The following is a 115,343-nucleotide window of genomic DNA, read 5'->3' on the forward strand; positions in this document are numbered from 1 at the left end:
GGGGGCCGCCATGGCTTTGGTTTGAAGTTGTGCGGTAAGTTGTCTGGTGAGGTACGCGTCGGCAATCGTCTTCTCGTTCAGGATAGCCAGCAGAATCGCACATGCTTGTGAGGGATGAATTTTAAGCAGAAAACTGACCCAGCGACTGAAAAACAGCGGATGATACACAGATTCAGCAAGCCGGGCGATAAGTTCCTGACGGCAAGCCGTCTCCCCGGCATGAGTCCCCTGAATTCCTGACAGACAGGATCGCGGCAAAACCGCAGGATGATTGATTTTTTGCTGTTCCCGTTGACCCTGCCGGTTTTTGGTGACCTCAGATTGCACGGAAAAGTAACTGTGTTGCTGTGGCAACAGAATACCGAGCAATGTCCGGGCAATTTGCTCTGCCTGTAAGGAGGTGAGTTGAGAGAGACGCCCATCACGCAGTGCACGAATAAAAAAGCGGGTCAATGCCTCTGGATCTGAAAAATCAGCTGGGCTGGCAATGTCGGATGGGAGGTTCACACAGAATGGCATTGCCGGCAGGTGGCTGCTTCCATCTGAATATTGACCGGCTGGCCGGGCCTTCTGATGAAAAGCCTGCGCGACATAGCCTGCAACCGACACAGCGACTTGTTCTGGTTTGGTTAATAATTCCTGCACATCAATATCCGGTACAATGACCGGTATATCCGCCAGTCTGTTCAGCGCAGCAGCAGACACATACTGCTCACGCAAGGCCTGTTTGATCAGTGCTGGTAACTGATCCAGCTTCAGTTGCAGCGCTTCAGCCTGTGCCGCATCGGCTAAAGGCTCAATATCCAGTTTGAGTGTGAGTTGATCGATGTAAATACTCATAAAATTTGCACAGGTTGGCGATGAATATGTGATTGACGCAGTCAGCTGCATTTTGTGAATAAAAAAATCCCGTTCATCAGACAAAATGAGACTTTGTCCGCTGAACGGGATGACAGTGTGACTTCGTCAGGGTGTCAGACGATTATTCGTTATGTGTCCGCCAGACACTGGTGCCGTCATCGATGCGCCGGCCAATATAATCGCCTTTCCAGTAATGACGTTCTTCCATATTGCCGGTCAGATGATTGGACGCATAAATGTGCGGTCCTTCTGCTGCATTGTTATTCAGCCACTGACCTTCACAGATCATGTCTGAACAGAAGTACGCTGCGCCACCTTTACCATCGAGCATATCCGCCGTACAGTCACAGGCGTTCAAACGAATTTGCGGACAACGATATGCCGCCCCGCCATTCTGACTGGCGGAACAGCCTTCCGCTGTCACCTGCGAGGCCTGACAATATGCCACGGCACCGCCCTGTTCAGCCGCACAGTTATACGCGCCGATCACCGAGCGATTCAGCCCGTAAGCTGCGCCACCTTCATTACGTTGCACATCCGTGCTGCTGCTTTGCACTTTTGCCTGACAGTTCAGGATATAACGTGCTTCAATATGGCTGACTGTATAAGGGTCAGATGATTGATTCATCACGCCGTAAATTGCCCCGCCATCTCCCCAGGTGGTGTGATTTTCGAACCGGCAGTTAAAAATACAATCCTGAACATATTCGAGATACAAAGCGCCACCGTTGCGGCTGCTTTCCATGCCCCGGCCATCAAAGGTGAACCCTGTAAAAGTGACCAGTGTGACCGGAACGTCCTGCGTTCCAATCAGTTCAAATCTGTGATTCGCTTCTGATTTTACGATCCGGGTGGTTAGCGGATTAAAGCCGACAATGGCGACGCCCTGACGTAAGCGCACCGAATTTTTCAGCACATAACTGGTTGTGTTGTAATCCTGATTGCCTAGTGGCAGCAGCAATACGGTGGTGTGACTGTCAACGATAGTCGTTTCACCCCGGTTAAATACATCATCAAAATCAGCCTGTGTACTGATGGTGTATGTTTTCCCGCCCTGACCAAACGGAACCACCACATTATCAATATAAGCTTTCACCGCTGATTGTGTGGGCAGCAGTGTATCTGCTGCATTATCTCCGCCAAGGCGGAAATCGGTTGAAATGCCATTCACGGACTGACCGCCGCCAATGCTCAGGCTTCGTCCGGCCTGAAGCTGGCTGCCGGAAACCAGACCGGTTGCACTCAGTGATGCAGCCTGAAGCTGACTGCTGAAACAAGCATCTCCCAGCACATCCAGTGTGGCCTGAGGGGCCGACTGGCCGATACCCACCTGCCCCTGACTGTTGAGAATCAATGCTGGCTGTGATGCATTGTCAGTTCGTTCAAAGACAAAGCCGTCCTGTCCGCTGGCGAAACCGACATGCAACTTCGCTTTGGTCGCGCCTGATACACCGGCACTGATATTACCCGTGGCAGAAACTGACTGGCCAATATTGAGTGAGCCGTTCACGCTGGCGTTCTGCTTCAGCCGGGTATCTCCGCTGACACTCAGATCGGCACCGACTTCTGTTTTACCTTTGACATCCAGTGAAGCTTCAAGCCGCGAAGCACCGGTCACTGCCAGCGTGTTTTTCAACACGGTTGCACCAAGTACGGTTAACTCTTCTTCGATATCGGTTTTATCTTCGATGTACAGATCACCACGAATTAACACATCAGAACCAAACGTTGCTTTCTGGCTGATATCCAGTTTTCCGCGGCCTTCAATGTTGTTGATGGCCGTGATATCGCCCTGAACATTCAGTTCCGCGTTGAATTTCACCGGACCGGAAACATATGCTTCTCCGGCGACATCGAGCGTGACCGCCGGTGTGCTTTGCCCCAGCCCCAGTTTGCCATCCATAAAGACCAGGCTTGGATAATCTGCGGCGTCAATACGGAACGCTTCCTTGAAATGCGTATCGGCAATATACAGCTGGGCATTTGGCGTCAGTTCCGGATTAATCTCCTCATAACGCCCGATCAGCGCCTGATCTTTGAGTTTTGCTTTCTCTTTGACCACGACATCTGAATCGAACACGGCATCCTGTGCAACATTCAGATAGTTATCCAGAAATGTCGTGCCATCCACTTTCAGCTCGCCATCGATGACAGCATCGCCCCGGATGTCCAGTTCAGACTTCGGATTCACGACACCGATCCCCAGTTTTCCCTGCCGGGCGACCAGAGCGGTCTGGTTTTCACCACTGCCATAATCGATGCGCAAAGCCGCATCATCACTTTCCTGTTCTGCAATATGAATCCGGCCTTTGGGGGTTTTAACCGAGAAAGCCATGTTCTCCTTCACATAGGCGGTTTTCTCAAAATAACTTTGTGCTTTTGCGGTGAGTTCTCCGTCAATGGTGAGCGTATTCCAGCCATGAATATCGCCGTCAACATCCAGCGTGCACTGCGGGTCTGAGAGATTAATTCCGGTTTTACCGGACTTGACGGTGAAAGATGCCTCTCCCTCTGTTTTGTCTATCCGTAAGGCGGTCTGACTGAGACCGGACTGACGCAGGTGAACATCAATATTGTCCTGCGCTGCCGGATTGTTGATGGTCACTTTGCCGGTCACACCGGTTGCTGCCAGTTTGGTTGTTCCGCTGACTTCCAGTTTTTTCAGAACTGATAGCGTCTTGGATTGCGTGTCACCATCGAGGGTCGTGTCACCTTTCACATGCAGGTTGACATCCGGTGTTGTATTGATGCCGATCCGGTCACAGGAGACGGAAATCCCGCTATCACTGCTTTCTTCACCGGTTTTTTTCACTGTTAATGCTGGCTTATCTGCTTTTTGTGACAGCGTCACCGAATCATCCCCGACAGACAGGATCTCGCCGACACTGAAATGACCGCTGACGGATGCATCCCCACACACATCGAGATGTCGCGCCGGTGTGTTGGTTGCAATCCCGAGTTTGCCGTCTTCGATGACCAGAGCCGGTGTGTCTTGTGTCGCACCATTCACGATCAGGCTGGGCTTCTTCTCATCATGAGCGATGTGAACCTGGGCTTTATCACAGTCGCCGGTATTAATGTTGAGCCGGCCGGTGAGCTCCAGATGGTTCCTGGCGATAGTTTTCCCTTCAACTGTCAGTGTTTCCGCACAATCAACGGATTTATCAAACCGGGCCTCTTTACCCACATGGAATGCTGTCTTAGGATTAGGACGGTGAATCCCGACTTTGTCACCTGTGGCAATAAATAATGTTTGCTCGTTCTCTCCTTCGCCATGACTGATTTCTGCGGCGGTTTGATTGTCGTTCACCCGGACTTTTAATGCCGGATGAGTCCCATCCCCGGAACGGGTCACGGTCAGTTGCTCGTTCACCGTCGCGCCCTGTGCCAGAGTCGCAGTTTGTTTGACCGTTAGTTCGCCATCCAGAGTGGTATTACCCTGAACTTCAGTATTGCCCTTTACTTCAGTTTCGCCATAAACACTGAGCGCGACGGAGTTTTCCCCCCCGGTTTCACCCATGCTGATTTTGCCGCCGCTGATTTGTAACTGGTTATGGCCCTCCTTGTTTTCTACCCGCAGCGCCATCTGATTGTCTCTTTCCCGCACATGCAGGCCGGCATTCGGGTTATGTCCATCGCCAATCCCCAGACCGATGCCTACCGCACCATCGTGCTTGGTATCGCCGCTAACAATCAGCTCTTTATTCAGTGTCGCTTTTCCGGCAGCGGTGACGGTTTGTAACTGCGTGTCTGCCGCGGCTGACAGCAGCCCCTGAATCTGAGCTGTTTTATCAACCGTTAAATCGCCTTTCAGAGATGTGGTCTGCATGACATCCAGGTTGTGGTCCACGGTTGTCTGCCCGAGTGAAGACTGGCCTGAAACCTTCAGATTAACATCGGTCGTGATGCCATCCTGATTCACATACAATAAGTTTTTATCACCACTACGCGCAATTACTGCTGCTTCCGTTTCTGCGGTATGAATATCGACCCGTGCCATTGGCTGATAAGTTCCGACACCAACCCGGTTCGAAACCGCCAGGCTGTTTTCGGGAGAAACGGGGTGTGGCGCATCGTAGCCGATACTGACGGATTCTGTCACATCCAGCATGTTATGCGGAGAAGCCGTCCCGATCCCCATGGTGCCATCGCATGTCACGGCAACCGGCGTTGTATCATTGGCCTGATTATCAATGCGGAACAAGGTATCGTCATCGTCCGGGCGGTAGCGAATATGGAGCTTGGCACTCGATTGCTCCCCGTTTAATCCCAGTGATAACTGCCCTTTCTCATCTATCGCCAGCATGGTTTCTTCCCCATGTTGCACCAGTAATGACGGTTTTTCCGGCGTGGCTTTCTCTTGAATGGCAATCTGTGCCTGCTCGCCACCCAGTGTGATTGTGTCATCAACCGTCACATGTTCGCAGTCGATATTTCCTTCGACAACCAGTGCAGGCCCGGTCTGGCCACCGGTTTTACGAATCTTTGCTGTGCCATTGAGCTGTGTAATTTCATCGACTTCCAGAGACCGGTATACGTGCATTTTATCCGCCGACAGCGTGCCACCGATATCCGCATCATCTGATGTCTTAAGCGACTCGACAGTGACTGCCTTTTGTACCTGTAAATCGCCGCTGATATCCACCTGCTGTTTAAAGCTGACTTCTGTATCCACAGCCAGGCTGACTTCCGCCGTTTCCGAATCGGTTAACGTCCGGATGGGGCCATCTAACTGGTTAAAGGCTGAATCAATCAGGTGAGCAAAGTCTTCGCCGGTCGGTGTTTGATTATCAGCAAAAGCAGCTTTGAGTTCTGCGGCAGTGCGTAATGCGGAAGAGTCATCTTCATCAGCCGTTAACAGAGTTTGAGTCAGGTTATCACTGGTGCTCATGTTTATTCCTTAATAATGTTAGGTTGTTGAATATCGACGCAAAATACGTTCTTTTGGTCTGAAGGGTGAATGACGGCCTTTGACAGTTCCGTGATCGGATGTAAGAAATCCAGTGGTTGATACCCCACCCGGAAGTTTTGTCTGATCGTGGCTTCACCAATTGTGGGATGATATTGTTCCGGTAAAATCACAAGCGTATCCGGCTCATGCAGAAACTGATTGAGCCGCTGTGATAACTCTGTCAGCCAGTTCTGGTCTGCGTCCTGAATCTGATGCGCCGGAACGGGTTCCCCGGTCGCATCATCGCCATAATCAATTTCCAGCGGACAGCGGCTCATGGCGTTCAGCCAGGCATAATAGAGCTGTTCAAAGTTACTCATCGTTTCCCGCTCCAGTGCGATCCACTTCACGGTCAGATGAACCGGCGTTTCCTGACGGATACGGCCAGCGAGTAACTGGCGAAATCTGGTGTGTCTGAAGCGGGTTGGCCAGTCAGGTATAATGACATACAGTGTATTTTTGCTGACCGGCAGCCCATCCGTTTCTCCGGCCCACAACAGTGCGCTTTCTACCAGATAAAGCCCTTCCCGGTTGCGGGTTGCCAGTGGCATCACTGCGGTATTCGTGACACCAAGGAAGCGTAGAATCCGGTGTGTCAAAGCCGGTGAAAAATCCTGACATGGCTGGCTGCTGAGGTAGTTAAATCCCCCAGCCCGCAGACGGCTGAGTCGTGGATAATCACTTAAAATCATGGCTTTATCCACGACCTGCTTTAACTGTACCAAACGTTGCAGCAACGTCTGATCATCTAGGGTTTCTGTCTGTGATAATGAGGCTGGCATTGCCTGTTTCAACGGGGTGAGATAAAAAGCAAAGACCGGGTGATAACGCAGCAAATTGGCATCAGGTGTCGTTTCTGCATAGCGGGCCATCAGATGAGATAAACTGAGGTTCAGTCGCTCCAGCTGCCAGTCACTGAATGGCGGTTCAGCCTGCTGTTGAAAGCCCTGCTGCTGATAACGGGTAAAATACGTCCCCAGCAGATTCGCCATACCACTGATACCAGTCACTGGCTGGCTGACAGAGGTTGCAGGTAATGCTTTGACCGCCTGCCAGAAGGTGATGCGATCCTGAGCGGATAAAAACTCGCTGGCCAGCATTTTGTCGAACAAACCGGCCAGCTGAGCCAGAGCAGACTGACCCGGCAGCGCCAGCAAGACTTTCAGGGTTTCCAGCTGTGCAAACTGATCCGCAAGAATTTGATCAAACAGGGTCAGGAACCCTTTCAACTGCATTATTGTGGCCAGCTCTGCACTATCAATGTCACCGTCCAGCCGCTGACTGGCAAGCTGATAAACCGCCGGAAATTCATGTTGCAATGAGCGGTAATGACTCAACATCCGGTATTGCCCTTGCTGATAATGGTTCAGATCGGTCAATGTGGTGTCGGTGTCGCTGGTCTGATCATCGCTGTCAGTTTGTGCCAGCAACGCTTTGATCGCGGTTTTGTGCGTGTCTGACAAAGGAAAAGTCTGGCCATCGATCTCGATGCTCAGCGCATCCAGTGTTGCATCCGTGTTGAGTATGATGGATTCCGGATCGCTGTTCCCATCGGTGTCGATCATGTATTGCCAGCTGACCCACTTATTCTGCCTGAAATCTGCCTGAGTATCCGGCCCGGAAAAAGTCAGATGCCGGACCCGTTTCAGAGAGATTATCGTCTCCAGTGAGGCAATTAAATCGGATGCATAGAGCGTTTGTGGAAAGACGCTTTCGAGCGCTTCATCATCAATAAATCCCCGCTCTGTGTATGGGCCTTCAAAAACAGAATCTGCCGATTGTCCTGCATCAAGTAATTCACCCAGCGTCTGCCGTGTGACATCCGGAGAGATAGTTTGTTGCAGCATGGAAAGTACTTCAGCAATCGTGCTCACCGGGTCTGACAAAGGGCCGAATTCCAGCGCCAGTTCCAGTGTGACCTGATGCTTTTTGATAAACCGGACCCGGGCAATATCGTCATTAATATTTCGCTCAGCAAGAAAGCGCTGACGGATGGTATGCGCCAGTTGTTGACGGCGGGCATAGGTGGTTGGTGTGTTTGCCTCCGTATCGACGGTGACAGACAGCCTGCCCGTGTCTTCTTCCTGTGCAAGCATCACAGCCCGGATGCCGGATATGTCCATGATGATCCGCTGATAGTCCTGTAAGGTCACACCGTTCGAGGGCAAAATTTGCGGGGCAAGCCAGAAAGGCTCTCCGGCACTGTCTGCCCCGGCCGGTGGCCAAGCCATCAGATCCCGGAGCGGAAAGCCGAGCCGGTAACTTAAATCGGAGATCACAAAGGTCAGCACTTCCAGCAGTGTTATCCCCGGATCTGCCGGGTTATGATCGGTCCATTGTTCACCGGCGTATTGCTGAATAGCGGTTAAAGCCTGTTGTTGGAGTAACGGGAGGTTTTGCCCGTCTTCTTCCCGCGCTTCGCGGGATATAGAAGTGGTATCTGAAACGGTCGTCATAGCACCTTTTCCTGAGAGTTTGAAATTCAGTGTGACTGCATGTGTTGTGTGGCATGTCTGTGACTCAACCTACGATAAAGTCAAGTTCAATCCGCCATTTTCCGATGCCTTCAATAATGTCAACGTCCTGAGCAACCAACGTGAAGGTGTGATTCTCTGCCGGAACCAGAATGGCCCCTGGACTCCCCGGCTCGATCACATTACAGTCCGGATCGAGCGTTTCGGCTTCATCTTCACCTGCCCGCCGGATGGTGCCCCGGATGTAATGTACCAACAGGACAGCCGGATGTGTTTCCAGCACATTGGCGAGTTCGGTCAGGTAAACAGACCGGCGGAATGTGATCTCACTGTCTGAGCTGCCCTGCCAGGGAGTTAAGTTTGTGATCAGTAGTTGATTGAGTTCACTGACGACCACATCCGTATCGTAGTCAGGGCTGATTTTCAGGGCGATATGGAAACTCAATTCTTCATAAAGCGGATCGCGGACATCGACGGAAACGCCCGGCGGACAGACCGATTGGACATAGGTCTGGATTTTTTGATGCATATAAAGTGGCAGTTTGGGTTGCAGCAAACTGGTGTCATAATTCACCGGCACGACCACCATCGCCAGATCGGCGGTTGCTTCGTCCGGAATAAAGCCGCGGGCCATATAGACTTCAGGAAACTGATTCAATACCAGATGTTCATAGTCCCAGAGTGTTACCGCCCGGTTCTTATGTCGCAGTCGTTCAGCGGCCCGGACGTTCATTTGCGCATCGGTTTCTGCTATTCGTCCACCAAACCCCGGCCAGGGTTGTGTGACTGAACTGACTCTGGCATCGGGTTCTGCCAGTCCGGTGACTGACTCTGCCGGCAGCGGTTGCCCGTAATGCGAAGGTGCGACATCTGATGTGACCAGCCGGGCGCTGATGCCCTGCGCATAAATGCCTTTGATAGTGGAATACCAGACCGAATCGGGCAAATGGGTGCCATCACTGATTTCTGCGCTGCTGTTAAACAGCGACGCCTGTAACCAGAGGCGTTCATCCCCTAATCCGGAAAGTAAGTCACTCATTTGCGGCAGTTCAAACACCATCAGCCCGGAGTTGAGTAATGAACGGGTTGAATCCTGTACGATACGTCCTTTTTCGGTATCTGCACCGTCGGCACTGCTGCGGAGTGTTTGCCACCCGGTTGGGGTCAGATACTGCCATTTGACGAAACTATCCTCACCGGCATTACTGCCATCGACCGGATCAATCTGAATATAGAGACGCAGGTTGCCCGGTGTGGTGACATCACTCAGACCAATATACAGATATCCATTTGCGGACAGATCAGGTAACAGAGCGATGGCATCGCCCTGATTGATTCCCGGCCTGCCCAGCGGGTGAATCCACTGTAATCCGCTCAGTGGGTTACGCTGAAATGAAGCTGGTGAAATGTCCGTTGTACTCTGATAAGACAGCATTAACTGGCTGATTTGTGGTGTATAAGGTTCCATTAACAGTGTGGGCTTGAAATCACCATCATTAGCCGTCATGCCCTGCGAATTCTGGTAAGCCACATATTGGCTGACGGCAGAAAATTCACTATGGCCAAAGTCGTTCTCACTGAGGGTCAGGGTATAATATTTCGGCCAATCGGTGGCTGCCGGTTCTGATGCAGGCAGTCCGGACCAGTCATACAGTGTTGCTGAAAAACCCGATGCGGGTAATGCCAAAGACTGGACGCTGCCAATCGTTTGAGAGGCCGGATCGGTGATGGAAAATAACGGGTCACTGCCCACCGGGGCCTCATTGCTGTCAGACCGGCTGAACTGAAAGGCCGGCATTGGCCATGATGACTGCGGTTTGGTTTCACCGGTTTCTCCTGTGGTATTCTCCGTGCTGGCGCTTGTATCTGTCTTATCTTTTTCCTGAAGGCTCTGCCGGTAGCTTAAATAAGGCTGATAGTGTGTTTGCAGCGATTCTGGCTGCCCGAGCCAGTGAAAGTGCAGCGTGGCCGTTGCAATGGGTTTCACCAAAAGCTCCGGATGAATGAAGTGAAACCGGCTGCCAATCAGCGGCCTGGACGTTAACGGCTCAAAAGGTGCGGATGTGTCCAGTGTGGTTTGATCGCTTTCTGCAACCACGCCCTGCAATTCACTGACATTAATGGTTAATGTCAGGCTGGTAAAGCGATCATCTTTGAGTGCTGCTGCATTGCGCTCCTGATCATTTTTCAGGACAAACTGTAAATGTGGCAAAGTGGTGACGCCGGGAGCCAGATCATCACTCAGACCTGTAATGGCAGGAAATGCAGGCTGAAATTCCAAAATCAAATCGTCATGCTGGTCTTTCGTATTTTCACCGAATTTCCACAGTGAGCTGCTTTCGTCGTCCTCTTCTGACAGTGTGATGAGCCCTTCACTGGTTGATATCGCAATATCAAACCATGTTTTCAGTGCTAAACCGGCTTGCTCAATAACGCTGCGCTGGTGACATTTAATCCTGATCTGACGGACGCCGCCGGACAGATAAAGTGCCGGAGATGCCAGCGTAAAACCAATCTGGCACTCCTGCTGATACGCACTGTTTGACAGCGTCTCATTTGCGGTTTCACCGAAAGTCAGTCTGTCTTGGGTGCCGGTATCCAGTCCGTTTTCGGTATCGATAGCCAGCGTTAATAAACGGGCATCTGATTCTTCGCTCCAGAGACCAGAGAGTGTTTTTGCCAGAGTCACCTGTGCGTGAGTAAATGTGCCGGTTTGTTCGGTCTGGTAATACAGTGGGGTGTCATGACTGTCTGACGGTCCGCCAAACAGCGTCCCCGAAGGCAGCGTGACCGAATTCACACTGTCATCCGGCTGAATCACCAGATGGACCTGATCGGCCTGCGCATCCAACGGCCGGAAGCCCAGCACATCCCGGTAGTAGTGCTGCATCTGTTCACCGGTCAGTGCCCGGAATTGTGCGGCGGGATAACGCATCAGGGAGAAAAAAGCCAGCAACGCCGCAATATCCGGCCGGGAAGCCAGTGTCTGGATGGCAGCGGGGACGGTTTCACCGTCCAGTAACCGCTCCAGTGCCAGAGATTGAGCTGCATCCGGAATAGCGCCGGCCCAGTTACCGCTGACCTGTGCAGTGTCGCTGTGATAAAAACGCAAATGTGTCGCTGCCTGACGCAGATAAGCCATCCACTCGCTGAATGAGCGGGACTCAATCGAAAAGTAATCACCCTGTTGTTCGGCCAGCACCCGATTGGGCCGGGTTTGCCCGGTCTCGGAGAAATTGAGCACGGTAAAGGCCGCTCCGGCCTGAGTGCCGGTTTTGATATCTGACATAATAAGTTCCTGAAAGTCATACAGGACAAGGTATGACAAATCGTTTCCGTCAGCCGGAAAGCCGATGAGGAGACATCAGACCGGTGCGGAATTGAAGTTGATGAATGAGAGAGCGGAAAGGAAGGACCGTCAGTTGCTGTTTTCGTTCAGATAAAACGGAAACACCATATTGCTGCGGGCGTTGGTCTGGCGAACCCGGTATGTCAGCACGATATTCAGTCGTCCCTGATCGATGTCGCTGGTATCAAACTGAATCTCTTCCAGATCAATCCGGGGTTCATAAGCCAGAATGGTCGAGGCGATTTCCTGTTTCAGTTCCGTCAGCATCAGGGGGGTGGTTTCGGTAAACATAAAATGGCTCAACCCACAGCCAACTTCTGGGTTCAGTGGCCGTTCCCCGGTCTGGGTGTTGAGCAGCAGATAGATCGACTGTTCCAGTAATGGTGTGCTTTCCAGCATCACCGGGCCATTTTGCGGGGAGGTAAACCGGGGCGGAAATTGCCAGCCGGTTCCTGTCACAGAATCACTCATGGTTATTTAATCTCCGTTTTCGGGGCTGTCACTTCGACATTGCCTTTGGCCTTGACGATCAGTTTGCCGCCGGGTTTGATGCTGACATCCCCTTCACATGCGAAGTCGGCCGCCTTGCCAAGCACCATTGCATTTTTATCATCACCGAGGCTGACGCCTTCTGCTTCTGTCATGGCGAGTTTGACTTTATCCGCGACAGAGATGTTGAAAGACTTTTTCTCCCGATCGATAAATAACGAGAGTTGCTCGTCCTTAAAGTAGAGTCCGGCCTGATTATTTTTTTCATCATACGGCTGTGGCGGCGGGTTATTTTTATTAAAGCATCCGCCGAGAATCACCGGGTGGCTGCCCTCGCCGCCAATAAATCCGATCAGGACTTCATCGCCGGGATGAGGTTGCAGAAACAGCCCCTGCTCTTTTCCGGCCCACGGTGTGAGCTGACGGGCGTATATTTCAGCCGCATCCAGCGCCGGCACAATCACTGGCAGAGTCTGTGGTAACTTTTCATTGGCTTTAAAGGCAGCGATAGTGCCGTTCATGACCGGCATCGGGGGCAGTTTTGCCTCCGGTGCATACAAGCTGTGGTTCAATGGCAGGCCGAGCTCAATATCAATCAGCCAGCTGGCCGGTGTGAAATGGTGCGAGATCCCCGTGATCAGATGTTGTTTTGCCAGCGTTGCGCCTGCTCCTTTCACGTCGAGCTGCATCAGCAGCTCGAGTTGTGCGACTTTATCGATGGCTATATGTGACGCCGTCACACATCCCCGACACAGATCGAGCTGACGAAAGTTGGTTTCGCCATTTGCCCGGGCTGTCAGCTGTGCACTGGTTTTAGGGGCTGGACAGACGATTGTCCGGGGCTTTCGGCCCAGCGCAGCATCCGCTTTGTCGAGGGTTTTAAATCCCCCGGCTGCACCTTTTGCGACAGGAAAAAGCGCTTGCTTCTCATTGTCCCAGGCGGTGGCAGTGATTTGTTTAAAACAGGACTGGGTATCTGCGGTTAATTCACAACGGTGCACCTCATGCACCATCAATGGCTCCGGGGCTTGTTTGGGTTGCAGTTTTGCCAGCGTGACCAGACTGTCCCCTTTCGGCGATGGACAAAAGACAGCGCCATTTTCTATCAGCCGGGAAAAAATAATCCGCCACGGACTTTGTTGAAAGACGGCATACTGGCTATGTTTGATCTGGTTATCTGCAATGGTTTTCAGCCCTTGTTTAAACGTGTATCCGGCGCTGAGTGCGGCAACTTGTGTAATGAGTGCCTTATCTTCGATTTCTTTGTTACTGACAAAATTAACCGGATGTTCCGCCAGTTTTACGGCTTCTCCTTTGGCGGTCAGAATGAGCCGTGGGCCGTCAAACGAATCAAAGCGTACACTGACGGCAGTAATGATGCCTTCAAACAGCAGATGTTTCGCATCATCCACGCCGCCGTTGAGACTGATGGTTTTTCCCGGTGCAAAGTCCGCATTGTCGGCGCGATCAAAGGTTTCCTGAGTCAGGTCGCCATCGCGGATAGCTAATTTCAGCTCCGGAATGGCATTCACCCGGTGAAAGCACTGAAATTCATACACATCGGATTCGTTCAGTGAGGTTTCCCCGACCTTGATTTTCAGTCTGGTGACCATGGTTCTTCTCCTGATGATTTGTCCTGATGATTCAGCGATCCAGTGGCGGGAATCGTATCCATTGACCGGGCGTTAATTCACGGATTGAATTGAGCTGATTGGATTCGGCCACGGCATGAACATACTCCCCGCTGCCATAAATGCGTTGTACCCGGTTGACTAAATGATCACCGTCGACCATTTGTAGTTCGTGTGTTAAGTCGGGTGAGCTTCGGTTTGTTAGTTTGTTTGCCGTTTCCAGTGAATGGCATTCTGTGACCGTTAAGTCAACAGAGGCTTTGATCCGGTTCCCAAATGAGTCAATGATTTCATTTTTAATCGTCATATCTGAGAGAAAACCACCAAAGCCACCAGTTGGATTACTGTCTAATGGCATCATCATAGGGATGACCCGGATAAAGTGAGGTCGGTGTTCTGAACCGGCAATCGTATGACTTAATCCAATTAATGTTTTGATTGTGTTATCGATCCGGTCAGGTGTCAGCAGATCTTCCGGCGTCGTAATAATCGTATTATCAAGGAGCAGCGTCAGCTTTAAACATGAGGGTTCGGAATGACTGAAGTGGGTCACAGAACCAGAACCGGTTGCTGTAATTTCCGGATGAATACAATTCTGGTAATCAACCACCAGAGATGATTTCTGGTAAGGGACATGGATAGAACCGACTAAGTCACCGGAGCCGCCATCTACTTTTTTATAAGCAGCAATGTGCACCATTGGGACGGTTGGATCAATGTAGTACATCATCAAGGCCTCTTGTTCAGGTGATCATTTGCAATTGCGTGATTCATATACTGGCAAAGTGCAATAAATTGATCATTCAGTTTTTTGTCGATATTTCGTTTGAGCATCTGGATTTCCTTTTCAAACGAGGATTCCTGCCCGGATAAGCTGCTATTGTTGTGAGAACTGGTGTCAGACCGAAAGCTCTCTTTGGGCTGATGAGTCACTTTTCCCTGAACAACAACGTTCTTTGTTATCAAAGGAACCGTCTCTGGTTTGTCATGTGGCATCTTCGTTATTCTCCGGCAATTATTGTGGATCAGAGACTCTGAGGAATCGGGATATATTTCAGCGAACAATAGTCAAATTGCATGCTTTCGATGAGCACTTCGTTACTTTTTGCATTGATACCATTCCAGTCCCAGCCACTAAGAAAAGCATTCGGAATGATCCAATTACTCACGGGAATGTAATTTTCATTCAGTACACTGACCAGAATATCTTTACGCAGCAATCGGGTATCCCATAGTTCATTTTCCAGTATCTGGCTGATCACCAAAGGGCTCACCCGGCTAACCACGCCACGTTTCAAGGTCAGTGTTTGCTTTGGTAACTCTTTGCCCAATGTCGTCATCCCATTTTCTCTCTTAATCTCCCGGCTAATTTTCAGACCATCCACCTCCTGAAACCAGATATCAATCGGATTAGGAATGCCAGCGGAAAAAATGACGACCAGAAAACGGTATCCAACAATTGGGTAATCATTATGAATATTCATAAAGTTCCTTATGAAAAAGCCGGAACAAACGGTGGCCCGGATGTCCCGGAAATTCAACAAAATGGATTCAATAAGGATTAACATGGTGCACTATCCCTGTGCAGGATACCCGGCGATCAGAACGTTCAGGTATATCGCCGGGTATCCGGACCGCAGTCTAGTGGAAGATAATCTTCACATCATCTGCCATCAGTTCCAGCGATTCCACACTGGCTTCGTTTGACCCGCCGTTAATGCTGGGCGCAGTCAGTTTTTTCGGAAACGCATTCACAATGTTCCACGTGACGAGTAAAGTTTCACCGGTTTCATCGGTCAGTGAGACACTCAGATCCCGTTTGTCGACCAGATTCAGGCTGATGGAAGAAATCCAGTCATAAAACTGACTGCCTTTCTGGATCAAACCACGTTTCATCGTGATATTGACGTCTGTCTTCTGGCCCGGCATATGCTTTTTGCCTTTGCCGTCTTTGTAAGTGATAGTATCGACCCCAACGTCGAGACCAGAGACTTCCGTAAACGGAATACTTTCTTCACCAAAGTCCACCACAAAGCGGTAAACAGGGATCGGGTACGTTTCAGCAATCGTTTGTGCTGTATCTGCCATGAGTTACTCCAGATTAAATAGGTATGTATTGCGGGAGAGCCCCGCATTCAGAACACCCGTTGTGGGTGTGAAGATTAGCTGTCCAGCGATTTATGCTGGAAGGTCAGTTCAATAAATTCAGCCGGACGTGTTGCAGCCAGGCCGATTTTGATTTTCATTAAGCCTTCCAGAATATCCTGCTCGGTCATACTTTCACCCAGCCCGACCTGAACGAAGAAGGCCTGAGATTCAGAGGTGCCCATCAACGCGCCCTGTTCCCACAAGTTACGCAGATAGTTTTCGGTCATGGTTTTCAGTTTTAACCAGGTGATCGCGGTGTTGGGCTCAAACACAGCAAAAGCGGTCGCTTTTTGCAGCGATTCTTCCACCATATTGAACAGACGGCGGACGGAGATATAGCGCCATTCCAGATCGTTTCCGGCCAGTGTCCGGGCACCCCAGATTAAAGTCCCTTTTCCGACAAAGGTCCGGATTGCATTAATCGATTTACCGGCGACTTCATCCACGTTAAGAGATTCCTGCAGGCTGTTATCGATTGTAACCAGAGGTTCCAGCACCTGAGTCAAAGCGACATTCGCCGGCGCTTTCCATACGCCGCGGGAATTATCGGTTTTGGCAATACAGCCGGTGACTGCGGCGCTGGGTGGCAGGACTTCGTAATACTGGCGCAGGACCGATTTGACCGCATTGTATTTCGCCGTTGATGCATACAGATAATCCGGATCATTGAGTTCGGACAGTGTTGCTTCGATATCGGTATTCTCAGTTTTCAGTGCCACTGGTGCGCTGCCATCCTGAATTTCATTGAAACCGGCCTGAGTTTCGTAGCCATCCAGAGTCAGGTACTTGGTTCCCCCTGCATCGGTAAAAATGCCATAGGGTGCCTGATCAGTGACTCCATTGGTATCCTGAATGCGTTCGCCATTGGCATCCAGAGCGTAGCCGGATGAATCCGTCACAATGTCGTCGCTGACTTTGACACAGGTTTTGCCATACATCATTACCGTGTTATAGCCTTCGTGGAGCACATAGGTGTCGAGCCCTTTCAGTGACACCGTCACTAGATCTTCATCATAGCTGCGGGCAATACTGCTGCGGACATACGGGTAATAAGTCGCACCATACTTGAGATCACCGACGACTTTATTGCGCATCAGCAGCGCATCTGAGCGAGCATCGCCATCAGAGAGGTCTTGTTGCAATACATCGATAATCGCAAAACGATCCTGCAATTCACTGGCCTGCTTGAGTGCGGCGTTGTGGATATCATAGTGGACTTGAGGATCATCCAGCGTGACGGTTTCCGGCATCACAAATAAAGTGACTTCATCCACCTGACTGACAGCATCCAGCGCTTTAATGAAGTCTGATGATGATTTATCAGACGTATAACCGCCGGTGCTGACCACATAACAAGCCCCGCCACCATTGTTAAAAAAGTGCTGTACAGCCTGATACAAAAAGAATTTCGCCAGAGAATTCTTTTCACTGTCCGGAATATAAAATTCACTGACATTCGTGTTGTAGTCGACACTGACGCTTTCTGCGTACGGGCCGCCGAAGTTTTCTACATACTCATCGATATTGGTGAGCCGTACCGGTTTGGCAATCAGCGATTTTTTATCATCTTTTTTGTCAGTGGTCAGTTCGGTATAGCCGATAAATGCCGGAATCGCCGTTGCGACTTCTGCCACGGAGGCTGGTAATGTCGATTCTTCTCTGACATAAACATTAGGGGTTTTATATTGCGCCATTCTCTTTACCTTTAGTTGAACGAGCGGATAACGCATGCCAGTGTCATCAGAATGAGTGACACTGTTGCGTCAGGTTGGTTGTTGAAAGTATTGAAATTGATTTGAACCGGATGTGCCGGACAGGTGATGGTGAAGTCATTCTCAATTCATTTATCGTGCTGAGTCGAGGGTTAACACGGCTCCGCCGCGTCAGTCACAGGAGGCTGAAGTCAGTGTGTTTTCCGGTTTTCAGGGATAAGACGCGGAACGCCGGGGTTTGTGAACGCTTTTCTGGCTCATCATGCAAACAGTTTAGACTGACTGGGGGACAGAGGAATTGTTACTTTTGTCGGGGGGGACGCATCCGGTACGCCATTGGGATCTTTGGCCGGGATGACCGTCAGACTGCATTCTATATCCCCTTTTAATACCACGGGTTTTCCTTTCTTGTACAGCTTTGCAGACAGTTGAATCGCCGTGATCTGATTAAAAGACACCATGCCTCCCAGCGCAAAAGCACCGTTGATATAGGGTTGGTTCATGAGTTTTTGTTTGAGAAATTGTTCGACATCCGGCTGGACTGCAATCTCTCCTTTTGAGAGTAATCCCTTCGAGCTGACAGTAAGCGGTCCCAGGAGCGGGACAATCAACTGACCTTTATCCAGCTGAAGATTTTCAAACATCGTTCCGGCATTCAGAGTGAGTTCCATAGTCGTCTGTCCTGTTTATTTTTTGTTGTTTTTTTATTTTGTGTGGTTTGGTGCTTCGTTTTTCTACGCGGTGTCTGTCCCCACTATTTTCCACTATTTCTATTTCATTTTTTCCATAGGCGTCTGTCCCCACTATTTTTTTGATTCACCGCCAGGATGGTTTTCGCTTAAAGCCAATATGATAAGCCACCTGCTGGGTGACCACGGTATGTTCGCCGATCCGGATGAGCTGAAAACTACAGTCTTTCCCGACAATGATGCCTCGTGGTGTGCCGTTAAGACAGGCATTAAGCTTATTAAGCTGCTGCTGCCTCTGCGCTTCATCTTCAACGCCCCGGTCATTACATTTACCGATGACAATACGTTCGAGAAAGCGGATTTCTGAAAGATCCACCGGGTTGCCCGGATTGGTTCTGCAGTTCATACGTTCTCCGGACGTTCTGAGATATCGCCTGTCGGATGGACTCCGTTTTGTTTCAAGTGGAGTTGTTTTAACTGAAGCTGTTGCCGGGTGTTGTTCCGCTGAATAGTGGCCTTAGTCAGCCCTGTTTCCTCTTGTTCCAGTTTGGTTTGCCAGTGCCTGATTTGTTGTGCTGTTTCTGTCGTCAAAGCATTGTTGAGCGGTGAATCTTTCTGTGCACCTTGCTCCGGTGCATGACGAGCTTGCTCTCTTTGATACAGCTCAAGATTTGCTTTTGCAGTTTGATATCTGATTTCAGCGGCCCTGAACTCTTTTTCAGCATGGTCAGCTGCGGTGATTTCGGCACGGCACCGGATGGTGTCTTCCCCCTGGTTGTCCCGCTCAACGCGACCCGGCCTGATACCGGCGGCAATCATATCCAACACTCTTGCCAGTCCTTCAGGGGTATCACCCTGCGACGCCGATATTTCAACATGATATTTGGCGGCATTATCTGATTTACGGGTGTGCTCCTGATGGGATGAAACCGAGCCAGTAAAGGTGGTGCTGCCTTTAGAAATAAACAGCCCGGTTCCTGACAGTGAAGTCTCATTACCCAGAGATCGATCTGACTGTGATACATCACTTTCCGCAGAATTAACGGAAATATCAAAGGTCACTCTGACATCATCGATTCTCAGGCCGGGAATATCGACAATCGCCAGCACAGGGACATTCAGGGAAACCAGTTCGGTTTCCGTGACATCATTGCCCAGCACGTCTTTGCCAGTGACGCTCTCCCGGTGATAAGAGAACGCAGTGGAGACGGGTTGACCCAGCTCGTCAAACCCTAGACTGCGGATAAAAGACAAGGTCGAATTCGCCAGCTCGATCTGACTGTCACATGCGGCTTTCAAAGGCGCACTGATCAAATCTTTCATGGGTAAGCCGGTAAACTGATTGGTTATTTTTCCTGTTGGCATCCTGTTCCCTCCGCTTTCTTATCCGCTGTTTATCTGAAGTGATGACGCTGAGACTGATTACTCCCCGGCTGGGAGCGATTCTGCAGGCTGTCCGTCCGGTTCGATTTCCCGCGGATGGAGCATATTGTTAAATTGATCGACCACCTTCATGATGATTTCCGGCGCGTCCTGTGATTTAAATTTCACTTTGAAGTCCATAATGTCCTTGGGCCGTTTCATATTGGAGTGACTGGCCGCACTGATCGCGACAGTAAAGCGGCTGGCCGGATCTGCCTGTTCTGATTCCGGATTGACGATAGCTGCGGCCATGCTTTCCAGCGCCTCCGATGCATCAATCCCCGTCACTTTGACGGAGAAATCGATTTCCATCTCATCGACAAATAACGATTTGCCATTGGTGACAGCAATCAGAGGAAACTGGATGACATTATGTTCATCCACTTGTAACTCAATGACTTTGGGTTTAAAAATGCCCTCTTCGCTGATAGTAAAAAACTGATCGACCAGTTGTTCATAGTGTTGCAGCGACATATCACTGGCGCAGTTAGCCACATAATTCAGCCCGCGGATAATGCTGTCGAGAAACTGGGGCTGAACGTGTTCGTTCATTTTGTTGGTTTTAAATAGTGACATGGTGGTTTTTCCGGATGATAGGAATGGTCAGTAATCACGAAATCTCAGTCTTTCCTTACTTCGTATTTCATCATGATTGCATCCTGCCCCGCAGGATTGAAACGCCCTCCTTTTCAGTAAAAACATCTTGTTGCATGCTCAGGCCATTCTTCACTTTAAGCGCAGCAAATGACCACACCCCGTTCACAACTCATTGCTCTGGATGTCACGCCTTATTATCACTGCGTGTCCCGCTGTGTACGCCGGTCATTTTTATGTGGGGAAGATGCCGTGTCCGGGCGCTCTTATGAACACCGGCGGGACTGGCTGGAAAAACGAATTCTCAAACTCGCTGATATTTATTGTATTGATATCTGCGCTTATGCGGTGATGTCGAATCACTATCATCTGGTGGTTCATATCAACCGCCCGAAAGCAGAATCCCTCACTGATGATGAAGTGATCGAACGTTGGGGAATGGAGCATCAATTGCCGCCATTGATACAGCGCTATGTGAAACGTCAGTTAATCTGCAAAGCTGAATATAAATGCTGCGAACAAGTCATTGCTTCCTGGCGTGATCGCCTCTCCTGCCTCAGCTGGATGATGAAAGAACTCAACTTTAAGATCGCCCTGCAAGCGAATCAGGAAGACGATTGCACCGGCCATTTCTGGGAAGGCCGGTTTAAATCTCAGGCGTTATTAGATGAAAAAGCAGTGCTGGCAGCGATGACTTATGTCGATCTGAATCCGGTACGCGCCAAAATTGCACAAACGCCGGAAACCTCTGAATACACCTCCCTGAAAAAGCGCCTCGACTCACTGGAAGCAGACCAGCCAACGCCGCACGGCCTCTATCCGTTTATTGGTTATGAGCGCCTCAATCAACCCGACGGAATTCCCTTCCGGCTGATGGATTATATCGAATGGGTGGATCTGGCAGGCCGCCAGATCCGTGAAGATAAACGCGGATTTATCGACGAACGCCAGCCGGAGATCCTCACCCGACTCTCCCTTAACCAGACTGACTGCCTGAAGCTGATTAACGATATGGAGCGAAGGCGACGAATCTGGGTTGGTTCTGCCGAGAGTCTGGAATCAACGAAAACTGAGCTCAACAAATCCCGCATTGATGGTTTGAAGATTTAAGCCTTACCTCCCCGTCCCCAAAAATCGCAAAATGACCGCCCGATTGGTGAATTATTAATCAGTTTGGTCATTTTCGTTGTTGTGGAGCGTTTTTGGGTTACGGGAGACGGTAAGTTCGTGTTTGGTGGTTGTTTTACTATTTAGTGGTGCCTGTCCTTGTTATTTTTTTACCGTGGGTGTTCTCTTATTTAGTGGTGTGTGTCCCCGTAATTTGGTCCACCTCTTTTCAGCAACCCTATCTTGCCGCATGCTCAGAAAATTCTTCACTCTTAAAGCGCAGCAAATGACGACTCCCCGTTCACAACTGGTTTGCCCTGACATCACGCCCTACTACCACTGCGTGTCCCGCTGTGTGCGCCGTGCATTCCTGTGCGGGGAAGATGAAGTGACCGGGCGATCTTACGAACATCGCCGGGACTGGCTGGAAAAACGGATTCTCAAACTCGCCGATATTTTTTGTATTGATATCTGCGCCTACTCGGTGATGTCGAATCACTATCATCTGGTGGTTCATATCAACCTCCCGAAAGCAGAATCCCTCACTGATGATGAAGTGATCGAACGTTGGGGAATGGAGCATCAATTGCCGCCATTGATACAGCGCTATGTGAAACGTCAGTTAATCTGCAAAGCTGAATATAAATGCTGTGAACAATTGATTGCTTCCTGGCGTGATCGCCTCTCCTGCCTCAGCTGGATGATGAAAGAACTCAACTTTAAGATCGCCCTGCAAGCGAATCAGGAAGACGATTGCACCGGTCATTTCTGGGAAGGCCGGTTTAAATCTCAAGCGTTGTTAGATGAAAAAGCAGTGCTGGCAGCGATGACGTATGTCGACCTGAATCCGGTACGCGCCAAAATTGCACAAACGCCGGAAATCTCTGAATACACCTCCCTGAAAAAGCGGCTGGACTCACTGGAAGATGACCAGGCAACGCCGCACGGCCTTTATCCGTTCATTGGTTATGAGCGCCTCAATCAACCCGACGGAATTCCCTTCCGGCTGATGGATTATATCGAATGGGTGGATCTGGCAGGCCGCCAGATCCGTGAAGATAAACGCGGATTTATCGATGAACGCCAGCCGGAGATCCTCACCCGACTGTCCCTTAACCAGACTGATTGCCTGAAGCTGATTAACGATATGGAGCGAAGGCGACGAATCTGGGTTGGTTCTGCCGAGAGTATGAAATCAACGAAAACTTCTCTGAATAAATCCCGTATTGATGGTTTGAAGATTTAAGCCTTACTTCCCTGTGTCCAAAAATCGCAAAATGACCGCCCGATTGGTGAATTATTAATCGGGTTGGGTATATTCGGTTGTTGTGGAGTGATTTTGGGTTACGGGAGACGGTAAGTTAGTGTTTGGTGGTCGTTTTATTATTTAGTGGCGTCTGTCCTTGTTGTCTTTGTGATTTCCGCAGTATAGTCCTCGTGGAGCACATAGATGTCGAGCTCTTTCAGTGACACCGTCACGAGATCTTCATCATAGCTGCGGGCAATACTGCTGCGGACATACGGGTAATAAGTCGCACCATACTTGAGATCACCGACGACTTTATTGCGCATCAGCAGCGCATCTGAGCGGGCATCGCCATCAGAGAGGTCTTGTTGCAATACATCGATAATCGCAAAACGATCCTGCAATTCACTGGCCTGCTTGAGTGCGGCGTTGTGGATATCATAGTGGACCTGAGGATCATCCAGCGTGACGGTTTCCGGCATCACAAATAAAGTGACTTCATCCACCTGACTGACAGCATCCAGCGCTTTAATGAAGTCTGATGATGATTTATCAGACGTATAACCGCCGGTGCTGACCACATAACAAGCCCCGCCACCATTGTTAAAAAAGTGTTGTACAGCCTGATACAAAAAGAATTTCGCCAAAGAATTCTTTTCACTGTCCGGAATATAAAATTCACTGACATTCGTGTTGTAGTCGACACTGACGCTTTCTGCGTACGGGCCGCCGAAGTTTTCTACATACTCATCGATATTGGTGAGCCGTACCGGTTTGGCAATCAGCGATTTTTTATCATCTTTTTTGTCAGTGGTCAGTTCGGTATAGCCGATAAATGCCGGAATCGCCGTTGCGACTTCTGCCACGGAGGCTGGTAATGTCGATTCTTCTCTGACATAAACATTAGGGGTTTTATATTGCGCCATTCTCTTTACCTTTAGTTGAACGAGCGGATAACGCATGCCAGTGTCATCAGAATGAGTGACACTGTTGCGTCAGGTTGGTTGTTGAAAGTATTGAAATTGATTTGAACCGGATGTGCCGGACAGGTGATGGTGAAGTCATTCTCAATTCATTTATCGTGCTGAGTCGAGGGTTAACACGGCTCCGCCGCGTCAGTCACAGGAGGCTGAAGTCAGTGTGTTTTCCGGTTTTCAGGGATAAGACGCGGAACGCCGGGGTTTGTGAACGCTTTTCTGGTTCATCATGCAAACAGTTTAGACTGACCGGGGGACAGCGGAATTGTTACTTTTGTCGGGGGGGACGCATCCGGTACGCCATTGGGATCTTTGGCCGGGATGACCGTCAGACTGCATTCAATATCCCCTTTTAATACCACGGCTTTGCCTTTCTTAAACAGCTTTGCCGACAGTTGAATCGCCGTGATCTGATTAAAAGACACCATACCTCCCAGTGCAAAAGCACCGTTGATATAGGGTTGGTTCATGAGTTTTTGTTTGAGAAACTGTTCGACATCCGGCTGGACTGCAATCTCTCCTTTTGAGAGTAATCCCTTCGAGCTGACAGTTAACGGTCCCAGGAGCGGGACAATCAACTGACCTTTATCCAGCTGAAGATTTTCAAACATCGTTCCGGCATTCAGAGTGAGTTCCATAGGCGTCTGTCCTGTTTATTTTATTTTTTGTGTGGTTTGGTGCGTGTTTTTCTACGCGGTGTCTGTCCCCACTGTGTGGTGGTCAACTATTTCATTTTTTCCATAGGCGTCTGTCCCCACTATTTTTTTTCGGTATTTGTTTCTGTTCTACCGCCAGGATGGTTTTCGCTTAAAGCCAATATGATAAGCCACCTGCTGGGTGACCACGGTATGTTCGCCGATCCGGATGAGCTGAAAACTACAGTCTTTCCCGACAATGATGCCTCGTGGTGTGCCGTTAAGACAGGCATTGAGCTTATTAAGCTGCTGCTGCCTCTGCGCTTCATCTTCAACGCCCCGGTCATTACATTTACCGATGACAATACGTTCGAGAAAGCGGATTTCTGAAAGATCCACCGGGTTGCCCGGATTGGTTCTGCAGTTCATAAGTTCTCCGGACGTTCTGAGATATCGCCTGTCGGATGGACTCCGTTTTGTTTCAAGTGGAGTTGTTTTAACTGAAGCTGTTGCCGGGTGTTGTTCCGCTGAATAGTGGCCTTAGTCAGCCCTGTTTCCTCTTGTTCCAGTTTGATTTGCCAGTGCCTGATTTGTTGTGCTGTTTCTGTCGTCAAAGCATTGTTGAGCGGTGACTCTTTCCGTGCACCTTGCTCCGGTGCATGACGAGCTTGCTCCCTTTGATAGAGCTCAAGATTTGCTTTTGCGGTTTGATATCTGATTTCAGCGGCTCTGAACTCTTTTTCAGCATGGTCAGCTGCGGTGATTTCGGCACGGCACTGGATAGTGTCTTCCCCCTGGTTGTCCCGCTCAACGCGACCCGGCCTGATACCGGCGGCAATCATATCCAACACTCTCGCCAGTCCTTCAGGGGTATCACCCTGCGACGCCGATATTTCAACATGATATTTGGCGGCATTATCTGATTTACGGGTGTGCTCCTGATGGGATGAAACCGAGCCGGTAAAGGTGGTGCTGCCTTTAGAAATAAACAGCCCGGTTCCTGACAGTGAAGTCTCATTGCCCAGAGATCGATCTGACTGTGATGCATCACTTTCCGCAGAATTAACGGAAATATCAAAGGTCACGCTGACATCATCGATTCTCAGGCCGGGAATATCGACAATCGCCAGCACAGGGACATTCAGGGAAACCAGTTCGGTTTCCGTGACATCATTGCCCAGCACGTCTTTGCCAGTGACGCTCTCCCGGTGATAAGAGAACGCAGTGGAGACGGGTTGACCCAGCTCGTCAAACCCTAGACTGCGGATAAAAGACAAGGTCGAACTCGCCAGCTCGATCTGACTGTCACATGCGGCTTTCAAAGGCGCACTGATCAAATCTTTCATGGGTAAGCCGGTAAACTGATTGGTTATTTTTCCTGTTGGCATCCTGTTCCCTCCGCTTTCTTATCCGCTGTTTATCTGAAGTGATGACACTGAGTCTGATTACTCCCCGGCCGGGAGCGATTCTGCAGGCTGTCCGTCCGGTTCGATTTCCCGCGGATGGAGCATATTGTTAAATTGATCGACCACCTTCATGATGATTTCCGGCGCGTCCTGTGATTTAAATTTCACTTTGAAGTCCATAATGTCCTTGGGCCGTTTCATATTGGAGTGACTGGCCGCACTGATCGCGACAGTAAAGCGGCTGGCCGGATCCGCCTGTTCAGATTCCGGATTGACGATAGCAGCGGCCATGCTTTCCAGCGCCTCCGATGCATCAATTCCCGTCACTTTGACGGAGAAATCGATTTCCATCTCATCGACAAATAACGATTTGCCATTGGTGACAGCAATCAGAGGAAACTGGATGACATTATGTTCATCCACTTGTAACTCAATGACTTTGGGTTTAAAAATGCCCTCTTCGCTGATAGTAAAAAACTGATCGACCAGTTGTTCATAGTGTTGCAGCGACATATCACTGGCGCAGTTAGCCACATAATTCAGCCCGCGGATAATGCTGTCGAGAAACTGGGGCTGAACGTGTTCGTTCATTTTGTTAGTTTTAAATAGTGACATGGTGGTTTTTCCGGATGATAGGAATGGTCAGTAATCACGAAATCTCAGTCTTTCCTTGCTTCGTATTTCATCATGATTGCATCCTGCCCCGCAGGATTGAAACGCCCTCCTTTTCAGTAAAAACATCTTGTTGCATGCTCAGGCCATTCTTCACTTTAAGCGCAGCAAATGACCACACCCCGCTCACAACTCATTGCTCTGGATGTCACGCCTTATTATCACTGCGTGTCCCGCTGTGTACGCCGGTCATTTTTATGTGGGGAAGATGCCGTGTCCGGGCGTTCTTATGAACACCGGCGGGACTGGCTGGAAAAACGAATTCTCAAACTCGCTGATATTTATTGTATTGATATCTGCGCTTATGCGGTGATGTCGAATCACTATCATCTGGTGGTTCATATCAACCGCCCGAAAGCAGAATCCCTCACAAATGATGAAGTGATCGAACGCTGGCAAACGGAGCACCAACTGCCGCCACTGATGCAACGTTATGTGAAACGTCAGTTAACCTGCAAAGCAGAATATCGATGCTGTGAGCAGCTGATTCACCGCTGGCGAAAACGGCTGTTTTCTCTGAGCTGGATGATGAAAGAACTCAACTTTGAGATTGCTCTGCAAGCCAACCGTGAAGATGGTTGCACCGGCCATTTCTGGGAAGGCCGGTTTAAATCTCAAGCGCTTTTAGATGGAAAAGCGGTGCTGGCAGCGATGACGTATGTCGATCTGAATCCGGTACGCGCTAAAATTGCGGAAACGCCGGAAACCTCTGAATACACCTCCCTGAAAAAACGGCTGGACTCACTGGAAGCAGACCAGCCAACACCGCACGGCCTTTATCCATTCATTGGTTATGAGCGCCTCAATCAACCCGACGGAATTCCCTTCCGGCTGATGGATTATATCGAATGGGTGGATCTGGCTGGCCGCCAGATCCGTGAAGATAAACGCGGATTTATCGATGAACGCCAGCCGGAGATCCTCACCCGACTTTCCCTTAACCATATTGACTGCCTGAAGCTGATTACCGATATGGAGCGAAGGCGACGAATCTGGGTTGGTTCTGCCGAGAGTTTGGAATCAACGAAAACTTCTCTGAATAAATCCCGTATTGATGGTTTGAAGATTTAAGCCTCGCCTCCCCGTACCCAAAAATCGCAAAATGACCGCCAGATTGGTGAATTATTGATCGGCTTGGTCATTTTTTGGTGTTGAGTTGTGATTTTGGGTTACGGTAAGCCGGTGTCTAGTGGTAGTCATTTTTTTAGTGGTGCCTGTCCTTGTTATTGGTTATTGAATTCCCTCGCTGTTCTATTTAGTGGTGCCTGTCCTTGTTGTTATTGCCTGAGTATTTCAAGGTGCCTGCATTTCTTGCCCCTCATCGTTGTCACCTGCCGCGCCTGATACTTCTTCACTTTAAGTTCAATTCATTACAATTTGAATTCCTTTGTACCTTGTAGGTAATTTTCTTTATCCGTTGCATTCCTTACATCATAACTATAGTAACGTAGCTTCCCCTTGATTCCTTTTTCCTTACTTTGCTCACTTCCGTATACAGTACTTAGTGAGTGTCTCGATTCCTGTCGTTTCCCTTTTGCTACCTGGTTCAAGGATTTCGTTTTTATTCTCACACCCACGAGCGGAGGAATACCTTCAAAAACTCCGGCTAAGTACTCATTAAGATTATTTTGAACATAACCGGCCCACACACTTAGCTTCATAGCACATTCTTTGCAAGGTCCTTCAGGCCCTAGTAAATAAAACTGTAATTCATCCCCCTTAAATGTTGTCCCCAGATTGGTCAGGTCGTGTTTGTATTTTTTAATTAACCCAGTCATTACGGATAGCAAGTAATCCTCCGCGTCATGCATATAAAAGTATCCCGTTTTCGTTGCCGGGCTATATACCTTTGAAAGAGTGGTTAATTTCGTCTCGCTTGTCCCCAATTTTTCTAGCACCGTCTTTTCACTCGTTTTTTCTCCATCATCACCAACGCCTGTTACTGCCTCATATACTGTTTTTGAATCCAACTTATAGTTGATTAACCCACTCGATGATGACGCTATCAGCGCTATAAACCGTGCATCTCTCCGTTTATCATTTCTCATAGATTCCATTGTATCATCATTATTAGAGTCCGCTTTTTTAAGAGCATTTGGTCGTGTGATATCTACTATACTAGAATGCGCATGCCGTATCTCCCTGGCCAGTTCAATAATAGCCGCTGCATCCTTTTTATTATTTTTTATTTTATTAAAATTCATGCCCTTCTGCTCAGCAAGGCGTGTCATAACGTTCATTGCACCTATAAGCCTGCTTTCTCTGCTTAGTTTCACCTCAGCATGTAGCCCTTCTTTCCTCCTAACCTCCACAGTCCTTTTTTCTATTAGTTGTTTTACACTTCGAATATATTGGATGGCATTTATTACAGATGAATCGACTATTTTATAAATTAATTTTTTCGTCGCTATATCTTTCCATTTTTCCTTTATCACTCCTGAACTTCCATTATCTGTTTTAGCAGAAACTTCAAAATACACCTTCTTAGGATCTATATCCTCAGTTTCACTGATCGAAAATTCTGAACCACGCCGATTTTCAGACGAAATTATGGAATCCATTTGATACGTAGCAATACCATACTCTGCTAACCCCTTCTCTATGTTTAGATCAGCAATTATCTCACCCATTTCTGACCAGCTATTTATATTTTTTCCAAAGTAAGTAATTTGTCTTTGTATAATTGATGGGCGTTGTGTCCCCGTACTTTCATAGTCCGGTTCATGCTGCTTTCTTTGTTCGACAGAATTCGATATCGATCCACTTACCAGCCGATTGGTCGTCGCGTAATTCTCTATTGATTTCTCTACTTGTTTATACATACCCTAAACCTTTTTTAATTTTTTAGTGGTTGTTGTAGGCTTTCTTAATTGCCTATAACATCTCAGTCCCTATCCTGTGATCTTTATTCATTTTATTTTTTCATTCATCACTAGTTTTTTACATTTCATTATAACTGTTAAAAGACTATTGCACCTCTAAATATTAATCTCATCTAATGGTGACCTAATATTGCCAAATCCTTTTTGTCGTCATATGTGTATATATCTCCGTAGTTTTCGAACTGGAATGACCAAGCAATACTTGGATATATCTTAAATCAGTACCCCGTTCCAACAGGTGGGTTGCAAATGAATGTCTTAACGTATGTAACGATGCTTTTTCCTTTATTTTTGAGGCATGTAATGCCCGGTAAAATATGTTTCGTAAAATTCGTGTTGAATATGGACCACCATTAGCCCCCTCAAATAAGTATTGTTTCGGCCGATAAATCTGATCATATCCCCGCAACATCAAAAGACCTTTATTAGAAAGTCAAGCTGACCGGGTTCTATTACCCTTCGCTGCACGAACATTCATACATTGACGTGTTGAATCGATATCGTTGATTTTCAAATTCAGCACTTCATTTCTTCTTAATCCGCCAGAATAAATACAATATAAAATTGCTTTATGTTTTAAATTTTTCACTTGAGAGAGTAATAAGGCGACTTCTTCTTCACTCAGAACAACAGGCAATACTTTTTTCTGTCGGGGGGCAGTGATTGCCATATCACTTAACGGGCGCTTCAATACGGGTTGATAGAAAAATTTTAAAGCGTTGATCACTTGCCTTTGATAGGCTGCTGAACATTGCACCTTGTCTACAAGATAAATGAGATACTCGTGAGCTAAACCAGCCCCCGCCCCACAGAGGCAGCCTTAGCCCCCATCACATCCGCTTCCCGCTCCAGTGCCGGACTGTCATTTATCGCCTGCCCGGCAAATTGTGTGGTTGGTGCAACCCGCCCCTGCGCCTGTTGCACCACATGCCAGGCTTCATGGGCAACATGGTGTGCCTGCCCCGGAGCCATGAGGATTCTATTGCCCTGAGCATAAGCATGAGCGTTAAGCTGTGCCGGACGGGGAGAATTGTATGACACCCGCACATGATCCATGCTCATGCCGGAAAGGTGTTCCACCCCGGCTTTGATATGATCCGGCAGCCCGGTATTATTTTTGCGCTGGACCGGCATCGGGGCCGGTTCCTGTTCTTCTTGGTACATAGTGATTTCCTGTTAAAAATACAAACTAGATGTTTACTTAAGTCAGACAAACAAAGTGAACATATAATAGTTTTTCAGCGCTATCGCTGATTGCGCCAGTTGTTCTTTGAGAAACTACATAAACTCAAGCCAAACTGATCATTTCCCGCTTCAAATAGGTAGTGTTCAAATTGCTGATGTTCCGGGCTCGTTCAAACTTTGAATCTTAACAGACTGAAATAGTCCCCACTGTAGTACGGCATTTCTGTGATTTCCGAACCATCTAAATTGGCTCGTTTGAGTTTCCCCCCGTTGCTATCAACGTAATACAGATGATTAGCCGGTAAATCCAACTCTATGTGGCTTGGTTTATTTGCATTCGGGCTGTCTATCAAAGTCTCAACTCCAGAGCCATCTAGGTTCGCACGTAAAACACTCCCATCATTGACAGTTCCCGAGTCGCCATAATAGCTAGTCCAGTAAATTTTGTTGTTCTCTGAATCTACAGCGATCCCACCTGGGGAGTGGCCTGTGATGGTGCTGATATCTTCAAAGTCAGTCCCATCGAGGTTGGCACGATATACATGGTTCCGATCTCCCATGTCTACCCAATAAATCTTGCGATTTTTTAGGTCGAGGCTAAGGTGTCGAGTGTTCCCAAGATGCGCTTCATTCGAGTAAATAGCAGTTTTACCTGAACCGTCCAGGTTAGCACTATAAAGTATGCCTTTGCCTTCCTTGGTAAACCAAAAGCCCCAATCACACCAGTATATTTTCTTTGCGATAGGGTCAATCGCTAGCCCCTGAGTAAGCCCCACCTCAAGAACAGTCTCTGGGTTTGAACCATCAAGGTTTGCCCGCTTAATAAACCCTTCTTTAGAAGATTCATCATATTGCTTCCAATAGATCTTATTCCCTACGGAGTCGACCTCTATCCCATGGATACTTTTATTGCCCACTTCTACCAAGTTAGAGGCTCCACTCTCACCTGGTTGTAAAACTGCTAACCAAGGGCGATTGAAATAATAAATGGTTAGCTTAGTTTGGGCATAGTCTACCCACCCGCCTCTCAGAGTATAACCACTTGCTAACTGGAGTTTAAGTTCACCGGTATTTAGCAGCTTAACCCGGGTTTGTTCACTGCTCAGGACGGATTGAACATCATTTTCGGCGACCATCAATCTTGCATCGATCAACTCACCTCCCGGCATAGAAATAATCGTGTCCTCGGTACCAAGGGTGGGATCAATATAGAGTCTGATAATATCGCCAAAAATTCCGCTATGCTGATCAGGTGAATAATATTCAACACCGATATTTGGGGTTTCCCAAACTGCTGTATCGAGTCGTTTCAATTGACCTTGATGTTGGGTTATTTGAGAATTGACATCGTCTTGCGTAGCAAATTTCGCATCTGCCTGTGTTTGGATTTCAGTGAGCTGCGTTGATAATTGTTTTGGGGAAACGATTTTATCTGTTGTTCCTTGAGAAACATCCGTATCTGTCGCAAAAGGCAGATAATCGGATGCAACCATACCTTTCACTATATTACTGGCGTTTAATTCCATCGTAGAAACAAGAGATTTAAACCAAGTGCTATCAGCGCTAATTTCTAACCCATTTAACCTGATCCCATCTCCAGCCTGATAATTATTGATATCGTTCCGCTTTTGCCATGTCAGTTCCGGATCCGCCGGATTTTCCAGATTAGTGACTGTCCAGATACTATGTAGTAAATCACTGCCCTCCATCACTTCCACAGATAAACCGATAAAGAGCTCTTCATCCGGATTTGAATCAAAATCAGTGGCTAACGTCCACAAGTTACCTTCCGAAGCAACATAAACCCGGTTTTGCTTATTATCTGATTGATTCGTAAATAAAACCCGGTCACCGGTTTTGATTTGATAACTGTCAATCACAGGAAAATCATGACCAGCTGCTAAATTGAAAGAATCAGTCATGACAGTCGCAACACCTTGTTTGAATTTCACGCCAGCCTGAAGCAGCCCGATTTCTTTCTCTAAATTGCTTTTTGTCGAAGAAATCGCATCCTGCATTTGCTTTGGTGTCACCGCCAGATTGGCATCTTTTCCCTGAGTGGCTTCTGCCTGCGTAGCAAAACGGGCGATTCCCGGCTGAGTTTTGTTCGCTTTCACTAACCGTTTATTATCCACCGTACCGGTCGCAATCTCATCCGCATTCAGAGCCGTTAACCCGCTGCCATCCCCTTTCAGGTTTTTTGCTTCCAGCTGGTCACTGAATGTCGCATCTGTCCCTGTAAAAGTATCACCCACCAGAGTATCGGCTTTTACTTGAGTACCCGTAACCGCTCCGCCTTGAGTTAAATCGATCTCAGCGGGTAAATGGGCATTGTTTAGATCGGTGATCTGGCTACCGTTACCTATCAAGGTTTCTGCTTTTACTTGGGTGCCGGTAACTTTTCCACCTTGAGTTAAATCAATTTGAGACGGTAAGTGGTCGTTGTTTAAATCTGTGATTTGGCTACCGTTACCTATCAAGGTTTCTGCTTTTACTTGGGTGCTGGTAACTTTCCCGCCTTGAGTTAAATCAATTTGAGACGGCAAGCGGGCATTATCCAGCGTCCCTTCGGTCAGTCTGGCAGCATCGGGATTGAGAGCTTCATCGATCAATTCGTAAAATTGGGATTGTGTCGGTATTTTACCGGTCTGAAAGTTAGATTTGATGCGTTGTTTGAGATCTTGGTTGTCCATACAAGGTTCCTGATTGATGGGGTGATTCCAACAAAATTACTTCACCATGACCGGGTGTTGATGCTCCAGCCGTGTCACCCGGATTTCCAGCCGGTTGATTTTGTCTTCAAGATGATGTGTTTCCCGGCTGAGCTTTTTGTGCTCAGCAAGAGAACGGTTTTCTATCCGGGCGGCATAAGCCGCCATGATTTTGTTCAGTGGTGTTGTGATATCCAGCCCTATCTGGCGGATGGCAAAGCTGAGTACCAACAGAACGGCACAAATAGCCAGCGCCCATCTGGGAACGGCGTCCATCGAACGCTTATGGATATCCAGTCCTGAACTTTGCTGATGTGCCTGATCCGTTGGTTTTTTATGGGTCATACGCGCCCTCCTGCTCGCCGGTTGGTGAGTCAAAGCGTAATGCAGCACATGATGTGACCTGTTGACACTGAATTAAGAGAGAAGATACCGGAACGTCTGCGCCGAAAAGCAGCCGACGGCTGTGTCGATCACCTGATCCGGATTACGCACCTGTGCATACAGATAATAATCTCCCGCAGAGACCAGATGCCGGTTATCCAGCAGATAGCGGGCAATGTCGTAACAATCTGAGCCGGAGAATGTGACCGGCATACTTTGCTGGTAACTCAGGGCCGGGCTGATACTGAGTGGAATTTCGCCGATCCGGGTAAAAGCGCTGTCTGCCTGAAGCGCCTCTGTCTCTGCGGCCAGATACAGGTCGATCCACACCCAGGCACTCGGATGGCTGTCGCCGGGAAAAGTTTCTGCCGCCAGATTGGTAATTTCACAGCGGCACTCACTGAACAACTGCGTGGTCGCCGAATCGTAAACCGGCGTCAGGGCCGATACACTTAAATTTGCCGTATCCTGCCCGTTTACCGGCAAGGCGGAAAAATCAATCGTATCGCCTTCACTGCCGGCATACAGATATTCACGATCATTGATTTCTGCCGTGACAGCAAAACCTTTGCCGTGATTCGGGCTGGCGTCACTGAAACTGGCATTATTGAAGGTGATACAGGTCTGGCCGCTGTCGAATTTCTTTTGCAGCTGCCGGGAAATATCCCGCGCCTGGCAAGGGGTTTCCCCGCCGCCGTACACGGCGGTTTTTACTTTAATATTCAGACTCATTCTGAGTTCCTTAAATTCTGCGGTGATCAAAAACTGGTTCAGGTGGGTATTTCCCTGATGAAAGAGCATTAATCTAACGAAAGAACATTCACCTGACGAAAAGCATTAACCTGACTGCTCCGATGCCCGATCCAGCATTTTCGCCACCGGTAAAACGGCTGTATTTTTCACCGCTACCGGCACCGAGAGTGACAGCATCAGGCAGGGTTTGGGGGTTGCTCCCATCGCCTGCCAGACCTGACCGCTGACTTTGTCTGCATATTCACTGCCGAACAGTTGCATGCGAACACCGTACAGCGAGGCGTCTGTGTGGGGGGCTGTGAGCATCGGTCCGGGAAAGAAGTCAGATCCGCCGAGCCCGGTGATCAAATAACCGAGCAACAGATGTTCAATCTCTGCGCTGCTGGTTTTGTCCCGGCACCAGACGGTGATCATGTAGCTGATATCAACAAACCGGGGTTCGTATTCGGCAGTCCGTGAAGTTTTACTCTCGTTCAGCCGGGTGCGCCGGGGTTCACTCTGGCGGCGTTTCGTATCTTCTGCCAGACCAATCAGATAGCAATTGACCGTTGGTGTAGAGCCCAGTGCCGCGATAAAGTCTTTGTCCGGCGCCAGAAAACTGATATTCACGCCCCCGGCTTTGTCGAGTTTGAGGACATGCTGTTCGAGAAGCGCCCGCAGATCTTTCTGTATTTTTTGCAGGATGAGTGCATCCATAGCGATTCCTTGTGAAATGTCGTGATCAGGAGGTGACGTTGCGTTCGGTCCACGCCGCCAGATGGTGGGCTGCAATAAACCCGGCGCTCTGTTTATCCAGTTCACGCTGTAGTGATTTGCCCAGCTGGGCCTGAGTGATTTGTGGCGTGCGCTCCATCAGTGCAAACAGACAGGCCCGTTCCGCGATATTATGAATTTGTGACGGTGACAGGTCGAAGTGCTCGATCAGATAGTCCATCTCGATCTGGTCAGCCGGTTGCAGCTCACCTTGCCAGACGTGTTGCCACAACTTCTTCCGGTGCAGTTTATCCGGAAGCGGAAATTCAATCACGGCGGTGAACCGGCGCAGAAATGCATCATCAATATTGGCTTTGAAGTTAGTACTGAGCAGCAGCACGCCCTGATATGTTTCCATCCTTTGCAGCAGATAACTGACGCCCATATTAGCGTTTTTATCATGGCTGGATTCCACTTCGCTGCGCCGGGCAAAAATGGCGTCGGCTTCATCAAACAACAGCACGGCTTTCTGTTTTTCCGCCTGATCAAACAGATTGGCGAGGTGCTTTTCGGTTTCTCCAATCCATTTGCTGGCAACATTTGCCAGATTAACCTTATACAGCGGCAGACACAGCTCACCGGCGATGGCCTCTGCTGCCATCGATTTACCCGTGCCCGGCGGCCCCCAGAACAGCGCCTGAGTACCGGAGAGCCTCCCTGGCACCTGAGCCGCCAGCTGAGAATGAAAACGTATCCTTGCCAGCAATTCTTCGGCCTGAGCCAGAGCATCCGCGGTCAAGACCATATCGCTGAAGGTAAACCGAGGCAGCGTAAAGGTTGCCAGCCCTTGTGTTGCTCCGTGCATGCGTTGCAGGCAGGCTTGCTGAATCGCGTGCGTGGTCAGCGGGCTGTCCTGCTGTATCAGGGAATCAAGCACCGTTGTCATTTGCGTGGTACTCAGCGGATATCGTTCTGCCAGCAGCTGTGCATCGCTGTCACTTAAGATGTGAGTGTCTGTCCCGATAAAGATAATGTCGTCTGTCCCGTCATCTTCACCGTCATCTTCATGAGTGCCTGTCCCGATAACGCGGTTTCCGGTGGCCGCCTCTTCTGCCGCTTTCTAAATCAAAGCCTGCCAGCCTTTCGCCCGTTGTTGTGTGGTTGTTTGCAGGTAAAAACGTTGCACCGGATAACATCGGATGGTGTGTACAAACCAGGACGATGTGGTCGCCTCAGTGCCTAAAGATAAGCCTGATGGTTGTCCGCTTGTATGCGGGGCTGCGCTCTGATCGCAAAACAGCAGGATCTGTGGTGATGCGATCAGCCATCCGGCCAACACTCTCAAGGCTTCAGAGGTGTCACAGTCTTCAGCCAGTGTCGGCCAGTAAAGCGCTTGTGTGGCGGCCAGAGTACTGAGCCGGGCAGCCAGCAGTGCCTGACGAATCATGGGAGTCGCCTGATGATATTCCTGCACCCCATGCAGCCGCCACAACACGGTTTCATCATCTTGTGAAGCCGATGACTGGAGCAAGGCCTGAATAAACGCGCTTTTTTCGCGGTAGTCCTGCGCTTCAGCATGGATCACATTGATGCCCGCTGACGGCATGCTGAATTGGTGCTGATACACCACGCTTGCAGCCGGGCCGGACAGACACGCTGCCCGGCTGAGCCAGGCCTGAGAGGTCTCATATGCCGTTGATTGGGAATAGGCCCGGTTCATCAGGGCAAGTAACGCCCCGGCGACATTCAGCGGTTGATGCAGTGGATTCTCCGGATCCTGCCCAATCAGCAGGCCATGTTGTATCAGCGGACAGTCCGGCAGGACCAGATTGACCCGGTTTGAGGGAAAATCATCGCCCTGCGTTGCCGGAATCAGCGATAATGCCCGTTCAGCGCTGATTCCCGGACCTTGCTCGTACCAGCTTAATCCCGAATAAACCGCCAAGAGATCCGGTTCCAGCTGAAACAGAAAGACCACGGCCAGTAACGCAGCTTCCGCATCTTTCAGTGAGAAGTGCCGGATCAGCAATTTCCAGTGGGGTGTCTGTAATAAACCTTCCAGTGCGTTGAGCTGATAGGTCTGCGCGGCGGTGATTTGAGCAGCATCGCTTTGTTCCGACAGCACCAGACCAAGCTGATACAGTGCTGCGGCAAGCTGTTGTTCCGACTGTTTCAGTTCTGACCATTCCGGTTCAGACCATGCCAGTGTATGCCATGAGCGCTCGTCACTGTCCGGGGCTGCGGAGACTGAGCATGTTTTTGGGTCAGACATCGGTATTGCCCTGTAACAGCTGAATCAGGTCTTCAGCCCGTTTTCCGACCTGAGCAGCCCAGCGTGAATCGCGCATTTCAGTGGCGGCCTGCGCCGTGTCTCCGGCTTCCAGCGCAGCTAACATCCGTTTAAACTTCAGCAGTCCCCCCATGCCGAGGTTAAACGCCATGTTCATCAGCACAATCTGCTGACATTCCGGTAATGCCTGACACCATGGCAATGCGTCATTCACCTGTTGATACACAGACTGTAAGTCATGCTCCAGTAACAGCATGGCTTCTGCTTCGGAAATTCCGGCGTCATCTAAGTTCCGGCCAACGCCAATGGTGAGTTTGCCGGCAGTACAGCGATATGGCTGTAAGCGAAGGCCTTCGTGACGGATCAGGAGTTCCCGGTGATATTGAATCGCTTGTTCGGTGAGCTTCATCTCAGTTCCTCAGTTTTGATAATCCAGGTGGGAGGCAGTGAAACCAGCATCGATTGGTTCAGCTGGCTGACTTCAATCGCAACTTGTTGCTTCCCTTTTATTTCAGTCAGAATGCCGCTCATCTCTTTGAGCGGCCCTTTAATGACCGTGACCTTGTCACCTTTTACATAATGACTGGCGATTGATGTGGTTGATTCACAGGCTTTGAGCACGGTACGTATCCGGTTGATCTGCTGTTGTGGAATGGTGACGGGATAACCGCCAAAGCGCAGAAAATAAGCAAAGCCAGGCAGTGTTTTTACAAGATGTAATCCATGGATGTCGCTGCAGACAAACAGGTAAGATTTAAATAAAGGTTCATGAATAATTTTAGTGCGATCGCTCCAGTTCCGTGTTGATGCACTCAGGGGAAGAAAAGTGTCAAAGCCTCTTTCGTTGAGCCGTTGTGACAATTTCTTCTCAGCATGAGAACGGGTATAAATGGCATACCAGTGCCGTTTCGTCTTGTCGTCATCCATCTGAATCTCTCTTTCTCAGAATGTCAGGCAGGCTCCGCCGGGTCAGTCCCATTGATGGCTGGTTATTCTTCTGTTCGCGTGACTACTTTGCGTTGTGTATTAAGACGGTCTGCGCTGATGTTTGTGAAAAGTGCCTGAAAAAAACGGGTAAAAAAATTGAATCGGTCAGCATGGAACCAGATGACGGAGCCGGGCTCTGGCGAGCTGAACTCTTTTTCTGACATTCGCTTGTGAGATCTGCATTTGTTCTGCGATTTCGGGATAATCCATTTCCTCGATAAAACGGTGATGGATAACTTTTTGCAGCTCTGGTGAGAGACAGTGAATGGCTTGATCGAGTTGTTCCAGTAGTTTGTCGCGTTGAATCCCCTCTTCCAGTGATTCTGTGGCGGTGGATGAAAAGAAAAACTGGTTTGGACATGCGGTTGCGATATCACACAGCTGTAATTGTTTTTTTTGATCGCGCCGGATATCAATACAAATGGTATACGTGAGCTTACACAACCATGAGTAAGGATTGCGAATGGGTTCTTTGGTTTCGGTGAAATAACGGTAAGATTTTTCCCTTGCCTGTGAAAGTGCATCTTCAACCTGAGCATAATTACCATTGAGCCAGCGCAGGCAGCAATGACGCAGCCGGGATTGATACTCTGACCACAGTGGCCAGAATGAATCGGAGGTCTTTTCCTTTTTTTTATGAATAAGTAATAACACTGTCTTTTCTCCTTGTTGTTGAGGGAAAAGACGTGAGCCATAAAATAATGTGAATTCATGCATATAAAGACTTGCCATTTTTTGACACAGATCTCATATATATCATGAAATAAACAGTATTTAATCGATAGAAATTAATCTTGTTGCATATTTTGGTTGTTATTTGAACGAATGACTGTTATGGAAATGTAAAAATATCAGGCAGAAAAGAAACTCTGCCTGATCCATATAAATGGAATAATGAACGAAGGAAACCGAAAAAAGAAAATTTCATGTGCAGGGTCCGCAGACCCTGAACTCAACCGGGTAATTTGTCCGTCCGGGTTTGACAAACCATGCGCCAGTTTCGCGGCAGGATGCGGGTTTCACCCGTGATTGTGACACTGTCATGGAAAACGATGTCCGTCGATGACCGGCCAATCATCAGATCAAACTCTCCCGGTTCGACAATTCGCTGATATTGATGATTGGTGAAATTGAGCATATCCACGGGCAGTGTGAAATGAACCCGCTGACTCTCCCCGGCGGACAATCTGACTTTGGCAAACCCTTTCAGCTCGCGGACCGGCCGGACCAGCGAAGCGACTTTATCTCTGACATACAGCTGTACCACTTCATCTCCGTCATATTCCCCGGTGTTCGTCAGGGTCACTGAGACTTCAATGTCACCGGTCTGCGGCACGCTGTGTTGTTTGATGTCAAAGTCACTGTAATCAAACCGGGTGTAGCTCAGGCCGAAACCAAACGGATAGCGGGCTCCGAAATGATAGGCGATCGGTGTGCCGCCGCTTTTTAGTTTGTGATTGTAGTAGTACGGCACTGCGCCGACATTTTTGGGGAAAGAAAGGGTGAGTCTGCCGCCAGGATTGATCTTGCCACACAGGATATCCGCAATGGCTTCTGCACCTTCCTGACCGGGCGCCCAGCCGTACAGAATCGCGGCCGCCTCTTCTTCTGCCCTGCCCAGCTGATACGGTCTGCCGCCGGTGACCAGCACAACAACAGGTTTGCCGCTGTCGAGTGCAAAGTCGATGAGCGCCTGCTGAACGCCGGGGAGTTGCAGGCTGTCTGTATCTGAGCCTTCTCCGACGGTCCCGGTCTGAAATAATCCGGCCAGATCACCGACACAAACCACAGCCACATCACAATCATCAATGACCGCTTTTGTTTTGATAATGCCGGACTGATCCTGCGATATCGGTGAGGTCATTGTTTGGGCAACAGCCAGATCGACATCGCCGGGAAATACCGGTGCATTGGCGTGTCGTTCTGTCAGGATATCACACCCTTTTTCGTATTTGACGTGGTCAAAACGGGCTTCAAGCGCTTGTTTCAGGGTCTGCACTGGTTGACCTGTCTGATCACCGGTTTTGCTGAGAATCAAATGTACCGGAAAGCTGTATCCACCGAGCAGAGCCAGTGGATCGTCAGCAGTTGCACCAAGCACTGCCAGTTTGATCCCGGTTGATAAAGGCAGTAAATGATCATTTTTTAAAAGTACAACCGATTCGCTGGCAACCTGATAAGCCAGTGTGCGTGCCTGGGGTGTTTGCAGATTGCCTGCGGCTACGGGCTCGCAGTAAGGCTGCTCAAATAAGCCAAGCTGAAATTTCCAGCTCAGGATACGGGAGACAATTTCATCAATTTTTTCTGGTTTGATCAGACCGGCTTCCAGTGCCTGCATGATATGCGCTGCACAGGCACTGTCCGGTAGTTCCACATCCAGCCCGGCATTGAATGCAAGCGCAGCCGCTTCGGCTTTGTTTCCGGCAATCGCATGATGGGAATGAAGCAGCTCAACGCCGCCGTAATCCGCGACAATCAAACCGTCGAAGCCCCATTGTTGCCGGAGAATGTCTGTCAGCAGAAAATGTGACGCATGGCAGGGCTCTCCATCGATATCATGGTAAGCGGGCATGACAGATGCGGCTTTGCCCAGTTTGACGGCCATTTCAAACGGTAGCATAAAGGTATCATTGAGCTCTTTAAATCCAAGGTGAACCGGTGCGTGGTTGCGGGCACCTTCACTGAAAGAATGGCCGACATAATGCTTGAGCGTGGCACAGACCGAACGATCACTTCCCTGAAGTCCCTGAACATAGTTTGTTGCCAGTACGCCGACCAGATACGGGTCTTCGCCCATGGTTTCTTCGGTTCTTCCCCAGCGGACATCGCGGGAAACATCCAGCACCGGTGCCAGCCCTTGCCGGGCTCCTGCTTTTCTGACCTGTTCAGAAATAGCCCGGCCCGTTGCCTGAATCAGTGCAGGGTTCCAGGTATGACCGTAATTGAGCGATGAAGGAAATAAGGTTGCGCCTTCTGCCATCAGTCCGACCAGACATTCCTCATGGGGTATCGCGGGAATCCCCAGCCGGGTTTCTTCGATCAGAAATTTTTGCAGCTGGTTTAATGCGGCAACCCCTTCCGCCGCTGAGACGGAATGGGTTCCCAGTGGCCGGGTGATTTGCCCGATCCCCTGACTCAGACGTTGCCTGACAGATTTCTGTGCGTCGTTTTCACCGATTTCCAGTTCGCGATCTTCATGATCGCCATTGTCTTTCAGAATCAGCCACTGCGCACCCATCTGGGCTATTTTCTCTTCAGGCGTCATCCGGGATAGCAGGTCTGCAACCCGTTCCGGGATTGATACATCGGGGTTTTTGTATTTTTCCATAGTTTCACCACATCATCGATAATCGCTTGAAACCACTATGTCAGAAAGCGGGTCTGAGTTCTGACCCGCGGTTTGTGATTACCAAATAACGACCGTGATTTACCAGATTCATAATGTTTGTGACGATGATGTTTGTGATGATGATTGCTGCCGGAACTTACTGGGTGAAATCCCGACTTCTTTACTGAAAACCTGCGTCAGATAAGACTGTCCGGGATAACCACACTGACGCGCGACACTGTCTAACGTGTCTTTGGTTTCTTGCAGCAGCAACTTTGCACGCTTGAGCCGGATTTTGGTCAGATACTGATGAGCGGTCATGCCATGAATATCCAGAAATCTGGAGTCCAGTGTTTTTCTTGAGATCCGGCAGTGATCGAGTACCTGCTTGATTTTAATGTTGGAATGAAAGTTATTTTGCATGAAAAGCTCGGCCTTACTCACCAGTTCATCGGTATTTCCGTCATGCATTGTGGTTGCCGCTTCAAAAAAATGAGTCGGGCTGTATGTCAGGCGCAGACGCCTTTTAAAGCGGATCATTTTTATCAGGGTGTCTACACAAAACCGGCCCAGTTCATAGGGGTTCAGATCGACAGAGCTGAGGGGTAACGGGGAGATAAGCCGTTCAGTATCATCACTGTCCGTGCCAATAATGGACACTTCACCGGGAACATCGATACAGTGATGAGCACAGTACTGGGCAAGTTTTCGTGCTGCGCGGTCTGAAGAACAATAAACCCCGACCGGAAACTGCCTGTGCCGGATTGCTTCAAAAATGTCCTCTGCATAATCCAGGTCTGTGCCTGAGATTAACCGTTCAAAAGCGGCTTTTCTCTCCTGTCCCCAGGGTTGCATGGCATCCTGCTCATTGGCGAAAAAGCTCACGCAGGTTAATCCGCCTTCAATGAACCGCCTGAGCGCAGCATTTGCCAGTGAGGTATTGTCGACCACAACGGATGACATCTCCCCGGAAAAATCGTGCCGGTAATGATTCGAATAGACCAGTGTTTTTGCTTCACATGTCCGGACGATCCGGCGAAATTGCCGCTTATCATAGTCAGCAATAATATAATCCCATGATTCTCCGGCTAATTCCCGGAGTGCCGTGCCTGATTCAAGATGTAAACTGACCTTCAGTTTGGTTTCATCCAGTTTTGCCTTGATTCCCTGTAACACTTGGCGGTCAAAGTACATCATGCTATCAAGAAGTAATAAAAGCCGTTTCATTTTTTTATTTGCTCTTTTGTTATTATTTATCCCGTTTCATATTATTTTCGCATAAAAATACCCCATTAAGTCATGGGGTATGCCTGCGGTATTTGCTCAGTATCGCGGGGAGCTTAGTCGCGGGGAGCCTAACTGAGTTTCGCATGGTGTGGCTGTGCGATACTTTCTCTTTCTCTTTCTCTTTCTCTTTCTGGTTCTGCCGGATTTTCTGTTTCATGCCGGCTCAGACAATGTCTGATCTGCTGTACTTTGTCATTATCCAAATGATAGAACATCATAATAATAGCCAGAGATATAAAAATAATCCCCGGAATCACTGTAAAAAGCAGGTTAATTGCGTTCATTGCTGAATCTGTCTGCTGAGTGGCGCCACCGGTATAGCCAGCGGCGGCCAGAATCCAGCCAACAGCTGCCCCACCAATGGCAATACCCAGTTTAATGGCAAATAAATTGGTTGAAAAAACCATGCCACTCAGAGCCCGGTTACTGCGGTATTTTTCGTAATCAACAATATCAGACATCATACTCCACAGAATCGGGGTGGTTGCCATTTGCACGAAGCCTAACAGTGCAACCAGCAGGAAAACCATCTCAATATGGTGAGGATCGACAAAAAACAGGGCACACGACAGCAAGCCTGAAATGACAATCAGAATGCGGTAGATCTGTGGTTTATTGAAGCGTCCCAGCACTGGGTCAGAAAGAATCGCACCAATGATGTTGGCGACCATTCCCGTCACCATGAGTGCAGTAGCCAGTTCGGGCCGGCCCATGACACTCTTCACATAATACATGGTTGAAGCACCCTTGAGGACAACGCCGGTGAGCAGAACGACATTCAGAATAAACAGCACCCGCCACTGGTCATTTTTCAGCAACAGTTTTAAGTCCTGCCATACCGACTGGTTTTGTGATTCAGTGTCCAGACAGCGTTCTTTGGTACAGGCAAAGCTGAAGAAGAACAGAACAATTGCGCCGATACCCATCACAGCCATTGCTCCCATGTATCCTTTTTGCTCGTTTCCCTGCCCGATCACATCGACCAGCGGTAGTGCCACCATCGCAACGACAAGCCCGCCTGCGGTGCTGAGTGCAAAGCGATAAGACTGCAGCGAGGTTCTTTCCCGCGAGTCATTGGTCAGGGTATTGGCCATGGCACAGTAAGGCACGTTAATTGCGGTATACATCAGTGTCAGGAAAATATAGGACACATAGGCATAAATGATTTTTGCAGTGCTGCCTGCATCGGGTGTATAGAATGTCACCATACAGGCCAGACCAAACGGAATTGCCATCCAGAGTAAATAAGGCCGGTAGCGGCCATGTTTTGAGTGCGTCCGGTCGACGATGGCCCCCATTAACGGGTCGGTGATGGCATCAATACAACGGACCAGAAGAAACATCGTCCCCATATGTGCCGGGGACAAACCGTAGATGTCGGTGTAGAAGTAAGCCAGAAACAACATGACCGTCTGCCAGACAAAGTTGCAGCCGGTATCTCCTGCGCCATACGCTATTTTTTCTTTTACAGATAGCTTGATTGTATTCATTGCTTATCCTCCGGAGGAGTCTTCACGTGATTGGACCTGAACACTATGACGAATCAGAGAAGAAATATCTGATTACTGCTCCGCTATTACAAAATATGAAATACGAATTACGAAATATATAATGTCGGTAAATCAATTCCTGCTGAACATGCATCATCAGGTGACTTGGGTATATTGTGCGATATGTATCACACAAAGACGTGCTTTTTTAATTACACTGTCATCCTTGTGTAAATAAGTACCTTGCTTAATTTGTTGCGAACGCTGTATTATTTACGATTGTTTTGATACCCAAACACCCTCAATCATGCATCTTCAGGTTGTTTGGGTATATTTCTGCCTCCGTTGTGACCCATTGAGTAAAAATATGATATTCAGACAGAAACTCCACTCTCATGGTTGGTATATCCTCTTTAATTCACTGATATTAATTGCTGTTTCATTACGCTATCTTTCTTTTTTGCCTGAGTGGCCGGTTGATTTTCTCGGCAATGTGTATCTGGTTGTTTCTGTGATCGGCCAGATGACATTACTCGCTGCTATTTTCGGTGCCTTATCGATCCTGTTTCTGTTTTTGCCTGGCTGGTCTAAAACCATGATGCAGGCAACGGTGGCGACGTTAGGAATCAGCGCGCTGTTTATCGATACCAGCGTTTTTTCTTTGTATCGTTTCCATATCAATTTTGTTGTGTTAAATCTGGTCTTGTCAGGGCAAATCGTTACGTTTCCCTGGGTTGTCTGGGCGACAGTGATTGGTGGTGTCTCAGTGTTGTTTGCAGCGGAATTATGGCTGATTCGCTGGCTGGATACGCGTCCGGCATTACTTAGCTTTAAGCTGGGCCGGAAATTTGCGCTGATTGTTTTTTGCTGCTTGCTGTCAACTAATCTGATTCATATCTGGGCCTCTGCGAATGTGTATCGTCCTGTCACCACACTCACCCGGTATCTGCCGCTGTTTTATCCGGCCACCGCGAACTCATTAATGAGGAAAATGGGTTGGGTTGACAGAGAAGCGATTGACCGGAAAAAGGCGATGCGGATGCAGACGAAAACCAGCCTGAATTACCCGCTCAATCCACTTGAAACCAGTGACGTGAAAAAACCGGTCAATATCATGTTACTGGCGATAGATACATGGCGGGCTGATGCATTTTCTCAGGAAGTGACACCAAATATGTGGCAGATTGCGCATCAACATCATGCGGCTCGCTTCAACAATCACTTATCAACCGGTAATGCGACACGGGCGGGTATTTTTGGTTTGTTTAACGGCATTCCGAGTACTTACTGGCAATCTTTTCTGGCGAATACTCAGCCTTCCCTGCTGATTCAGCGCTTACAGGCACTGAATTATAATATGGGCATTTTTACTTCGGCGCGCTTAAATCATCCTGAATTTGATAAAACGGTCTTTGCCAGTATTCCAAATGTCCGGATTGGGACAATTGGCGGCAGAAATTACCGCAGAGACCAGAAAATGACCAAAGACTGGATCAATTGGTATAAGAACAGAGATAAGACCCGGCCAACATTTTCATTTTTATTCTACGATGCGGTTCATGGGTTTGATTTTCCGCCGACCTATCCACATAAATTTACCCCGATGTGGTCAAAGGTAAATCACCTTGAGCTCAATAACGATACCGATCCGGATTTATATTTCAATTTGTATAAAAACAGCGTTAATTTTGTGGATAGTTTAGTGAAAAAGGTTTTTGCTGAATTGCAGGCCTCTGGTGAACTGGATAATACCCTGGTGATTCTGACCAGTGATCATGGTGAGGAAATGAATGATAACAAGCTGAATTTCTGGGGACACAATGGTAACTTTACCGATGCTCAGGTGAAAGTTCCCTTTGTTGTATTTGGTCCCGGATTTGATCAAAGCAAAACATCATGGGATCCCAATACGGTGACCAGCCATGCGGATATGGTGCCGACATTAATGAAACATTATCTGGGTGTGACGAATCCTGTCTCTGATTATTCCACCGGTGTCGATTTACTCGGAGAGGAAATAAAAAGAGACTGGATAATTTCTGCTAAATACAGCGGCTATGCAATTATCACAAAAGATACGATTCTGGAAGTTTTAGGCAGCGGGGATTATTCATTAATGGATAAAACCAACCGTCCTTTAAAAGATCAGAACATCAATTACCAACATGTGCAGCAGGCGCTTGAACAAATCAGCCGTTATTATCGATAGTGATTACTGGTAAGTAACTGAGTTTTTTGTCTTGTTTTGTCATTTTGTCATATTGATATCAGACACCTGCGCTAAATTGCTTTATTGTGTCGCAGCCGGTTGAAGTTGTTTGTGATTGAGAGACGCCCTGATGATTTCAGGGCGGAAGATACTCATCCGGTTCAAAATAATATTTTATTGCTGTTTTTTTGGTTGTTCATTCATGGTGTGGAATTCATTTTATTTATGTGTAAACGGATTTTATTTTTAGCGATCCCGTTATTGGTCAGTCAGGTCAGTTTTGCTGAAGTTCAGAGCCGCCCTTTCCGGGTTTATCCGACATCCCCTTATCAGTCAACATCACTGGCGACTCAGCTGCGTTCGGCTTTTCCTGAAGAGCATACAGAGATTTTTCTGAGTGGCAGCATGTCGAGTGTCTGGGCTCAGAGTGATGGTTTTAAACTGGACTATTATCAAAATCAGACGATTGGCGGTGTCGCGTGGCGGCTTAGCCCGAGAATGAGTGCTGAGCTGAAATATCAATATGCCTGGGCCGGTAATAACGGACTTGATTCGCTGACTTTTAGCTTTCATGACCTGTTTGGTATCAGCCAGAACGGGCGATCAAGCGCAGGGAAACATCAATTTAATATCGATAGTCCCACATATGGTTATTCTATTCATGACTTTGAAGGCGAAGTGATGGCGAATGCCATCCATGGATATCTTCAATATCAGGTTTTTACGTTGGGAAATCAGGCTTTGTCTGTGGGCGGAAGTCTTTATTTTAATGACGTGAATGATTCACCATTTGAAACCGCCAGCTTTGAACAAGGTGCACAGATTAACTACTCGTTGCTTTACGGCCCTCATTCATTTTTCTCAACCTTTGGACTGACTTATCGCAGCGATGATGTATTAAACACCATGCCGGTTAAAAGCTTTACGACGGCCTGGGCACTGGGTTACGGACGGCGCTTTACCCGGAATCAGGAGCTGATGTTTCAGTATCACGGGTTTGAAGGCGTGCTGAAAGATACCAGTGAATTTTCCAAACCGTCACATGAAGTTGTTCTGGGTTATCGTTATTACTATTACCAGTCTATGTTTGAAGTTTCCGCCACTGAGAATATCGTGAATATGGATAATTCAGCCGATATTGCTTTCAGTGCCGGGATTCGTTTATTCCTTTAACGGGTTCATGTGACTCAGATGATCAGAGCATTTCCCGGCTGTCAGACAATGCTCCCGATACCGCTTTTATTCAGCTGCACACAATTATTCAGCTGTAAACAATGCGGTTTCCAGGTCCTGAATCAGATCGTCCACATTTTCTATTCCGGCAGAGTAGCGGATTAAACTTTCCGGAATGCCGGTCCGCGCCCTTTCTGCGGCATTTAATTCTGCATGGCTGGTTGTTTTAGGCAGACCCGCCAGTGTTTCGACGGAGCCCAGACTCCCTGCCCTGTGTGCAATTTTCAGCTGGTTGAGCACTTTGATCGCCTGATAGTCATCGCCTTTCACCGTGAAACTCAGGATCCCGCCAAACCCGTTCATCTGCGCTGCGGCGATGAGATGATCCGGGTGTGTTTCCAGTCCCGGATAAAAGACATGGCCTGTTTTCGGATGATGTTCAAGATAGCGGGCGATAGCCAGTGCATTTTCATTATGGCGCCGGATACGGAGTTCCAGTGTTTTCATACCACGTAAAATCATATAAGCAGATTGTGCATCCAGCGCTGCGCCTGTAATTTCTTTATAAGTGAGGATTGTACTGATGAGTGCCCGGCTGCCAACCGCCAGTCCGCCCATCGCATCTGAATGTCCATTGAGGTACTTTGTCGCGCTGTAGACGACCAGATCGGCACCGAGCTTTAAAGGTTGCTGATTGATGGGTGAAGCAAAAGTGTTATCGACAATGACAATCGCGCCATGTTGATGTGCGTATTGAGAGATGCGGGCCAAATCGATGATCTTAAGCGTCGGATTGGTTGGTGTTTCCAGATAAACGATCTGACATCCTTCGCTAATAGCAGATTCGATTGCAGCATAATCGGTCGTGTCACACCAGCAAATCTCAACATTGAGATTTGGCAGATAATCGAGGAAAAGTTTGTTGGTTCCGCCATAAATGTCTTTAATTGTTACGACCCGATCGCCTGGCTTTAATAATGCAAAAAGCGTATTGCTGATCGCAGCCATACCGGTAGAAAAACTGGTTGCAGCTTCGCCGCCATCCAGTTGGCAGATTTTTTCTTCCAGCACATTGACCGTTGGATTTCCGCTTCTGGAATAAGTATACCCGGATTTGGTACCATCAGCGACATCGAGCCATGATTCTACATCTTCAAATCCAAATCCGACGGAATGAAATATAGGTGTAGCAATAGCCCCATAGGGGGCTGGTTGATGTTCTCCACTCCATACGGATAAAGTACCAGGCTTAGCGATACCTTTCATTTTTGCTGTCTCCACATATTTGAAGAGATAAAAATATCACAGAGATTTTATGGCCGGCGGAAAAATAAGGTATTGTGATGCGGTTAAGTTGCAATTTTATAGGTTGAAATGAAGTTATAGTGCATTGGATATATCGTTTTAATGATCTGAGATTCTAACCCGGTTACGACAACATTCCGGGTTAGATCGTTTGTCTTTTGTTTATCATCCGATGATATCAAGGTCAGGGCCCGCAGGCACAATCCCATTCGGATTCAGGGCTTTAATCGAGTAATACCCATGCTTGATATGGTCAATTCTTACCGTATCACGAATTCCCTCAATTTCGAGAATACGCTGAACATACTTCGATAAGAATGGCATATCCGCGATTTGATTCCGGTTACATTTGAACAAGCCATAATAAGCAACATCAAAACGGATGAGAGTGACAAAAGTCCGGATATCCAGTTCAGTGATATCTGCCCCCAACAGGTATTTCCGGCCATCAGATAATTGTTTTTCAAGCATATCCAGCATACTAAATACCCCATTGTAAGCTTCTTCGTAAGCAAACTGGGTACTGGCAAATCCGGCTTTATACACGCCATTATTCAACTGGTCGTAAACTTTGACACTTTGTTCATCAATTACCTGCTGTAATGCGTCCGGACGAAGATTGAGCGTTGAACCCGTCAGATGGTCGAAGGCACTGTTAAGCATTTTTATGATATCGGCAGATTCATTATTCACAATCGTTCCCAGCTTTTTATCCCACAGAACCGGGACAGTTGCCCGTCCGGTGAATTCTGGCGCGACCTGAGTATAAAGCTGATGAATATATTGATGTCCGTTCAGTTCATCCGCATGAGAGCCAGGGAAGCCATCAAACTGCCAGCCCTGATCGGTCATGACCGGATTAACAACGGTGACAGTAATATAATCCTGCAGCTGCTTCAGCGCTCTGACCATTAATGTTCTGGATGCCCAGGGACAAATATACCCAACATAAAGGTGATAACGACCTTTTTCTGCTTTGAACCCGCCCTCTCCGGTTGGACCGGGTTCACCATCTGGTGTAATCCAGTGACGAAACTCAGAAACCTGTCTTACAAAACGGCCCTTATCATCTTTTGCCTGAACTGGCGTCCAGTCTTTTGTCCATTTCCCATTGACTAACATAGCTTTCCCCTCCGGATTGTTCTTTGAAATGATTCGTGTGTCTATCTAAACGATGTCTGAATGTCGGTATTAGCGGCGTGTTAAACGTGAAACAATCCACTGGTCAACAGAGATGCGTCCGGCCCCTTGGACAAGGAGAAAAAGACAGATAACCAGTAGTGATAACGCATATTCGTACCCATTATTTTGTAAAAACAACCCGTTATGGATATGAACTGAGAATATAGCCATAATCATCGTAAAGGCTGTTACTGTTGCGGCCGGGCGGGTCAGTAAACCAATCAGTAATGCCAGTCCGCCAAAAAACTCCCCGCTTCCGGCCAGAAGTGCCATGATGTATCCGGGCTCAAGGCCAATACTTGCCATCCATTTCCCGGTTCCTTCAAGACCGTAGCCACCAAACAGGCCAAATAATTTTTGCGAACCATGTGCCATAAAAATAATACCGGCCGGGACACGCAGAATGAGTGGTGCAAATGAAGGTGCAGAAGTCAGAAGCCGGGTTAACAATTGTGTGTTCATCGAAAATTCCTCATAACAAAATGGTTATCTGTGCTGTGAGGTTTAATTTACACTGGGTTATTTTATTGATAAATGCTCTATCTGTTTAATGATTATCAATGTAATATTTATAATCTAAACTGAAGTCACCTGAAAACACCGGTTTCCAGCCAGAGAAGCGTATCGTTGAGCTGAAACCCCGGCATCTCTGCTGTTCCTCTGAAATTGTATAAGGAAGCATCACATGGATAAACTCGAAACAATGAAGGCATTTTTAGCTGTCGTTCAGGAGGGTTCCTTCTCAAAAGCATCTGAGAAACTGAATTTATCCCCTCAGCTGGTCAGTAAATATGTTTCATGGCTGGAAGAGAAGCTGAAAACCCGTTTGCTGAACAGAACGACCCGCAAAGTCAGTGTGACAGAAGCTGGCCGGGCCTATTTTGAAAGATGTCAGCAGATTCTGATTGATTTGGAAGAAACAGAAAATTCTCTGTCGAATCTTGAGCAACACGTGTCAGGAACTTTGACTGTAAGTGCGCCGATGTCTTTCGGGACCCGTCATCTGGCACGGCTGTTGGTTGATTTTCAGCGAACGTATCCGGAGGTTGAAATTGACCTGCAACTGACAGATGCCAAAGTAGATATTGTTGATCAGGGAATTGATGTTGCTATCCGCATTGGTCATTTGAAAGATTCTTCATTAATCGCAAAAAAAATCACACCAATCCGCTTGTCGATTTGTGCTTCACCAGATTACCTGACTCAATATGGAGAACCCGCTTCACCGGATGAACTGGTGGAGCACAGCTATCTGAAATATGCCTACACGGAAGAAAATTTTGTTTTCAGTCAGTTTGATCAACATGCGGCCAAACTGCGGCTAAGACACACAATTACAGCCAATAATGGCGACCTGCTGATGAATGCTGCAGTGCATGGTGGCGGCATCATTATCCAGCCGACCTTTATTACCGGTGAAGCCATTGCACAAGGGCAGTTAAAAAGAATTCTGACGGGTTATGAACCTTCTCCATTGAATATGTATGCCGTTTATGCGCACCGAAAATTCTTAGCCAGTAAGGTCAGAAGCTTCGTTGACTTTGTGGTGCAATATTATGGTGACATACCGTACTGGGATCAGTACTGAAGTTTGATGCGATACGCGGTTAGTCCTGATTGAGGTAGCTCATGACGACTTCATCAATATGATGACTGCGAAATGGCTTCACAATCCAGTCATTCATCCCTGCATCAAGGCACCGTTGTTTATCTTCAGGTGTTGAATGTGCGGTTAAAGCGATAATAGGTGTCCCGATCCCTTTTGCTCTCAACTTTTGCGTAGCTTCGATGCCATCCATGACTGGCATCGAGATATCCATCAGAATTAAATCAAACTGCTCTTCGGTATCCACAATCTCAAGCGATAGCTGTCCATTATCGACAATTGTGACATTGTAACCCATTTGCGTTAACAGGAGCTGGATGACAACCTGATTGGTCCGGGTATCTTCCACAACCAAAATGTTTCCCGATGATTTCACTGGCAGAGTCCTGATATCCTGTTCATTCGCCTGCTCTTTGATAATTCTCTGCATTTGTAATGGCAGTGTGATGGTAAACACGGTCCCTTTTTTCAGCTGACTGCTGACCTGAATATAACCATCCATCAGTTCTACCAGGTGTTTGGTGATGGCCAGCCCCAACCCTGTGCCGCCGTAATTTCGGGTCCGGGTATTGTCAACCTGCATAAAAGGTTCAAACAGCTGATTTAATGACCCGGAATCCATACCGATACCGGTATCTGCAACCTGAATCTTTAACAGCTGCTTCTCAGAGCGAATGTGAACCGATACTTTCCCCTTGTCGGTAAACTTGATCGAATTGCCAGCGAGATTAAACACAATCTGGATGAGCCGGGCCGGGTCGATAAAGTATTCATACGCCCGGCATACCTGAATCTCCAGTTCAAACGCCAGCCCTTTTTGACTGGCGCTTTTTTCATGATACTCAAAAGCATTTGCCAGCCGGTCGTGCAGGTTAATCCACTGCTTATTTAACCGGCTGTGCCCGGATTCAATCACACTGATATCGAGAATATCGCCAATAATCGCGTGGAGCAGATCGGCTGAGTTTTCCATCCGGGTTAGCAGCTTATTCTGATGCTCATCAGAATCCCGGCGCAATAACTCGATGATACCAATCACGGCATTCAGCGGGGTTCTCAGTTCATGACTCATCATGGCAAGAAACTGTGATTTAGTCTCATTGGCTTTCTCTGCTGCCTGCCGGGCTTCCTGAAGTTCTTGTGTCCGCAGGCTGACTAAAGTTTGCAGTTCTTCTTTATGTTCAATATCGCCAATCGCCCGCTCGATAAGCGGACGAAACCGTGACAGCGTGGCCTTGGTTTCAATATCAAACTGCCCTTTCTCCCGCCCGAATAATAATAAAACTGAATCGCTGGCCTGTGCCCGGATGCCAATAATCAAAGCCGAATGGATCGTTGCTTTGATTGGTTCAGGTAATGACTGAAATTCCTCAACCTGTTCTGGCTCAAAAACAAGAATACATTCGCCGTTTAATGCCCGGTGAAATTTGTTCCGGTAACCCCAGTAACAATGCTCAAATTCTGCACCGGAAGAAAGAAATGTTGAAAAATTAACTTCTGACTTTTCCTTGGAAATGACGACAAAATCATCAAACTGAATATAACGGGAAAGCACCTTATTTAATTCATCAAAGATCTGATATTTATTTTGCGACTGACTCAGTGCTGAGAGCGTGGCAAAAATAACCTGATTTTCTTCTGCAAGGCGCGATTCCCGCTCTTTGGTTTGCTTTAATTCAAGCAATGTTTCATTCAGCTGTTCACTCATCATAATTTCAAAAACTCCGACTCGTAAAATACAACTGATGAAATCATCAGATTACCATGGGCATTTTCCCCGTCTGCAAACCGGCCCTGTTCGCCAAACGTAAACGGACAGATAAAGGGGCGATGATTCAGTAAGCGGCATATTTTCTCCTGAACCTGATAAATATCTTCTCCGAGGCGTTCCATTGCGCCTGCACAGTAAATAGAAATACTGCCCAGCTGAGCTGCGCCGGTATAATTCTTGGAATTGGCTTCTTTCAGTACACGCACAACCCGGTTAATTAATTTCGACCTTGAGCCGGTCATCAGTGTAATTTCTTCTCCGCTGCGCACATCTGCAAATAGTTCTAATTCGCCCTGCTCTGTGATTCGCAACGGATGAATCAGCTTATAGTAAGGTTGTCCGTCGATATCTCCGGCAAGACGACCTAAAGGAAAGCTGGTGACGTGATTGAAGAAAAATTCATCTGAGATCTGAATGGCAGAATGATCGCTAATCCAGGCTTTGTACATTTCTTTAGCCGGTAAACCATCAATTTCTTGCAGTAATCGTCCTTTTGACGCCGTAATCGTCCCGATAAACTCGGTCGGAGAATAGCCGGCACTGAAACCGGTCGCCAACGGTTTATCAGGAAAAGCCAGCTGAATCGCCATCCCCGAGCCGGAGAAGCCTTTTTCTGTCAAGACGGACCATTTACCATTGATCATATGATCGGCGGCGCTGCCGCCAATGATCGGAATCCGGGTTGAAAAATAATGATCGATCGATTGCATGATTTCTTCTTCATGCCCGGGAGTTGCATGCAGAACAATCAGCCCCGGCACTTCACCAACACGTTGAGCGTTATGCAATGCATCTTGCAGTGATTGCTGCACTTTTTCATGAATTTTTTCATGCTCAGAAAACTCAGTAAACCCGGTTGTAAAGACACATGATGATGAAGCTTTCACTCCCATCAACGCCAGTACCGGTCCTGCAAAATAACCACTTTCCGTCATGATGCCTTTGAATGAGGAGCATCCGACAATCGATGTCTCTGGAAATGTCTGAGTTAATTCCCGCCAAAGCGTTTCGGCTGAATACTCTTCGGTATAATAAAAATAAATACAGGCAAGATCCTGAGACTCAAGATTAAATGCCAGTTCTTCAATCGCAGCAGCAGGCTGTATTTTTTGAGAAACCCGGGTAAAAAAATGCATTTCGTATATGAATAATATTCAGAAAACTCAGTGTTAATTTTATATAGATCACAAATTTATGCACTGAATATTTGATTTAGATATGAAGAAAAACTTCTTATTTTCAGATTTTGATCACATCAATACAAAAAAACAGATGGGTTTTCTGTGTCATATTATGGCCGGTTGTTCAGCCGGGAATCAAAATATGCATCGTCCGGGGGGCGAACAGGACTGACAAAAACGGTCATTTCTGATGATTCGGGAATCATTCTGTGATACACACTTCATGTATCACAATTGATTGTTTACGATTTAACATATATGAACGAAAAATCTCTATTCTCTTGATATCTAAGATATTTTTTAACTATCCTTTAGTTTCAAGGAATGGTAAAATATTGATATATATCAATGTAGTGAAAGGTTATTATGATCTCTGATAAGCCAGGTGCCAAAAGGATTCAATCAGGGGGATGTGCGATACACTGTCAGGATTGCAGTATCAGCCAGTTATGTATCCCCTTTACTTTGAACGAGTCTGAACTTGACCAACTCGATCAAATTATTGAAAGAAAAAAGCCGATTCAAAAAGGACAAGAGCTGTTTAAAGCTGGTGATGAATTAAAATCTCTGTATGCAATTCGTTCAGGTACGATTAAGAGCTATACCATCACAGAACAAGGTGATGAGCAAATTACCGCGTTCCACCTCGCTGGTGATTTGGTCGGATTTGATGCAATAACCGAAGACTCTCACCCAAGCTTCGCTCAGGCGCTTGAAACATCGATGGTTTGTGAAATTCCTTATGAAATCCTGGATGATTTATCAGGGAAAATGCCAAAACTTCGTCAACAAATTATGCGTTTAATGAGTAATGAGATCAAAGGCGATCAGGAAATGATTTTGTTGCTGTCCAAGAAAAATGCAGAAGAAAGACTGGCAGCCTTTTTGTTTAATCTGTCCAGCCGTTTTGCTCAGCGCGGATTTAGTCCGAGAGAATTCCGTTTAACGATGACCCGAAGCGATATCGGTAACTACTTAGGCCTGACGGTTGAAACCATCAGCCGGTTACTCGGCCGGTTTCAGAAGTCGGAAATTCTGAGTGTTAAAGGTAAGTACATCACTATTTTAGATCATGATGCGCTGATGGAATTAGCCGGAGTTTCAACCGAAGGTTAATCAATTTTGATATAGCTTGCTTGATGAGCTGTATCAAAATTCTTCATTTTCCCCCTCTTTTTTTCCTTAAATTACGCTAAAGTAGTATTAGGATCTCTGCAAAAAGAGGGAGCATAAAATGAGTATTTACAATAATATACTGGTTGTTGCTAACATCAATAGCGATGAACAGACTGCACTTGCCCGGGCTATGCAACTGGCGAACAAGAGTGTCAGTAAAAGTCGCGTGACTTTGTTCCTTTCTATTTACGATTTTTCCTACGAAATGACCTCGATGCTCTCTTCCGATGAACGGGAAGCGATGCGCAGAGGTGTGGTCCATCAGCGAAAACTCTGGTTAGAAAATATCGCTGCGCCTTATATTAATGATGATATTAACTTTGAAGTAAAGGTAGTCTGGTATCACCGACCCTATGAAGCCATTATTGAAGAAGTATTTTCAGGTAACTATGACATCTTAATCAAATCGACCCACAAACATGACTTTCTTGAGTCGGTTATTTTTACCCCCACGGACTGGCATCTGATTCGTAAATGTCCCTGCCCGGTTTTACTCGTCAAGAATGCTGAATGGCGTGAGCATTCAAATATCATGGCTTCGGTCAATATTGGTTCAGAAAGTGAAACGCATCAGCAACTGAACGTCAAAATGACAGAGCAATTATTAAATATTGCAGAACGGTTTAACGCCAAGCCATTTTTAGTCAGTGCTTATCCAACAACGCCCTCTAATGTTGCCATTGAACTGCCGGAATTTGATGCGATTGCATACAACGATGCGCTTCGGGCGCATTATCTGACTGCGATGAAAGCATTGCGACAGGAATTTTATATTCATGATGAACATACCATTGTTGAAGAAGGACTGCCTGAAGAAGTGATCCCTAAACTGGCAAAACAACTTGATGCATCAATGGTTATTTTAGGAACGACCGGCAGAACCGGTTTGTCTTCCGTATTTATCGGCAACACAGCCGAGCATGTCATCGATAAAATTGATTGTGATGTACTGGCTTTAAAACCGGAAGGATATGTCAGCCCGTTAGATCCTGAAAATCGTTAATTAGTGACACTCACAACATGTCTGGATCAGAATAATTTATTTGAAATCAATCAGGGCCGGAACGGAACCGGCCCTTTCTGTTCTTCTGAAATACGTCATTTCTGAAAAATCAGTCTCATACCAATCTGGAAAATAAACAGATATATTTTGATCACAAACTTATCCAGAATGGTATAAAACAGCTCGCTCTGCGCTTAACAGCAATTATAAATTCGTCACATCGATAAACATCGAGTCGTCGATATTTGTCGACGATACCACGGCTTCATTAAACGCGTAGCCTTCTCTTTCGCCTTCCCGCTCCAGCGGAAGATTGACAAAATCGAATAAGGTCCGGTCCGCCAGCTGACTTGGGCTGACACTCTGAAGAGATTTGAAAATACTCTCGACTCTGCCCGGTGTTTTCTTATCCCAATCGATCAGCATAGCTTTGATATTCTGCCGTTGAAGATTTTCCTGTGAGCCACACAAGTTACACGGAATGATCGGGAACTGTTTGGCATTGGCATAACGAATCAAATCCTTTTCCCGGCAATAACTCAAAGGCCGGATAACAATATTACGTTGATCATCAGAACGCAGTTTCGGTGGCATCGCTTTCATCCGGGAGCCATGAAACATATTGAGAAACAGCGTTTCGACAATATCATCCATGTGATGGCCCAACGCAATTTTTGTTGCTTTAATCTTCTCGGCAAATGAGTAAAGAGTGCCACGACGCAGGCGGGAACAAAGCCCGCATGTCGTTTTGCCTTCCGAAATTTTTTCTTTAACGACCGAGTAAGTATCCTTGTCGATAATATAATAAGGAATACCCAGCTGACGGAAATACTCAGGTAAAATGTGTTCCGGAAAGCCCGGCTGCTTCTGGTCAAGATTGACTGCAACAACTTCAAAATTTACCGGGGCAGCCTTTTGCAGATTCAACAAAATATCAAGCATTGCAAATGAATCTTTACCACCACTGATACAAGCCATCACCACATCACCCTCTTCGATCATGTTATAGTCAATGATGGCATTGCCTACATTTCTTCTCAGACGTTTCTGCAGTTTGTTCAATTCGAGTGTTTCTTTTCTGGTATCTTTCTGATTCATTACTACTTCTCAATACTCTGTCCGGGCAGTCCGGCGCTATTTCCGGACTGATAATCAGGGCGTGGATTATACGGATTTTTGATCTTAGTTGGAATACAGAACCGTTTATCCCGGCTCATTATCCGGCAATATTTTCTGATTATGGCGAATCATTGTTTTCAGGCTGTCAACATACTCAGCGCCCCGTTCCGAGTACTTTAATAATCCATTGGTCAACTCTGCCGCACTTTGGGAGGTCCTGATATTGACCCCCTGTTGTCGCAGATTAAACCGGATTTCACGTAAGGCTGTGTATGCTTTGTTGCGGTTAACATTCATAAAATAACGGTGAATTGACTCTTGTACAGAGCCAAACTTCGCGACTTCATGAGTTGCACCTTCTGTTCGCGCCAGAGGGACTAAACCACACCCCCGGCGATAGCACCATTGTCCAAAATAGTTATTTCCCTGACGGGCAAACCGCGATGTTCCCCATGCCGATTCGTTGGCCGCCTGGATAAAAACTAATGCTTCAGGCAATATATCAACCCGGTGAAACGCTTTTTGAAACCATCCCTCATCGGGCCCGGTTTCCGGCAGGGGCAGCTTATATTCGCGTGATATCACAGACAACCGCTTCATCTCAGACTGGCTCAGGGATTGTTGATGTGTCACTGACTGCTCAACCGACTGAAGAAAATACCGTTCTTCAGAAATCCGCTGGTTTTCATAATCAATCCCCGGACGAAGATAGTTCAAAAAAGCCAGCTTTCTCTCCCTGATATTATGAATGGCCAAAAAATCGGGGGGCGTCTGAGTTGTATAAATCTCAGGCTTTTCCACCGGTTTGACCTTCACATTCTGATCATCAGTCATCTGCTGATGTTGATAATAATAACTACAACTACCTATACCCAGCACAACAAAAATAAAAAATAATAAACAGACAAACTTATGCATTAAATACCTTATGATTGTTATCGTTGTTATCGTTGTTATTTTGTGAATTAGAAACAATAGTCAGCCTGATACCAAACATATTGCGGTACAAAATTCCTTTCACGTGTAAAAAGAATGGCATGACAAAAATCAGGCTGATTCCGTAAAAGAAGAATGAAGCCGTCATAAAAAGGGTCAATACAAAATAAATGGCGCAAAGCGGCAGGATCTTTTTATTTGTCGCTCTGACCGAAACACTGAGAGCCTGAAAGATACTCAGCCTTTTTTCACAAATAAGCAAAATGGCATGGCTGAATGCCACTGACAGGTAAGCTGACAAAATCCAGAACAGACTTCCGGCAACGCCCTGAAGCATTAAACTGATTAAAGTGGTAAGAATTACTGAAACCGTAAATTGCAATCCTTTCGCAATATGCCCGGTGCGCGTTCTTAGTCCGGCCGCATGACTCATTGCCATTAAACAGGTTCCGGCATAAATTGGCGCACTGACAACTTCAAAAGTAAACGTCGCAATAAAAATAGCCTGAAACAGGCGGGGATCGAGCTGCTCAGGTGTTTCCACCCCACTGATAATCGCTGATAAATCGGGAATCTGTAATTTTAAAACGATGTAAAAAACGATCAACTGAACTGCCAGCAGAATAAAGATTGAAGGAGTAAAAGACCAAAAATGTTTGACCGTACAAGTCAGCGCTTCCCGGAAAATTTCACCTATTTTCAGTGAATAATCCCCTTTCAGTGCCCGCTCAACATTGCCACCCAGGTTAAATTCTTTTTCAAATTTCTGACTCATACTTCCTCTTGACGGTTTATCATCGGGTCACCGCTATTACAACCAAAACAGTCATTATACTGGAATTCATCTCAAGTAAAAATTGTCAGGCACTTTTACAAAAAACATTTTCTCTGCGGAGTGACACCTTTCAGTCCGGAAGCTAGTTTCAATGGATGACCTGAAGGCACTCAATCATATAGATGAAACTCCGGACTGCGGTTCCTCATAAGATTATGGTCTGTTATTGGGCGGGTTGCCGAAGAATTTCTTCAACTAACCGGGGAACTTCAACACTGGCCTTCCCGTAACGTTTTTCCGCAAACTCACTTTCTACCGCACTGGGTTCAAGGTTTATTTCAATCGTGTGTGCCCCACTTAATCTGGCATCATGAACAAAGCCAGCCGCCGGGTAAACAACGCCGGATGTTCCAACAGAAACAAACAGATCGGCTTTTTCTATTGCCGTATATATTTCTCCCATGCGAAGCGGCATTTCTCCGAACCAGACTATATGTGGCCTCATCTGTGATGGGATCTGACAACAATGGCACATGTCGCCGACTTTCAAATCGGTCAGCTGTTCAACCACTTGCTCAGAAGAACAGCAACGGGCTTTTAATAATTCTCCATGCATATGGATAATATTCTTGCTTCCTCCCTGTTCATGCAGATTATCAATATTCTGGGTTACAATCGTGACATTGCCGCCCAGTTCTGCTTCCAGCTTGCCCAGTGCAATATGTGCAGCATTTGGCTGAACCAAATCAGAAAGTAATGATTGCCGGCGTTGGTTGTAAAAGTTCTGCACCAGTTCAGGATCCCGGAGATATCCTTCAGGCGTCGCGACATCTTCTATCCGGTGTTCTTCCCAGAGACCATCTTCAGAGCGAAATGTTTTGATTCCGGATTCAGCTGAAATGCCAGCGCCCGTCAATACAACAATATTTCGATATGGATAAAGCATGACATATCCTCATAGTTTCATTTCACCGTATCTTAACACTATTCTGATTTAATCCGGAATATGGCAAAGCCGGAAAGTAACAAGCACTGCCCCTTCAGGACAGTGCTTTGAGAGGAGATGATTATTCTTCGTTTGTTGAAGAGATTTTATGAATGGCTAAATCCGCACCATTGAATTCGTCTTCCTGTGAAAGACGTAAGCCCGTGATTTGATTGAGCAGACCATAAACAATAAAGGCGCCGGCCAGGGCGATAAGAATACCCAAACAGGTTCCCAGTATCTGAGTCATCAGACTGATGCCCCCCAGACCGCCAAGACTCTGTTGACCGAAGATCCCTGCAGCAACACCACCCCATGCACCGCATAAACCATGCAAAGGCCAGACACCGAGCACATCATCAATCCGGGTTTTGTTTTGCAAAAAGGTAAATGCCCGGACAAACAGAACACCGGCCAGAACACCGGTTACTAATGCACCCAGCGGGTGCATGAGGTCAGAACCGGCACATACCGCGACCAGACCAGCTAAAGGGCCATTATGAATGAATCCCGGATCGTTCTTTCCGGCAATTAAGGCAGCAAGGATCCCCCCAACCATGGCCATCAATGAGTTCATTGCGACCAGTCCGCTGATACCATTGATTGATTGTGCAGACATGACGTTAAATCCGAACCAGCCTACACTGAGAATCCATGCGCCCAAAGCAAGAAACGGAATATTAGACGGCGCAAAGTTAGTATGCTTCCCTGCCCTGACCCGTCCGTGGCGCATGCCCAGAAAGATAACAGCAACCAGAGCGATCCACCCACCTACACCGTGAACAACAACAGAGCCGGCAAAGTCATGAAAAGGATGTCCCAGATGTTGTTCAAACCATTGCTGAACATGAAAATTACCGTTCCAGATAATGCCTTCGAACAAAGGATATATCAGGCCCACGATAAAAAATGTTGCAATCAGGACAGGATAAAAGCGTGCTCTTTCTGCAATCCCTCCCGAAACAATCGCCGGGATAGCAGCAGCAAAAGTGAGCAAAAAGAAGAACTTCACCAACTCATAGCCATTTCCGGCAGATAGTGTTTCTGCATCCGCAAAAAACGTCGAACCGTAGGCCAGCCAGTAACCTATAAAAAAGTACGCAATTGTTGATACACCAAAATCTACCAGTATTTTCACTAATGCGTTGACCTGATTTTTTTTCCGGACGGTTCCAACCTCTAAAAATGCGAAACCTGCGTGCATCAAAAAAACCATGATTGCACCTAATAACAGAAACAAAGTATCTGAACTCTGAGTTAAGGCTTGTACGACGCCTTGTACCTGAGTCAAATTATCACTCATTCTCGTTCTCTCCCTGATGTGCGCACTAATTATGTGCTCAATGAATTAAAATTCCCCAAAATGGGGATTTGTTTTTATGGGTGCAAGACAGGCATCTGGCATGCCAATTTATTGATAGTTGAGAAGAAAAGAGAATATTTTTTTAAATTATTGAAAATAAAGTATATTTATTTTTAAATCTAATGAGATTGCCATGACAGCTTAAGGATGCTTATAAGATTTATGCACCATAATGATCGTTATGCATTATAATGATGCGCTCATATAGCTCACCAAATTGGTACATTAATCTTCTTCTGAATGCCATTCTTTTAATTTTCGATCCAGCGTTTTTCTTGAGATCCCCAAATCTCGGGCTGCTGCAGATTTATTACCATCATGAAAGCTGATCACTTGCTGAATATGAGCCTGCTCAACTTCTTTGAGACACCAGTTACTGGGATATCCCCTCAATCCATGTATGGAAGGTGTCGATATTTCCGGGATGTAATTCGAGTGAGAAACAGAAACCACCACATTTGACTTACTGGCAGAAGACTGCACTTTTTCCTCCCAGTAATCCGATGGTGATTGATCCAGTAACAGACAACGCTCAATCAGATTCTTCAGCTCCTTGGCATTTCCCGGCCAGCTGTAATCCCATAACTCGAAGTGTCCATGATCATGAATCCATTCAGGAACAGGGACAGACAACTCCCTGCATAATTTCCGGGTTAAATATGGAAAAAGTTCTCTGAAGTCTGCGCTGCGTTCTCTCAGGGGGGGAACCTGGATTTTTAAAACCGATAAACGCTCATATAGTTCTGCTGAAAATTCACCATCGATAACCGCATGATGTAAATTGCAGGTTGTCGCAGCAATCACCCGAATATCAACCAATACATTTGTGTGCGTATGGGTAATCGTAAATTTCCGGTTTTCAAACAGCTGAACCAGTGCAGACTGAGCCAGAGCAGGTAAACATTCCACTGAATTCAGAAACAATGTCCCGTAATTTGCCAGCCACAGACGGCCTCCCTGCTTATCGTCTTTGCTGCCAAAGAGTTTCTCTAGTGCCGAACTATCATCTTTCAGCCCGGCGCAATTGACCGACACGAATGGCCCTATTCTGCCGCTTGCAGCATGAATTGCCCGCGCTGTAAGCTCTTTACCGGCCCTGAGTTCACCCTCAATTAAAACCGCAGCTTTGGATGAAGCATATTGTCTGATTAATTGTCTCAGATATCGGGTTTTTTCGGAGTTACCAATCAGAGTCGATGCCAGCAGATGTTTTTGCGCATCTTGCTGAAATACAAGATTATTTCTGCTGTTAATTTTATATATCAGACACCTTTCAACCACTCTTCTGATTTGATCGGTTTCAAGTGGCTGGTAAATCACCGCATCAATATCCGGCGCTAATGCTCTGATGTCAGGCTGACTCCCGCAGATGATCAGTTCAGAACCAATAAAATCATCACTTAACATGGTTTGAAACTTCAAATCCTGAAAAGCCGGCAGATCAACAATGACCAAATCATAGTATGAAGCCATACAATGCTGTTCAGCCTCGTCAATATTTCCGGCATAGTGCACCTGACTGAACCAGGACGAAAAAACATTCTGTAACTCAATTCTGATCTCGATATCACTTTCTATGATTAACACAGAAAGAACCTGGCATTGTTCAAAAGGGTGTCTGAGTTTGTTGAGCATATGATGGTCGTCGATTCCGGATGATATAATCAGTCATTGTAGTCACATATTAGCTGATTATAGTACCCGGAATGATGCCCGTTCCCAAGTGATATGAAGGATTACAGGCAGATGAACAACCCTTTTTGTTTGATCTGATTTTCATATAAACTTGATGAATTTCAACGAATCAGACATCTGTTTACACTATTGTGTTGCGGATGTTTAGTCTCTCATATCCAAGGTAAAGTGAGTTTTTCATGATCACAAATGATCAGGTTACCTGGGTCATTCTTGCTGGTGGCCAGGCTTCCCGGATGGGCGGACAGGACAAAGGCTTGATTCCATATCAGGGCAAACCTTTGGTCCGGCATGTTCTTGATGCCATTCTCCCGATAACAAGAAGTGCCTTCATCTGCGCAAACAGAAATATACAAACCTATACGCAATTTGCACCAGTCATTCAGGATCAAATCACCGGTTACGCCGGTCCACTGGCTGGCTTGCATAGTGCGTTATCACATTCAAAAACCGAGTGGACGGGTATTCTTCCCTGTGATGGCCCATTTGTTGACCCGGCTATCATTACGCGTTTCTATCAGGCAACTGTTGCTCCGGGAAAAGTGTTTGTTGCCCATGACGGCGAGAACATTCAGCCAGTCTATGCATTAGTTCATTGCTCTGTATTACCTCAGCTGACACGCTATCTCAGAGAAGGTGAACGTAAAGTTGCTTTGTTCTACAAACAAACCGGTGCAGTGAATGTTGACTGTTCAGACATCGCTTCCATGTTTACCAATATGAATACTCCGGAACAACTGAATTATCATAAAGAAGGTTAATTATGTCGAAATATTCCCGCCTTCCGGCGATCCCGGTCATTGGTTTTGCTGCATTTTCAGGAACAGGGAAAACAACCCTGCTGGAAAAACTGATTCCACAGCTAATCAGCAAGGGGGTCCGGGTGGGTGTTTATAAACATTCTCATCATGTTGTTGAACTGGATAAGCCAGGAAAAGACAGTTTCAGGTTAAGAGCGTCAGGTGCTGCACAGACATTATTATCCACACCAGAAAGAAGTATTCTGACGACAGAGAAATCAGGGGAACATCAAGTGGATTTTTTCCATCTGTTACATCAGTTTGATACGGATGCTTTGGATGTGATTTTGGTTGAGGGATGTAAGGAGCAGCACTTTCCCAAAATTGAATTGCACCGGCAGATAACCGGGAAGCCCTGGTTATATGTACAGGACCCGGATATTATCGCAGTTGCCTGTGACTCTCCCGCTCCCGGTGCACAGATACCCGTGATGGATCTGAATGATATCAATGGTATCGCTCTGTTTGTTGCAAATTATATTCATACATTTGCCGCCTTGCCAGAGTAAAAAACAGCCTCCGGCAGGAACGGCGATGAAAGATAAACACGCTCCAGAATTGGTTGATCTTTCGGGTGCACTGATTCATTTGCATCAAACAGAACATTGCGAAAGCCGGTAATTAACCTTTTGAAGGTAAGTTGAGGAATGCTGCGCCTCTGACACCGCCGGCATCACCATATTTTGCTTTGATGATCTCCGGACATTTTGCCACCGGCAGCAAATATCTGGAGATTCGCTTGGGTATTTCATCGTATAGTAATTCGAAATTAGACAGTCCGCCCCCTAATACCACCACATGAGGATCATGGGCGGTAAACAGATTACCAAAGCAAACAGCCAGAAACTCCATAAATAAATCAACAAATGCGGATGCATTGGTCTCACCGGTCTGATAAGCCTGAATAATATCAACTGCTTTTTTGTGTTCACCATACAAATGTTCATAAAGCAGCTCAAAGCCCCGGCCTGACAAATAATTATCAAGACATCCCTTTTTGCCGCAACCACATTGTAACATGGGAGGGTTTTCTCCCAGCAGAAGCCAGGCATCAATCGGCACCCGCATATGGCCGACTTCACCGGCAACGTGATTTCTTCCCGAAAAAACTTTCCCGTTATAAATCAGTCCGCCACCAAATCCGGTGCCCAAAATCAGTCCCATGACCGATGGCTTATCCTGAAGGCTTTCATCCCAGGCTTCAGATAAAGCAAAGCAATTGGCATCATTGTCCAGCTTCACCGGACGATTTAATTTCGTTTCAACATCCTGACGCAAAAAACGCCCGTTCGCACAGGGAATATTGACGGTCAGCACTGAATTATCATCGGCATTTTCCATGCCGGGCAGACCGAGTCCAACCATTCCCTGACAGTCAAACTCCTTGTCATATTTATTTACCAGATCAACGATCGCATCCACTAACAAATCATAATCATTTCCAGGAGTGGGAACACGCTCTGTCGCAACCCGGTCAAGTGAAGGGGTAAAGGCACCGAACTCTATCTTAGTCCCACCGATATCAAACCCATAGTACATTGGAAAAGCCTCCTGAAACTAATTCCACGATGAAAAATAAGTGGGGTTATCATACAAGCCCCGGAGACCTATCCATATGAGTTCACTCATTATTCGTGACCATAGTCAGAATTTATTTTCATATCAGCGCTTCTCTTTTCATATCAAAGTTTATCTTTTAATATCAAAGTTTATAGAGAGCCAGCATATCCTGTTGGCGGTTTGCAATGTCTGAAACCTGTCCCGCACTATCAACGACTTCGTGTAAACTCCGTACAGTTTCTGAACTTTGCTCCGAGATCAGTATGATTGCGCGGTTTACATCTGTTGTGGCTTCTTCCTGCTGTCCTGCCGCAACGGAAATTTGTTCCACCCGGTCACTGATTCCTTTCACAACCTGTTCAATATGACTGAATGTATGCCTCACTTCCTCACCTGACTGTAAAACTGAAGCCATTTGGGTTCTGGAATTCTGTACTGCTGTGCGGGAACGCTCAGCTGCATTCACCAATTCATTCATCAGGCCACGGATATTTTCTGTCTGTTCTGATGTGCCGCTGGCCAGATTACGGACTTCATCTGCAACCACAGCAAACCCCCGGCCGGCTTCACCAGCCCGGGCGGCTTCAATCGCGGCGTTTAATGCCAGAAGATTAGTACTTTCTGCAATACCGCTGATTAAATCAACCATACTGTGTATCTGCTCTACCCGCTCAACCAACTCACTCATCGCACCATCATTGGTATCGAGAGTTGCATTCAGTAACGTGAATGTCTCCTGACTCTGATTCAGCGCATTGACACCTGCCAGTGCATGCGTCACTGAATCCTGACTTTCCTGATGGGTTTCCTGGGTGATCGCCGCAATTTCCCGGATGGATGCTTCAATTTCAGTCATGGTGCTGCTCATTGAGGTCAGTGCCTGATTTTGATGTTCCAAACGTTTGTGGCTGCTTTCCGATGCCCGATGGCTGCTTTCGGATGACTGATTCAGTAATGAAGATGTTTCTGTAACCTGGTTTAAAGAGACCCGGATCGAATCAATCACTTCATTCAGCGATCGGGCCACAACCCGCAGTTCTGAAGGGCCGGATTCCATCAGGCCCACAGAAAAGTCTTTCGCTGCCAGTGCGTGCAATCTCTCGATGATATGTTCCAGAGCAGTACAGATCCAACGGCGTAACATCAACCATACAATCATCATCACGGCCATGATCACCGCCGCAAAAACCAGCTGAGAGTGTGTTGTTAAATCAATTGTATGAGAGACCAGAGTCTTCTTTTGCTGAATCTGTTTTCCGGCAGACTCTGAGATACTGTCCAGCTCGTTGATAATCTGAGTTGCTAATAAAAGCATCTGATTTAACTGAGAACTTTGTGTGTTGACTAATTCCAGTTCAGCCAGAATTTTTTTCAGCACACCCTGCTCACCAAATCCTTTTTTCACCATGTCATAAGGCGCAGTCAAACTGGCGAATTCAAGCACTTCCGGATACCATTCTTTGAAGTCGTCAAAGGCCAGAGAAATACCCGCTTGCCTGGTTCGTAACTCTTTGTAAAGCTTTTGGGCTTTCTTCTCTTCTTTCTCCATCTTCAGCATGAGAAATAAGCTTTCCATTCTTGAAGCATTCGAAATAAAGCGGTTTGCTGCATCCATCGCTTCAGGGTTCTCAAAGGCAAACATGTTTGCTATGCGGCTCATTTCAGGTCCGACAGAGCTGACCCCGTAACGGAAACTATCTGCAACTTCATCCAAAGCAGCTCTCTCACTTAATCGTTGATGTTGCAATGACATGATGGACTGGCTTAATTGTTTCAGCTTATTCAGCTCATCAGAGAGCCGGGCAATATGCTGTTCTGTCAAAGAATCAATGCCATTTTCAGGTTGAGCAAATGCTTTAAGATGACTTAACTCAACATGAGTTTGCGCTGTTTTTTTCTCAACATCAGTACGCATTGACTTCAGTTCAGAGATATCTTCAACTCTGATCCCGGCGCCCAGCAGCTTCGTACTTTCAAGGATCGACTGAACTAACCGGGCATTTGTCATTGCCAAAGGAAGTGAACGTTCAGAAAGGTGTTCAAATTGTTCAGCAACTGTATGGAGCCCTCTTAATCCCTGCCAGGACAGAACAGCAATGAACAAAATGAAAATAATGAAACAGGAACTGATAATCCTTATCAGCGAAGAAGAAGAAAAAAAACTAAAAAATTTTAACATCTGAGTCGTAATTGTCTGGGGTGACTATTGATACGATGCTAAAAACTAAATATGACAATTACGTTGCAGTCACATGACAAAGTGATGTTGGTTACAAAAAATGCCGGGCAATCAGCAGAGAATCAATTGGTGATTAATCATATTTAGCCACAGCGGTATCAAACAGGTTTTTCATCAGAGATACGAATTCATCAAGGAATGCAATTTGTTCGTTTGTCGCTTTGCTGGACCAGCAACCGGCTAATACTTCCTCTAAATCTTCAGCAACCAAATCTGCTTCTTTCAGAAGCTGAAAGCGGACACTGGAATGTAACTCCGGATTCTGTTCGAAAATATCCATGATATTACTGGCCACTAAATCTGTCACAACATCTTCAATACTTTCTTGCCCGGTATCACCGGAATGTGTGAAAACATCCAGATTCAAAGCCAGATGCTCAATTAACGCCAGGTAACCTTCGGTTTCTACAACCACTTTCGTTCTCCGCGATCAAAGTTCCAGTCACTATATTCATTCTAAACACAGAATATTAATTTTACAGCTATACCAAAACTTAATTTGTCTTTTTTTGAATATTTGCACAAGTCTATCCGTACTTTAATAAAAATTTCAAGCACAGAAATGTTTGTCATATACATAATAGTCTTATTTCTGCCCTGTTCGCCAACAGAATTTTCTTTAACTGACTCTAATCGATAGGAAAATGTTCAAAAGTTATTCTAAACTAGTAAGGACTTCATCAAGCGGGTGTTCATCATGTGGCAAGGGATTCTTCAGCAACTATCTGAGACATTGAGGCGTGAATTTAACCTGATTGATAAACAAAAAATCAGGCAGGAAGGAAACAACAGTTACTATTTGATCAGAAATCAAACTGAAAAATTCTTTGTTAAAATCAGTGATGATGTTCAGGAATCTCTGCCTCGCTTTATCTGTGAAAGTGATAATTTAATCGCTTTATCTCATTGTAATCATGTCAGTATGCCTAAACCTGTGTTAGTCGGAAAGGCTAAATCTCACGCTTTTCTGATTCTGGAATATCTGCAAATCAAGCCCCTTGAAGACAGCCGGCATAGCTTCCTTTTTGGTGAACAACTTGCCCGGCTGCATCAGTGGGGGGAGCAAAAAGAATTTGGTTTTGATCAGGATAACTACATCGGTATGCAAATCCAGCCAAATCCCTGGAATAAACACTGGCACACTTTTTTTGCAGAACAACGGATTGGCTGGCAGTTACAGTTACTCCATGAAAAAGGGATTGTTTTTGTTGATATTGATAAATTTGTCGCCCGGGTTTCATCCTTGCTGGCTCATCATCACCCGCAACCATCGCTGCTGCATGGTGATCTCTGGCACGGGAATGTCGCCGACACCGGGAGCTCCCCTTGCTGCTATGATCCGGCATGTTACTGGGGAGATCGTGAATGTGATATTGCAATGACAGAGCTGTTTGGTGGTTTTGAGCCTGAATTTTATCAGGGATATGAGAGTATTCTGCCACTTGATTTTGCGTATGAAGAGCGAAAACATTTATATAACCTGTATCACATCCTGAATCATTGTAACTGTTTTGGTGGCCACTACCTGACGGATGCTCAGAAGCTGGTTGATCGTATTTCTTCGCAGGCGTGATCATCATTCATTCCTGCAATGATTTTCTGAAAAATAAATGGTTGAATCCGTTCTTCCGTATTCTGACTGAAATGACCCGACAAAAGCATTGCTGTTCACCGGATTAATGCTAATATGACCTTTCTTATTGATACCCCGATAACCTTAAGACGCAACCATATGTAAGAGATTTATGGTCTTGTAGATTAAGGCTATTGAGTCTGTCTCCTTTCACCGCATTCATTGTTAATATTTCGTCTTATCATTCTGCAGCCCGGAATGAGATGATTTTTTCGTAGGTTATGTGTTTTATTAGGTAAATTTGTGAAAAAATATAAAACTGAATCACGGAAGCTGATTCAACTTGCTCTTCCGGTATTAATTGCCTCAGTTGCTCAAACCAGCATGGGATTTGTGGATACGGTCATGGCCGGAGGTTACAGTGCAACCGATATGGCTGCAGTGGCTGTTGCGTCAAGCATCTGGTTCCCGACCATTTTATTTGGAATTGGTATCCTGATGGTGCTGATCCCCATCATTGCTCAACTGAACGGTGCCGGGAAACGGAATGAAATTCCAAATCAGGTTCATCAGGGCATTTATATTGCTTTTGCGTTGCTGATTCCGGTTTTTGCTATCCTGTCTCAGACTGAGTTGATTCTGTCGCTGATGGATGTTGATGAAACGCTGGCAGAAAAAACCACACATTATATGTATATGATGTTAATTGGTGCCCCTGCATTTTTGCTGTTTCAGGCGCTAAAGAGCCTGACAGATGGTATCTCCATGACTAAAGCGGCAATGTGTATCGGCTTTCTCGGGTTGCTGTTGAATATTCCGCTGAACTGGATATTTGTTTACGGAAAATTTGGCATCCCGGCGCTTGGTGGGGTCGGCTGTGGTGTAGCGACTGCAATCGTATATTGGTTTATGCTGATACTGATGGCAATCTGCATCAAAATATCTCCCGGGTTGAAAAACTATGCCGTTTTCCAAACTTTCAGCAAGCCAGATAAAACTGTGATGCTCAATATATTCAGACTGGGATTTCCTGTTTCGGCATCGATTTTTTTTGAAGTCACGCTGTTTGCTGTGGTGGCGCTCCTCGTCGCACCGTTGGGAACAGTTGTAGTTGCTGCGCATCAGATAACGATGAATTATTCTTCTATGCTCTTTATGTTACCCATGAGTATTGGTGCTGCGGTCTCGATCCGGGTCGGGCACTCTCTGGGAGAAGGAAAAGATGAACATGCCGTTATCGCATCGAAAGTCGGATTATTGATCGGGCTGGCATGTGCTTTGGTGACCGCGATACTGACAATGCTGTTCCGTGAACAAATAACGCACATATATACTGAAAACAGTGAAGTCATAGCCATTTCAGTCCAGCTGTTACTTCTGTCTGCTGTTTATCAGTTTGCAGATACCGTCCAGGTGGTTTCTGCCGGTGCACTGAGAGGCTACAAAGACATGAAAGTCATGTTCTACTGTACGTTTATTGCTTATTGGATCTTAGGTTTGCCTTCAGGCTATATTTTAGCAAAGACAGACTGGCTCACTGCGCCTCTTGGTGTGCAAGGATTCTGGATTGGTTTTATCATTGGGTTGTCTGCTGCTGCAGTGATGCTGGGTCTGCGCTTGATATGGATTTTCGGACAAAAGCAGACATCTGAACTCAACCTGACCGCAACATGTTCATGACAAGCCAACAACCGGAGGTAACATGGGATCTGGCCGGTTTTTACTGCTGTTACTGATTTCAGGAATGCTGACGGGGTGTTGGCATTCCTCTCCGGTACAGGAACAAATGTTCAACACTTACCTCCAGCACCTGAGTCGTGTCCTTGATGTCGCACAACCTGCTCCTTTGTCGCTACAACCCGTGTATTTACCGGAAAAAAGAGAGTTTCTTCCCCGGTTTCCACCGTTAAATCTGGGGCTACTTGAGAGTTATCAACTTCGGAACTGCGGCTTGTTTCAGTTAATTTCTGAGCGGAATTCAATTTTAGGAAAGGTACAGGATCAATTTCACCGGTTTGAGTATGAGATAAGATTAATACAACAAATCGAGATATGCCTGAAAGATAAAACCCTGAAACCCCAGACGAAACAAAAATTGAAACAAATCCGGCAAATGAAACAAAAGCGACTGCCCTACCACTGGTTGAGCTTATTATATGCCAGCAGTGCAATGCGCCAGCAACTGGGTGGACATGAATGGTATCAGCCCGATGTGCCGGCATCCGTCATCAAGCCAGCCCTGCATATGCTGAACCAGGTTCATGGCTATGTTCTTTTAAATCAAAATGTTCTTTTAAATCAAAACGTTCTTTCGAATCAAAACGTTCTTTCAAATCAAAACGTCCCTTCAAATCAAGAGCATCGTTCAAGTCAGCAGAATGGTTCAAATCAAGCCATTCACTCTGATAATCAACCAGACCTGATAGCACTGAGGGATTTAAAGCGACATCCCGGACAAATGTTACTGACCCGCATTCAGGAACCACTGGAAAAACAAAAGATACTTGGACATCTGTTTTTCTCGATGAATAACGCCGCATTGCGGCTGAATCAAATCACTGATTTTTTAATCCTGAAATCAAATCAGATACAATGCGGGAAAAACCGGGACAATACCAAAGCCCGATATCTGAAAAATGTATTTCAACAATTTTATATTGGTGAAATACAGCCATATCTGGCAAACACAGATGCGACATATTTATCGGTTCAACCGTTGCTGGGTTTCCTTCAGCCAGTCGTTCCTGATCAACAATATCTCTACCCGATAGACGAAATACATCTTAAATTTCGTGATGCAATTTTAAAGCATACCCGCTACTGGCAAACATTTTCAGCGAGATGCCATATCTCTCTCCGGTAAACCGGTTAATGGATCCGCTCACGCAGCAACCGTGGAAACCGGGGTTTCCCTTTATCGGTCAGCCGATCATAACGATACGTTATCCAGCTACCAATCGCGGGGGGCACAGCTCTTTGTCGATCACTCAGTCCACTGCCGATATAGAACCGGATCCCCTGACGGTTTTGCACATACAACGCGCCGATTTGGTGCCGGTATTTTCCCTGTCCTTTTTTATAACCTACAACCTGAGCTTCATCATCAATATATGGTTTGAGCTTTAACAGGTCATGGCTGCGTCCTGAATGATAAATTGACTGCCAGTTTTTCAGCATCACACCCTCCCCTGATTTTCTGATAATCTGTGCCATGAAATGGTCCAGATGCTTTTGTGACAGCACCGGATACTGTTCAATCAGTCTCAGGTGAGGATTTTGTTTCTGGCCGGAAATCCAGTTCCGGATGGTTTCGTAACGGGATTGATACCCGCCCGTACCAAATGGAATATCAAACAGGACAAACGATATGTTTTTCCATGACTTTTCGGCAGGTTCATGATCTAAAACGGTTTGTTGAACCAGATGGAAATTTCCCCGGCCAGCCCATAATTCACCTTCAACCGGGAAAGGGGGTAACAGCCGATAAAACCAGTCCGGCGCATAGATTTTCTGCCCGGTTCTGGATTTCAGCACCTGCCCATCCCAAATGCCCCGGATACCGTCAAGCTTTTCACTCATCCGGTAAGCGGCAAAAGGGAAAGATGTATCTTTCTGATAAGACTCAGCCAGCATCACCGTTTCTGAATCCTGAAACGGCATCGCATAAACCGGATGTGTGAGTGTCAGCACGGACAGATATAATAATTTCATCTTCATGTCTGCGACCTTTTGTTACCATTATGTAAGATCTCCGGGAGGGGAGCTCCCGGTAGTTATCATGTGATAGTCATCATGATGAAAAGAAGCCGCAATGTGGACTGGTTCAGAAGATTGATACGGGCTGTAAGTCAGTCATTCACTCAGGTTCAACACCGGGAAAACAAAAAAATGAGATGTGCCACGAAAAGCCTGTAGATGATTGCTGTATTTACCACATCAGAAATAGCCACCACATCATACCATTCTAGGGTCTGTAGACCTTTTAGATTGAACAAAATTCGTACTCAAAAGATCAACAGATCTTAAGTAATTGATCTGTTTATTTTCCAGATTAGTATCAGAAATCAACAGGCAGGAGCAGATTCAAATGTTCCGGCTTTGTTGGTAGTCGTCATTTTGTTGACCACCGTTATTTCGTTGATGGTTGTCACTTGATTGATGACTGTTATTTTGTTGATAACTGCTGTTTTGTTGATGATAGTCATAAAGCCGGGTTAAGTATTTTATCCAGCGTTTTGCTTCTTCAGACGGCCGGAGTGTGTCTGCTTTCCGGGCCTGACTCAGTGCAGGCTCAAGCCGGTTTAATTTATATAAAACCTGCGCTCTGAGCAGAGCAACGCTTGCTTTGCTTTTATCTTGCGATTTACTGTGAAATTGTGAAAAAGAATCCAGTGATTTCAGTGCCTGTTGATATTTCCCCTGACGGAACTGAATCTGAGCAATCCGCCAGTGATACGCTGGCCGTTTTTTTGCCGCCTTTTGCCACGCCCCCAAAGCTTTATCCCATTCCTTTGCCAGCTGCCAGTAGCCAGCAATTTGCGCCAGATGCTCAGGCGTATCAGAATGCTGATATAAACGCGCCATCACTCTTGCTGCCCGTTCCGGGATGCCACACTGTCCGTAAAGTTGTGCTAACAGCTTCTGATTTGATTTGGACAGAGCAATGCCCTGCAATTGAGCCAGTTCCAGCGTCGAAAGCGCCGATTTGTAGCGCTCCCGCTTTAATTCAAGCCCGGTGAGCTGTAACCACCAGTCTTTTTTTTGCGGCTCAAGCGCCAGCAAACGTTTGACTGTTCTCACAGCTGCCTGGTATTTTTTTAACTGCACCTGAGCACCAAGCTGAACAGACAAAGGTGCAACAGTATCAGGCAATTTGAAAGTGTCATACTGCCTGATGGATGCCAGAACATCTTGCCAGTGCTCCAGCTGATAATGGAGCTGGGCAATCGTCAGCCATAATTCAGGGAGTTTGGTTCCCTGTGGTGCTGACTGAACCAGCGCCTGATAATAGGGTAAGGCTTCATGGTAACGGCTTTCACGAACGAATAAATCAGCCAGCATACGTTTGAGCGACCACATTTCATGCGGCTCAAATGCATTGAGAGTGACGGCGTCACTTAAATATTGTATTGCTGAAGCGGGCTGATCACTCTCCCAGTAATATACCCCGAGTAAGCGGGACACATAAGCTTTGTCATAGGTTTTGGATACCTTGAGCGCCCGTAATGTCTGAATAGCTTTGCTGAGTTGATCATTCTCAGCCTGCTTTTGTGCAAGCATGACTTTTCCGGTGGCATACGGGCTAAGCGTCGCAGCTTGTACAGGAACAACACAGCAGACACCTAATAATAAGCAGATAATCAATCTCAACTTCATTTGTTTATCTCATAGTTGATGGTTTGCGTCATTTCCTTTTGCATCACTGCCTTGCCGTCAACAATTTTTGCCTTGAACTTCCAGCGGCTGATAGCTCTTCTGGCAGAGCGATCAAAGATACGTTTCGGCTGGCTACTGATCACTGTGATATTGCGGGCTTTTCCTGTCTCATCAATATCAAACTGTAACGTCACACTCCCTTCGATATTTCGTCTTTCGGCCCGTGCCGGGTACCGGGGCTTGGGTTTATACAGCGGAATCGCCTCTCTGGAAACCGTGCTCCCTGTACCGGATGAAAGTTTCAGCCCGTTGATTCGGATCCCGTGAATACTGGTATCTATCCCGGAAACCGGCATATCAAGCGCTGCTGACATCTGATGAGCAACCGGCTGTGGTGATTGCGGTGTCACTGTGTGTGCCATTTGAGGCTTTTGTGGTACTTCAGGCTTCGGGGGAACGACCCGCTGTCTTCTCTGAATCGTCTCTTGCTGTTCAGTCATGAACATATCGAAGCGCAAAGCAGGCGGCTGCTCAGACGCCCTCTGAACCCCATTGTCCACCATCCATGCCATAAAGCTGAACAGACTCAAAGAGGCAAATAACGCCAGCGGGATTGCAGTCAGCCAGCGTAACATCAGGATTTCTCCGCCGCTAAAGCGATACGTTTCACGCCCGCACTTTTTGCGGCATCCATCACCTGGACGACGGTTCCGTTATATGCATGACGGTCAGCCTGAATCACCAAAGACGCATCAGGCTTGTCCAGCAGCATTTTCTCCAGTGTGGCTCTGACACTTCCGATATCGACGACTCTTTTATCGATATACACATCGTTCGCTGCGGTAATAGCGATAAAAATCCCCGCATTTTTCTGAGCCACCGCATGAGAAGCCTGGGGACGATCGACTTCTACACCGGATTCACGCACAAACGAACTGGTGACGATAAAGAAAATCAACATAATAAATACGATGTCCAGCATTGAAGTCAGATCGATCTGCGCTTCATCCTGCTTTTCCGGACGTCTGCCTAGCCTCACACCCTGCTCCTCAATGATTTTTCCAGTTTTAGTTCTAACTTGCGGCATTTTTTCAGCAACCGGGAATGGATGAACATTCCAGCCAGTGCTGCCACCATGCCTGCCATTGTCGGCAGGGTTGCCAGTGAAATGCCTGAAGCCATCAGTTTCGGATTACTGCTTCCCTGCGTTGCCATGACATCAAACACAGAGATCATTCCGGTGACTGTCCCGAGTAAACCAAGCATCGGACAGATGGTTACAATCACTTTGATTAACCCGAGATGGTGATATAACGCCGCATGAGCTTCTCCCAGCCAGCCATCGCGAACCGCATGTGCATACCATGAGGTATGTTCCCGCCGCGAAAGCCAGGCTGCTGTCCACGCCTGATACTGCTTCGGGAAGTAAATAAAAATATAGATTAGCCGCTCAATGACAAGCACAAAGCTCATACAGACAAAACACCCAAGCCACCATAAGACAGGCCCGCCCTGAGCCATAAAGCGACTCAGGGGCAAAAATGCATGTTGAATGAACGTCATCATCGCATCCATATCAAATCGCCTGTGGTTCGGCCGGAAGATCCGCGTCTTTTTCTGCCTGTCCGGCAACGATACCGATCCCCTGCTTTTCAAGAATCATCCGGATACTTTCCGCCTGCGAAGATAAAATGTTATGTGCCAGTAACATCGGCATGGCTGAAATCAGACCGAGAACAGTGGTCACCAGCGCCATCGAAATTCCTCCTGCCATGACTTTCGGGTCACCATTGCCAAACTGGGTGATAACCTGAAACGTCTCGATCATTCCGGTCACCGTTCCGAGTAACCCAAGCATTGGAGCAAGAGCTGCCAGGAGCTTCAGCATGGACAGGCCTCTTTCAAGGTGAACCTGCTCATCCATCACAGCTTCGAGCAGACGTAGTTCCAGAGCCTCCACACTTTGGTGTTTTTCCTGATCATAAACACTTAAAATTCGTCCAAGCGGATTATTTCCCGGTGCTTCCGGGTGCTTTAACTGCGCATTAATTTTTTGACGGATAAACAACAAAGTGGCACCACGAATCAGTGCGATCAGTAATCCGATCGCCAAAATCGTCAAAATGATATATCCAACAACACCGCCCGATTTCACCCGGTCCATCAAATCCGGGACATTCGCCAGTTGAGCCAGTAAAGTGCCCTGAGATGGATCAACACGAAGTATTTGAGTCTGACCGGTCAGCAAACCGGAGATCTGATCCAGGACCGGGCCATCTTCCGGCTGCTTCAGATAAGACATAACCACCTGCTTTTCAGGCTCCCAGGCGACGTATCCTTTCTGAGTGACCAAGCCAAAAGTACCCAGTCTTGCCGTTGTCACCTGATGCCTTTCGCCGGAGTGATCAATATACGGAATTTGAAAGCGCGTGATTTCTTCCGATGCTTTGATCTGTTCTGAAAAGCTCTGCCATAATGCTTTAAGCTGAGACAGTGAAGGCAGCGCTTGTGCGTTGACAATCTCATCCACTGCGCCAGAATACCGGTGCCGATCGGCCTGAGTGATTGACCGGGATAAATAGGACTGCAGATTCTTTGCATTCAGTCTGACAACACCAAAAACTTCACCCAGTGAACCGGTTTCCAGCCTTAGCTTATCTTCCAGTTGTGCCAGCCGGGTCTCATTGTTACTAAACTGAGCAGATAATAAATCGACCTGCTGCTGTAATTTTTTCTTTTCCAGTGCCAGACGATTTTTGGTTGCCTGTAATGTTTTTTCTGTCTGCTTAAAACCTGCTTCCCGCTGCTGGTTGTGCTTACTTTCCTGCTTTTGCTGCTGAACGGCTTTGCTGACCAGTGAATCGGCAGCATAACTACAGGCTGACACGCTGCAGAGAAACAGCGTTACACCACGGATAAAACTACGATAGTTCATCTTATTGAACCTCCGGAGTCACAAGTGAAACAGGAATAGTTAACAGCCCCGGCGCTGTCTGTTGATTCGCCAGACTATACGCCTGATTAATTTCAGTCAGATAAGACAAATCACCTGCCAGCCACTGGCCTGACTGCACGTCCCATGACCAGAAACGTTGATGATCCGGACTTCTGGCAATCAGAGAAATCCGGCCGATGTATAAAATGTCAGCTTCTACAGATTGTTGTCCGGGCAAAGAAATTTCATCCTGATACGTTGACATCTTATTGCCGTAGTCAAGCTCAATCTGATAGGCGTCCAGAATCCGGCGGTATTTTTCCGCTTCGCTGACATCCGCTCTCTTCATTAATTGTGTCAGATCTGCGACACGCATCTGACGCTGGTTTAATTTCAGCGGTTTATCCAGCGAAATGATGGCTTTCAGCCCGTCAATCATCTGGTACATTAACGGAACAATCCCCTGTCGGGTTTGTTTGATACCAGAGATTTGATCATTGAGATTTTGGGCTTCCTGATTCTGGTCCTGAACCAGCGCTGTTAAATGATCACGGTAAACTTTTAGATTTCTGATCTCTTCATTCAGTTGATCAATATCGGTTTTTAAAGCCATGGAGGCCGATGAACTTTGATCGATGATCTTCTGACTTTTTGCTGAGGTTTGGTTCGTTTGAAGCTGAACCGAGTTTGCCTTGTCTAACTGGTTGGCCGCCGATGCTGGAAACACGCTCAGGGCAGCCAGACAGACCATACTGTACTTGAGACTCACTCTATATTTAAGACGATTCATATTTGCTGGGGGGCTGATATAAAAGTTTGACCATCTTAATGAGAAAAGGTCTCATTATCAATAAATATCTTAATGCAGCAGCCCACTTTTGAGTTTGACATCAAGTACCTGTTGCTTCATTGATTCAGCAATCAACTGCAGCGTTTCCAATTCATCACCGGTAAAGGGATGGATCAAAATCGACTCTGCCCCATTTTTTCCAATCACGGTTGGCAGACTGAGTGCGACATCAGATAAATCATATTCACCCCGCAATAACGTCCCTACCGGCAGGATTGAACGTTCATTAATTGTGATAGCCTGAATAATTCTGAAAACACTGGCCGCAATACCATGGGTTGTATTTTGCTTGCGGTTAAAGATTTCATATCCGGCCTGTTTGACACTATGAAGTAAGTCATCGGCATCAATTTTAGGAAGCTGGTTAATATCACAATAATAATCAGCAGGTTGTCCGGCGATACTGATTAAACTTTTCGGTGTAAAACAATGACTACCGTGTTCACCCAAGACATAACCGAAGATATTTTTCGGGTCAAGGTTGACCCGGTTCGCAATAATCGTCATCAGACGGGCTGTATCAATCACACACCCGGTACTAATGACTTTTGATGGGTCATATCCGGTATTCGCCACAATGAAATGCGTGACAATGTCACAAGGATTGGAAACAACAATCAAAATCGCATCCGGAGCCACTTTCTCGAGATGTTTTGCTATTTCAACCCCGATTTGACTGTTTTCTTCAGCTAAATCAAGACGATTCTGCCCGGCTTTAATCTGTGCCCCAGCGGTGATCACAACAATGGCAGAATCGGATAAGGCCTGATAATTATCAGCAGGAACAATGCAGGTATTCTTTGAGAATGTGAGCGCAGCTGTATGTTGAAAATCATAAACTTCAGCTTCTGCTTTTGATAAAGTTCTGTCAAACAAGACCAGTTCGCTGGCACTTCCAAGTGTTAATATATAATTACAGACACCGACCCCAACAGCACCGGCACCAATTACACTGATTTTCATAAGCTCATTCCGGAATTAATATTTGCAGTTAACTATTAATATAGGTGACAGCAATAAATATACCGAAAGGATTTTATAGCACTTTTAAACCAATCATTGCGATATTCTCAGGTTTAACGAGCCAAATTGCAGCATATTGCACCAAAACAATGCAAAAATTTTAATCTAAAAAAGGTCTGAATTGCTCAGACCTTTTTCTCATAAGAGTGGGTATTATCAGAATCTATTGGTCCTAATCTACGCCCAATTCATCTGCGATTGACTGAATTTGTTTCAGATCCATCTGATGAACACGGATTAATTGTCTGACTTTACCCAATCGTTCATTAGTTGCATCCTGCTGAGTACAGGCATCCGACCTGGCATCCCATGATGAGCCTTCGAGATAATCGTTACACTCTTTCTTCAGTGCTTTTTCTTTTTTTATCAGTTCATCCTGCTCTTTTTGCAGGGACTCCAGAGACTGTTTGATCTTAAACTCGCGCTGAAATAATTCCCGGGAGCGTTCGAACAAAGAAGCCTGCAGACCTGTTTGCCGATTCAGTTTATCATTACGCTCTGTCACCTGATTTATCTGCTGTACCTGGGTTTTCAAACGGGTTTCCAGCGCTTCTTTTTCCTGTTTCAGGGCTGCCATTTGTTCCTGAAATAAATCAGATTTTTCGGCATAACCCGCTTTTTCTTCTGCCAGCTTTTTCTCAAACTCAGCTTTTAGCTGGCGAAATTTCTCTTCGCCTTCCGCCGTTGCTGCTGCCCGTTCCTCGTTCATTTTCTCTTCAAGCTGATGATAACGACTTTCGAGTTCCTGATAAGCAGGTTTCCATTGTTGGGAAGACATAGAGCCACCGAGTAAACCTCCAACCGCAACCCCCAGAACGGCAGCCAGTGCAATATAGAGATATGATTTTTTATCTTTCTGCTCGATAATAACAACGTCTTCATCTAAATCATCAGGTTGATTATCCACAATTACTCCACTTCATTAATGCATCAATTCCATCACAACTACGGTCACCAGATAAATGACAAAAGCTCCACCAACTGTAATGACCACCCCTTTTTGTATCTCTTCGCGGTTTTTGTATCTCAGCAAAATATATAAAAGGGCAAGTAACACAACAATTGCTATCAGCTTAACCATATTTTCCGCCTTACGTTTTTTGTTTTTATACCATGATTCTTATATTTAAGGTCAGAGAATCTCTGAGAAAACATGAATTCTTCTGTTTTTGTCCATTACAGCTGATTTTGTTGATGACATCACATTTTTTTTGGATTAGTATTTTTGCGCAAATCGTTTATTTAAGACGATTGTTCCAGTGAAAGCTACAGGAGAGAGGTTGTTAACCTGATTTTAACAAATCAGACCATACAAACCCACCGAAGAAGTGAATCTTTCAGGTGTATCACTCTAAGGTCACCAGACCAACGCAGTATACGAGGACTGTAGCCGGAGGAACCTCTGGAGAGAACCGTTTAACCGGTCGCCGAAGGAGCAAATCTCATGCGTATCATGAGATGAAACTTTCAGGCAAAAGGACAGAGGAGAGAAGGCCCCAAAACTCATATAAGATATACAATATCCGATCGGATGATTTATTTCGTTCATCTCCGCCGTAGTTATTTTCGACCTTCCCTCTTCTCCTTAGGTACTTATTTTTTAAGGGAAGAACATGACAAACCTGCAACACTTTTTAAGTCAGATGGATCATTTTATATGGGGTCCCCCACTGTTGATTCTGCTGGTTGGCACCGGCATTTATTTCACCTTCAGCCTTGGACTGCTTCAGTTCCGCTATTTACCTGCTGCACTGAAAATGGTATTCGGACGCGCTTCATCAGGAGAGAATCAGGGGGATGTCTCAAGCTTTGCTGCTTTATGTACAGCACTCTCTGCAACTATTGGTACCGGCAATATTGTTGGTGTGGCGACTGCAATCAAACTGGGCGGTCCCGGCGCTTTGTTCTGGATGTGGTTTGCTGCTGTATTCGGAATGGCCACGAAATATGCCGAATGCCTGCTCGCGATCAAATACCGTAAAAAAGATGATAAAGGTCAGATGGTCGGCGGGCCGATGTATTTTCTGAAATATGGTGTGGGCTCCGGGTTTCTGGCAACAGCATTTGCCGTCTTTGCCATTGGAGTCGCTTTCTTTGGCATTGGCACATTTCCGCAGGTAAATGCCATTGTTGACGCGTCACATATTTCATTTGGTATTTCACGGGAAATGACAGCCGCCGTACTGACAGTGCTTGTTGCTGTTGTGACCATTGGCGGCATTCGCTGGATCTCAAGTGTCGCCAGTAAAGTCGTACCGGTGATGGCAGCCTTTTATATTTCTGCCTGCCTGTTCATTTTAGTGAATCAGGCGGAACATCTGATCCCGGCAATTCAGTTGGTCATTCAGTCTGCCTTCAGCAGCAGTGCAGCAACGGGAGGATTTGCCGGCGCCACGATCATGCTGGCCATTCAGTCTGGTGTTGCCCGCGGTGTTTTCTCAAATGAATCAGGCTTGGGCAGCGCACCGATGGCAGCGGCAGCGGCAAAGACAGATTCTTGTGTCAGACAGGGACTCATTTCGATGACGGGCACCTTTTTCGACACTATTCTGATTTGTACCATGACCGGGCTGGCGCTCATTCTGACCGGGGCATGGCAAAGCGACTTCTCTGGTGCTGCGATGACCACTCATGCATTCACGGTGGGATTAAATTCCGGCACAACGGGGCCATTACTCGTCTCCATCGGGCTGATATTTTTTGCGTTTACGACCATTTTGGGCTGGAACTATTATGGTGAAAGATGCGTGGTTTTCTTATTTGGAACAAAAGGCATTTTGCCATATAAAATCATTTTTATTGCATTGATTGCTTCGGGTGCATTTTTACATCTGGAACTCATCTGGATTATTGCAGATATTGTTAACGGCCTGATGGCTATTCCGAATTTGATCGGATTAATCCTGTTAAGGCAGGTGGTTATCACAGAGACCAAACTCTATTTCAGCACAAAAATAACAGACAGCAATACTGAAACTGTTTCGGTCAGCCAATCATCCTGAGTGATCAACCCACCTGCTCTATGCAGGTGGGTTTCCTTCCGGACAATTGCAACACAGAAAATGAAAACAGCAGCAAAGTTAAGCAACTCTTTCACTGCTTTTTCCCCAGACTGTCAGCATTCCCTCTTCACAGTGCCCCGTATCAAGATTCCAGTTTTTTAACCAGTCGACCCTGCCATGATGAAATACAGCTTCAGACAATAAAGACTGATACTCAAGAATATGATTCACCGCAAAATCAAAGACCTGATCATAATGCTGATACCCTGAAGGCGTTGGCAGTTGCTGAATATAGCCCGAATCAATTTTATCCGTATCCGGATAGACCAAACCTAAAAAAGCAGCCACATGCCGGGAAAAAGGAAATAGCCGGTATTGATCTTCTACCAGCCCGATAACTCTGACAAAACCATTGAACCAGCCATCAATATCCGGTGTCACTTCTTCCTCCCCGAAAACACTTTGTAACGAGGAAAGCCATATTCGTTTGATGGATTGGTCAAGTTGCCGTGATGAAGAGACATCAGCACAGTGAAGTAAATGGCGGGACATCCGTTCAACCGAGCCAATGTGCCCCATTCCCATCCGTTGCCAGATAAAAGCATCCTGGTGCATTTCACACTGACGGTGGCGGAGCTTATTTTGAGTATAGTGCCCGACTTTCAGCTCAATCACCGGGTGAATCGTTATATCTGTGATGACATGAGCCAGAAAGCCACTGAGCCATGCAAATGCCCGCTCCTGGGGTTCCCCTTCCATCTGCCGGACCTGTTCAATCATCCTGAGCAACAAAACACCCACTTGTTGATAATGCATGCGGTTTGCCCATTCGGCCTGCTGTGTATCAGAAATTTGCAGATACGGAAAGTCAGGAGAAACCGCACCCAGCTCAGTATAACGTTGATAAACTGTCAGCATTCGACGGATGCGGCTTGGAAAAAATGTTTTCAGGTTTTTGTCAGAAAAAGCCTGATTAACCGCGACAATATGTGCAAAAGCTCCTGGCATTATTTTGAAACGTCATCATTCGCTCAATAGAGGTAAAGTACCCGAGTTATGTGACATAAAAGTGTCGGCTGGTTTCCGGCTCCGCATACTGAAGCGCCAGCTTTTCAGCCTTCTTTATTCTTTCAGCAGGTGTTTCTTTCGAGGTAAAGTGTACAAGTTGATATATATCCGGGTACATTTCAGAAGTGACGGACTGTTCACCCAGCAAGCCAATAATATTGAAATAACGGAGTTGATCCCCGGCCGTGGCAAATCCTTTCTGATGCGCAATGCGCGCGTGTGCATCAATCCACAAGTCAAAAAATTCCTGATTCAGCATACCGGGGAAATGGTGGCCCACGTGGCGGTGAATTTTCTCCAGCAAATTGCGCCATGTAATTTCATCAAACAGCATCCACTGCTCTTCATCCAGATTCAGGGGCGCTTCGGGACTTTCCTTTCTCTTATCATCAGGATGCGTCAGGACTTTCCAGCCCATGCGTGTCGGCAGCCACGCTTTTTCCATCGGTTCCCAAAAGAGCTGGCACTTGGTTTTCAAAAGTGCCCAGGCCACTTCTGAGTGCGCCATTTTAAGAAAAGACTGGGTATTATATGGTGAGTTTACCTGTATCAGCTGATGGAAGTGTTGTACCAGTTCTTCAGCGCTCCAGTAAGAACTGAAAAAGAACCCCGCTGTGGGTTTATTTTGCCCGATAAACCACTGTTTAATCTCTGGTGTGGCATGAAAAAGATAAGGAGAGATTTGATTTAATTCTTCATAAACCAGATAACAATAAACCGGGAGAGGCGGAATATCAGAAGGTAACTGACTTAAATCCGTTAGCTGAGCACCATCGATGAATAAGTAAAGTGTTTCTGTGTCTGTGGTTTTTATTTCCGGAATCACCGGATCAAACTGATACATCATAATGATTTTACCCCATTAATTCAGATGGCCAGTTCCAGACATATTGACCCGCTGGACATGATATGATCATTATTATGAATGAAGACGACGGAAAGCCCGCCTCCGGACACTCTCATCAAAAATTCTGAGCCTGAAAAAACTGACATTGAAATCACCTATGTTTTCGAACAGAAAAAAAACGGTTCGCATTTTATGCAATTTATTTTATTTCACTTAGTTTCTTTTTGAAAAAATTTGAAGTAACGCGCTTATTTGCAACTCACTTAACATAATATGCATTGATTTTGTTTGAATTTTAATCAAACCCATCCCAATTCCGAAAAAATCACGATGCTCAAAAAATACGGATAAATTATTCTGCAGACTTTATAGTGACATCCCGGACTAATCTGTGTTAATCATCTGATCTGATATTCCTGACAAAGAGAACGTTCTGTTATGTCATCATTCGAAAAAATAACCCAACACTACCAGCAAATCTCACATTTCTCTCATGCACAAGCCATGCTTGGCTGGGATGCGGCAGCCAATATGCCGGCCGGCGGAAATCATGCCCGCTCCGGAGCGATGGCAGAACTCGCCCGCCACATTCATCAGCTTTCCACAGCCCCGCAACTGGAAACATGGTTCACAGACGCTGAAAGCGAAAGCCTGACGGATGAGCAACAAGCGATCCTCAGAGAATGTCGGCGTCAGTGGCAATTTGCTACCATTATCCCTGAAGATTTAGTCCGAGCAAAGTCACTGGCGGGTTCAACCTGTGAACATGCATGGCGTACCCAGCGACATAACAACGATTGGCAGGGGTTTGAAAAGAACTGGAAAACCGTGGTTGAGTTATCCCGTGAAGAAGCACAGATCCGGGCCGAAGCCAATCAATGCTCTCCCTATGATGCAATGTTACAACTCTATGAGCCCGGCGCCAGTACTGCAGCACTCGACACACTGTTTGGTGAGACAAAGCAATGGCTGCCTGACCTGATTAATCAGGTGATTGAACAACAGCAAGGTGAATCAGTACTGACGCCGGCCGGACCATTTCCGGCATCTCAGCAGAAACAGTTAGGTGTTGAAGTCATGAAGCGTCTCCGGTTCAATTTTGATCATGGCCGGTTAGATGAAAGTGTCCATCCTTTTTGTGGTGGTGTGCCGACGGATGTCCGGATTACCACCCGCTATGATGAATCTGATTTTACTCAGGCACTGATGGGCATTATTCATGAAACGGGACATGCCCGTTATGAGCAGGGATTACCTGAAAAACTGGCAGGTCTCCCCGCAGGTGAAGCGCGCTCAATGGGCATTCATGAGTCCCAGTCTTTGTTCTTTGAAATGCAGTTAGGGCGTCATCCGGCCTTTATTCAATCCATCTCGTCACTGGCCGCTGAGATGCTTGAATCCCAAGGCAATCCTGCTTTCTCTGAAGACAATCTGCAGAAACTCTATACCCGCGTAAACAAAGGCTTTATCCGGGTGGATGCGGACGAGCTTACCTACCCGGCCCATGTAATTTTGCGTTATGAAATTGAGCGGGATCTGATGAACGGTACCATCAGTCACACCGACGTTCCTGAATTGTGGGATCAAAAAATGCAGAGTTATCTGGGGCTGTCTACCCGGAATAATTTCAAAGACGGTTGTATGCAGGATATTCACTGGACCGATGGTTCATTTGGCTATTTCCCTTCGTATACGTTAGGTGCCATGTATGCAGCGCAGTTTATGGCCGCAATGAAGAAGACCGTTGATGTGGAGGGTGCCTTGAAAAAAGGTGAACTCACCCCTGTTTTTGAGTGGCTGAAAGCACATATCTGGTCAAAAGGAAGCCTGTTTACCACCGGAGAGCTCGTCAGTCAGGCTACAGGTGAAACCCTCAATGCTGTTCACTTTAAAAACCATCTGAAAGACCGTTATCTTAATCAGTAAAATAGAATAATGGCAGAAACTGAACATGAGTGTCCAGTTTCTGCCTGAGTGACCAGCTTCTAACGGTGATAGAGATCGGGAATGGTGTCCAGCAATACAATATCAGGATTGTGATAAAAAGATCTGAAATCATCAGCATTCTTCTGGCGGGGATATGTACCGAAAAAGTGACCTTTTTCTCCGCCGGATTCATTATTATTCCGCCAAACCAAAGCGTAAGAAATCCGGGATGTTTTCCGGTTGGCAAAAATACCGGCAGAAAAACGCTGCGTCCAGAAATGATCTTCTGTCACCCCTTCCTGCCCGCCTTCAGACAGGGCAGATACTTTGTTCTTCTCTGCGGCCAGATCGGTTAGCTTTTCTAATCCCTGCACAAACATCAACTGTTGGGTCTTTGCCGGAAGGAGATTCGCCGGATGTCCGAGATCCCAGTAATTGTCGTATCCGAGAATATCAACATATTTATCACCGGCATAACCGTACAAATATGAAAGTCTGAAGTGCTGCATATCCAACCGCGAGCGATCCGGAGAAAATTCATAAATCAGGTTGTTTTGTCCTTTGCCGTTCAGATAGTCAACCGTGAATTTCCACAGTGCAATATAGTCCTGTTCGCTGGTATGGCCTTTCCCCCACCAGAACCAGTCTCCGTTATGTTCATGCCAGGGGCGGAAGATGATGGGGATCCAGATTTTTTTCCCGTTCACATTAACCTTCAGTCTCTCATTGAAATGAATAAAAGAATCCAGAAAAGTGATCAGTCTGTTGTGATACCGGCCACCGGGGATCAGGTCATGCACATATGATTTTTGGGTCCATGCATTATGCAGGTCGACCGGACTGTACATATGCCAGGAAATCGTATTCACACCACCTAAACGAAAATTTTGCTGAATGTAATACCGGTAATCAGAGAATTTAACCCCATCCAGATTTTGATAATTACCGGTACCAATGCCTCCCAAATCAGCCCCAAGGACTGCCGGAAAAGCCCCGCTGACCAGTTTAATATCAGAGTTCAGTGTGGCTTTACGGCCCTGTCCCCACCATTGTGTGCCATAGGCCAGCGAGTCTTCATGACCAAACATCACTTTGGGGCCCAGTTTAGAGAGATTAAAATACAGATTTCGCGTTTCTTCAGTTGCCTGGCGGTTAATTAAATTCGCTGCAAAGACAGAAGAAGAAAGTACACAGAGTAAGATTGCGGCGGGGATTGTTCGTCTGATTTTCATTTTTCACTCATTATTATTTGATTTGTTGAATAAAAACAAAGTATAGACAAAATATGCAACTGATATAATTGCAAGAATCACATTAAGTACCTGATCACCAGACTCATTCTGATCAGAAAATAAGTGGAATTGGTATGACTTCAGCCTGAAGATAAAAAAGAGTAACCAGCCTTATCAGCTGATTACTCCCTATTCAGAGATGGAAATAAACAGAAAACAAATTAAATCAAACGGTTCCCGTTCTCATCAATAATCACTTCCCCATCTTCTTTCACCAATGGGCCCGGAGGCCACTTCTCCAGCAAGTCCAGTACGGTCTCACTCGGGCGACATAATTTCACCCCTTTTTCAGTACAAACAATCGGCCGGTTGACCAATACCGGATGAACCAGCATCGCATCCAGAATCGCCTCATCAGACACACTTTCATCCAGCAATCCAAGCTCTTTTGCCGGGGATTTGGACGTTCTTAATGCGGTACGTGGCGTCAGACCGGCAGCTGCGAATAACGCCAGTAACTGGGGTCGGGTCCATCCTTCATTCAGATATTCGATCACTTCCGGGTGATATCCTGCATCACGGATGATCTGAAGCACATTCCGGGATGTCCCGCATTCTGGATTATGGTGTATTACAACCATGTCATATTCTCCTTAATTTTATACGCTTACCTGAAACCAGTGTCTTGTCCGGTTCGCAAACCACACGAGTGACAACATGACAGGTACTTCGACCAATACACCGACCACCGTCGCCAATGCTGCGCCGGAATGAAGTCCGAACAGTGAAATAGCAACAGCGACAGCCAGTTCAAAAAAGTTAGAGGTACCAATCATACACGCCGGCGCCGCGACGTTATGTGGCAAATTCATTCGCCTGGCCAGCCAGTAAGCCACAATAAAAATGCCATACGTCTGAATCAGCAGAGGAACGGCAATTAATATGATCGCTTCCGGATTACCCAGAATCGTCTCCGCCTGAAAACCAAACAGCAGAACAACCGTTGCCAGTAAACCTATCACTGACCAGGGTTTCATGATTGCCAGAAAGTGGTTCAGCCGTGAATGGTCATTGGCTTTATCCAGTTTTTTGCGCAATAACATACCGAAAAACAACGGGATCACCACGTACAACACCACAGATAACAGCAACGTATCCCACGGTACGGTAATGTCAGTGACACCCAATAAAAATCCGGCAATCGGTGCAAAGGCAAAAATCATAATGATGTCATTGATTGAAACCTGAACCAGCGTATAGTTGGCATCGCCTTTCGTCAGCTGACTCCAGACAAATACCATCGCGGTGCAGGGAGCAACACCAAGCAAAATCATTCCGGCGATATACTCAGTCGCTGTTTGAGGTTCAACCCAGTCTGCAAAAATGCCTTTAAAAAACAACCAGCCCAGTAAAGCCATTGAAAAAGGTTTGATCAACCAGTTAATCACCAAAGTTAACACCAGCCCTTTCGGCTTTTTGCCTACATCTTTGATTGAGCTGAAATCGACCTGAACCATCATTGGAAAAATCATCAACCAAATCAGCACTGCAATGACCACATTGACATGGGCATACTCCAGACCGGCTATGGTGGCAAAAACATCCGGTGCCATGCTCCCTGTCACAATGCCACCGATAATCGCCAGTGCAACCCACACGGTTAAATAACGCTCAAAAAGTCCCATTATTTATTTCTCCCCAGAGGATGTCTGATTCACACGAGCAATCAGCTGCTCGGCCGTCTCGACCCGTTCTGAATAACGCTCAACCAGATACTGACTGTTATCCCGGGTCATTAAAGTAAATTTCATCAACTCTTCAAGTACATCCACAATCCGGTTGTAATAGCCCGAAGGCTTCATCCGGTCATGCTCGTCAAATTCAAGGAAAGCCTTCGCTACAGAAGATTGGTTTGGAATCGTGATCATCCGCATCCAGCGGCCTAAAACGCGTAACTGATTGACCACATTAAATGACTGAGAGCCACCACAAACCTGCATGACGGCTAGTGTTTTTCCCTGTGTTGGCCGCACCGCGCCCATTGATAAAGGTATCCAGTCTATCTGTGCTTTCATAATCCCGGTCATTGCCCCGTGGCGTTCCGGAGAACACCAAACCTGCCCTTCAGACCACAAAACCAGTTCACGTAATTCCTGAACTTTTGGATGCGTATCCTCTTCGTCATCAGGCAGTGGTAACCCTGATGGATTAAATATTTTCACTTCCGCTCCCATCCGGACCAGCAGCCGGGCTGATTCTTCAATGACCAGACGGCTGAAAGAGCGCTGACGCAATGAGCCATAAAGCAAAAGAATCCGCGGCTTATGCTGAGACAATGGCGGCGAAAAGTGCTGTGTATCCGGCCTCCGGAACTGTGCTTCATCCAGATTCGGCAACGAAAGATCATCAAGATTCATCATTCAACTCCCTTTGAAGCTGTTTGGTTATCATTATTCAGATTATGAGTCACATGAACTGCTACAGGCACAGGAAAGCCGTTCCAGGCAGTCGCTCAGATAGTCTGCATTGTGTTGCTCTGACACATCCAAAACTTCCACTGCCCACTCCGGAAGAGAAGGGTTTAAACGATAGTAGACCCATTTTCCCCGTCTTTCATCCATCACCAGCTCACATTTGCGCAATTCAGCTAAGTGCCGGGATACCTTCGGCTGACTCAACTGCAAAGCACTCTGAAGATCACAAACGCATAACTCTTTGTTTTTACTGATTAACAACAATGTTTTCAGGCGTGTATCTTCAGCAAGGCATTTGAAGAATACTAATGGAGACATCGACATCCTCATATACATCAAACCATATATATGAAATATCGTATATGTTAGATTGATACAGGTCAACCATAAATTTACATCAAACAGCCAAGTTGCATTTGTGTGCATTTGTGTATTTTATTGCTTTTGTGTAAAAATCGTGTCTTAATACGGCGATACCCAAACGACTTCAGGGAGAGATTATGGCGACCCGTTCTACTATTATGGATACCAACAGCTTCAGAGCTGAGCATGCAGCACAACTGGATGAGCAAACCCGTCAACTGACGGATAAACGCGCTCATGTTTTAGGAGAGTCTTACCGGCTTTTCTATCGTAAACCCGTCCATCTGGTGAAAGGACAAGGCCAGTATTTATGGGATGCAAACGGTGACCAGTATCTGGACGTTTATAACAATGTTGCCAGTATTGGCCACTGCCATCCGGCAGTGATTGCAGCAGTCCACGAACAAATGCAGCAGCTCAATACACACACCCGCTATCTGCATGAAAAAATACTGGACTATTCGGAAGCTATTTTATCAACCACGCCAGATTCTATCGATCGGGCAATGTATATGTGTACCGGCTCAGAAGCGAACGATTTAGCCATGCGGATCGCCCATTCCTGGTCTGGCGGTACCGGTATTATTGTCACTCAGGAGTCATATCACGGGACCAGTTCACTGACTTCCGGGGCATCGCCTGCGCTGGGCAGCGGGCAATCGCTTGCTGAAACAACCTTCCTGATCCCAGCCCCGGATCAATACCGGCTTGCCGGAGAAGATCTCGGATTATGGTTTGCCCGCCAAATGGAATTGAAAATTGCCGAAATGGAAGCCAAAGGCATTAAATTTGCCGGTTTCATGGCTGATTCAATTTTCTCATCAGATGGCGTGCTACCGGGACAGGCCGGATTTCTGAAACCTGCCATTGATGTGGTACATCAACATGGCGGCATTTTTATCGCAGACGAGGTACAACCCGGATTTGCCAGAACCGGTGAAGCCTTCTGGGGATTTGCGCGTCACAACATTGAACCGGATGTCATCACGGTCGGTAAGCCTATGGGCAATGGTATTCCGGTTTCCGGCCTGTTTGCCAAAAGTGATGTCATGGCCTCTTTCAGTGATCATATCCCTTACTTTAATACCTTCGGTGGCAATCCGGTGTCCATGGCTGCGGCACAAGCGGTTCTAAAAGTCATTCAGGAAGAAAATCTTCAGGAGCATAGCCAGACCGTAGGCCGCCAGCTGTTAGATGAACTGAAAACCCTGATGGATAAACATGAATGTGTGGGTGATGTGCGGGGATCCGGGCTGTTTATTGGCTTTGAGCTGGTTAGTGATCGTGACAGCAAAACCGCCGACAAGCAGCTGGCCCTGGATGTAACCGAGCGGCTGCGGGAAAAACGGGTGCTGACATCAGTTGCAGGGCCTTACGGCAATGTCCTGAAGCTTCGTCCACCACTGGCATTTCAGACCAAAGACATTGACTGGCTGGTCACAGCACTGGATGAATCACTGACTGAGTTACGGGGTAACTAAGGTCAACACGCTCTAATAAGTTTCAGCAAAACGTAATAAAAACCAGGCTCCCCCGGTTTTCTGCCGGGGGCTGTTTTTCATCGTCTGTTGATATGATGCCATTCTAAGTCATTTTCTGATCTGAATATATCTGTCAGAACCGTATCTTCCAGTCCGACAACCCGGTTACGGCCACTGTGCTTTGCCTGATACAATGCAACGTCAGCCCGCTTAATCATCTGTTCAACACTATCTCCGGCACAGGCACGACAAGCCGCATACCCGAGGCTGGCAGTGACACATTCTGGCGTTTCACCATCATGACTCAGACAAATTTCATTGATTGTCAACCTGACTGCGTTGAGAATCTGTTCTGTACTCTGCATATGCTGCGAGGGAAAAAATATAATAAACTCATCCCCTCCGTAACGGGCCAGAACATCGGATTCAGAGAGGTTACGCTGAATGGCACGGGCAACACGCTGTACAACCTGATCGCCAGCATCATGACCAAATTTATCATTAATCTGTTTGAAGTAATCCACATCAATAATAGCCAGAATAAACGGCTGCCCCGCTTCTGACATATATTGCTGAACATGCTCCCAGAAATAACGCCGGTTATATAGCCCCGTCAGTTGGTCACGGACCGAACTCTGATAATGCCGGTCAACCTGATTAAACAGGAATAATGAGAGTAATGCACCCAACATAAAATTACAGGCAATACTTTGCGCCAGTGTCACCGACGCCTGAAAGAAATAAACATCTTTGAGAAAAGAGACCGCGACAGAAGGTAAAAGCGCGGCCAGAATTAATGAATGTAATGAGATCGAGAGCAGCTTTTCTCCAAACCCATTATAATTTTGCTGCTGGCGGAGAATGGAAATAATAACCAGCAGTAACGTGATATTGTTACCCGCAGCAAAATAGACACGGTAAACAAACGATTGGGGAAACCATTCCAGCATACCGATCTGAATCGCGGTATAGATACAAACGTGGATTCCGCAGACAATATAGTGCCATGGTTTTAACCTCAGCCGATACCAGTGAAAAACACCAAACAGAAGAATATAAAACGACAGCATATAGAGCGCATTACTCACCAACACTGAGATTTCAATATATATCCAGTTACGAACCGCCATGATGACAAAAGCGACGCCCCAGCAAAGGTAAAGCCAGAAAAAACAAATCGCCGCTTTTCGCTGGTGATCATGAATATCCCTTTTCAGCTGAAAAAGAAAAAAACATCCAATCAAGCTACAGCAAATGCTGTCCAGAATATTAACCAGATTGACAATATCCAAATCAGCCACTGCTTTCTTCCTTCAACGGGCAAAAATACTTAAAAATCGAAGAAAATATAACATATAGTTATAATAATTCAGCCCTTATTTACATTTCTATAACCAGAAACTAAGATTTGATGAATTCGGAGTCAAGACCTGATAAAGAAAAGAAAGAAGCCGATCATTCCGGGAAGACGAAAGATCGGCATTTTTACAGATGATAATCAACAAGTGAGACTTGTTATAACTGATTATTTGCTCACAACAGAGATGAATTACTGATATTCAAACACGGGTATCTGAATTTCAACCCGGCGGTTTTTCTCCCGGCCTTGCGCCGTATCATTTGTGGCTACAGGGTCGGCTTCTCCCATCCCTTTTGCTGAAATCCGTTCGGCTTCAATGCCTTTTGACATCAGGAACTGACTGACTGATTTTGCCCGCCGCTCTGATAATTGCTGATTATAAGCTTCGGCCCCTCTGGAATCGGTATATCCGGTGATCATGACTTTTGCCTGTGGATAACGGGACAAAATATCAACAACTTCCTGTAAAGATTCCGTTGAGGTTAATGTCGCACTGTCTGTGGCAAAGGTATTGGTACCACTCAAACTTTTTTTGTACATTTTCGGTTCAGCTGGTTTTTCTTTCTCTGCCGGAACAGGTACAGGCGCTGGTGCCACCATGACTTTTTCAGGTTTTGGCGCTGGTTTGACAATCAAAGGCTGATGTGGCTCGCTTTCCTGACCAAATTTATAACTCAAACCCAGTGTTAGCAGATTGCCTTTGGCGCGAACAAAATCATTACTCATATCAGTCAGCCGCTGATATTCCAGCCGTAACCCCAGATTCGGGAGAATCATATACTCTCCCCCTACAGCGCCCAGAAAAGAAGCATCATCCCCATCACCGAAATTAACAAATCCCATTCCTGCCTTGATGTAAGCAGAAAAGTCCTCCGTCAGCGGCAAATTAAACTTAGGTGCCACAGTCACTGCCGTCACTGTTTTATCATCCAGTCCACCGCCGGTAAATTTACCGAGATAATCATAACCCAGCTCGACAGCGATATGCCTGGAAAATTCATAACCGGTAAAAATACCGCCGCCAAATGAATCATCATCACATTTTTCACCGCTGAGGCATGAGTCATCCAGCCATGTTCCGCCTAACTTTCCCCCCCACATAGCCCTGTGCATGAGACAGGCCAGCCTGCATCAAACAACAAACTGATAACGCTGCAACCAATTTTTTCATCTTTTTTATTCCTTCTGTTTGTTTCTGTTTCCTGAACTCTTTGTCTGTTTATGATGGCTTTGACGCTTATTTTCCGGATAACACAACCCCTGATGATTTCAGAGGTATTAACGGACTTGATTCGCACCTGAGCAAGATAATGAAATTTGCAGACATCGTGACTCTGTGTTGACAATCTGAGATATTCCGGTTCCCGGAGACCCGGCTGCATTGTTTCAAATTCAGTCACTTATTGGTTAAATGTAGTTCATATCAGCGGGAAGGAATGAAAAAATGAAGTCAGTATTTGATAAAAATAAGATTCCCGGTCAATTCGCCGGATGAGGGAATAAAATTAATCACCTGATAAATATAAAGTGATTCCTTTGTTAAAAATAAAAAAGCAAGGCCAGTGAACCAGCCCCGCGGTATTGAATCAGTGTGTTGATAATTCAGTTTTTCAAAAGATAAACAGACCCTAGAGCGTGCTCTAAGGTTTTAAAAAGCTTTTGACCGGTTGGTTTTGCTGCTGTTTCAGCCGTTTTTGTTCTGCTTCTCTGCTTTTCAGTAAAGCTAAAGTTTTTTCACTTTCGACCCAGTTATCATACCGTTGCCTTTCCAGTCGCTCTTTCATCGGTGTCTTGGGTGAATAATCCAGTGGTTTTACTTTAATTCCGCTCATCTGTTCCTCAATACGCTAGTCAACCGCCCCTGAAAACCTGAGATAAAGGTTTTCAGAGCATCCGTTCATGATATCTGGTGATTTCGATATGTATCTTTCGGAACAGAATTATCAATAACATAACTGCTTTCTGCAACACCACACCGGACCTGTCAGTAAAAAATAACATGCAATTGAACAAACGCTGACAAAATTGAGTAAAAAAAAGCACACTTCATTGAAAATCAAGTTTCATCACGTGTTGTGGCCCGGCATCCCCGCCATAGTATAGTTGGTTCGTCTCATTAAAACCCGCGTTCAGGTAGCAGTGTTGAGCGCCGGGATTTCTGCAATTAACGGTAAGGTATATCGACTGATGATCGGGATATTCCGGTGGCAGATACACGGATAAAAGCTGAACAGCTTGTTTCCCATATCCCTTTCCCTGAAACTGCCGATCAATAAAAAATCCCCGCAATCCAAGGCTATCGGAGTGCGCAAAATCATAACGTTCGCCGTAAGCGGTATCGATAAGAAAAAAACCGACGATCTTCTCACCCGCCATCACCAGATGCGGATAAACCGTCCCACTGACAATACTCAGGATATCCATGATATGCCCGACAAACGGAAGTTGTTCCTCATTCACTTTCAGCCGGGAGACTTCAGGTAAGTACCTGATCGTCATCCGGATAAGCCTGACATTCTGATGGCGTTCACTTGTTATAGCATCCGGATACATATCAGAGCCACTCCATCCCGGTATACGGCACTGACTTAAGACTTTCCAGCCTGCTTTTGAGATCACCGGCATGGATTTCAAGCTGATGTCCATCCGGGTCAAGCAGGTACAAAGACGCCCCTTCACTCCGGTTCACTTTCCACTCCCGGATACCAGTCAGCGCCAGTCGCGCTGTAAAGGCAGTAAAATGTTCAGCCGGAATATCAAAAGCAATATGTGTATAATCAGTTTTCGGACAAGGCGTCCCACAAGACAGGCAAAACCACAGGGAACCAAGCGACAAATATGCCCCCTGATTCCATTTTACATGTGCTTTCATCCCCAGTGTGTGCGTATAAAAGTGAAGCGATCGTTCTAAGTCACTGACAGTAATTGTAATATGATTCAAACCAGACAGCATTCCCTGCCCTCCAAATTTTTATCAGTAATTTACACAACATCTGTCTGTAAATAAAGTTACCCGGTTCATTCAACCTGAATCAGATAGCGTGAAGTGCCTTCAAGCACTGCGCAACGGAGAACACCTCTGTAATAAATACCGGAATCCAGATTAATCCGGTTCGGCAAACTTTCAGGCAGGGCACTTGGGGTATGACCATGGACAACAACTTTACCGAAGTCCATTTTAGAGTGGAGAAATTTATGTCTGATCCATATCAGGGACTGAAGGCTCTGATTGTCCAGAGGACGGATGGGATCAACACCCGCATGGACGAAAAAATAGTCATCAACTTCAACTGACTGCTTCAGTGACAGAAAAAAAAGCCGGTGCGACTCAGGTAATTGCTCCAGAAAAACCTGCCGAACTGCAGCAGCAGCTTTATCATCAGTGAGCCCCTGTAAAATAAGCTGACGTGGTACACCATAAGATAACAGCGTTTCCAGCCCGCCCTGACTCCCCCAAACAGGGAGAACCGGCCGCTCCCGGATAAAATCAATGAGCCATTGTTCGTGATTCCCCAGAAGAAATATATGGCTTACTGACGAATCCTGCTTTTCAGCTTTCAGCAGGCGATCGACAACTTGTCTGCTGTGTGGTCCCCGGTCAATATAGTCACCGAGAAAGATGATACACGCCTTCTCTGCCAGTGCAGTCTGACGGTCTGCCTGAATTGCATCCAGCATTTTTTCAAGTAAAGCATCATGGCCATGAATATCGCCCACAGCATAAATGAGAGATGACGAGACGGCCGGTTGCTCAGAACGGAAATGAGCCCAGCCCGGAGCGGAGAAGTCGGTTGATAAAGGGATTCTGCCTGGTACTTTTTGATTGCTCATCAGATCGGTCATATGAATCACAACTGTATGATGAATATAGTCAGTGCTCCCGGATGATGCGAGTGTCAAACCAGTAAAAAAACCGGCCACAACATCGTGTGACCGGTTGATTTGATACCGTCATCAGAAGTCAGTTATTGACCGGCTAACGATTCATCACCAACGAATTACTCGCCAACTAATTATTTTCACTAACTAACTATTTTCACTAACTAATTATTCACCAACTAACATCAAGTCTTGAACGGCCTCATCACGCTGTTGCTGTGTCGCCCTGAAATAGAGATATCCGACAAACATCATCGCCGCAAATATCAGGGCAATCGTGAAGTTAAACCAAATCATCGCGATAAATGACACGACAGATAAGACCAATGCGATTGCCGGAACGATGGGATAAAACGGTGCTTTGTAACTCCGGCTCATACCCGGTTCAAGACGACGTAACCGGAACAGACTCAGCATACTCATCATATACATGACAATGGCACCGAATACCGCCATGGTGATCATGGCTGCCGTCAGGCTCATTCCCTGCAGGTTAATAATGCCATCACTGAAAATGGCAATAATTCCGATCACACCGCCGGCGATAATTGCCCGGTGCGGGGTATCAAACCGTGACAGGTTTGATAAACTTTTGGGTAAATAGCCTGCCCGCGCCAAAGCAAAAAACTGACGGGAATAGCCCAGAATAATCCCATGGAAACTTGCGATCAGACCAAATAAGCCAATCCATACCAGCATATGTAACCAGCCTGAATTATCACCAACGACCATCTTCATCGCCTGAGGCAACGGATCATTAATGCCAGACAGTTTCTGCCAGTCCCCGGCTCCACCGGCAAACATCATGACACCCAGCGCCAGTACGACCAGCGTCAAAATCCCGGAAATGTAAGCTCTCGGGATAGTTCGTTTCGGATCTTTCGCTTCTTCCGCAGCCATTGCTGCCCCCTCAATTGCAAGGAAAAACCAGATAGCAAAAGGAATTGCCGCAAAAATACTTGAAACGGTACCGGCACTGAAATGCTCACTGCCTGCCCAACCATTTAGCATAAAGTTTGTCATACTGAAATCCGGTGCAACGACACCCATGAAAACTAACAGCTCAATGACCGCCAAAACTGTCACACACAGCTCAAACATCGCAGCCAGTTTAACGCCCAGAATATTAAGTCCCATGAAAATCAGATACGCACCTACTGCAGCGTATTTAGGATTCAGTTCCGGGTACTGAACATTCAGGTAGGCACCAATCGCCATCGCAATCGCCGGTGGTGCAAAGACAAATTCAATCAAAGTTGCCAGACCGGCAATTAAACCACCGGTTTCACCAAATGCACGACGGCTGTAAGCAAACGGCCCGCCAGCATGTGGGATTGCCGTAGTCAGTTCGGTAAAACTAAAGATAAAACAGGTATACATCGCAGCAACAATTAAAGTGGTCACTAAAAATCCAAGTGTGCCAGCAACGCCCCAACCATAACTCCAGCCAAAATATTCTCCTGATATGACCAACCCGACAGCAATACCCCATAGGTGGATTGTTCCGAGTGTCGGTTTTAATTTCCCTGTCATCAAATACCTCCTGTAATCTCACTCATTCATATGGTGAATCAGCAATGCCATCAATGTTTATAGCCTGCACTATCACCCGGGTCCGTCAGACCCTTAATCGATAGTGCGCAATCATCCGCAAGAAAACTTGACACGATAGCAGCAAGCATTGCGCTTTAAAGTCAAATGACCGCCTATCTTTTTTCTGTTGTTACATAAAGTCAACATTTCGTCATGTCAGGTCAAGCAACTTCACCGGCTTCAGGTAATGCTATGAAAGAACAAATCAAGGCACTTAAAGGAGTAAGTATGTCAACAGAACAATATGACACCCTGACGGATCAGCAAATCACTTATCTGGCACAACAGTTATTACAAACCTATCCCAGTCAATATGCCGGACAAATTCGCCTGTTGTGTCGTTCTGAAAATGCGACCTTCAAAATTACTACAGCCAGACATCGGTATGCGATGCGGATTCATCGCTGTGGCTATCACAATAAGAATAATATTCTTAGTGAACTGGCCTGGCTAAATGCGTTAAGGGAAACAGGAATCATTGTTCCGGAAGCGATTGCAGGAAATAATGGTGACTATGTTCAGACTATAACGTCAGCCGATGGCACAATCAGACATGCCGTTTTATTCCACTGGATCGATGGCGATATGCCAACATCTGAAGTTAATCCGGAATCTTTTCAACAGCTTGGTGCGATTACTGCTCATCTGCATCAACAGAGTCGTCAATGGGACAAGCCTGACTATTTTGATCGTCTGTTGTGGAATTTTCAGACCATGGTCACCGATCAAAGCCACTGGGGGCGCTGGCAGGATGCTCCAAATCTCAGGCAGGCCGATCATCCGATTATCGAAGAAAGTTTACAGCAGGTTTATACCGCACTGCACGATTACGGCCAGGATGCTAACCGGTTCGGCCTGATTCATGCCGATTTACGCCTGACGAATCTGTTACTGCATGAGGGAGAAACCCGCGTGATTGATTTTGATGATTGTGGCATGGGCTGGTATATGCATGATTTAGCGGCAGCCATCAGCTTTAATGAACACTTGCCAAATGCACAGGCATGGGTAGAAAACTGGATCACAGGCTATGAACGGATCGGACATTTAACCCAGGCAGATATCGATATTATCCCGGCCATGATTATTCAGCGACGTATCCAGATGCTGGCATGGACCGGCACCCATGCAGAAACAGAAATGACCCAAAGCCTTGGTCATCAATGGGCGGATGAGTCAGTGCGTTTATGCAGGAAATTTCTCGAAACGCAGGCACTACCAGTGGGCATTTAAGCCTGTATTTTGCACCAAGATCAGTCATTCAATCTCTGGTAAACACATGAATACCTCTATTTTTCATATAGTTAAGTCATGGTTTGATAATTGCTTATATCCTGCATGGTTTACCAGCTGATATCAGGGGTTCAGTGACGATGCAAAAAACGGTGGTCTCTCATCAACATATAACCAGTGCGCTCAGCCAGCGTCTCTCTGCCAATCAGGGCGTGCTGTCTGCGGCTGCAACGGGGCTGGATGACTTTATAACCCGGGTCGGCGGCAATGCGGATCAAATTCTTGGCTGTTGTGATGTTGACCCGGAAATCATTGTCAGCCCAACACAAAGTATCAAATTAGTGAATTATTGCCGTGTGCTTGAAGAAGCTGCATCACAGGCAGACTACGACAATTTCGGACTTCATTATGGCAAGCAGTTTCAGCCACAATCGCTGGGACTCATTGGCTATATCGGCTTGTGTTCTGCAACGCTGGAAGAAGCTTTAAGAAATGTTGCCTGTGCTTTTCACTGGCATCAGCATGATACATTTGTTCAGCTGACGGATATGAAAGACTGCTGGCGGTTTGATTATCAGATTCGTCATGGTGCAATCATCTGCCGACGTCAGGATGCCGAGCTGACGCTGGGCATGATCATGAACCTGATTCGCTCAGCAACCGGCGTCAAATGGGCACCCCGTGAAGTTCATTTCGAACACCCCCGCCCGGAACAGTGGCACGACCACTGCAAAGTATTTGACGCACCGGTTTACTTTGATCAGCCATATAATTCACTGATTATTCCTAAAACCGATGTTGTCCGTCCCATGCCAAATCATGATCCCATGTTATTGAGTGTCATGTTGGATGCCTTACAACATTTGAATACAACATCATACCGTCAGAACATCGTCGAGCAAACCCGGGCTCAGATACAGATTTCACTGATTCACGGCGAGCCGGATCTGGAAGCAACAGCAGATCAGCTTGGCATGTCACGCTGGTCGTTACAACGGCGTCTGCAGCAGGAAAATATTACCTTTTCCCGACTCGTGGACCATGTGCGGTGCGAACTGGCAACCCATTACCTGAAACAGCAAAAATTACCCATTTCAGAAATGGGTATGCTGCTGGGTTATTCGGAAACCAGTGCTTTTTCCAGAGCATTTAAGCGCTGGTTTGGCGTCAGTCCCCGCCAGTTCAGACAGCATATGTCAGGCTAATCATATACCCTGAACCCGATCGGCAGCCGACAAATTTCACGCAATACTGCCTCTTCTGCCGGCTTAGGTATATACTCTGTTCTTTTGTCTCAGGATATACACAGCATTCATGTTACAGCATGTCAGATTACACCGGATTCAGACGCTGCTTTCTAATCATCAGCAGGTCAGTACAGAACGCTTAATCCGGGAACTGGGCGTTTCCAGAGAAACGATTCGCCGCGATATTATCACTCTGGAGAATCAGAACCTGGTCCGGCGCGTCCATGGCGGGATTGTGGCACTTCAGGTACCTCAGCAGGAAGCCCCGCTGACAGAACGGCAAGCCAGTCAAACGAAAGAAAAAAAGGCAATCGCACAAACACTGGCGGAAATGCTCTCTCCGGGGCAAACCATATTCATTGATTCAGGGAGCACAACAACCCGGGTGGCTGAAGCGCTTTCTACGATGTCTGGTCTGACCATTATCACCAACAATATTCAGGCCGCGCTGAGGCTGAATGCCTCGGAAGGCCGGGAACAGCTGAATAATCAGATCATCTTACTGGGGGGCGATTTACAGGCTGATGCGAAAGAAACCAGAGGTGAAGAAACGCTGAACACAATCTACCGATACCGGGCCGATATGGCGGTGCTCTCACCAGTTGGCATTTGCGGCTACGGCGCCAGCAGTTTTTATCGCTGGGAAAGTGCAATTGCCGAAGCCATGATTCGCCAGTCAAATCAATGTACTTTGCTGGCAGACCATACCAAAATAGGCAAACAGAGCCGCTTTTATTATGCCCGGCCGGAACAAATCACGACTGTGATTACCGATAGTAAGGCCAGCGAACATGAACAGTTTCAAACACTGGAACAACAATACCGGCAAATGATCATCGCAAAATAAGACAGGCCAGCAATTGCTGGCCTGTCTTTCCTGACGAATTAGGTACACAACAAAGTCTTATAAGAAGTGGAATGTCGCATTCAGCTGATAAGTTTTCATATCACTGCCATCCATCTCATAAGTCTGAAAGCTGGCACCCACGGTAACCGGCCCCATCACAGAGAGCTCAGCGCCCACACCGTACATGATATCCAGACCATCATCGACTTTAGTTCCGTCTTCTTTTTTATCCCAGGAATGTAAACCACCCTTGGCATAAACATGAAGCGGACCTAAATCAAGACTGGGTTTTGCAGCGAAATAAACTGTATTAGCCTCTGTTTTAACAGAGTTAACCGTCACTTCTTCAAATTTTGTCATGCCGGCTTCTAAGCCAAGTAATGGTAAAATACCTGTTCCAACATGGACGTTATAAGTCGTACCATGTTCACCTTTGTAGTCAGACTCACCTACGGACGCGCCACCGTAGATAAGTGAATCTGCCAGTACAGATGTTGATGCACCCAAAAGTGCTAATCCAATCAGTAATTTTTTCATGATAAACCTTCTCTGTATAACGACCATGTTAAACGGCGAAAATTTGCCGCACACCGCCTGAAATCCTTCAATGATACGTCACTGAATATAGTAAGCAAAATTTGAGCCTAAAATTCATCGATTGCATTTTTTATTCGCTTATCTGAAACAGGATAAGGCGTACCGAGCTGCTGGGCAAAGAAACTTACCCGGAGCTCCTCAATCATCCAGCGAATTTCCCGGATACCAGCCGGAACTGTCGCCCCCTTCGGAATCTTATTGAGTAACTCACGATAGTCTGATACCACTGATTCTATTTTCAGCATATGGAGCCGGTCTTTATTTGGATCAATTGGCAGTTTTTCCAGCCGTCTTTCAATCGCTTTCATGTAACGCAAGATATCCGGAAGCCTTTGCCAGCCGCACTCAGTGGCAAATCCTTTGAAAATCAGCCCTTCAATCTGTGCTTTAATATCTGATAAAGCAAACGCCATCGCCAAATCAACCTTCCCTTTCAGCTTTTTGTTGATCTGAAAAGCGGTGGTCAAAATCGATTCAACCTGTCTGGCAATATCGACAACGGTATCACCCAGCTCCGCTCTGACATGTTCTTTCAATGCTTCAAAGGCATCGCCCTGCCATACCAGTCCGCCTTTTTCTTCGATCAGTTTATCAACACCACAGGCAATGCAGTCATCAATCAAATCCAGCACCTTCCCATATGGATTAAAGTAAAGACCCAATTTGGATTTATTAGGCAGATTCTGATGCAAATATTTGATCGGTGACGGCACATTCAGCAAAATCAACCGCCGCTGGCCTGCCTGCATGGCAGTGCGTTGTTCTTCTTCAGTCTCAAATAACTGAACCGAAACGCTGTCTTTTTGATCCACTAATGCCGGGTAAGCTTTAACATCAAAGCCGCCTTTTTTCTGCTGATAAACCTGTGGCAGTTCGCCAAAACTCCATGTATGCAGGCCTTTTTGCTCAATATCATCGTCCGCAACCTGTGAGAGTGTCTCTTTTACTTTCTCTTTCAGACTGTCTTTCAGCGCATATAAGTCTTTGTTTTCCTTGAGTTTCTGGTGGCAATGATCAACTGCACGGAAAGTCACTTTCAAATGTTCAGCAACCTGATCAAGATTCCAGTCTTCACGTAAAATTTCAACCCCGGTCATCCGGCGCAATTCCTTTTCCATCGCATCCAGCAGCGGCATTTCCATGGGAGTAACCCGGGCCAGAAATGCATCCGCATAGTTAGGTGCCGGAACAAAGTTTCTGCGCAGGTTTTTCGGTAATGATTTGATCAGGCTGACAACCAGTTCATGTCTTAATCCCGGAATCTGCCAGTCAAAACCACCCGGTTCAACCTGATTGAGGACCGGTAGCGGAATGTGTACTGTGACACCGTCACAATCATCACCCGGTTCAAACTGATAGCTGAGTTTGAGCTTCACGCCGTTTTGATGCCAGAAGTTCGGATAATCCAGCTCTGTGATATGGCTGGCATCTCCTTTCAGCAACATCTCTTTTTCAAAGTTCAGTAACTCTGAATTATTTTTCGATGCTTTCTTCCACCATGTGTCAAAATGGCGACCTGAAACGACCTCCGTTCCGACACGCTGATCGTAAAACTGATACAACGATTCGTCATCGATCAGAATGTCACGACGTCTGGATTTGTGCTCCAGTTCTTCAACTTCTTCCAATAACTTCCTGTTGTTGCGGAAAAATGCATGCTTGTTTTCCCAATCCCCTTCAACCAATGCACTGCGGATGAATATTTCCCGACAAATCACCGGATCAATATTGCCATAGTTGACCAGTCGCTTACCAACGACCGGGATACCGTACAACGTGACCTTCTCATAAGCCATCACTGCGGCACGTTTTTTAGACCAGTGAGGTTCACTGTAACTTCGCTTAATCAGATGTTGCGCCAGCGGTTCAACCCATTCCGGCTGAATTTTGGCAACCACTCTCGCCCATAGTTTGGAAGTTTCGACCAGCTCAGCAGACATGACCCACTTGGGCTGTTTCTTAAACAGACCAGAAGCCGGGAAAATATGGAAACGCGCATTTCTCGCTCCCTGATATTCGCTTTTTTCCTGATCTTTCAGACCAATATGGGATAGTAATCCGGTTAACAGCGCTGTATGCACCGCCTGATAGCTTCCCGGTTCATCATTGAGTTTAACGTTCAATTCACGCATCACCTGATGCAACTGAAAATAGAGGTCTTGCCATTCCCGAACCCGGAGATAATTCAGATACTCGGCTTTACACTGTCTCCGGAACTGATTATTGCTTAAAGCTTTCTGCTCTTTTTTCAGATAATCCCACAGATTAACAAAGGTTAAAAAATCTGAGTCTTCGTGGAAAAATCGCCGGTGTTTATCATCCGATGATTGCTGTTTGTCTGATGGACGCTCTCTGGGATCCTGAATTGACAATGCAGATGCAATGATCATGACTTCATGCAGGCATCCAAGCCGTGATGCTTCAAGCACCATTCTTGCCAGCCTCGGATCGATGGGTAAGCGCGAGAGCTTTTGTCCGGTAGACGTCAATCGCTTCTTACCTTCCTGACCTTGCTTTTCATGAATCGCCCCGAGCTCTTCAAGCAGGCGAACCCCATCCTGAATATTCCGCCGGTCGGGTGCTTCCACGAACGGAAATGCTTCAATATCTCCTAATCCAAGCGCCGTCATCTGTAAAATAACCGAAGCGAGATTGGTTCTCAGAATTTCAGGATCGGTGAACTCCGGACGGGACAAAAAGTCATCTTCAGAATACAGACGGATACAGATCCCGGCTTCCACCCGGCCACACCGTCCTTTTCTCTGATTCGCACTTGCCTGTGATACAGGCTCGATAGGTAAACGTTGTACTTTGGTCCGGTAGCTGTAGCGGCTGATCCTTGCCGTGCCGGGATCAATCACATACTTAATACCCGGCACAGTCAAAGAAGTTTCAGCCACGTTGGTCGCCAGTACAATTCTGCGTCCGGTATGGGACTGAAATATCCGGTTTTGTTCCCCGGCAGATAACCGGGCATATAGCGGCACAATTTCAGTATGTTTCAGGTTTCTTTTCGTCAGCGCATCAGCCGTATCACGAATTTCACGTTCACCATTCATGAAGATCAGAATATCGCCGGGACCTTCATCGAACAGTTCATCAACGGCATCATAAATACCTTCGAGCTGGTCACGGTCACTTTCATCTTCACCGCCCAAAGGCCGGTAACGGGTTTCAACCGGATAAGTTCTGCCGGATACCTCAATGATTGGCGCATCGCCGAAGTGTTTAGAAAAACGCTCAGGATCGATAGTCGCAGAAGTGATGATGACTTTCAGGTCCGGTCGTTTGGGTAAAAGCTGTTTCAGATAACCCAGGATAAAGTCAATGTTCAGACTCCGTTCATGGGCTTCATCAATAATCAGCGTGTCATACTGATTTAAAAAACGATCATGTTGTATTTCTGCCAGCAGTATACCGTCGGTCATCAGTTTAATTTGTGTCTGATCGGATATCTGATCATTAAACCGGACTTTATAACCCACAAACTCGCCCAGCTGCGACTGTGTTTCTTCGGCAATCCTTGCAGAAACAGAACGGGCGGCAAGACGGCGTGGCTGGGTATGACCGATCACACCATAGACTCCCCGTCCTAATTCAGCACAGATTTTCGGAAGCTGAGTCGTTTTTCCCGACCCGGTTTCCCCGGCGACAATCACAACCTGATGGGCATCGATCGCTTGTGCAATTTCCTCCCGTTTCTGGCTGACCGGTAATATATCCGGATATTCAATATGCACCGAAGCCTGACGCCGGAGCTCTGCCGTCATCATTGAGTGTGCGATATCCTGTGCAATTTCATCAAATACAGCTTGCTTTGCTGCGGGATTTTTAATTTTATTTGCGCCCTGAATCCTTTTATTGAAACGGAATCTGTCTTTTTGCATGCAATCATTTAATGCCTTGCGCAATGTTCCGTATGAATTCTGGTTCGATTCGTGGGCCTGAGGCTGTGACGATGTCAAAGCGAATCCTATTACATTCTGATTAAAACTGGGCGGATTGTACCATAATCCATCCGGAGGATACCAAGCTCACGATAAAGCTGTTTTATGAGAGATTCGGGTCATTGTTTCAGGAAAAACTTTTCTTTTCTGCTGACTTTCATTCAGACTTGGATATAGCGCCGGTGAACAGGTTTGTTCAGTCAACCCTTCACTGTATTTGCAGTAAAAACCGTACCAAAGATCAACAGACACTGAAATATCTGGTATTTTATTGATTTGGATATTTTTGTTTTAAATCTCAGTAAACTCACTCAGGTGACAAATGGTCCGTTTATTCAGTGCTTCGTTTATTGAAACCATACATTCAGATGAGACATACATAACGTGAAAGCCTCCAGACTTGTGCAATTGCTTCACTCCCTGACCGGCGACCCGGAAGTGGTTACGGGTGAAGCATGGCTGCCGGAAAGACTGGTTCATGCAAAACAGCTGGATAATTACCTGTTTCTGGAATTTGACAATGCGCCGGAAGAGACTCAGGGTGAAGAAGAAGGCCGTGGATTTGTTGAGCATGAAATCACTCTGATCAGAGAACAGATTATGCAAATCTTTCAGGAAGAGGCTTCGCTGCACAGCAAACAGGAAGCAATTCTTGCTTTGATCTTGTATGCTCACGAACGAACCTCTTCTGAAGTTGTCGAAATGTTAGGTCATTTTGGCGAAAATTCGCCGATTAATGATGAATAACAAGATTTATTCGTTTTTTTCATCAATGGAACAGATATGTTGAATGCAATTACGTCTATTTTTAAAGAGCTGTTTGATGCTCAGTCATCAACCAGTGAAGAGCAGCCTGATCTGGCAATTGCCTGCCTGCTGACTGAAGTAGCCTGTGCTGATCATCACCTTGCCGGTGAAGAAAAAATTGCCCGCCGTCAGATCCTGCAAAAAGTCTGTCAGGTCAGTGAAACGGCTGCTGACGCACTGCTGCATCAGGCGGACCAATTAGTGCGCGATTCTGCCTCACTTTATGATTTTACCTCCCAGCTTCGTTCTCTGTCTCATCCGAAACGTTATGAACTGATTCAGGCGATGTGGGAACTGGCACATACAGATGGTTATATTGACCCGTTAGAAGATGCAGTCATCCGTAAAACGGCTGAGCTGCTGTATGTTGATCACAGTGAGTTTATTCGTGCGAAAATCAGCGTTTCGGATAATATTTAACCGCCTGCTGGTTTCGCACAACAGATTAGATTGATGAAAGGCTAATTTATGTCGGTTTATATTTTTGGCTACGGCAGCCTGATGAATTCTTCTTCACGCCGTTTAACCGGACAAACAGGTCAGGCGATACCTGCCGTTGTCTCCGGTCTGATCAGACACTGGGGCAAAGTGGATGACAGTTACTTCGCATCACCTCTGGTTTCAGAACCGGGTGCCGGGTTAGTCAACGGCGTATTGCTTGAAATTATGGATGAAGCGCTGGAAGAATTTGATAAAAGAGAAGCAGGTTATCAGCGGATACCTCTGCTTGCTGAACAGTTTGAAGCCCCTCTGGATCTCACGACCGAAGATGATATCTGGGTCTATATCAAGTCTCAGCCCCTGCCACCCTGTGAGAATGTGCCGGTTTTACAGACTTACATCGATACCGTCCTTTCCGGCTGTCTTGAAATCTCTGAAGATTTTGCCCGCTTCTTTATTCGCCATACGCGAGGCTGGCAGTCACCGGTTGATAATGATCGACAGCAACCGCGGTACAAAAATTATGCGGGTATTCCTGAACACCATATTGAACTTATTGACGAATTACTGGCAGTTCATGCCTGAGTGGATCAAAAAAATCTCCGGGAAAAATACCCCCCGGAGATTAAAACAAAAGCCGCTCAGCTTTTATTGAATTTCAATTTCGGTGCCATCCACATACACTTTACAGTCTTCTGTCGCGCAGCGAATATTGCTGTAAGTTGTATCTGTATCCGTTAATGAAGTCAGATAAGAAGTACCGGTCACCAGCCACTGGCTTTCAGCATCTAAGGTCAAAGAGACACTGGATGCCGTGTTATCTGTATTGATAGCGCCTTTCAATTCGGATGGTTGCAGATCACTGTGTGCCAGAGTGATATCCGCTGTACTGACATCATCCACAATCACATCCCCGGCCAGTTTGACTCCGTTTGCAGTGAAGTTTGCAATACCGCCCTTGTAGTCCCAGTGTTTGTTCAGTGCGGACAACAAGAGTGTCGGACAACTGTTGTTCACTTCAACATCATTCAGGGTCATCGTCCCTGTCTGGTTCGCAACCACAAATGCTGCACAGTTATCGGTTGCCGTCTCTGAAGTGTTCGAGGTATCGGTATAGTTGAAGACACCCCCGGTCATTGTAAAGCAGGAACCCACACCGCATTCACTGTTGTCCGCATCACCGGACATACTTTGATACAGGAAGACACCGCGGTGTTCATCCAGATCAGAGATACCATTGAGGGTCACATTGTCCAGAGTGACGACATTACTGCCTTCCAGTACAACCACTTCAGCATTGGTCGTCGTAAATGTCGCATCGGAAGCAGTAATGGTACCTGTAGAATAGATACCAGCAGAACGCATACCTGTGGCTTTATAAGTACCACCGTGAACAATCACTGTACCGCTGCCCCGATCCGTACCTACAACCGAACTTGAAGCACCTGTCGTTAATGCGTCCACATTATTTGCGATAATGGTGCCGCCTCCGGCTGCGAAAACTGCGTGACCGCCGTCAGCAGTTGCTTTCATGGTTGTATCCGAGACAGAAATAACGCCGGAACCATAAGCAAAAACAGAATTCGCGCCCATACCTGTAGAGGTAATGCTACCGCCATGAATGGTCAGATTACCGCCATCATAATTCAGTACAGCGGCATTGAGACCAAAGAAGCTGCTCTCTTCATTACTTGAACTTTCACCGGATGTTGTAATGGTTGGTTGTTCCAGCACCAGTGCAGCATCAGAACCGGTCACACAGACAGCACTATCACTGTCAGTACTTGTGGTATAAGTTGCACCTTGTTCAGTGAATGTACCGGAATCAAGCAGATAAGATGCGGTTCCCCGGCCGCATGCACCTGATGTCCAGCTGCCGTAGTCTGATGTTTCAACGGTCAAAGTGACCGGCTGAGACATACTATCTTTGTACGCTGGCGCACCATTATATTTTGCAGAAAGATTGTGAGTTCCTTCCGTCAGGACGGCTGTGAATGATGCAGCCCCGGAAGACAAAGGTGCAGCCCCCAATACTGTCGGGCCATCCATAAAGGTAATGTAGCCGGTTGCATCTGAAGGTGTGACAGAGACCGTGAGTGTCACAGTGTCTGTTGTGCTTGCAGAAGCGACAGATGAAGCCAGTGTTGTTTTAGTAAACGCGGACGGTAAACCCGCAGGATTGACATCCGGTGTAAAATCATGCGCACTTGCACAGACTGAGCCAACGGACAACATAATTGCCAGGGGATAAGTTGTTTTATATAAACATTTCATTTTTATATTCCTGTTTTTAACCCTGAAAGTACATGGGTTATTCATTGCTTAAATGACGACTTATACATATCCTGGGAACAACGAAGAATGCTTGAAAATCTTGAAAACTCCTGGTTTATATCTAATTAACTATCTGAAAAAATTAAAGATATTAAATTCAGGTTCCGCCGTTCCTGTTTTTTACAATAGCGCTGGAAGGTGCATATCATGTTTGATACAGATCAATTTGCTCAGCAAAGAAACGTAAACAACAATTTGCATATATTTACAATTTTTCTCCGGCATACTGAACTACCGGAGAAGGTATGTTCCTTCTTTTTCTTGTCGTGAACTGCATATCCGCCAACCCACAAACTGATAAATTTTCAGGCAGCTTTGGTGCATCTTCCCTATTCAATGAAGACCTATCCGGTATAATGTCCGTTTTCAAAATCACAATAATGTAATTCGTCAACGTTACGAATACAGGAAGCAAACGGAAAGCAATGACAGTCCAGACATTTACACCAAATCAGACAACAACACTTGAAACAGCAAAAAAAACGCTGACAGAGCAGGATAAAGATCAGCCTTCTCAGGCCGGGCACCGGATCGGTTTTATTTCTCTCGGCTGCCCTAAAAATCTGGTTGACTCAGAAAGAATTCTGACGCAACTCCGCACGGAAGGTTACGATATCGTTGGCACATATCAGAATGCCGATCTTGTGATAGTCAATACCTGTGGATTTATCGACAGTGCAGTTCAGGAATCACTGGATACGATCGGAGAAGCCCTGAATGAAAATGGAAAAGTGATTGTCACTGGTTGTCTGGGCGTCCGGGAAAATGAAATCCGGGAAGTTCATCCTAACGTACTGGCAATTACAGGACCTCACGCGTATGAAAATGTACTGGAGCAGGTCCATCAGTATATTCCCCGTCCTGAACACAACCCTTACACCAGCCTGGTTCCCGATCACGGTGTGAAGCTGACACCAAAACATTATGCCTATCTGAAAATTTCGGAAGGATGTAATCATAAATGCACATTTTGCATTATTCCTTCCATGCGGGGCGATCTGGTCAGCAGGCCGGTGGGCGAAGTCATCAGTGAAGCCGAACGGCTGAAAAATGCTGGTGTCAAAGAATTACTGGTGATTAGTCAGGATACCAGTGCCTATGGTGTCGATACCCGGCATAAACTCGATTTTGCAAATGGCACACCAATACGCCACAACCTGCAATCGCTGTGTGAAGCTCTTGGTCAACAAGGCATTTGGGTTCGCCTGCATTACGTTTATCCGTATCCACATGTGGATGATCTGATTCCGCTGATGGCAGACGGAAAAGTGTTACCTTACCTTGATATTCCATTCCAGCATGCCAGTCCCAGAGTTCTGAAAATGATGAAGCGCCCCGGACAGGCGGAAAGAACACTGGAGCGCATCAAAAAATGGCGGGAAATGTGTCCGGAACTGGTGATTCGATCAACATTTATTGTCGGTTTCCCCGGTGAAACAGAAGAAGACTTTCAGATTTTACTTGACTGGTTACAGGAAGCCCAACTGGATCGCGTCGGATGCTTTAAGTATTCGCCGGTCGAAGGCGCCACGGCGAATGATCTGGCAGAGCAGGTCCCTGAATCGGTCAAACAAGATCGTTATGAGCGTTTCATGCAGGTGCAACAGGCCATCAGTACAGAAAAACTGAAACAGCGCATTGGTTCAACCATGCAGGTGCTGATAGACGAAGTTGATGATGAAGGTGCGATTGGCCGGACTTATGCAGATGCGCCTGAAATTGACGGTCTGGTGTATCTCAATGGTGAAACATCTCTGAAACCGGGAGATCAGGTGAATGCGGTGATAGAACACTCTGACGAATATGATCTGTGGGCCAGTCTGGCCTTATAGATCATCTTTCTTCGCTGACCACTGCAAACCGCAGTGGTCAGTCTGGAGCGTGTTTTGAGTTACAACAGCTTTAAAGCCAGTTTTGCCAGATTAAAGGCATCAACATATCCGGAATGTTGCCGCCCTTCCCAGTCAATTCCCAGCAATTCCTGTGCATCCCGGTGACCAATGCGTTTATTTTTCATTCGTTGCTGAATTCTGAATAAAGTCGCAAGATTGAGAAATTCCCCAACCGGGCACTCAATATGTTTCGACTCGCACTCTTGTTTCAGAATTAAATCATCCCTTCCCCAAGCCGCATAGATTTTATTACCGGCACCAAAGTTTTTTATCATCGACTGGATCACCTGCTCTAAAGGTCGTCCCTGTTTCTCGATTTTTCGCGGCGTAATGCCTGTAAGTTGACTGCAAAATAAAGAGATTTCATCATTCTCTGGTTTGACATAATACTGTGCCCGCTTCACGATCGCCTGCTGATCCAAAGCGATTTCTGCCAAACCTATTTCAATGATTTCACCGGTCGTCCCCACCCCGTTTTCATTCCAGCAACACATCTCTAAATCGAAACAAACGACCCGGTTATAATTCATGAAAATAAAACTCCTGAATGATTCTTGCCAAAACCAATCATAATAAAGCAATCGCGATATAAATAAATAGTTTTATATGATGCGCAAATCTTATCCAATCAGGCAGGAGGACCGGGAAAAACTGCTTTGGCGACTCCCGGCTTGTCTCCGGGCTGTGTTAGTATTCCGGAATATTTTAAACCATGTATACCCAAACAACCTGAAAATGCGGTGTTCAGTGAGATTTGGGTATAATTTACAGAGTGCATATACTTTGTAAGTTGAACGCTCAACTTCTCAACGCATAGAGACATCATCATGAATTTCGATTTGAATACAATACCCACAACATTTGATCTCCTTCATATCATTCTGACACTGGTTTGCCTTGTCCTGCTGGTGACACTTTTTACCCGTCGTCCGTCTGTCGTTGAAAAGATTGTTGAAAAACCCGTAGAAAAAATCATCGAAAAGCCAGTCGAAAAAATTATTGAAGTCGAAAAAGTCGTTGAAGTCGAGAAAGTGGTTGAAAAAGTGGTCGAATCAAAACTGGCAACCACATCAACGGATGCCGCATTGCAATTGTTAGCACTTTTCCAGAAAGAAGCCCGCTTGATCGACTTTTTGAATGAAGATATTGCCGCTTATTCAGATGAAGAAGTTGGCGCTGCAACCCGGGTAATTCACGCCGGAGGACAGAAAGTACTTAAAGATTATGTCACTCTGACGCCAGTCAGAAATGAAGAGGAAGAAACACGCATTGCAGTGGAAGCAGGCTTTAACCCTCAGCAAATCCGGCTGACCGGTAACGTGACAGGTTCAGCACCTTATCAGGGGACACTGGTTCATAAAGGATGGCTGGCAACGTCAATCGAACTGCCCAAAATTGCCAAAGATTACGATGTTTCGGTGATTGCACCGGCGGAGGTTGAACTATAATGACACATCGTTATTCCGTTGGGATTGACTTGGGCACAACCCATTGTGTTTTGTCTTATACAGACTTGCAGGATGAACAGGAAAAAGTCACCGTCATGCCCATAGCCCAAATGACTGCGCCGGGTACTGTTGAATCATTGCCTCAACTGGGATCATTCGTTTATCAGCCTCACGAACATGAAATGTCTCCGGATACGCAAACCCTTCCCTGGACAGATACACCGGAAGCACTGGTTGGGGCTATTGCCCGGCAGCTCGGCAGTAAAACGCCACTGCGGTTAATTGCCAGTGCAAAATCCTGGCTTTGTCATGGTGGTGTTAACCGCCGGGAAGCTTTTTTGCCGGCAGGCAGTCCTGAAGAGGTTGAAAAAATTTCGCCATTACGGGCGACAGAGCTCTATCTGGATCATATCAAATGCGCCTGGAATCATCAGTTTCCGGAACATCCTCTGGAACAGCAGGATGTCACCATCACCATTCCGGCTTCTTTTGATCCGGCAGCGCGTGATTTGACCGCTGAAGCAGCAAAGAACCGCCATTTAAATCAGCTTACCCTGCTTGAAGAGCCACAGGCTGCACTTTACAGCTGGATTCATGTAAACGAAGCTGACTGGCGCGATCAGGTCACCGTTGGCGATGTTGTCCTCGTCATTGATATCGGCGGTGGTACAACCGACTTATCTTTAGTTGAAGTCAAAGCGCAGGATGGAAACTTAATACTTGAACGGGTCGCGGTTGGTGAGCACATTCTGTTGGGCGGCGATAATATGGATCTTGCACTGGCGTACCGGCTGAAAATGAAACTGTCTGAGGAAGGTAAAGACCTTCAGCCATGGCAAATTCAGGCGGTCACTCATGCCTGCCGTGATGCCAAAGAAGCCCTGCTTAATGATCCGGCACTTCAGTCTGTACCAATTGTGGTTCCGAGTCGCGGCTCTAAATTATTGGGTTCAACACTCAAAACAGAACTGACGCAGGACGAGATTCGTCAAACACTGGTTGATGGTTTCTTCCCGGCCGTCCCGGTGAGTGACCATCCGCGACAACGTAACCGCGGCGCTCTGACACAAATGGGGCTGCCCTATGCTCAGGATGCCGGCATCACCCGTCATATTGCAGCCTTCTTATCCCGCCAGG

General features: G+C 46.6%; 100 protein-coding genes, 2 pseudogenes and 1 riboswitch (2 of these 103 running past the window's edge). Of the genes and pseudogenes, 25 read left to right on the forward strand and 77 right to left on the reverse strand.

The genetic code is table 11. The features are described 5' to 3' along the window. The 15 genes from OCV29_RS08445 to OCV29_RS08515 all read right to left on the reverse strand — a co-directional run. Positions 1-840, reverse strand: partial view of a contractile injection system tape measure protein gene (locus tag OCV29_RS08445; RefSeq protein ID WP_139281591.1) — the start only. It extends 2,601 nt beyond the left edge of the window; the window shows 840 of its 3,441 coding nt (coding positions 1-840); the start codon lies at positions 838-840; its stop codon lies off the left edge, out of view. 142 nt (positions 841-982) lie between these two features. Further along, entirely contained in the window at positions 983-5,752 is a 4,770-nt protein-coding gene (locus OCV29_RS08450) for a hypothetical protein (protein WP_073604001.1), read from the reverse strand. Positions 5,753-5,754: 2 nt separating this feature from the next. Further along, a complete protein-coding gene (locus OCV29_RS08455; RefSeq protein WP_073604002.1) occupies positions 5,755-8,268 on the reverse strand; it encodes a hypothetical protein in 2,514 nt (837 codons plus the stop codon). A 64-nt stretch (positions 8,269-8,332) separates the two neighbouring features. Beyond that, positions 8,333-11,575 carry a baseplate J/gp47 family protein gene (locus OCV29_RS08460; RefSeq protein ID WP_073604003.1) on the reverse strand — a complete coding sequence of 1,081 codons (3,243 nt, stop codon included), beginning with the start codon at positions 11,573-11,575 and terminating at the stop codon, positions 8,333-8,335. A 129-nt stretch (positions 11,576-11,704) separates the two neighbouring features. Continuing rightward, complete coding sequence (locus OCV29_RS08465) at positions 11,705-12,106, reverse strand: GPW/gp25 family protein (RefSeq protein ID WP_073604004.1); 402 nt, start codon at positions 12,104-12,106, stop codon at positions 11,705-11,707. A 2-nt stretch (positions 12,107-12,108) separates the two neighbouring features. Continuing rightward, entirely contained in the window at positions 12,109-13,737 is a 1,629-nt protein-coding gene (locus tag OCV29_RS08470) for a phage baseplate assembly protein V (protein ID WP_073604005.1), read from the reverse strand. A 31-nt stretch (positions 13,738-13,768) separates the two neighbouring features. Next, positions 13,769-14,485, reverse strand: coding sequence for a CIS tube protein (locus tag OCV29_RS08475; RefSeq protein ID WP_073604006.1), 717 nt, complete (start codon positions 14,483-14,485; stop codon positions 13,769-13,771). Continuing rightward, complete coding sequence (locus OCV29_RS08480; RefSeq protein ID WP_073604007.1) at positions 14,485-14,751, reverse strand: hypothetical protein; 267 nt, start codon at positions 14,749-14,751, stop codon at positions 14,485-14,487. Before OCV29_RS08480 ends, OCV29_RS08475 begins: the two co-directional genes overlap by 1 nt. 29 nt (positions 14,752-14,780) lie before the next feature. Continuing rightward, positions 14,781-15,239: a phage tail protein gene (locus OCV29_RS08485; RefSeq protein WP_073604008.1), complete on the reverse strand. Its 459-nt coding sequence runs from the start codon at positions 15,237-15,239 to the stop codon at positions 14,781-14,783. 157 nt (positions 15,240-15,396) lie between these two features. Continuing rightward, on the reverse strand, positions 15,397-15,843 hold the full coding sequence (locus OCV29_RS08490) for a phage tail protein (RefSeq protein WP_073604009.1): 447 nt from the start codon (positions 15,841-15,843) through the stop codon (positions 15,397-15,399). Between the two features lie 74 nt (positions 15,844-15,917). Further along, positions 15,918-17,597 (reverse strand): phage tail sheath family protein, encoded by a 1,680-nt coding sequence (locus OCV29_RS08495; RefSeq protein WP_073604010.1) that lies wholly within the window; start codon positions 17,595-17,597, stop codon positions 15,918-15,920. Positions 17,598-17,875: 278 nt separating this feature from the next. After that, positions 17,876-18,286, reverse strand: a complete 411-nt coding sequence (locus tag OCV29_RS08500; protein ID WP_073606146.1) for a hypothetical protein — start codon at positions 18,284-18,286, stop codon at positions 17,876-17,878. Between the two features lie 145 nt (positions 18,287-18,431). Further along, positions 18,432-18,710: a hypothetical protein gene (locus OCV29_RS08505; protein WP_073604012.1), complete on the reverse strand. Its 279-nt coding sequence runs from the start codon at positions 18,708-18,710 to the stop codon at positions 18,432-18,434. Beyond that, complete coding sequence (locus OCV29_RS08510) at positions 18,707-19,669, reverse strand: DUF2589 domain-containing protein (RefSeq protein WP_073606147.1); 963 nt, start codon at positions 19,667-19,669, stop codon at positions 18,707-18,709. Before OCV29_RS08510 ends, OCV29_RS08505 begins: the two co-directional genes overlap by 4 nt. 57 nt (positions 19,670-19,726) lie before the next feature. Beyond that, positions 19,727-20,302 (reverse strand): DUF2589 domain-containing protein, encoded by a 576-nt coding sequence (locus OCV29_RS08515; RefSeq protein WP_073604014.1) that lies wholly within the window; start codon positions 20,300-20,302, stop codon positions 19,727-19,729. 168 nt (positions 20,303-20,470) lie between these two features. On the opposite strand from OCV29_RS08515, the gene OCV29_RS08520 reads away from it, so the two are divergent. Next, positions 20,471-21,430: a transposase gene (locus tag OCV29_RS08520; RefSeq protein WP_073606148.1), complete on the forward strand. Its 960-nt coding sequence runs from the start codon at positions 20,471-20,473 to the stop codon at positions 21,428-21,430. Between the two features lie 283 nt (positions 21,431-21,713). After that, positions 21,714-22,673 (forward strand): transposase, encoded by a 960-nt coding sequence (locus OCV29_RS08525; protein ID WP_073606149.1) that lies wholly within the window; start codon positions 21,714-21,716, stop codon positions 22,671-22,673. A 137-nt stretch (positions 22,674-22,810) separates the two neighbouring features. Here the strand turns inward: OCV29_RS08525 and OCV29_RS08530 are convergent, their stop codons facing one another. The 5 genes from OCV29_RS08530 to OCV29_RS08550 all read right to left on the reverse strand — a co-directional run bounded on the left by OCV29_RS08530 (position 22,811) and on the right by OCV29_RS08550 (position 26,306). Further along, positions 22,811-23,599: a hypothetical protein gene (locus OCV29_RS08530; protein ID WP_261887387.1), complete on the reverse strand. Its 789-nt coding sequence runs from the start codon at positions 23,597-23,599 to the stop codon at positions 22,811-22,813. A 278-nt stretch (positions 23,600-23,877) separates the two neighbouring features. Further along, on the reverse strand, positions 23,878-24,288 hold the full coding sequence (locus OCV29_RS08535) for a hypothetical protein (protein ID WP_073604011.1): 411 nt from the start codon (positions 24,286-24,288) through the stop codon (positions 23,878-23,880). A gap of 147 nt (positions 24,289-24,435) precedes the next feature. Next, entirely contained in the window at positions 24,436-24,714 is a 279-nt protein-coding gene (locus OCV29_RS08540) for a hypothetical protein (protein ID WP_073604012.1), read from the reverse strand. Continuing rightward, positions 24,711-25,673 (reverse strand): DUF2589 domain-containing protein, encoded by a 963-nt coding sequence (locus OCV29_RS08545; protein WP_073604013.1) that lies wholly within the window; start codon positions 25,671-25,673, stop codon positions 24,711-24,713. The genes OCV29_RS08540 and OCV29_RS08545 overlap by 4 nt, the downstream gene beginning before the upstream one ends. Positions 25,674-25,730: 57 nt before the next feature. Continuing rightward, positions 25,731-26,306: a DUF2589 domain-containing protein gene (locus tag OCV29_RS08550; RefSeq protein ID WP_073604014.1), complete on the reverse strand. Its 576-nt coding sequence runs from the start codon at positions 26,304-26,306 to the stop codon at positions 25,731-25,733. 168 nt (positions 26,307-26,474) lie between these two features. Between OCV29_RS08550 and OCV29_RS08555 the strand changes: the two genes are divergently transcribed. Continuing rightward, a complete protein-coding gene (locus OCV29_RS08555) occupies positions 26,475-27,434 on the forward strand; it encodes a transposase (RefSeq protein ID WP_073604015.1) in 960 nt (319 codons plus the stop codon). A 299-nt stretch (positions 27,435-27,733) separates the two neighbouring features. Here the strand turns inward: OCV29_RS08555 and OCV29_RS08560 are convergent, their stop codons facing one another. The 15 genes and pseudogenes from OCV29_RS08560 to OCV29_RS08630 all read right to left on the reverse strand — a co-directional run bounded on the left by OCV29_RS08560 (position 27,734) and on the right by OCV29_RS08630 (position 44,353). Beyond that, complete coding sequence (locus tag OCV29_RS08560; RefSeq protein ID WP_073604016.1) at positions 27,734-29,185, reverse strand: hypothetical protein; 1,452 nt, start codon at positions 29,183-29,185, stop codon at positions 27,734-27,736. Positions 29,186-29,369: 184 nt separating this feature from the next. Further along, positions 29,370-29,915 (reverse strand): annotated as a pseudogene (locus tag OCV29_RS08565) (tyrosine-type recombinase/integrase). Between the two features lie 119 nt (positions 29,916-30,034). Next, positions 30,035-30,409: an eCIS core domain-containing protein gene (locus OCV29_RS08570; protein ID WP_073604019.1), complete on the reverse strand. Its 375-nt coding sequence runs from the start codon at positions 30,407-30,409 to the stop codon at positions 30,035-30,037. A 191-nt stretch (positions 30,410-30,600) separates the two neighbouring features. Next, on the reverse strand, positions 30,601-33,123 hold the full coding sequence (locus tag OCV29_RS08575) for a DUF5050 domain-containing protein (protein ID WP_073604020.1): 2,523 nt from the start codon (positions 33,121-33,123) through the stop codon (positions 30,601-30,603). A gap of 36 nt (positions 33,124-33,159) precedes the next feature. Continuing rightward, the gene (locus OCV29_RS08580) at positions 33,160-33,486 is read right to left on the reverse strand and encodes a hypothetical protein (protein WP_073604021.1); all 327 of its coding nucleotides are present in this window, start codon (positions 33,484-33,486) and stop codon (positions 33,160-33,162) included. Positions 33,487-33,558: 72 nt separating this feature from the next. After that, positions 33,559-34,257 (reverse strand): hypothetical protein, encoded by a 699-nt coding sequence (locus OCV29_RS08585; RefSeq protein ID WP_139281592.1) that lies wholly within the window; start codon positions 34,255-34,257, stop codon positions 33,559-33,561. A gap of 105 nt (positions 34,258-34,362) precedes the next feature. Next, on the reverse strand, positions 34,363-34,974 hold the full coding sequence (locus OCV29_RS08590) for a DUF4255 domain-containing protein (RefSeq protein WP_073604023.1): 612 nt from the start codon (positions 34,972-34,974) through the stop codon (positions 34,363-34,365). Positions 34,975-34,999: 25 nt separating this feature from the next. After that, complete coding sequence (locus OCV29_RS08595) at positions 35,000-35,917, reverse strand: ATP-binding protein (RefSeq protein WP_073604024.1); 918 nt, start codon at positions 35,915-35,917, stop codon at positions 35,000-35,002. Between the two features lie 174 nt (positions 35,918-36,091). Next, complete coding sequence (locus tag OCV29_RS08600; protein WP_073604025.1) at positions 36,092-37,243, reverse strand: hypothetical protein; 1,152 nt, start codon at positions 37,241-37,243, stop codon at positions 36,092-36,094. Beyond that, positions 37,236-37,670: a glycoside hydrolase family protein gene (locus OCV29_RS08605; protein WP_073604026.1), complete on the reverse strand. Its 435-nt coding sequence runs from the start codon at positions 37,668-37,670 to the stop codon at positions 37,236-37,238. The genes OCV29_RS08600 and OCV29_RS08605 overlap by 8 nt, the downstream gene beginning before the upstream one ends. Further along, complete coding sequence (locus tag OCV29_RS08610) at positions 37,667-38,188, reverse strand: UpxY family transcription antiterminator (RefSeq protein WP_073604027.1); 522 nt, start codon at positions 38,186-38,188, stop codon at positions 37,667-37,669. Before OCV29_RS08610 ends, OCV29_RS08605 begins: the two co-directional genes overlap by 4 nt. 165 nt (positions 38,189-38,353) lie before the next feature. After that, the gene (locus OCV29_RS08615) at positions 38,354-38,902 is read right to left on the reverse strand and encodes an RNA polymerase sigma factor (RefSeq protein WP_073604089.1); all 549 of its coding nucleotides are present in this window, start codon (positions 38,900-38,902) and stop codon (positions 38,354-38,356) included. A gap of 298 nt (positions 38,903-39,200) precedes the next feature. Further along, positions 39,201-41,576 carry a glycoside hydrolase family 3 N-terminal domain-containing protein gene (locus OCV29_RS08620; protein WP_073604028.1) on the reverse strand — a complete coding sequence of 792 codons (2,376 nt, stop codon included), beginning with the start codon at positions 41,574-41,576 and terminating at the stop codon, positions 39,201-39,203. 108 nt (positions 41,577-41,684) lie between these two features. Then, positions 41,685-42,803, reverse strand: a complete 1,119-nt coding sequence (locus OCV29_RS08625) for an AraC family transcriptional regulator (protein WP_073604029.1) — start codon at positions 42,801-42,803, stop codon at positions 41,685-41,687. A 128-nt stretch (positions 42,804-42,931) separates the two neighbouring features. Continuing rightward, positions 42,932-44,353 (reverse strand): glycoside-pentoside-hexuronide (GPH):cation symporter, encoded by a 1,422-nt coding sequence (locus OCV29_RS08630; protein ID WP_073604030.1) that lies wholly within the window; start codon positions 44,351-44,353, stop codon positions 42,932-42,934. Positions 44,354-44,720: 367 nt separating this feature from the next. On the opposite strand from OCV29_RS08630, the gene OCV29_RS08635 reads away from it, so the two are divergent. After that, positions 44,721-46,562 (forward strand): DUF3413 domain-containing protein, encoded by a 1,842-nt coding sequence (locus tag OCV29_RS08635; protein ID WP_073604031.1) that lies wholly within the window; start codon positions 44,721-44,723, stop codon positions 46,560-46,562. A 225-nt stretch (positions 46,563-46,787) separates the two neighbouring features. Further along, positions 46,788-47,735, forward strand: coding sequence for a DUF3187 family protein (locus tag OCV29_RS08640; RefSeq protein WP_073604090.1), 948 nt, complete (start codon positions 46,788-46,790; stop codon positions 47,733-47,735). A gap of 84 nt (positions 47,736-47,819) precedes the next feature. Here the strand turns inward: OCV29_RS08640 and OCV29_RS08645 are convergent, their stop codons facing one another. From OCV29_RS08645 to OCV29_RS08655, 3 genes are all read right to left on the reverse strand, one after another. Next, the gene (locus OCV29_RS08645) at positions 47,820-49,001 is read right to left on the reverse strand and encodes an aminotransferase class I/II-fold pyridoxal phosphate-dependent enzyme (RefSeq protein WP_073604032.1); all 1,182 of its coding nucleotides are present in this window, start codon (positions 48,999-49,001) and stop codon (positions 47,820-47,822) included. A gap of 204 nt (positions 49,002-49,205) precedes the next feature. Continuing rightward, positions 49,206-50,162, reverse strand: a complete 957-nt coding sequence (locus OCV29_RS08650; RefSeq protein ID WP_073604033.1) for a glutathione S-transferase family protein — start codon at positions 50,160-50,162, stop codon at positions 49,206-49,208. Positions 50,163-50,231: 69 nt separating this feature from the next. Next, complete coding sequence (locus OCV29_RS08655; protein ID WP_073604034.1) at positions 50,232-50,684, reverse strand: DoxX family protein; 453 nt, start codon at positions 50,682-50,684, stop codon at positions 50,232-50,234. Positions 50,685-50,907: 223 nt separating this feature from the next. Here OCV29_RS08655 and OCV29_RS08660 point away from each other — a divergent pair, with 223 nt between their 5' ends. Next, the gene (locus OCV29_RS08660) at positions 50,908-51,810 is read left to right on the forward strand and encodes a LysR family transcriptional regulator (RefSeq protein ID WP_073604035.1); all 903 of its coding nucleotides are present in this window, start codon (positions 50,908-50,910) and stop codon (positions 51,808-51,810) included. A gap of 19 nt (positions 51,811-51,829) precedes the next feature. Here OCV29_RS08660 and OCV29_RS08665 read toward each other — a convergent pair whose 3' ends face one another. Further along, positions 51,830-53,539, reverse strand: coding sequence for an ATP-binding protein (locus OCV29_RS08665; RefSeq protein ID WP_073604036.1), 1,710 nt, complete (start codon positions 53,537-53,539; stop codon positions 51,830-51,832). Continuing rightward, the gene (locus OCV29_RS08670; RefSeq protein ID WP_073604037.1) at positions 53,536-54,735 is read right to left on the reverse strand and encodes an FIST signal transduction protein; all 1,200 of its coding nucleotides are present in this window, start codon (positions 54,733-54,735) and stop codon (positions 53,536-53,538) included. The genes OCV29_RS08665 and OCV29_RS08670 overlap by 4 nt, the downstream gene beginning before the upstream one ends. Before the next feature lie 411 nt (positions 54,736-55,146). On the opposite strand from OCV29_RS08670, the gene OCV29_RS08675 reads away from it, so the two are divergent. Then, positions 55,147-55,896 (forward strand): FNR family transcription factor, encoded by a 750-nt coding sequence (locus OCV29_RS08675; RefSeq protein WP_073604038.1) that lies wholly within the window; start codon positions 55,147-55,149, stop codon positions 55,894-55,896. A 118-nt stretch (positions 55,897-56,014) separates the two neighbouring features. Further along, the gene (gene uspE / locus OCV29_RS08680) at positions 56,015-56,959 is read left to right on the forward strand and encodes a universal stress protein UspE (protein ID WP_073604039.1); all 945 of its coding nucleotides are present in this window, start codon (positions 56,015-56,017) and stop codon (positions 56,957-56,959) included. A gap of 204 nt (positions 56,960-57,163) precedes the next feature. Here uspE and ttcA read toward each other — a convergent pair whose 3' ends face one another. From ttcA to OCV29_RS08710, 6 genes are all read right to left on the reverse strand, one after another. Next, a complete protein-coding gene (gene ttcA / locus OCV29_RS08685; protein ID WP_073604040.1) occupies positions 57,164-58,057 on the reverse strand; it encodes a tRNA 2-thiocytidine(32) synthetase TtcA in 894 nt (297 codons plus the stop codon). A gap of 105 nt (positions 58,058-58,162) precedes the next feature. Beyond that, on the reverse strand, positions 58,163-58,996 hold the full coding sequence (locus OCV29_RS08690) for a glucosaminidase domain-containing protein (RefSeq protein WP_084193330.1): 834 nt from the start codon (positions 58,994-58,996) through the stop codon (positions 58,163-58,165). Further along, complete coding sequence (locus OCV29_RS08695; protein ID WP_073604041.1) at positions 58,989-59,789, reverse strand: hypothetical protein; 801 nt, start codon at positions 59,787-59,789, stop codon at positions 58,989-58,991. The genes OCV29_RS08690 and OCV29_RS08695 overlap by 8 nt, the downstream gene beginning before the upstream one ends. Positions 59,790-60,012: 223 nt before the next feature. Continuing rightward, entirely contained in the window at positions 60,013-60,735 is a 723-nt protein-coding gene (gene cobB, locus OCV29_RS08700; RefSeq protein WP_073604042.1) for a Sir2 family NAD+-dependent deacetylase, read from the reverse strand. 121 nt (positions 60,736-60,856) lie between these two features. Further along, complete coding sequence (locus OCV29_RS08705) at positions 60,857-62,077, reverse strand: ammonium transporter (RefSeq protein ID WP_073604043.1); 1,221 nt, start codon at positions 62,075-62,077, stop codon at positions 60,857-60,859. A gap of 285 nt (positions 62,078-62,362) precedes the next feature. Beyond that, positions 62,363-63,724, reverse strand: a complete 1,362-nt coding sequence (locus tag OCV29_RS08710) for a sigma-54-dependent transcriptional regulator (RefSeq protein ID WP_175561544.1) — start codon at positions 63,722-63,724, stop codon at positions 62,363-62,365. 287 nt (positions 63,725-64,011) lie between these two features. On the opposite strand from OCV29_RS08710, the gene mobA reads away from it, so the two are divergent. Further along, positions 64,012-64,593 carry a molybdenum cofactor guanylyltransferase MobA gene (gene mobA / locus OCV29_RS08715; RefSeq protein ID WP_073604045.1) on the forward strand — a complete coding sequence of 194 codons (582 nt, stop codon included), beginning with the start codon at positions 64,012-64,014 and terminating at the stop codon, positions 64,591-64,593. 2 nt (positions 64,594-64,595) lie between these two features. Then, positions 64,596-65,141, forward strand: coding sequence for a molybdopterin-guanine dinucleotide biosynthesis protein B (gene mobB, locus OCV29_RS08720; protein WP_073604046.1), 546 nt, complete (start codon positions 64,596-64,598; stop codon positions 65,139-65,141). Between the two features lie 112 nt (positions 65,142-65,253). Here mobB and nagK read toward each other — a convergent pair whose 3' ends face one another. The 3 genes from nagK to OCV29_RS08735 form a co-directional block, all read right to left on the reverse strand. After that, the gene (nagK, locus tag OCV29_RS08725; protein WP_073604047.1) at positions 65,254-66,171 is read right to left on the reverse strand and encodes an N-acetylglucosamine kinase; all 918 of its coding nucleotides are present in this window, start codon (positions 66,169-66,171) and stop codon (positions 65,254-65,256) included. 163 nt (positions 66,172-66,334) lie between these two features. After that, the gene (locus OCV29_RS08730) at positions 66,335-68,296 is read right to left on the reverse strand and encodes a methyl-accepting chemotaxis protein (protein ID WP_175561545.1); all 1,962 of its coding nucleotides are present in this window, start codon (positions 68,294-68,296) and stop codon (positions 66,335-66,337) included. A gap of 208 nt (positions 68,297-68,504) precedes the next feature. Further along, on the reverse strand, positions 68,505-68,846 hold the full coding sequence (locus OCV29_RS08735) for a DUF3802 family protein (RefSeq protein WP_073604049.1): 342 nt from the start codon (positions 68,844-68,846) through the stop codon (positions 68,505-68,507). Between the two features lie 282 nt (positions 68,847-69,128). On the opposite strand from OCV29_RS08735, the gene OCV29_RS08740 reads away from it, so the two are divergent. From OCV29_RS08740 to OCV29_RS08750, 3 genes are all read left to right on the forward strand, one after another. Then, positions 69,129-70,004 carry a fructosamine kinase family protein gene (locus tag OCV29_RS08740; RefSeq protein WP_073604050.1) on the forward strand — a complete coding sequence of 292 codons (876 nt, stop codon included), beginning with the start codon at positions 69,129-69,131 and terminating at the stop codon, positions 70,002-70,004. A 303-nt stretch (positions 70,005-70,307) separates the two neighbouring features. Beyond that, the gene (locus tag OCV29_RS08745) at positions 70,308-71,684 is read left to right on the forward strand and encodes an MATE family efflux transporter (RefSeq protein ID WP_073604051.1); all 1,377 of its coding nucleotides are present in this window, start codon (positions 70,308-70,310) and stop codon (positions 71,682-71,684) included. Positions 71,685-71,706: 22 nt separating this feature from the next. Then, a complete protein-coding gene (locus OCV29_RS08750) occupies positions 71,707-72,867 on the forward strand; it encodes a DUF3080 family protein (RefSeq protein ID WP_073604052.1) in 1,161 nt (386 codons plus the stop codon). Positions 72,868-72,872: 5 nt separating this feature from the next. On the opposite strand, the gene OCV29_RS08755 is transcribed toward OCV29_RS08750, so the two are convergent. The 10 genes from OCV29_RS08755 to OCV29_RS08800 form a co-directional block, all read right to left on the reverse strand. Further along, positions 72,873-73,721 carry a DNA ligase gene (locus OCV29_RS08755; RefSeq protein WP_084193331.1) on the reverse strand — a complete coding sequence of 283 codons (849 nt, stop codon included), beginning with the start codon at positions 73,719-73,721 and terminating at the stop codon, positions 72,873-72,875. Between the two features lie 366 nt (positions 73,722-74,087). Continuing rightward, positions 74,088-75,380, reverse strand: coding sequence for a tetratricopeptide repeat protein (locus OCV29_RS08760; protein WP_073604053.1), 1,293 nt, complete (start codon positions 75,378-75,380; stop codon positions 74,088-74,090). Next, positions 75,377-76,015 carry an energy transducer TonB gene (locus OCV29_RS08765; RefSeq protein ID WP_073604054.1) on the reverse strand — a complete coding sequence of 213 codons (639 nt, stop codon included), beginning with the start codon at positions 76,013-76,015 and terminating at the stop codon, positions 75,377-75,379. Before OCV29_RS08765 ends, OCV29_RS08760 begins: the two co-directional genes overlap by 4 nt. Next, positions 76,015-76,419, reverse strand: coding sequence for an ExbD/TolR family protein (locus tag OCV29_RS08770; protein WP_073604055.1), 405 nt, complete (start codon positions 76,417-76,419; stop codon positions 76,015-76,017). The genes OCV29_RS08765 and OCV29_RS08770 overlap by 1 nt, the downstream gene beginning before the upstream one ends. Continuing rightward, positions 76,416-76,955, reverse strand: a complete 540-nt coding sequence (locus OCV29_RS08775) for a MotA/TolQ/ExbB proton channel family protein (protein ID WP_073604056.1) — start codon at positions 76,953-76,955, stop codon at positions 76,416-76,418. Before OCV29_RS08775 ends, OCV29_RS08770 begins: the two co-directional genes overlap by 4 nt. 1 nt (position 76,956) lies before the next feature. Next, the gene (locus OCV29_RS08780) at positions 76,957-78,315 is read right to left on the reverse strand and encodes a MotA/TolQ/ExbB proton channel family protein (RefSeq protein ID WP_073604057.1); all 1,359 of its coding nucleotides are present in this window, start codon (positions 78,313-78,315) and stop codon (positions 76,957-76,959) included. A 1-nt stretch (position 78,316) separates the two neighbouring features. Beyond that, on the reverse strand, positions 78,317-79,105 hold the full coding sequence (locus OCV29_RS08785; protein ID WP_073604058.1) for a DUF3450 domain-containing protein: 789 nt from the start codon (positions 79,103-79,105) through the stop codon (positions 78,317-78,319). 69 nt (positions 79,106-79,174) lie between these two features. After that, positions 79,175-80,128 (reverse strand): lactate/malate family dehydrogenase, encoded by a 954-nt coding sequence (locus OCV29_RS08790; protein ID WP_073604059.1) that lies wholly within the window; start codon positions 80,126-80,128, stop codon positions 79,175-79,177. Between the two features lie 232 nt (positions 80,129-80,360). Further along, positions 80,361-81,095 carry a hypothetical protein gene (locus tag OCV29_RS08795; protein WP_073604060.1) on the reverse strand — a complete coding sequence of 245 codons (735 nt, stop codon included), beginning with the start codon at positions 81,093-81,095 and terminating at the stop codon, positions 80,361-80,363. Positions 81,096-81,110: 15 nt separating this feature from the next. After that, positions 81,111-81,269: a hypothetical protein gene (locus OCV29_RS08800; RefSeq protein WP_175561546.1), complete on the reverse strand. Its 159-nt coding sequence runs from the start codon at positions 81,267-81,269 to the stop codon at positions 81,111-81,113. 311 nt (positions 81,270-81,580) lie between these two features. Continuing rightward, a riboswitch (glycine riboswitch) is annotated at positions 81,581-81,681 on the forward strand. A gap of 120 nt (positions 81,682-81,801) precedes the next feature. Here OCV29_RS08800 and OCV29_RS08805 point away from each other — a divergent pair. After that, complete coding sequence (locus OCV29_RS08805) at positions 81,802-83,190, forward strand: alanine/glycine:cation symporter family protein (RefSeq protein ID WP_073604061.1); 1,389 nt, start codon at positions 81,802-81,804, stop codon at positions 83,188-83,190. A gap of 78 nt (positions 83,191-83,268) precedes the next feature. On the opposite strand, the gene OCV29_RS08810 is transcribed toward OCV29_RS08805, so the two are convergent. Together OCV29_RS08810 and OCV29_RS08815 are read right to left on the reverse strand one after the other, a co-directional pair. Further along, positions 83,269-84,198, reverse strand: coding sequence for a zinc dependent phospholipase C family protein (locus OCV29_RS08810; protein WP_073604062.1), 930 nt, complete (start codon positions 84,196-84,198; stop codon positions 83,269-83,271). Positions 84,199-84,244: 46 nt separating this feature from the next. Further along, positions 84,245-85,105 carry a DUF4123 domain-containing protein gene (locus OCV29_RS08815; RefSeq protein WP_073604063.1) on the reverse strand — a complete coding sequence of 287 codons (861 nt, stop codon included), beginning with the start codon at positions 85,103-85,105 and terminating at the stop codon, positions 84,245-84,247. A gap of 438 nt (positions 85,106-85,543) precedes the next feature. Between OCV29_RS08815 and OCV29_RS08820 the strand changes: the two genes are divergently transcribed. After that, the gene (locus OCV29_RS08820) at positions 85,544-87,031 is read left to right on the forward strand and encodes a carboxypeptidase M32 (protein WP_073604064.1); all 1,488 of its coding nucleotides are present in this window, start codon (positions 85,544-85,546) and stop codon (positions 87,029-87,031) included. A 59-nt stretch (positions 87,032-87,090) separates the two neighbouring features. On the opposite strand, the gene OCV29_RS08825 is transcribed toward OCV29_RS08820, so the two are convergent. The 5 genes from OCV29_RS08825 to OCV29_RS08845 all read right to left on the reverse strand — a co-directional run bounded on the left by OCV29_RS08825 (position 87,091) and on the right by OCV29_RS08845 (position 91,055). Next, the gene (locus OCV29_RS08825; protein ID WP_073604065.1) at positions 87,091-88,263 is read right to left on the reverse strand and encodes a glycoside hydrolase family 26 protein; all 1,173 of its coding nucleotides are present in this window, start codon (positions 88,261-88,263) and stop codon (positions 87,091-87,093) included. 221 nt (positions 88,264-88,484) lie between these two features. After that, positions 88,485-88,904: an arsenate reductase (glutaredoxin) gene (gene arsC / locus OCV29_RS08830; protein ID WP_073604066.1), complete on the reverse strand. Its 420-nt coding sequence runs from the start codon at positions 88,902-88,904 to the stop codon at positions 88,485-88,487. Positions 88,905-88,922: 18 nt separating this feature from the next. Further along, positions 88,923-89,948, reverse strand: a complete 1,026-nt coding sequence (gene arsB / locus OCV29_RS08835) for an ACR3 family arsenite efflux transporter (RefSeq protein ID WP_073604067.1) — start codon at positions 89,946-89,948, stop codon at positions 88,923-88,925. A 3-nt stretch (positions 89,949-89,951) separates the two neighbouring features. Continuing rightward, positions 89,952-90,683, reverse strand: coding sequence for an arsenical resistance protein ArsH (gene arsH, locus OCV29_RS08840; protein ID WP_442478219.1), 732 nt, complete (start codon positions 90,681-90,683; stop codon positions 89,952-89,954). Positions 90,684-90,722: 39 nt separating this feature from the next. Beyond that, the gene (locus OCV29_RS08845; RefSeq protein WP_217653298.1) at positions 90,723-91,055 is read right to left on the reverse strand and encodes a metalloregulator ArsR/SmtB family transcription factor; all 333 of its coding nucleotides are present in this window, start codon (positions 91,053-91,055) and stop codon (positions 90,723-90,725) included. Positions 91,056-91,237: 182 nt separating this feature from the next. On the opposite strand from OCV29_RS08845, the gene OCV29_RS08850 reads away from it, so the two are divergent. After that, entirely contained in the window at positions 91,238-92,581 is a 1,344-nt protein-coding gene (locus OCV29_RS08850; protein ID WP_073604068.1) for an aspartate aminotransferase family protein, read from the forward strand. A gap of 77 nt (positions 92,582-92,658) precedes the next feature. Here OCV29_RS08850 and OCV29_RS08855 read toward each other — a convergent pair whose 3' ends face one another. From OCV29_RS08855 to eat, 7 genes and pseudogenes are all read right to left on the reverse strand, one after another. Further along, on the reverse strand, positions 92,659-93,882 hold the full coding sequence (locus tag OCV29_RS08855) for a GGDEF domain-containing protein (RefSeq protein ID WP_073604069.1): 1,224 nt from the start codon (positions 93,880-93,882) through the stop codon (positions 92,659-92,661). A gap of 248 nt (positions 93,883-94,130) precedes the next feature. Next, positions 94,131-95,112, reverse strand: a pseudogene (locus OCV29_RS08860) (OmpA family protein). A 469-nt stretch (positions 95,113-95,581) separates the two neighbouring features. Next, positions 95,582-95,773 (reverse strand): hypothetical protein, encoded by a 192-nt coding sequence (locus tag OCV29_RS08865; RefSeq protein ID WP_073604070.1) that lies wholly within the window; start codon positions 95,771-95,773, stop codon positions 95,582-95,584. Positions 95,774-95,987: 214 nt separating this feature from the next. Beyond that, positions 95,988-96,494 carry a GNAT family N-acetyltransferase gene (locus OCV29_RS08870; RefSeq protein WP_245796862.1) on the reverse strand — a complete coding sequence of 169 codons (507 nt, stop codon included), beginning with the start codon at positions 96,492-96,494 and terminating at the stop codon, positions 95,988-95,990. A 1-nt stretch (position 96,495) separates the two neighbouring features. Beyond that, positions 96,496-96,894, reverse strand: a complete 399-nt coding sequence (gene fos, locus OCV29_RS08875; protein ID WP_073604071.1) for a fosfomycin resistance glutathione transferase — start codon at positions 96,892-96,894, stop codon at positions 96,496-96,498. Positions 96,895-96,959: 65 nt separating this feature from the next. Then, positions 96,960-97,784 carry a metallophosphoesterase family protein gene (locus tag OCV29_RS08880; protein ID WP_217653299.1) on the reverse strand — a complete coding sequence of 275 codons (825 nt, stop codon included), beginning with the start codon at positions 97,782-97,784 and terminating at the stop codon, positions 96,960-96,962. Between the two features lie 204 nt (positions 97,785-97,988). Beyond that, positions 97,989-99,353 (reverse strand): ethanolamine permease, encoded by a 1,365-nt coding sequence (eat, locus tag OCV29_RS08885; protein WP_073604072.1) that lies wholly within the window; start codon positions 99,351-99,353, stop codon positions 97,989-97,991. Between the two features lie 288 nt (positions 99,354-99,641). On the opposite strand from eat, the gene OCV29_RS08890 reads away from it, so the two are divergent. The 3 genes from OCV29_RS08890 to OCV29_RS08900 all read left to right on the forward strand — a co-directional run bounded on the left by OCV29_RS08890 (position 99,642) and on the right by OCV29_RS08900 (position 102,740). Beyond that, positions 99,642-100,646 (forward strand): phosphotransferase enzyme family protein, encoded by a 1,005-nt coding sequence (locus OCV29_RS08890; RefSeq protein WP_073604073.1) that lies wholly within the window; start codon positions 99,642-99,644, stop codon positions 100,644-100,646. Positions 100,647-100,786: 140 nt separating this feature from the next. Next, positions 100,787-101,851, forward strand: coding sequence for an AraC-like transcriptional regulator QhpR (gene qhpR, locus OCV29_RS08895; RefSeq protein ID WP_073604074.1), 1,065 nt, complete (start codon positions 100,787-100,789; stop codon positions 101,849-101,851). A 109-nt stretch (positions 101,852-101,960) separates the two neighbouring features. Next, positions 101,961-102,740 (forward strand): DeoR/GlpR family DNA-binding transcription regulator, encoded by a 780-nt coding sequence (locus tag OCV29_RS08900; protein WP_073604075.1) that lies wholly within the window; start codon positions 101,961-101,963, stop codon positions 102,738-102,740. Positions 102,741-102,797: 57 nt separating this feature from the next. On the opposite strand, the gene OCV29_RS08905 is transcribed toward OCV29_RS08900, so the two are convergent. Continuing rightward, entirely contained in the window at positions 102,798-103,277 is a 480-nt protein-coding gene (locus OCV29_RS08905; RefSeq protein WP_073604076.1) for an outer membrane beta-barrel protein, read from the reverse strand. Between the two features lie 107 nt (positions 103,278-103,384). Beyond that, positions 103,385-107,302, reverse strand: coding sequence for an ATP-dependent RNA helicase HrpA (gene hrpA, locus OCV29_RS08910; RefSeq protein ID WP_084193332.1), 3,918 nt, complete (start codon positions 107,300-107,302; stop codon positions 103,385-103,387). Positions 107,303-107,668: 366 nt separating this feature from the next. Here hrpA and OCV29_RS08915 point away from each other — a divergent pair, with 366 nt between their 5' ends. Genes OCV29_RS08915 through OCV29_RS08925 form a run of 3 tightly spaced genes read left to right on the forward strand, consistent with a single transcriptional unit; the run spans position 107,669 to position 109,117 of the window. Then, a complete protein-coding gene (locus OCV29_RS08915; protein WP_073604078.1) occupies positions 107,669-108,031 on the forward strand; it encodes a VC1380 family protein in 363 nt (120 codons plus the stop codon). 36 nt (positions 108,032-108,067) lie between these two features. Then, positions 108,068-108,511, forward strand: coding sequence for a tellurite resistance TerB family protein (locus OCV29_RS08920; protein WP_073604079.1), 444 nt, complete (start codon positions 108,068-108,070; stop codon positions 108,509-108,511). A gap of 48 nt (positions 108,512-108,559) precedes the next feature. Next, on the forward strand, positions 108,560-109,117 hold the full coding sequence (locus OCV29_RS08925; RefSeq protein WP_073604080.1) for a gamma-glutamylcyclotransferase family protein: 558 nt from the start codon (positions 108,560-108,562) through the stop codon (positions 109,115-109,117). A 63-nt stretch (positions 109,118-109,180) separates the two neighbouring features. Here the strand turns inward: OCV29_RS08925 and OCV29_RS08930 are convergent, their stop codons facing one another. Next, positions 109,181-110,806 carry an Ig-like domain-containing protein gene (locus OCV29_RS08930; RefSeq protein WP_073604081.1) on the reverse strand — a complete coding sequence of 542 codons (1,626 nt, stop codon included), beginning with the start codon at positions 110,804-110,806 and terminating at the stop codon, positions 109,181-109,183. 485 nt (positions 110,807-111,291) lie between these two features. Here OCV29_RS08930 and rimO point away from each other — a divergent pair, with 485 nt between their 5' ends. Beyond that, positions 111,292-112,698, forward strand: coding sequence for a 30S ribosomal protein S12 methylthiotransferase RimO (rimO, locus tag OCV29_RS08935; protein ID WP_073604082.1), 1,407 nt, complete (start codon positions 111,292-111,294; stop codon positions 112,696-112,698). 59 nt (positions 112,699-112,757) lie between these two features. Here the strand turns inward: rimO and OCV29_RS08940 are convergent, their stop codons facing one another. Further along, a complete protein-coding gene (locus tag OCV29_RS08940) occupies positions 112,758-113,288 on the reverse strand; it encodes a 3'-5' exonuclease (RefSeq protein WP_073604083.1) in 531 nt (176 codons plus the stop codon). A 297-nt stretch (positions 113,289-113,585) separates the two neighbouring features. Between OCV29_RS08940 and OCV29_RS08945 the strand changes: the two genes are divergently transcribed. Next, positions 113,586-114,206, forward strand: coding sequence for a DUF2760 domain-containing protein (locus OCV29_RS08945; protein ID WP_073604084.1), 621 nt, complete (start codon positions 113,586-113,588; stop codon positions 114,204-114,206). Beyond that, positions 114,206-115,343: the 5' portion of an Hsp70 family protein gene (locus OCV29_RS08950; protein ID WP_073604085.1), read on the forward strand. 710 nt of this gene lie beyond the right edge of the window; the window shows 1,138 of its 1,848 coding nt (coding positions 1-1,138); the start codon lies at positions 114,206-114,208; the stop codon falls past the right edge of the window. The genes OCV29_RS08945 and OCV29_RS08950 overlap by 1 nt, the downstream gene beginning before the upstream one ends.

The sequence above is a fragment of the Vibrio aerogenes genome (assembly GCF_024346755.1).
Taxonomy (GTDB): domain Bacteria; phylum Pseudomonadota; class Gammaproteobacteria; order Enterobacterales; family Vibrionaceae; genus Vibrio; species Vibrio aerogenes.

Excerpts from the sequence above, each read along its gene's own strand:
- OCV29_RS08450 (WP_073604001.1), bottom strand. The coding sequence starts at position 5,752 with ATGAGCACCAGTGATAACCTGACTCAAACTCTGTTAACGGCTGATGAA.
- OCV29_RS08455 (WP_073604002.1), bottom strand. The coding sequence starts at position 8,268 with ATGACGACCGTTTCAGATACCACTTCTATATCCCGCGAAGCGCGGGAA.
- OCV29_RS08460 (WP_073604003.1), bottom strand. The coding sequence starts at position 11,575 with ATGTCAGATATCAAAACCGGCACTCAGGCCGGAGCGGCCTTTACCGTG.
- OCV29_RS08465 (WP_073604004.1), bottom strand. The coding sequence starts at position 12,106 with ATGAGTGATTCTGTGACAGGAACCGGCTGGCAATTTCCGCCCCGGTTT.
- OCV29_RS08470 (WP_073604005.1), bottom strand. The coding sequence starts at position 13,737 with ATGGTCACCAGACTGAAAATCAAGGTCGGGGAAACCTCACTGAACGAA.
- OCV29_RS08475 (WP_073604006.1), bottom strand. The coding sequence starts at position 14,485 with ATGATGTACTACATTGATCCAACCGTCCCAATGGTGCACATTGCTGCT.
- OCV29_RS08480 (WP_073604007.1), bottom strand. The coding sequence starts at position 14,751 with ATGCCACATGACAAACCAGAGACGGTTCCTTTGATAACAAAGAACGTT.
- OCV29_RS08485 (WP_073604008.1), bottom strand. The coding sequence starts at position 15,239 with ATGAATATTCATAATGATTACCCAATTGTTGGATACCGTTTTCTGGTC.
- OCV29_RS08490 (WP_073604009.1), bottom strand. The coding sequence starts at position 15,843 with ATGGCAGATACAGCACAAACGATTGCTGAAACGTACCCGATCCCTGTT.
- OCV29_RS08495 (WP_073604010.1), bottom strand. The coding sequence starts at position 17,597 with ATGGCGCAATATAAAACCCCTAATGTTTATGTCAGAGAAGAATCGACA.
- OCV29_RS08500 (WP_073606146.1), bottom strand. The coding sequence starts at position 18,286 with ATGGAACTCACTCTGAATGCCGGAACGATGTTTGAAAATCTTCAGCTG.
- OCV29_RS08505 (WP_073604012.1), bottom strand. The coding sequence starts at position 18,710 with ATGAACTGCAGAACCAATCCGGGCAACCCGGTGGATCTTTCAGAAATC.
- OCV29_RS08510 (WP_073606147.1), bottom strand. The coding sequence starts at position 19,669 with ATGCCAACAGGAAAAATAACCAATCAGTTTACCGGCTTACCCATGAAA.
- OCV29_RS08515 (WP_073604014.1), bottom strand. The coding sequence starts at position 20,302 with ATGTCACTATTTAAAACCAACAAAATGAACGAACACGTTCAGCCCCAG.
- OCV29_RS08520 (WP_073606148.1), top strand. The coding sequence starts at position 20,471 with ATGACCACACCCCGTTCACAACTCATTGCTCTGGATGTCACGCCTTAT.
- OCV29_RS08525 (WP_073606149.1), top strand. The coding sequence starts at position 21,714 with ATGACGACTCCCCGTTCACAACTGGTTTGCCCTGACATCACGCCCTAC.
- OCV29_RS08530 (WP_261887387.1), bottom strand. The coding sequence starts at position 23,599 with ATGGCGCAATATAAAACCCCTAATGTTTATGTCAGAGAAGAATCGACA.
- OCV29_RS08535 (WP_073604011.1), bottom strand. The coding sequence starts at position 24,288 with ATGGAACTCACTCTGAATGCCGGAACGATGTTTGAAAATCTTCAGCTG.
- OCV29_RS08540 (WP_073604012.1), bottom strand. The coding sequence starts at position 24,714 with ATGAACTGCAGAACCAATCCGGGCAACCCGGTGGATCTTTCAGAAATC.
- OCV29_RS08545 (WP_073604013.1), bottom strand. The coding sequence starts at position 25,673 with ATGCCAACAGGAAAAATAACCAATCAGTTTACCGGCTTACCCATGAAA.
- OCV29_RS08550 (WP_073604014.1), bottom strand. The coding sequence starts at position 26,306 with ATGTCACTATTTAAAACTAACAAAATGAACGAACACGTTCAGCCCCAG.
- OCV29_RS08555 (WP_073604015.1), top strand. The coding sequence starts at position 26,475 with ATGACCACACCCCGCTCACAACTCATTGCTCTGGATGTCACGCCTTAT.
- OCV29_RS08560 (WP_073604016.1), bottom strand. The coding sequence starts at position 29,185 with ATGTATAAACAAGTAGAGAAATCAATAGAGAATTACGCGACGACCAAT.
- OCV29_RS08570 (WP_073604019.1), bottom strand. The coding sequence starts at position 30,409 with ATGTACCAAGAAGAACAGGAACCGGCCCCGATGCCGGTCCAGCGCAAA.
- OCV29_RS08575 (WP_073604020.1), bottom strand. The coding sequence starts at position 33,123 with ATGGACAACCAAGATCTCAAACAACGCATCAAATCTAACTTTCAGACC.
- OCV29_RS08580 (WP_073604021.1), bottom strand. The coding sequence starts at position 33,486 with ATGACCCATAAAAAACCAACGGATCAGGCACATCAGCAAAGTTCAGGA.
- OCV29_RS08585 (WP_139281592.1), bottom strand. The coding sequence starts at position 34,257 with ATGAGTCTGAATATTAAAGTAAAAACCGCCGTGTACGGCGGCGGGGAA.
- OCV29_RS08590 (WP_073604023.1), bottom strand. The coding sequence starts at position 34,974 with ATGGATGCACTCATCCTGCAAAAAATACAGAAAGATCTGCGGGCGCTT.
- OCV29_RS08595 (WP_073604024.1), bottom strand. The coding sequence starts at position 35,917 with ATGACAACGGTGCTTGATTCCCTGATACAGCAGGACAGCCCGCTGACC.
- OCV29_RS08600 (WP_073604025.1), bottom strand. The coding sequence starts at position 37,243 with ATGTCTGACCCAAAAACATGCTCAGTCTCCGCAGCCCCGGACAGTGAC.
- OCV29_RS08605 (WP_073604026.1), bottom strand. The coding sequence starts at position 37,670 with ATGAAGCTCACCGAACAAGCGATTCAATATCACCGGGAACTCCTGATC.
- OCV29_RS08610 (WP_073604027.1), bottom strand. The coding sequence starts at position 38,188 with ATGGATGACGACAAGACGAAACGGCACTGGTATGCCATTTATACCCGT.
- OCV29_RS08620 (WP_073604028.1), bottom strand. The coding sequence starts at position 41,576 with ATGGAAAAATACAAAAACCCCGATGTATCAATCCCGGAACGGGTTGCA.
- OCV29_RS08625 (WP_073604029.1), bottom strand. The coding sequence starts at position 42,803 with ATGAAACGGCTTTTATTACTTCTTGATAGCATGATGTACTTTGACCGC.
- OCV29_RS08630 (WP_073604030.1), bottom strand. The coding sequence starts at position 44,353 with ATGAATACAATCAAGCTATCTGTAAAAGAAAAAATAGCGTATGGCGCA.
- OCV29_RS08635 (WP_073604031.1), top strand. The coding sequence starts at position 44,721 with ATGATATTCAGACAGAAACTCCACTCTCATGGTTGGTATATCCTCTTT.
- OCV29_RS08640 (WP_073604090.1), top strand. The coding sequence starts at position 46,788 with ATGTGTAAACGGATTTTATTTTTAGCGATCCCGTTATTGGTCAGTCAG.
- OCV29_RS08645 (WP_073604032.1), bottom strand. The coding sequence starts at position 49,001 with ATGAAAGGTATCGCTAAGCCTGGTACTTTATCCGTATGGAGTGGAGAA.
- OCV29_RS08650 (WP_073604033.1), bottom strand. The coding sequence starts at position 50,162 with ATGTTAGTCAATGGGAAATGGACAAAAGACTGGACGCCAGTTCAGGCA.
- OCV29_RS08655 (WP_073604034.1), bottom strand. The coding sequence starts at position 50,684 with ATGAACACACAATTGTTAACCCGGCTTCTGACTTCTGCACCTTCATTT.
- OCV29_RS08660 (WP_073604035.1), top strand. The coding sequence starts at position 50,908 with ATGGATAAACTCGAAACAATGAAGGCATTTTTAGCTGTCGTTCAGGAG.
- OCV29_RS08665 (WP_073604036.1), bottom strand. The coding sequence starts at position 53,539 with ATGATGAGTGAACAGCTGAATGAAACATTGCTTGAATTAAAGCAAACC.
- OCV29_RS08670 (WP_073604037.1), bottom strand. The coding sequence starts at position 54,735 with ATGCATTTTTTTACCCGGGTTTCTCAAAAAATACAGCCTGCTGCTGCG.
- OCV29_RS08675 (WP_073604038.1), top strand. The coding sequence starts at position 55,147 with ATGATCTCTGATAAGCCAGGTGCCAAAAGGATTCAATCAGGGGGATGT.
- uspE (WP_073604039.1), top strand. The coding sequence starts at position 56,015 with ATGAGTATTTACAATAATATACTGGTTGTTGCTAACATCAATAGCGAT.
- ttcA (WP_073604040.1), bottom strand. The coding sequence starts at position 58,057 with ATGAATCAGAAAGATACCAGAAAAGAAACACTCGAATTGAACAAACTG.
- OCV29_RS08690 (WP_084193330.1), bottom strand. The coding sequence starts at position 58,996 with ATGCATAAGTTTGTCTGTTTATTATTTTTTATTTTTGTTGTGCTGGGT.
- OCV29_RS08695 (WP_073604041.1), bottom strand. The coding sequence starts at position 59,789 with ATGAGTCAGAAATTTGAAAAAGAATTTAACCTGGGTGGCAATGTTGAG.
- cobB (WP_073604042.1), bottom strand. The coding sequence starts at position 60,735 with ATGCTTTATCCATATCGAAATATTGTTGTATTGACGGGCGCTGGCATT.
- OCV29_RS08705 (WP_073604043.1), bottom strand. The coding sequence starts at position 62,077 with ATGAGTGATAATTTGACTCAGGTACAAGGCGTCGTACAAGCCTTAACT.
- mobA (WP_073604045.1), top strand. The coding sequence starts at position 64,012 with ATGATCACAAATGATCAGGTTACCTGGGTCATTCTTGCTGGTGGCCAG.
- mobB (WP_073604046.1), top strand. The coding sequence starts at position 64,596 with ATGTCGAAATATTCCCGCCTTCCGGCGATCCCGGTCATTGGTTTTGCT.
- nagK (WP_073604047.1), bottom strand. The coding sequence starts at position 66,171 with ATGTACTATGGGTTTGATATCGGTGGGACTAAGATAGAGTTCGGTGCC.
- OCV29_RS08740 (WP_073604050.1), top strand. The coding sequence starts at position 69,129 with ATGTGGCAAGGGATTCTTCAGCAACTATCTGAGACATTGAGGCGTGAA.
- OCV29_RS08750 (WP_073604052.1), top strand. The coding sequence starts at position 71,707 with ATGGGATCTGGCCGGTTTTTACTGCTGTTACTGATTTCAGGAATGCTG.
- OCV29_RS08755 (WP_084193331.1), bottom strand. The coding sequence starts at position 73,721 with ATGAAGATGAAATTATTATATCTGTCCGTGCTGACACTCACACATCCG.
- OCV29_RS08760 (WP_073604053.1), bottom strand. The coding sequence starts at position 75,380 with ATGAAGTTGAGATTGATTATCTGCTTATTATTAGGTGTCTGCTGTGTT.
- OCV29_RS08765 (WP_073604054.1), bottom strand. The coding sequence starts at position 76,015 with ATGTTACGCTGGCTGACTGCAATCCCGCTGGCGTTATTTGCCTCTTTG.
- OCV29_RS08775 (WP_073604056.1), bottom strand. The coding sequence starts at position 76,955 with ATGGATGCGATGATGACGTTCATTCAACATGCATTTTTGCCCCTGAGT.
- OCV29_RS08780 (WP_073604057.1), bottom strand. The coding sequence starts at position 78,315 with ATGAACTATCGTAGTTTTATCCGTGGTGTAACGCTGTTTCTCTGCAGC.
- OCV29_RS08785 (WP_073604058.1), bottom strand. The coding sequence starts at position 79,105 with ATGAATCGTCTTAAATATAGAGTGAGTCTCAAGTACAGTATGGTCTGT.
- OCV29_RS08790 (WP_073604059.1), bottom strand. The coding sequence starts at position 80,128 with ATGAAAATCAGTGTAATTGGTGCCGGTGCTGTTGGGGTCGGTGTCTGT.
- OCV29_RS08800 (WP_175561546.1), bottom strand. The coding sequence starts at position 81,269 with ATGGTTAAGCTGATAGCAATTGTTGTGTTACTTGCCCTTTTATATATT.
- OCV29_RS08805 (WP_073604061.1), top strand. The coding sequence starts at position 81,802 with ATGACAAACCTGCAACACTTTTTAAGTCAGATGGATCATTTTATATGG.
- OCV29_RS08810 (WP_073604062.1), bottom strand. The coding sequence starts at position 84,198 with ATGCCAGGAGCTTTTGCACATATTGTCGCGGTTAATCAGGCTTTTTCT.
- OCV29_RS08815 (WP_073604063.1), bottom strand. The coding sequence starts at position 85,105 with ATGATGTATCAGTTTGATCCGGTGATTCCGGAAATAAAAACCACAGAC.
- OCV29_RS08820 (WP_073604064.1), top strand. The coding sequence starts at position 85,544 with ATGTCATCATTCGAAAAAATAACCCAACACTACCAGCAAATCTCACAT.
- OCV29_RS08825 (WP_073604065.1), bottom strand. The coding sequence starts at position 88,263 with ATGAAAATCAGACGAACAATCCCCGCCGCAATCTTACTCTGTGTACTT.
- arsC (WP_073604066.1), bottom strand. The coding sequence starts at position 88,904 with ATGGTTGTAATACACCATAATCCAGAATGCGGGACATCCCGGAATGTG.
- arsB (WP_073604067.1), bottom strand. The coding sequence starts at position 89,948 with ATGGGACTTTTTGAGCGTTATTTAACCGTGTGGGTTGCACTGGCGATT.
- arsH (WP_442478219.1), bottom strand. The coding sequence starts at position 90,683 with ATGATGAATCTTGATGATCTTTCGTTGCCGAATCTGGATGAAGCACAG.
- OCV29_RS08845 (WP_217653298.1), bottom strand. The coding sequence starts at position 91,055 with ATGTCTCCATTAGTATTCTTCAAATGCCTTGCTGAAGATACACGCCTG.
- OCV29_RS08850 (WP_073604068.1), top strand. The coding sequence starts at position 91,238 with ATGGCGACCCGTTCTACTATTATGGATACCAACAGCTTCAGAGCTGAG.
- OCV29_RS08865 (WP_073604070.1), bottom strand. The coding sequence starts at position 95,773 with ATGAGCGGAATTAAAGTAAAACCACTGGATTATTCACCCAAGACACCG.
- OCV29_RS08870 (WP_245796862.1), bottom strand. The coding sequence starts at position 96,494 with ATGTATCCGGATGCTATAACAAGTGAACGCCATCAGAATGTCAGGCTT.
- fos (WP_073604071.1), bottom strand. The coding sequence starts at position 96,894 with ATGCTGTCTGGTTTGAATCATATTACAATTACTGTCAGTGACTTAGAA.
- OCV29_RS08880 (WP_217653299.1), bottom strand. The coding sequence starts at position 97,784 with ATGACCGATCTGATGAGCAATCAAAAAGTACCAGGCAGAATCCCTTTA.
- eat (WP_073604072.1), bottom strand. The coding sequence starts at position 99,353 with ATGACAGGGAAATTAAAACCGACACTCGGAACAATCCACCTATGGGGT.
- OCV29_RS08890 (WP_073604073.1), top strand. The coding sequence starts at position 99,642 with ATGTCAACAGAACAATATGACACCCTGACGGATCAGCAAATCACTTAT.
- qhpR (WP_073604074.1), top strand. The coding sequence starts at position 100,787 with ATGCAAAAAACGGTGGTCTCTCATCAACATATAACCAGTGCGCTCAGC.
- OCV29_RS08900 (WP_073604075.1), top strand. The coding sequence starts at position 101,961 with ATGTTACAGCATGTCAGATTACACCGGATTCAGACGCTGCTTTCTAAT.
- OCV29_RS08905 (WP_073604076.1), bottom strand. The coding sequence starts at position 103,277 with ATGAAAAAATTACTGATTGGATTAGCACTTTTGGGTGCATCAACATCT.
- OCV29_RS08920 (WP_073604079.1), top strand. The coding sequence starts at position 108,068 with ATGTTGAATGCAATTACGTCTATTTTTAAAGAGCTGTTTGATGCTCAG.
- OCV29_RS08925 (WP_073604080.1), top strand. The coding sequence starts at position 108,560 with ATGTCGGTTTATATTTTTGGCTACGGCAGCCTGATGAATTCTTCTTCA.
- OCV29_RS08930 (WP_073604081.1), bottom strand. The coding sequence starts at position 110,806 with ATGAAATGTTTATATAAAACAACTTATCCCCTGGCAATTATGTTGTCC.
- rimO (WP_073604082.1), top strand. The coding sequence starts at position 111,292 with ATGACAGTCCAGACATTTACACCAAATCAGACAACAACACTTGAAACA.
- OCV29_RS08940 (WP_073604083.1), bottom strand. The coding sequence starts at position 113,288 with ATGAATTATAACCGGGTCGTTTGTTTCGATTTAGAGATGTGTTGCTGG.
- OCV29_RS08945 (WP_073604084.1), top strand. The coding sequence starts at position 113,586 with ATGAATTTCGATTTGAATACAATACCCACAACATTTGATCTCCTTCAT.